The sequence below is a fragment of the Paraburkholderia terricola genome, assembly GCF_900142195.1.
Classification (GTDB): Bacteria; Pseudomonadota; Gammaproteobacteria; order Burkholderiales; family Burkholderiaceae; genus Paraburkholderia; species Paraburkholderia terricola.
This window is the reverse complement of record NZ_FRAB01000015.1, coordinates 1-115343: the sequence shown is the minus strand read 5'-3', so window position 1 is coordinate 115343 and position 115343 is coordinate 1. Positions and strand designations below refer to the sequence as shown.

Sequence of the window (115343 nt, the reverse complement as noted above, 5' to 3'; positions counted from 1 at the left end):
GCGGCGCCCTTCGAGATCGGCGTGCGCACGGCCGACGTCCGTCAGCGCGTAACGCTGATTGATGCTCGTCTTGACCTTGCCCGACACCAGCACGTCGAACAGCTCGGCTGACATCGCCTCGTAATCGCTGCGCTTCGCGATATAGGAAAAGAGCGTCGGGCGCGTGAAGAACAGCGAGCCGCGTCCGGCGAATTCCGATGAATCGATCGGCGGCAACGGTCCCGAGGCATTGCCGAAGCTCACGAACATGCCGAGCGGCGCGAGGCAGTCGAGCGAAGCCGTAAACGTATCCTTGCCGATGGAGTCGTACACCACCGGCACGCCCGCGCCGTTGGTGATCTCGCGCACCCGCTTCGTGAAGTTCTCGCGCGTGTAGACGATCGCGTGATCGCAGCCGTGCGCCTTCGCGATCTCGGCTTTTTCGTCGGAGCCGACCGTGCCGATCACCGTCGCGCCGAGCGCCTTCGCCCACTGGCAAACCAGCAGGCCGACGCCGCCCGCCGCGGCCTGGATCAGGATCGTGTCGCCGGCTTTCACCGGATAGGTCCGGCGCAGCAGATATTGTGCGGTCAAGCCTTGCAGCATCACCGAGGCCGCCTGCTCGTCGCTCAATGCGTCGGGCAGCTTGATCACCTGCGCCGCCGACAGCACGCGCTCCTGCGCGTAGGCGCCGGGCGGCCGCGCGACATAGGCGACGCGATCGCCCGCTTTCAGACCGCTCACGCCCGAGCCGACCGCGGTCACTTCACCGGCCGCCTCCATGCCGAGACCGCCGGGCAGCGGCAACGGATACAGACCCGTGCGGAAATACACGTCGATGTAGTTCAGCCCGACCGCCGTCTGCCTGATGCGGATCTCGCCCGCGCCCGGCTCGCCTACTTCCACGTCGACCCATTTCATCACCTCGGGGCCGCCGGTTTTATCGAATCGGATTGCTTTGCTCATCATGTCTCCTGGATGTCTGGTCTGGTTCGGCCTGGATCGGGATTGCGCAAGCGCGCGTTCTCATACCTGCTGCGTCAGGCGCAAGGTCAGCACGTCGAGAATCATGCGCGCGGTCGAAATATTGGTCGCGCAGGGAATGTTGTGCACGTCGCACGCGCGCACCAGCGCGTTGATGTCGGGCTCGTGCGGTTGCGGCGTCATCGGATCGCGCAGAAAGATCACCATGTTCACGCGCCCTTCCGCGAGTTGCGCGCCGATCTGCAGATCGCCGCCATGCGGGCCCGACAACATGCGCTCGACCGTCAGGCCGTGCGCCTCGGCGATGCGCGAGCCGGTCGTGCCGGTCGCGATGATGTCGCAGCGCCCGAGCGTATCGACGTATTCGCCGGCCAGCTTGACGATGTCGTCCTTCTTGTGATCGTGCGCGATCAGCGCAATGCGGGTGGTCATGACGTAAGACTCCTGAAACCGTGGTGGTTGTCGTTGTTGTAGTGAGCGTGAGGGTGAGGGTGAGGGTGAGCGTAAGGCCGCCGCCGCGGAACGTGCCGGTTAGAACGTGCCCGGATACGCGCCGCCGTCGATCAGCCAGTTTTGCCCGGTGATGTAGCCGGCATGCACGCTGCACAGGAACGCGCAGGCGCGGCCGAATTCATCGCGATTGCCGAAACGGCCGGCGGGGATCGTTTTCATGCGCTGCCGGCGCGCTTCCTCGACGGAGATGTTTTGCGCTCTGGCTTGCGCATCGAACGTGACGGCGATGCGGTCGGTGTCGAACAGACCGGGCAGCAGGTTGTTGATCGTGACGCCGGTGGGCGCCACCTTGCGCGCGAGTCCGGCGACGAAGCCGGTCAGCCCCGAACGCGCGCCGTTCGACAAACCCAGCACGTCGATCGGCGCCTTCACCGCCGAACTCGTGATGTTGACGATGCGCCCATAACCGCGCGCGCTCATCGAGTCGATGGTCGCGCGGATCAGTTCGATCGGCGTGAGCATGTTGCTCTCCAGCGCGCGGATCCAGTCCTCGTGCGAGAAGTCGCGGAAGTCGCCCGGCGGCGGCCCGCCCGCATTATTGACGAGGATGTCCGGTTGCGGACAGGCGGCGAGCGCCGCGGCGCGGCCTTCGGGCGTGGTGATGTCGCACGCCACCGTGTGCACTTCCACGCCGCTTTGCCGGCGAATCTCGGCGGCGGTCGCCTCCAGCGTCTCGGCGGTGCGCGCGACGATCGTCAGGTTGACGCCTTCGGCGGCGAGCGCTTCCGCGCAGCCGCGCCCGAGTCCCTTGCTGGCCGCGCAAACCAGCGCGGTGCGTCCTGCGATTCCCATGTCCATGTGTGTTTCCTTGTGGCGAAGTTCTGGCGCGACGGCGGGGCTGCGCGAGCCTGGCGCGGCGAAGTCTCCCCCGATTCTAGAAGAATCGGTGCCCGATTGCGCCGGGCCGCTGCAATCTCCGGTATCTTCGGGCGGCACTCTTTCGGTAAACTTGCGCCGTGGCGCGCGCATCTCGCCGGTTTCCGGCCGTGCTGACGCGCCGAACCGATCCCTCTAGCCGCCGCTCGCGCCCCCGCCATGACTCAGGACAGCCGTTTCCCCAATCTTTTCATCCTCGATCACCCGCTGATCCAGCACAAGCTGTCACACATGCGCGACCGGGACACCTCCACCCGCACGTTCCGCGAACTGCTGCGCGAGATCACGCTGTTGATGGGCTACGAGATCACCCGCAACCTGCCGATGACCACGCGGCGCCTGACCACGCCGCTCGTCGAGATCGACGCCCCGGTGATCGCCGGCAAGAAACTGGCGATCGTGCCGGTGCTGCGGGCCGGCATCGGCATGTCGGACGGCTTGCTGGAACTGGTGCCGTCGGCGCGCGTGGGGCACATCGGCGTATATCGCGCCGCGGATCACCGGCCGGTCGAATATCTGGTGCGCCTGCCGGATCTCGAAGACCGCGTGTTCATTCTGTGCGATCCGATGGTCGCGACCGGCTACTCGGCCGTGCACGCGGTGGACGTGCTCAAGCGCCGCAACGTGGCCGGCGAGAACATTCTGTTCCTCGCGCTGGTAGCCGCGCCCGAAGGCGTGCAGGTGTTCCAGAACGCGCACCCGGACGTCAAGCTGTATGTGGCTTCGCTCGATTCGCATCTGAACGAGCACGCGTATATCGTGCCGGGTCTCGGCGATGCGGGGGACCGGCTGTTCGGGACGAAGAACTGAAGGCGGGTTGAAAGAAGGGGCGGCGGCGGGCGGCAATCGCCGTTGCCGCCGGGCATGTGCGTGTCAGGCCGGAACGATCGACAACTCGAGTCGCTTTCCCAGTGCGGCGAGCGCCGCCGCGATCGTGTCGATCTTGGTCGCGTGACCGAGGTCGATCACACGCTGGATGTCCTGCGAACGCGTGTGAAGGCGCCTGGCGAGTTCGGCAGGCGACACTTTTTGCGCCAGCATCTCGTTGAGCAGCAGCACCTTTGCGGCCAGGCTGGCAGGCAATTCGATCAGCGTTTCGCCGCGCCGCGCCTTTGACGGCAACGGCACCGGGCGTTTGTCTTCGAAGTAGAAATCCATCGCGGTCGCCAGCGCGTCGGCCGCCATTTCACGCGCTTCCTCAAGTGTGCCGCCGCTGGTCAGCGCCTCGGGAATGTCACGAAAAGACACGGTAAAACCGCCTTCATCCGGTTCGATGCGTGCGGGATAGCGAAACATAGGTCAATCTCCGGTGGTGCGTAAGGGAAAGGCTCGGGTGGTGACGAAGCCCCTCGCGGGGCTTGCCTCTATTTGCATTTCAGTTGTTTGAGAATTGCTTGACGAAGCGGCTCCGATATCTCATGAGCGGGATGCCTCGGCAGCGTGGTCTGCCGACCGTTCAGATACACCTTCAAATGCTTGCTGCCTTGCTGGAAAGTCGCTCCCTGGTCAGCGAGCCAACGTCTGAACTCGCTTTGCTTCACCGGCCCTCCTGTGTCCGTGAACACAGCGCCAATTACAAGCATAAATGTTTATAAACGAAGCGCCTGCGGCCGCCTGAAAAACCCGCTTGGCCAGGTCCATGTGCGCCGACGAGCCGCTGCCGCCTGCTTTCCGCGCACTTTCCCGCCACGCGCCCCTCTGCCACGCCCCATCGGCGTGATAAAATTCGAATCCGCTCAAGGAGCGGCTCAACTTGCACCGCCCGCTTGCACCATTGGCACCCGCGCCTCGCGCGTCGCGCCTTTACGCGGAGCCTGTGGTAACCGGCGCGGTTGGAGCGGCACTCAGCCGTGCGCTGGCCGCACGCCTCGTCCCAACCCCAACCGCGCTGCCGACTTTCTGTCCCGTGAGCCGGGGCCGGCCGGGCGTGATCAAGCTGACAGGTCTAAAACCAGACTGACATCGGGCAGCCAGGCGGTCCGGCATGGGGCGGGTCCGACCTCGAGGCGCAAGACCGCGATTCGCACGCGCAAGCGGCCGGCATCGCAACGACAATTGCACAATGCGTGCGCCCCGCTGGCGCGCGCGACGGAGAAAGGTATGGCGGGTCATTCGAAGTGGGCCAACATCAAGCATAAAAAAGCAGCGGCCGATGCCAAGCGCGGCAAGGTCTGGACGCGGCTCATCAAGGAAATTCAGGTCGCGGCGCGCATGGGCGGCGGCGACATCGACTCGAACCCGCGTCTGCGGCTCGCCGTCGAAAAGGCGTACGACGCCAACATGCCCAAAGACAACGTCAACCGCGCGATCCAGCGCGGCGTGGGCGGCGTGGACGGCGCAAGCTACGAGGAAATCCGCTACGAAGGCTACGGCATCGGCGGCGCGGCGGTCATCGTCGATACGATGACCGATAACCGCACGCGCACGGTGGCCGAAGTGCGTCACGCGTTCTCGAAGAACGGCGGCAACATGGGCACGGACGGCTCGGTGTCGTTCATGTTCGATCACGTCGGCCAGTTCCTGTTCGCGCCCGGCACGGCTGAAGACAAGCTGATGGAAGCCGCGCTCGAAGCCGGCGCCGACGACGTCGTCACGAACGACGACGGCAGTATCGAAGTGCTGTGCCCGCCGAACGATTTCCCGAAGGTGAAGACCGCGCTCGAAGCCGCGGGCTTCAAGGCCGAGCTGGCCGAGGTCACGATGAAACCTCAAACGGAAGTCGAATTCACCGGCGACGACGCAGTGAAAATGCAGAAGCTGCTCGACGCGCTGGAGAATCTGGACGACGTGCAGGAAGTCTATACAAACGCCGCCATCGCCGACGAATGAGCGCGCCCCCGCGGCGCGCGGCGGGAGTTCGCACCGAACACCGCGCCACGCCGCCGGCCGGCCCTCGCGTCGTCGCTGAACGGGCGTTGGCGGACGCTAGCGGGCCTTCGCGCCCGCTGCCCGCCACGGCCACTCCGGTTCGCTTATGTGCCCTGCGCCACTTCCCGGCTGCGAGCGCTGTGCGAATCTTGCTGATATCCACGGCTGAGCGCGCGCTGCGTCGGCCGTTCATGGTTTTTAAGTCTCGGGGATTCTCATGAAGTTACTCGTCGTCGGTTCCGGCGGTCGCGAACATGCGCTCGCATGGAAGCTCGCGCAATCGCCGCGGGTCCAGCTCGTCTACGTGGCGCCAGGCAACGGCGGCACCGCCCAGGACGAGCGTCTGCGCAACATCGACATGAGCGAGCCCGCCGCGCTCGCCGATTTCGCCGAGAAAGAGCAGATCGCCTTCACGCTGGTCGGGCCGGAAGCGCCGCTCGCCGCCGGCATCGTGAATCTGTTCCGCTCGCGCGGTCTGAAGATTTTCGGGCCGACCAAGGAGGCCGCTCAACTCGAAAGCTCGAAGGATTTCGCCAAGGCGTTCATGAAGCGTCACGCGATCCCGACCGCAGAATACGAAACCTTCGCCGACGTCGCCGCCGCGCACGCGTATCTGGACGCCAGGGGCGCGCCGATCGTCATCAAGGCCGACGGCCTCGCCGCCGGCAAGGGCGTGGTGGTCGCGCAAACGCTGGAAGAAGCGCACGCGGCGGTCGACATGATGCTGTCGGACAACAAGCTCGGCGACGCCGGCGCGCGTGTCGTGATCGAGGAATTCCTCACGGGCGAGGAAGCGAGCTTCATCGTGATGGTGGACGGCAAACACGTGCTGCCGCTCGCGTCGAGCCAGGACCACAAGCGCCTGCTCGACGGCGACCAGGGCCCGAACACCGGCGGCATGGGCGCGTATTCGCCCGCGCCGATCGTCACGCCGCAACTGCATGCGCGCGTGATGCGCGAAATCATTCTGCCGACCGTGCGCGGCATGGAGAGGGAAGGCATCCGCTATACGGGCTTCCTGTACGCCGGTTTGATGATCGACGCGCAAGGCAATCCGAAGACGCTCGAATTCAACTGCCGCATGGGCGACCCCGAAACGCAGCCGATCATGGCGCGTCTGAAGGGCGACTATTCGAAGGTGGTCGAGCAGGCAATCGCCGGCACGCTCGATACGGTCGAACTGGAATGGGACCGCCGTACCGCGCTGGGCGTCGTGCTCGCCGCGTACAACTATCCTGACACGCCGCGCAAGGGCGACCGTATCAGCGACATTCCCGCTGAAACCTCGGATTCGGTCACGTTCCACGCCGGCACCACGCTCGCGGACGGCAAGCTCACCACCTCGGGCGGCCGCGTGCTGTGCGTGGTGGGCCTGGCGGACTCGGTGCGCAGCGCCCAGTCGGTCGCGTATGAAACGATCAACCAGATTTCGTTCGACGGCATGCAGTATCGGCGCGACATCGGCTACCGGGCGCTGAACCGCAAGCACGACGCCAGGACCGAAGGCAAGCAGTAGGCCATGCCCCACTCGCCCGCGTGCGGCGCCAACGGCGCTACACTGCGGGTTTTCGCGACCGGTTTCGCGGCCGTTTCCGTGCTCATTGCATCAGGCGATGCCGATATCGGCTCATGCGGGCCAATAGCCCGACTGCCCGGCGCGAATCACCGTACCGCCGCGCCTTCGCAGGTTCATCCTGCCGATGGCCCGGCCGTCGCCCTTCACGTAGAACCCGCGGCACGACGAGCGTGCCGCCCTCAGCACCTGCATTCATGAACGATTCGAGCTTCGACGCACAGGCCGTGCGCAGCTGGCTGCAAGGCCTGCAAACGCAGATCGCGGACACGCTGGGCGCGTTCGACGGCACGCCGTTCGCAACCGACGCATGGCAGCGCGCCCCCGGCGAGAAGCTGCGCGGCGGCGGCTGCACGCGGATCCTGGAAGGCGGCAACTTCTTCGAGCGCGCCGGCATCGGCTTCTCCGACGTCGCGGGCGACGCGTTGCCCGGTTCGGCGAGCGCGGCGCGCCCGCAGTTGGCCGGGCGCGGCTTCGAGGCGATGGGCGTGTCGCTCGTGCTGCATCCGCACAATCCGCATTGCCCGACCGTGCATATGAACGTGCGCTTGCTGGTCGCCACCAAGGCCGGCGAGGAGCCGGTGTTCTGGTTCGGCGGCGGCATGGATCTCACGCCCTACTATGGCTACGAGGAAGACGCACGGCATTTTCACCGCGTCTGCCGCGACGCGCTGCAGCCTTATGGCGCGGAGCTTTACCCGAGTTTCAAGCGCTGGTGCGACGAGTATTTCTTCCTCAAGCACCGCAACGAACCGCGCGGCATCGGCGGGATTTTCTTCGACGATTTCTCCGCGCCGGGCTTCGCTCAATCGTTCGCGATGGTGAAGAGCGTCGGCGAGGGATTCCTCGAGGCGTATCTGCCGATCATCGAAAAGCGCCGCAACATTCCATATGGCCAGGCCGAGCGCGATTTCCAGGCTTACCGGCGCGGGCGCTACGTCGAGTTCAATCTGGTGTTCGACCGTGGCACACTGTTTGGGCTGCAAAGCGGCGGACGCACCGAATCGATTCTGATGTCGATGCCGCCTGTGGTGAACTGGCGCTACAACTGGCAGCCCGAGCCGGGCACGCCGGAAGCGCGCCTTTACAGCGATTTTCTCGTGCCGCGCGAATGGGTGTGAGGCCGGGCCGGCCCGCACGCCCCTTCACGTGGACACGACAAAGGATCCTCACCTGAAGCCGAACGCTCATCCTGTCGCCCTGCCTCGCCGGATCGGACTGCTCGGCGGCACGTTCGATCCGATTCACGACGGCCACCTCGCGCTCGCGCGGCGTTTCGCCGAGGTCCTGCGCCTGACCGAACTGGTGCTGCTGCCGGCCGGTCAGCCGTGGCAGAAGTCGGACGTGTCGCCGGCCGTGCATCGACTCGCGATGACACGCGCCGCGGCAAGCGAACTGGTGCTGCCCGGCGTGGCCGTGCGGGTCGCGACCGACGAAATCGAACACGACGGCCCCACCTATACGGTCGACACGCTGCAACGCTGGCGCGAACGCGAAGGCGGGCAAGCGTCGATCGCGCTGCTGATCGGCGCGGATCAACTCGTGCACCTCGACACATGGCGCGACTGGCGGCGCCTGTTCGACTACGCGCACATTTGCGCGGCCACGCGGCCGGGCTTCGACCTCGCGTCGATTCCAGCGGCGCTGGCGCGGGAAATCGACGCGCGCCGCGCCCGCGCCGAGGTGCTGCAAGCCACGCCCAGCGGCCACTTGCTGATCGATACGACGCTGGCGTTCAACGTCTCGGCCACCGACATTCGCGCGCATCTGCGCGAACAGGTGAGCCGGCGGCTCGCCCAGCACGCGAGCGGCGAACCGCAAGACCAGAAACAGCGCGAGCGCGCGCAAGCAAGCCAGGACCAGGCCAAGGCCGTGAGCCATGTCCCCACCGCGGTGTGGGACTATATTCTTCAACATCATCTGTACCACCGGTAATCTCATGGATATTCGCAAACTGCAACGCGTGATCGTCGACGCTCTCGAAGACGTCAAGGCGCAAGACATCAAGGTGTTCAACACCAGCCACCTGACCGCGCTGTTCGATCGCGTGATCGTCGCGAGCGGCACCTCCAACCGACAGACCAAGGCGCTCGCTTCGAGCGTGCGGGAAGGCGTGAAGGAAGCCGGCGGCGACATCATCAGCACCGAGGGCGAGGACATCGGCGAATGGGTGCTGGTCGATTGCGGCGACGCGGTCGTGCACATCCTGCAACCGGCGCTGCGCCAGTACTACAACCTCGAGGAAATCTGGGGCGACAAGCCGGTGCGCATCAAGCTGTCGACGCCCGATCCGTTCGGCGGCGCGCGCTCGAGCGAGCCCGACGACGAGGACGAGGAAGACGAAGCGCCCGCCGCGAAGCCCGCGCGCAAGGCGACGGCGCGCCGCAAGTAAGCGCGCGTTGCCGGCCCGCCGCGTCGTCCGCAAGACAAGTTCGCGACCGCATTCGTGATGAAACTGCATATCCTCGCCGTCGGCCACAAGATGCCGGACTGGATCGCCACCGGCTTCGACGAATACGCGAAGCGCATGCCGCCCGAGCTGCGCATCGAGCTGCGCGAGATCAAGCCCGAGCAGCGTTCGTCGGGACGGCCGGCGGAAAGCGTGATGGCCGCCGAGCGGCAGAAGATCGAAGCCGCGTTGCCGAAGAACGCGCGCATCGTCGCGCTCGACGAACGCGGCAAGGACTGGACCACCATGCAGCTTGCGGGCGCCCTGCCCGGCTGGCAGCAGGACGGCCGCGACGTGGCGTTTCTGATCGGCGGCGCCGACGGGCTCGATCCCGATCTGAAGGCGCGCGCCGATATGCTGCTGCGCGTGTCGAGCCTCACCTTGCCGCACGCGATGGTCCGCGTGCTGCTCGCCGAGCAGCTTTACCGTGCGTGGACCATCACGCAAAATCACCCCTATCATCGCGCGTGAGCGAAACGGCTGGCGCCGCGCGGCAGGGCGATCGGCTCGTTGCCTCGTTGCCTCGTTGCCTCGTTGCCTCGTTGCCTCGTTGCCTCGTTGCCTCGTTGCCTCGTTGCCTCGTTGACTTGCGTTGCCGCGCATCTGTGCAAATGCTTATCCCTGCATCAAGCCGTGCGATTACGCACGCGGGTAAGCAGGCAAGCGCGCACGCCTCGCTGAGCGCGCATGCGCCCGCGCGTCGGACTGCGAGCAAGGCTCGCGCGACGCCGCGAGCAACGCGCTCACTCGCAGCTTGACGCCATCCGTTTCATCGAGACCTGTTCATGCCCATGCCCGCCGACTCGCTGCATCCGTTCGTTTATCTCGCCTCCCAAAGTCCGCGCCGCCAGGAGTTGCTGCAACAACTCGGCGTGCGCTTCGAACTGCTGCTGCCGCGTCCCGATGAAGATGCCGAGGCGCTTGAAGTGGAACTGCCCGGCGAGCACGCGCGCGACTACGTGCAGCGCGTGTGCGTCGCCAAGGCGCACGCGGCCCGGGCGCGCCTCGTAGCGGGAGGACATGCCGCACGGCCGATCCTGGTTGCGGATACAACCGTCACGATCGACGACGCGATTCTCGGCAAGCCGGTCGACGCGGACGACGCCGTCACGATGCTCGCGCGCCTCGCCGGACGCGCTCACGAAGTGCTGACGGCCGTTGCCGTGGTGGACGCGCAAGGCGCGCTGCTGCCCGCCGCGCTATCGGTGTCGAAGGTGCGTTTTGCTGCAATGCACGCAGACGCGATCCGTCGCTATGCGGCGAGCGGCGAGCCGCTCGGCAAGGCGGGCGCCTACGGCGTGCAGGGACGCGCCGCCGAGTTCATCGAGCATATCGACGGGTCCTATTCAGGTATCATGGGTTTGCCGCTTTTTGAAACCGCTGCGCTCCTGCGCGCAGCGCGCATCGACTTCTAAAACAACACCATGAATGAAGAAATCCTGATCAATGTCACGCCGCAGGAAACGCGCGTCGCGCTCGTTCAGCAAGGCGCCGTCCAGGAACTTCACGTCGAGCGAACGCTGTCGCGCGGGCGCGTCGGCAACGTCTATCTGGGCAAGGTCGTGCGCGTGTTGCCGGGCATGCAATCGGCTTTCATCGACATCGGTCTCGAACGCGCCGCGTTTTTGCACGTAGCCGATATCTGGCATCCGCGCATTGCCGGCGAACCGCAGCATCAGGCGCCGCATCAGCCGATCGAGAAGATCGTGTTCGAAGGGCAAACGCTGATGGTGCAGGTCGTCAAGGACCCGATCGGCACCAAGGGTGCGCGGCTCTCCACGCAAGTGAGCATTGCCGGGCGCACGCTGGTGTATCTGCCGCAGGAACCGCACATCGGCATCTCGCAGAAGATCGAAAGCGAGGCCGAACGCGAAGCGGTGCGCGCGCGCTTGACCGCAGTGCTGCCCGCCGATGAAAAAGGCGGCTACATCGTACGCACGATCGCCGAAGATGCAAGCAGCGAGGAACTCGCCGGCGACGTCGCGTATCTGCGCAAGACGTGGGCGACGATCATTTCGCAAGGCCAGCGCATGCCGCCCACCAGCCTGCTGTATCAGGATCTGAATCTCGCGCAACGCGTGCTGCGCGATTTCGTCAACGACGAAACGTCGCGCATTCAGGTCGACTCGCGCGAGACGTATCAAATGCTCGCCGACTTCGCCGCGGAATTCACGCCGGCGGTGTCGTCGAAGCTGCATCACTACACCGGCGAGCGGCCGCTCTTCGATCTGTACAACATCGAGGCGGAAATTCAGCGCGCGCTGTCGCGCCGGGTGGAGCTGAAGTCGGGCGGCTATCTCGTGATCGACCAGACCGAAGCGATGACCACCATCGACGTGAACACCGGCGGCTACGTCGGCGCGCGCAACTTCGACGACACGATCTTCAAGACCAATCTCGAAGCCGCGCACACCATCGCTCGGCAATTGCGGCTGCGTAACCTCGGCGGCGTGATCATCATCGACTTCATCGATATGGAAAACGTCGAGCATCGCGACCAGGTGCTGGGCGAATTGAAGAAGGCGTTGTCGCGCGATCGCACGCGCGTGACCGTGAATGGTTTTTCGCAGCTCGGGCTGGTGGAGATGACGCGCAAGCGAACGCGCGAATCGCTCGCGCATGTGCTGTGCGAGCCTTGCCCCGTGTGCCAGGGCAAGGGGCAAGTCAAGACGCCGCGCACCGTGTGCTATGACGTGCTGCGCGAGATCCTGCGCGAATCGCGGCAGTTCAATCCGCGCGAGTTTCGCGTGGTGGCGTCGCAGCAGGTGATCGATCTGTTTCTCGAGGAAGAGTCGCAGCATCTGGCGATGCTGATGGATTTCATCGGCAAGACGGTGTCGTTGCAGGTGGAGTCGAATTTGAGCCAGGAGCAGTACGACATCGTGTTGATGTGAACCGCCATGCATGATCGACCGGCCTGGAATGCGCCAAGGGTGGCCACCGGATTCTCGATCGGCGATGTAATTGCCGCAGTCCTTTTATTCCGTTCGAAAGCGCATGCAATTGGCATTCGGGTCGCCCTGGCGATTGACAACAGGGCGCAACAAACGCCTAACAATTTGGCATAAAAGGTCGCGGCCAACCGTCCGCGCGCCGCTTTTTAAGCCCCGCTCAGCGGGGCTTAATTGTTCTGCGAACCGGATCAGTGTCGATGTTTCATCAAATCACGAAGATGATGCTCCCTGAACCACTGGCTTAGCCGCTCCTCATTGCTGGATGCGGCCCAAATCGCAGCGCCACATGCAACGACGACAATCCCCAACAAAATCGCCAACATTGAATCCGACATGGCGGCCTCCTTATCAGGTTGCGACCATGCTTACATTTTAGGCGATGATCAATCGGCAATTTGACGTTGGCAGTTCGCGGAAAATTAACCTAGTCTATTCGTTAGACGCAAATAAATAGAGCCTTCGGCCGAACACGAGGAATGACACGGGAGATATATGAATATCCTTATCGACCAGGATATTGCGCATATCAGTCGCGTGATGCGGCTGTCGTCGTATGGTGAGTTGGGTGATCCTCATCTCTCAACCCATTACTGGCGACAGCGGCTCAACGCGCTCCTCGATTACGACCACCTCACGCAAGCTCAGCTTCGCGCAGTGGATGGCCTGCTATTGGAACTCGACGAACTCACCGACGACAGTCCGTATTAGATCGGTTCGCTCAAACCGATTGCCAGGCAACGACGAGGAGGGATGTGCCATGCACGCCGATCAAGTTCAATACAAGACGTCGACCATCATGCCGCTGGCGCCCATTTCGATACCGGGCTATGCGGCGATGGCCGTGGTGACGCATCGAAACGGCAAGCGGGAGACGTTCGGCATTCTGGGGTACTTTGCGTCCGAGAAGGCGGCCTGTCAGTTCGCTATCGAGTACGCGAAAGCCCGTATCGATGGACGTCGTCGGCCCGTGCCGGGACGCGAAGGCCAACAAGCCGCTACCCCCGCGGCAACGCCGCCTCGATAAACACCGCGCACAACGCTTCCATCCCCTTCGCGTCTTCTTCGTCGAAACGCGCGACGACCGGACTATCCACATCCCATACGCCGATCAGCGTGCCGTCGGGCGCGACGAGCGGCACGACGATTTCCGACTGCGATGCCGAATCGCACGCAATGTGCCCCGGAAACGCGTGCACGTCGCGCACCACTTGCGTCTGCCGGGTTTGCGCGGCCGTGCCGCAGACGCCCTTGCCGAGCGCGATGCGCACGCAGGCCGGCTTGCCCTGGAACGGGCCGACCACCAGTTCCCGGCCGTCGTGAAAGTAGAAGCCGGCCCAGTTCAGATCGCTCAGCGAATGGAACACGAACGCGGAAAAATTCGCGGCGTTGGCGATCCAGTCGGTTTCGCCGGCGAGCAGTGCACGCGCCTGCCCGACCAGTTCTTCGTATTGCGCGGCCTTGGGCAGATGCGTGGTGGAGGAGACTTCGAACATGGCGACGTCCGTGATGAAAGCGAAAAGAGGAACAGCAAGGCCGTGCAGTTTAAATCAAGCGGCCATTTCGTTCAGCACGGGTGCCGATCCTCATTCGACACCGAGAATCACGCTCGATGCCTTGAAAATCGCCGTTGCCGACTGGCCGCTCGCGAGACCCAGGCGTTCCACGCTTTCGTTGGTAATGATCGCCGCGATGCTTGCGCCGCTCGTCCCGCCCGCGCTGATCGTCACTTCGGAATTCACCGCGCCCTTCGTCACCGCGGACACCGTGCCGGCGATGCAATTGCGCGCCGACACCTGGCGCTTCTCCACGTCGACCATCACGATCACCGACGATGCCTTGACCAGCGCGAACGCCTTCTTTCCTGGCGCAAGTCCGAGCGACGTGGCGCTACCGTGTGTGACGATCGAGACGATCTCGAGACCGTCGTCGGTGCGCAGCGTGACTTCGTCGTTCACCGCGCCGCGTTTGACTGCGGTCACTTCGCCGGCGAATTGATTGCGGGCGCTGGTTTGCATGCCGTTCTCCTGGTTTCGTGGTTACCTGGTTGAAGCAGCCTCGCAAAACGCGTTTCGAGGCAAGGGGTCGAACAAGCAAGGCGAGTGTAGCGGACCACTCGCCGCGCGTGGCGGGATCGTGCGAGGCGCGCTATCGCCTCAGTCAACGCCAGTCAGCAGTCAGCCCCGGCCCGTTTCGATCCGCATCGACCACCCCGCCGCGCCGCGCGACACCGTATCATCGTGCCCTGGACCTTCCACGCCGAACCCTATGCCTGTCGCCGTTTTTTCCCGCCTTGCCGCCGCGTTGCCGAGCGCCTGCCGCGCCGCCGCGCTGTGCACCGCCTTCACCGCTCTGGCGACGATCGCCGCCTGCAGCAACCCCTCGTCGCCACGCGACGCGCATGCGCCGCTCGACACCGTCGCGCTCTACCCGATCGCCAATTACGACCAGAACGTCGACCACTGGCTGGAGCCGGATAGCCCGAGCTACGACCGGCCGTTCCTGAGCCCCGCCGAACAGCGGGCGCACTTCAAGGCGCTCCACGCGCGCTACTTCGGCACCGGCACGAGCTCGCCCTCGCCGTGGAATTCCGCTTACGTGACGATGCGCGTGTACCGCCAGCAAGGGGCGGACATCGCCGCGTTGCAAGAGCGCCGCATCGCCAAGTTCGACAACTCCGGCAAGCGCGGCGCGGCCGTCGGCTACGGCGAAAATTTCCGGCCGCACGACAAGGCGTGGATCGACGCCATCGCGCAAAACATGGACGTCGGGCAGTTCACGCAGGAACCCGTCTACCAGCCGGAGCGCCGCGCGATCGCCACGAACAACCTGATGGTGCGCGAGCTGCCGACGACGGACCCGTCGTTCTACGACCACCGTCTGGCCGGCGAAGGCTATCCGTTCGACAATCTGCAAATCTCGGCCGTGCGGCCGGGCACGCCGCTGTACGTATTGGGCGGCAGCGCCGACGGCGCATGGCGCTACGTGCAAACGCCCGACGTGCAAGGCTGGGTGCGCAGCGACGGGCTCGGCATGGCCGACGAGCGCTTCGTCGACAGCTGGCGCGCCGCCGCGGCAAAGTCGCTGGGCGCGGTGACGGTGGCGTCGGCGCCGGTGCGTGACAGCCGCGGCGTATTCCGCTTCGATGCGCCGGCGGGCACGCTGCTGCCGCTCGCACCAATCGCGATCGCCGATTCCCGAGCGGGCAAGGCACCCAGCCCCGACGCCCCCATCGCCCGCAAAGTCCTCGTGCCTGCCCGCGATGCGGACGGCCACGCGCTCATTCGCAGCGCCGAACTCAGCGACGCGCAAATCGCTCCGATGCCGCTCGCCGCCACCCCGCGTCATCTGGCGACGCTGCTCAAAGCGCTGATCGGCCGGCCTTACGGCTGGGGCAACAGCGGGCTCTACAACGACTGCTCGTCGGAATTGCAAAGCATCTTCGCGGCCTTCGGCGTATGGCTGCCGCGCCATTCGTCGACGCAGATGAGCGCCGGGCGCATGACCGATCTATCGGCGTCCACGCCCGCGCAGCGGCTCGATTATCTGGCCGGGCACGGCGAACCGATGCGCACGCTGATCTACATCGGCGGCCACGTGATGCTTTATCTCGGCAACACGACCCGCAACGGCGTCGCGGTGCCGGTGGTCTATCAGGACGTGTGGGGGCTGCGGCCCGCCGACAACAGCCGGCGCGCGGTGATCGGCGGCTCGGTGATCCTGCCGCTGCTGGAACACATCCCCGAGGACGCCGCGCTGCAATCGCTCGCGGCGACGCCGATTTTCCAGATCAGCATCCTCGGTGCGCCGGACGGCGGCGCGGCAACGCCGCCTGACGACGACAATCCGGCCGGCTGAACGCCTCGCCGGTCCTGGACCATGCATGCGGCCAGCCAGGCGCTGCGTCCGCGGCAGGCGGAGACACACGGAACCGCACACCCGTACTCAAAAATATTTTTCCCGGAGTGTCGATTCCACGGCGCGGTGCTCGTCGTAACGTTGAAGACCCGGCTCGCGCAGCCGGTCTTTCACCTCACGAACCTGTTACTTCAAGGAGTCGCCGTCATGTCCAGCCCCGCTGTCAAACCGATCCCCGAAGGCATGCATTCGCTCACGCCCTATCTGGTCTGCGCGAATGCCGCGAACGCCATCGCGTTCTACGTGAAAGCCTTCAATGCCGTCGAACAGTTCCGCCTGCCCGCGCCGGACGGCCGGGTCATGCACGCGTGCCTGAAGATCGGCGACTCCATGCTGATGCTGACCGACGAATGGCCGGAGCATCAAACGTTCGGTCCGAATTCACTGAAAGGCACGCCGGTCACGATTCATCACTATGTGCAGGATGTCGACGCCAGTTTCAGGCAGGCGGTCGAAGCGGGCGCCACGGTGACCCTGCCCGTGACCGACATGTTCTGGGGCGACCGCTACGGTCAGGTGAAAGACCCGTTCGGCCATAGCTGGTCGCTGGCCACGCACAAGCGCGATCTGAGCATGGAAGAGATTCAGGCCGGCATGCGCGACATGCAGTGCGGTCAGCCGTGAACCGCACGCGCCATCCATAAACAGGAGACTCGTCATGCAAAAGATTGCGCCGTGCCTGTGGTGCGACGGCAATGCGGAAGAAGTCGCGCGCTTCTATACGTCGGTGTTTTCCAATTCCCGCATCGCCACCACCCTGCACTACACGGAAGCCGGCCCCGGCCCGGAGGGCGGCGTGCTGGCCGTGACGTTCGAGATCGACGGCCAGGAGTTCATGGCGATGAACGGCGGCCCGGATTACCCGTTCACGCCGGCCATTTCGCTGTTCGTGCACTGCGGCTCGCAACAGGAGGTCGACCACTACTGGGCGAAACTCGGCGAGGGCGGCGCGCCCTGGCAATGCGGCTGGCTTCGGGACAAGTTCGGCGTCTCGTGGCAGATCGCGCCTGACGCCCTCCTCCGCATGCTGCAAGATCCGGACAGGGCGAAAGCGAATCGCGTGATGCAGGCCATGATGACAATGATCAAGCTGGACATCGCGACGCTCGAAGAGGCTTATCGCGGAGGCTGATGCGCCGTTGCGAAACGGCCGTGAAGGCCGGACCGTCATGAAGCGCCATCAGGGCGGCCGGCCACGAGACCGCGATGTTTGATACGATCGGTCTCGACCCATGAACGGCGGGATATGAACGGTGCGCGTCAACCATCAGGCTTTCTTCTACTCGCTGTTCGTCGCGCGCCTCGCCGATCAGATCCTGCTGTTTCTCGTGCCGCTCGTCGTATTTCAAACGACGCACCAGGTCTCGTGGTCGGGCCTCGCGTTCTTTATCGAAACGCTGCCGCGCTACCTGGTGTTTCCCTTCTTCGGCGCTTTATGCGACCGCATTTCGCCGCTCAGGCTGATGCGGGTCAGTCAGACCATACGGGCGCTGGTGTGTTTCGGCGGCGTGCTGGCCTATGCGCTGTTTGGCGGCATCGGCTGGCTGATCGCGCTATCGGCTTTATGCGGCGTGTTGACGAGCCAGGGCCTCGTCGCGCGCGAAGTGATGTTGCCGCGGATCTTCAGCACGCAGCAGTTTCAGCGCGTGCTCGCCTACTCGCAGTTGGCCGATCAATTGGGTTTCGTGCTCGGCCCGATGCTGGCCGCGCTGCTGCTCGGCCTGTGGCGCTGGGAATGGGTGGTCGCCGCAACGGGCGTGCTGTTCCTGCTCGCCGACGGCGCGCTGCTACTGTGGCAACACATGAGCGGCTTTCGCGCCGACGCCCCGCCTTCCGCCGCACCGGGCCACTGGACGTTGCCGTTACGCATCGCGCTGCGCCACGTGCTGGTCCTGCCCGGCCTGAAAAAAATCGTGCTGCTCGCCGCCGCCGAAAATCTGGTGATCGGCGTCACGCTCGCCACCTCGGCGGCGATGGTCACCGGCTTTCACGCGCAATCGGACCGCTACTATGCCGGGCTGCAAACGGCCGGCGCCGTCGCCACTGTGGTGATTCTCCTGGCGATCGCGCGCAACGCGTGGCGGGCCGCGATGTTGGGCCGGGTCGCGTTCGTCTCGATCTGCGCGGGCGGCGTGATCGCCGGCGCGAGCGCGGCGCCGTGGGGCTATGCGCTCGGCTTCTTGCTGATCGTCGGCTTCGACAAGATGTTCAACGTCTACATTCGCAGCGCGCGGCAGAAAATCATTCCGCCGCAGGACTACGGCAAGACCACCGGCGTGATCATCCTGCTGAACAACATGACGCAGCCGCTTGCCGGTCTGCTGGTGGGTGTGTTCTCGGCGCGCACGCAAACCGGTCCGCTGATCGTGGCGCTCACGGTGGCGATGGGCGGCATCGGCGCGGCGGTCTCGGTCGGCTCGGCGTTGCTTCGGCGCAAACGCGCGTTGGTGCTCGGCGAATAGCGCGCATCCGGTTTATTCGAAAGCCGGGCGCTTCACTTCCCTACTCGCTCGCAACGCAGCTAGATCGCCTCGCAGACGACGGCAAACTTCACCAGTTGCGTCGGCCCGAACGCATTGCTAATGGCGACGTCGGCGGCGTCGCGCCCGCGCGCCATCAAGACCCGCCCCGTGCGTGGTGCGTTGTTGCGCGGGTCGAACGTCTGCCAGCATCCGCCGATATACGCCTCGAACCACGCGGCGAAATCCATCGGCGCATAAGGCGGCGGCAGGTTGACATCGCTGATATAGCCGGTGCAATACCGCGCCGGTATGTTCATCGCCCGACATAGCGTGACCGCCAGATGCGCGAAGTCGCGACACACGCCCTTTCTTTCCTGCCAGGCCTGCCATGCTGTCTTGGTGGGCCGCGCGAAGTCGTAGCCGAACACGATATGGTTGTGCGTGTAATCGCAGATCGCATCCACGCGCTCACGGCCGAGCGGCAACTTGCCGAACGTCTGCCATGCGAATTCGGACAACAGGTCGGTCTCGCAGTAGCGGCTGCCCAGCAGAAACACCAGCGTATCGTCAGGGAGTGCTTCGACCGGATGCTGATGCGTAAATGGCGGCCGCGTCTCGGGCACCGACGAGACTTCGAGCACCGCGCTCGTGGAGAGCGCTATCGTGCCCGGCGGCGCCACCAGCCGGCTGCATAGATTGCCGAAGCCGTCCCGATACTGCGTGATCGGCACCGGAGGATGGACCGTCAGCACGTCCGGGCTCAGCACCTCGTGCGCATGCGAGTAGTGCGTGTTCAACATCAACATCATCGGCGTGGGTTGCTCGCAACCATAGACCAGCTCGTAGCCAACGTGCAATTTCATTGCGGCGTCCTCTTCCAGTTGAAACGTGCTCTCAACGAGAGGCTTCCGCTTTCAGCATACACCCGCCATATTGGCTCAGATCATTCATTTGGCGGTGACGTCGCGCGTGTGGAAGTTATCAACAGAAACTGGGAACAAATCTGTGCATAACTGTCCGACAAAATCCGCAACCTGTTGATGCGATTGCCGTTTTTACAGTGACGCCGAAGTTGGGCACGTCACGCGTGCTGCCACGAACGCCGGAAGGCGCCAGCGTGCGTCATTCGCGCAGCGCGCCTGCCGCGGCATCGTCCGCGCCTTGCTGGCCCGCCTGTGCATGGCGGGCTTCCTCGCGCCATTGCTGGCGCGAGCGAACCATTCTGCGCACCGCGAGGCGCGCCATTCTGGTCCAGCCCGATGGCCGCGGGTCCGCGAGCATGCTGAGCGCGCGGGCGTAATCGAGCGTGAGGCCGGGCGTCCACGCCATCGTCGCGGCGCGTTTGCGCAGTTGCGCGGCCACCCACAATTCCGGCGTCGTGACCACGCGCAAAAACGGCCGCCAGCCGCCGAGGCCACCCCACACGCGCGCCGACGCGCCCTCGATCGCCGCCTCGAGCGCACGCGACACGCTGCTCGAACAATTGCGATACGTGAGGTTGTAGGTCGTGTCCTGCCGATAGCTGTCCCAGAAGCGGCGCAGGCGCGCGGGATCGTAATTGCGGATGCGCACCTGAACCGTCGACGGACACCACGCCTTCGCTTCCGTGCGGTAATCGGGCTGGAATACGCCGGGCACGTCGTTCTCGCGCGTGGCGCGCAACAGCCGCGCGAAGTCGTCGGGCGAACGATCGATTTCGACGCCCGGATACAGGCTGATATAGATGCCCTCGGGCGATTCGAGCGCCGCGTGTCCGGTCGAAATCACGCCGTTGCGATCCACGGCCGCGATATAGCGATCGACGATCGGCTGCCGCCGCGCCTCGCCTTTCGCCGAACCCACCGGCGTCCATACGTGCACGGTCAGCGCGGCTTCGTCGGGGGCGGGCGGACCGTCCCATTCGACTGCGGCCAGCCGGCCGGGAGCCGCCGCGCCTGCCGCGGAACTCGCGACATCGGCTTCGGCATCACCGGACGCCACCGCCGGATTCGACGCGAGACGCCGCACGCGCGTGCTCAGCAAGAGCAGATTCCAGCCGCCGAACATCAGGCCGAGCCCGAGGCAGTAGGGCACGGTGCCGACATAGTGAGTCGGATACGGCTGATAGAAGAAAATCGCCAGCGCGATTTCGACGACGCCGCCGATCACCGCGAGCTTCCACGTGCGGTAACGCACCACTCTGGCGGAGACGATTTGCAGCAGTCCGTCGGCGAGAAACAGCGTGCCGAAGATCATCGACAGAATGAAGTGGCCGTGATGATGGCCGGCGAGTATCAGCGCCGCCGCGAAGCAGAACGCGAGTCCCTTCACGTAGCGCAGCGTGCGTTGCCCGCCCATGCCCGTCCAGGCGACCGCCAGCGTGGCGAGCCCTTCGAGCAGCAGTAAAAATGCAAACGGCATGATGGGGAAATAGAGCGCGCCGTCGAGCGCGTCGATGAACACCACCATGCCGAGCAGCAGGCTCACGCAGCCGATGCGCTGCAACGAGCGCCAGCGCGTGCGCAGATAATCGACGCCGAGCAGAATCATGACCAGACGAACCATCGCAAAGCCTCCTCGGGCAACGCGTTGTCCCGACCGCAATCTTCACACATTCACGATAACGTCGCTCAACGCACCGGCGCGTCGAGGACAGTCGCGGCTCAGGCCGCCGCGGCTTGCGGCATCGCCTCGCCCTGTTCGCCGCCCAACGCGTCGAGCAGATCACCGAGCATGCGGTCGAGTTCGGCGGTCATCAGCGTGAGGTCGGAATCGAAGCGCTCGTCGTCGTTCTGCGCGGTGGAGTCGCCCGCTTCCTTCAACACGTCGAGCGGCGCGATGCGCTTGATCGTGAGCGACGGCGTCAGCACGAACGACACGCGGTCGTTCCACGTCATCGCGAGCCGCATGCATTGCTTGCCGGCTTCGATATGACGGCGCATATCCTCGGCGTCGAGAGCGTGTCCCACGTAACGCACGGTCGCGTTGCCCTCGGCGGGCGAACGCAACTCGGTGTCCTGGTCGAGCGTGAAGCCCGCGGGACCTTCGCCGGCGACGAGCCACCCGGTCATCGCCGCGACCGGCGATTGCGTGACGCGCACCGTGCCGAGCGGCAACTGATCGATCGATTTGACGAGCAGGCCGCGCACTTCGTCGGCGACGGCTTGCGAGGCCGCGTCGATCACGAGCCAGCCGCTTTTCGTGTCGATCCACACGCGCGTGTCGCGGCGAATGCTGAAGGCGCGCGGCAGCAGTTCGTCCGTGACCTGCTCCTTGAGTTCGCGCATCTGCTTGCGGCCGGGTTTGAAGCCTTGCTGCTCTTCGAGATCGGCGGCGCGCGCCTTGGTCACCTGCGTGACGACCGAGGCAGGCAGCAGTTTCTTTTCGGTGCGAAACGTCAGCAGCATCTGGCCATTGAGCGAGTACACCAGCGATTCGTTATCGCGCGGCGAGGCCCAGCCGTGGCTTTGCATTTCGACGCTGTTGCCGGGTGCGAACGCGTGCGGCGCGAGCCATTTCTCCATTTGTGCGGGGGTGACGGACCACGGAGCGGGAAGACGGTGCAACTGAAGGTTTTTGAACCACATGGCGGGGTTGTTTATGGGCAAGGCGGGCCATTTTATATGACGGCGGGCGGGGCGGCGTCGATGGGGTGTGGTGGGCGACGAGTCCCGCGTTGGCATCGCCGTTAGCCCCCCTCTCGCCGGCATCCGCGCGCTCGGCCGTCGACGGTTCGTCGGCCCTGAATCCCGTGCGGTTGAGCAGCATCAGCGTGGCCACCAGCGAAACGGCCGCATACAGCGCGGACGACACGGCCACGCCGACGATGCTGCCGGTCGTGTTCAGCAACCATTGCGCGCACGGCGGCGTTGCGCCGCCGACGAGCAGCGAACACATCTGATAAGCGAGCGACAGCCCGGTATAGCGCACGTTGGCGGGAAACGCGCGCGAGGATGCCGGCGATCGCGCCGTAGAACATCGCGTGCGGGATCGTGGCGAGGCACATGCCGAGCAACGCGAGCCATTTTCAAACCAAACCCGAAAATCCTTCAAACACCAGCCCGATTATCAAACCTTGCCGTTCACCAGAGAATGCGCGTCGTCCCAACCCACTTCTCTGGAACACGTCATGCCCCCTCTCCTCTCCACCCGGTTGGCCCATCTCGCGCTGATCGCTGCAAGCCTCGCTGGCGCGATGAACGCCCACGCCGCGAGCGACGACGCACTGCCCGCGCCACGCCATCTCGCCATGCATGCCGCTTCGGAAAAGAGCGCCGCGGTCGCACTGGCCGCGCGCCGCTACGCCGCGTTCTGGAACACCGGCGACGAGGCCTATGCGAAGCTCGCGCTGTCGCCCGCGTTCATCGACCGCACCTTGCCTGACGGACGGCCGCAAGGTCCCGAGGGTCCGTTGCAGGCGTCGAAGGGATTTCGCGCGGCCGTGCCCGACCTGCGCGCCGACATCGACGACCTCGTGGTGGCAGGCGACCGCGCGTCGGTTCATCTGCATTTTCGCGGACACTTCACCGGCCGGTTCCAGAACCTCGAAGGCCACGGCGAAACCATCGACTTCCAGGCTTTCGACCTCTATCGCGTGAAAGACGGCCGCATCGTCGAGAACTGGCACCTCGAGGACAACCTGACGCTGCTAAAGCAACTGGGCGCGATCAAGCCATAGTGGTTTCGCCGCATCGGACCTGGGGCGCGCTTCGCGCTGAAATCGCCTAGACTTTTTGACAGGCGTGCCGCGGAAATCGATCGCCAGCACCGTGACGGACCGACGATGATGTCCATCGGCCACGCGCTAGCAGCGCACACGTCATCCGCACGGCTCGCACGGAGATAAGCCATGTCCGATAACCCAGCCACCTGGCAGATGGTCGAGTACGAAGGATTCGAAATCCACGTATCGCCCCGGCCGAAGCAACCCGATGACGGCCGCTTCACCTACATCGGCTATGTGTGCCACCCCGGCGCGGACCCGGCGATTCCGGGTCACGCGGTGCCGTTTCATGCCGACGGCGAAGAGTCGTTCGCCAGCATCGAGGACGCGTGCTACGAAGCCGTGCATGCGGGGCGCAGCATCGTCGACGGCACGCACCCGGACCTGTCGGTGCTCTCGCTGGTGACCGGCGGCGTGTAGCGGGCGAACGCGCCGCCCGTCGCGGAACCGGAAGGCGTTCAGTCGGCGGCAGCCGGCACGGGTGGCCGGCCGCGAGGGGAAATCCGCCGCGCCAGCGTCAGCATGCGCTGGTTCGCGCTCTCGGGCGCGAAGGTCGCCACTTTCCTGTGTGCACGACGCACCAGCGTTTGACGCAATTCGGTATCCGTTTGCAGGCGCTCGATCGCGCGAGCCAGTGCGTCCACGTCGCCCGGCGGCACCAGCAAGCCGGCCTTGCCCCCTTCGAGCAGGTCGCGCGGACCGGTCGGGCAATCGGTCGAAATCACCGGCGTGCCGAGCGCCATCGCCTCGCCCAGCACCATGCCGAAGCCCTCGTAGCGGCTGCTCAGGATCAGCATTTCCGCCGCGCGGATATAGGGAAACGGATTCGCGCGGAAACCCAGAAAGTGCACCGACTCGCGTATGCCGAGTTCTCGCGCGAGTTCCTCCAGCGCGGCGCGGTCGCGGCCCTCGCCGATCAGCACGAGGTCGACCGGACGCAGCCGCTTGGCGCGATGCTGCGCGAACGCGCGCAGCAGGGTCTTGTGGTCTTTTTGCCCTTCGTCGAGCCGGGCCACCGAGACGATGAACGACTCCGCCGGCCGCTCGATCGACGGACGCGCCTTCAGCCGCAGCGATTCCACGTCGATCACATTGGGGAGTTCCGCCACATGCGAACGCTGGCCGGCGAACAGGTCGCGCGCCTCGCGCAACATGTCGGGCGTGAGAACCGCAATCGCGTCGTAGCGCGCATAGTGTCTGACACGGCGAGCGACATAGCGCCTGCTCTTGCCGCCAAGGCGCGTGGCAAGACTGAAGTGACTGACGCCGAACCACGGCACGCCGTACTTGCCCGCAAGATGCCGCAACGAAAAGTCGAAGTCGCAGACCATCTCATGGCCGCCCGCCAGGCGGCGAAAGCGGTTCGCGGCGAGCGGCCGGATCAGACAGTAGGTCAGCGCCTTGTGCAACAGCTTGAGCGGCACACTCAGTTTCCGTTGGCGCTGGGCGCCGTGCAACGCGTACATCCACCGCGACGACGCCAGCACGTGAACAGGCACGTCGTCGGGAATGCCCTGCGCGCGCCAGAACGCCAGTTCCTCGGTCGGATAAGTGACCGAAAGGCTCGGCGCAAAGAGCCGCCGGTCGAGCACCTTGAGCCAGGCGAGCAAGGATGTCTCCGTGCCGCCCTTGCCGAAGTCGTTGATGTGAAACAGGATGCGGCGCGGCGGATCGATCTGATCCGGGCCATCGTCTTCACTCTCGTATTTCATGCTGTGCCCCGCATCCTGACCGGATGAATTCAACGGTGATGAACCGGGTCGCGCGCCCGGCCGCTATCGGGACGCCCCGCGAAATACGTCGCGCGACGCGGGCCCCGCCGCGGTGCCCTGGCCGCCGCGCCGCTGCGCGCTGCCCAGCAACAGACCGGCGAACGACCAGAACGCCAGCATGGTGGTTTGCCACATGAAGTCGTCGGTCGTGTTCTTGGCGATCATGCCGGCCACCAGCGCGATGCCGGCCGCGCACAACCAGGGGTCGCCGCCTCGCGTGCGCCAGAACGCGCCCACGAGCCACAGCAGCAACACCGTCTCGAGGACGACGCCCACCACGCCCGTCTGCAGCCAGGTGTTCATGAACAGGTTATGGGCATGCGTGAGGGCCTGCGGTTCGATCGCCAGCAGGTTCTGCGGCATCTCGTTGCGGTACACCATGCCCGGCAACGGTTTGCCGAAGCCGACGCCGATCCACTTGTGACGCTTCGCTTCCGAGGTGTAGAACGCCCACAGCTTCGGGCGCGTATCGGCAGACACCGTGTCGCCGATACTCGAAAACGCCTGGGGAAGCGGAACCTGATGGCCCTCGATGGCGATATCGCGTGTGGCCGCCGCGCCCTGCGCGTCGCTCAAACGCAGCCGCGCGCTGTACTCGAGCGTGCCGACGGTCGCCACCCCGACCACCACGAACGCAAGCAGCGCAAGCACGATATGCCGCCGATACAGCGGAAACAGCGCCACCAGCAGCGTGGCCGCCGCGGCCGGCCAGAAGAAGCGATTGAGCGTGGCGAGTCCGATGAACAGGCAAAACACGAGACCGGCCACGCCCACGGGCCACCACCGCGGACGCAACAGGACACCGCAGAACAAGGCGATCGCGAACACCGCGAGCGTGCTGGTGTGACCGACGCGATTATAAAAATGCAGCGGAAACGTACTCGGCGTGGGCGGCTGCAAATGCCCCCAGTAGACCGCGCTGATCCCGACGAGCAGCACGCATGCGATCCAGTTGATCATGACGAAGCGGTTGACGTGCGGGGTCTTCGTGCCGAGTAGCCAGAAACCCCAGAACGACACCAGCGGATAGAGCACTTCATCGCACCATGCGTGGATGCTGACCGCCGGATAAGCGGACCACGCGACGGACGCAAGTCCCCATGAGGCCCAGCCGGCGATCGGCAGGAACAGCGGCCAACGCCACATGGGCGGACGCTCGGACGAGCACGCCGCCGCGAGCGTACCGAGCGCCAGCAGGGCGAGTGCGTTGAACACGATAGCCGTCATATGGCCGAACATCACCGCGAACAGGATGACCGGACACGCAATCCACAAAACGCGCTCGACGCGCGCGAACGTGTTAGTCATTAAGCTCCCATCAAAACATTGTGTAATGCGCGGTACACCGATTCCACCGAAATGCGGCCCATGCAGTCCGCGTGGTCGCCGTTCCATGCGACGCAGGTGGTCGAATCGCGGTCGCACCGCCGAACCCATGCAATCTCGCGCCGAAAGATAAACGGCTGATCGCGGCATGGCATCTCCGCAATCGTAACCGGCTGGAACGGCACTTCGCTCCAGTAATCGCCCGCGCCGTGAATCCGTGCGTTGCCGGGACCGAACAGCGCAACCGTCGGCACGCCGACGAGGCGGCCTAGATGCGCGACGCCGGTGTCGGGACACACGACCGCTTTCGCCCCGGCGAACAGATGCCAGAGTTCGCCGAGGCCGAGCCGTCCCGCGAGATTGGGATGACCGGGATCGGGGTCGATGTCGCGGATCAATTCGGCCTCCCCGGGACCGCCGCTCCAGACCGGCATGCAGCCGAGCGCCGCGATGCGCTCAGCAAGCTCGCGCCAGCGCGCGTCGGGCCAGCGCTTCACCGCGGTGCTCGCGCCCGGATGCAGGACGACGTAAGGCCGCGTAAGCAGATCGGCATCGGGCAATGCCGCGTGCCGGGGCGCGGGCCAATCGGACGGCCGATAACGCGCCGGCGGCGGCCCGTCCACCAGTTCGGCCGCAAGATCGGCCCACGCGGCCGGCGTTGCCGGATACGCGACCGGCTCATCGACCGGCCAGTTTTTCCACGCGGGCGCGTCGCCGGCGTGAGCGACGATCCAGCGGCAACCGGCGCCCATGGCAAGCCAGCTGTGCCGATTGTCCCCCAGCACGAAGCCGAGGTCGTACGGTCCTGAATCGAGCATCCCCTTGACCGTCGCGACGTCGCGCGGGTCGAACGGCAAAGCGATCACACCGAAAGGGCGCCCCGCATAAAGCGGCACGATCGCCTTCGGACAGGCGAGCACGAGTTCGGCATTCGGATAGCGGACGCGCAGCTTGGCAAGCAGCGGTGTTAGCAGCAACGTATCGCCGAGCAGGAGATGGTGCGCAACGAGAATACGCTGCACGGAAGCCGGCTTGCGACGCCACGGTTTCAGCGCGAAGCGCGGAAGCGCACGCCCGAAGATGCGAATACGCCCGGATAGTCGGCTCATCGCGTGACCGGCGCGTTTATTCCGTTTATTCCGTTTGTTCCGACCGCAAACGGGCTATGCGCCGGCCGACTCGAGGTCGTGTTCCCCATGAAGAATCTCCAACGGTATTCTTGTCGTTGACTTCCGCTCCCATGCCTTCGAACCGCACACGGCACCACCGGAGCAGTCAGACGCTGCGCGCCTTGCGGCACCCGCCGAATCACCCCGACATTGGAAGCGCAGTGAAGACAATTGAGTAGTCGGTCAGGGCTGAGACCCATGCTTTTATAACCCGAAACTATATCATGCACGATGGCTGGAACGTAGAACCGGCGCGGCTTGGCGCGACCATGACGGGTGCGCGCCAAGCCCCCGCCGCCGCGCGCATGCGCTGTCAATTTGCGCCGCGGATATACGTTGCCAGCGCAAGTAAGGCGTCGGCGTGGCCGGCGACGCTCGTGTCGTAAAGCACGGCGTCGCGAGCCAGTTCCGACTGCCATCGCGGTTGGGATTGCTGAATCGTGAGCCGCCCTCGCACCGCGCGCTCGAGCGTCGCGCGCAAGTCGGCGACATCGCCCGCAGCGAACACGAACTTGGCGTGCGGCGCGATCGCATCGCAGCACCCGACGCTCGCCGGCAGAATCACCGGCGTCCCGCACATGGCCGACTCCACACCGACCAGCCCGAACGGCTCGTATTTCGACGCGAGAATCGTGAAATCGGCGGCGCGGTAGCCGTCCTCGATATCTTTCACGTAGCCGATGTAGCGCACCCGCGCGGAGGTGTGCTCGGGCGGCCGTCCCGCGACCGCGAGCACCACCGGCAAGGCGGTGTCGCGCAAGGCGGCTTCGATCAGCGGCAAGCCCTTGCGCTCATGACTGCTGGACGGAAAGAGCAGCACGATCTCATGGTCGGCGAATCCGAACCTGCGGCGCAGCGCCATGCGTTGGGCCGCGTCGATCGGGGCGAAGCGCGCGCCGTCGACCGGCGGGTACAGCACGCGGATTTTCTGCTCATCCACGCCATACAGTTCGCGCAACTCATCGTGCATCAACTGGGAGTGCGCGACGATCACGCTCGCCCGTTCGTACTGGCGCCGCTCCAGCGCGATCTGCCAGCGGTCCGAACGCTTTGGCGCACGTCCGGTGGCGCGCAGAAAGCCGAGGTGCGTGCCGCCGCAAATCGCAATCTCGGACGAGTCGACGCGGTTGCAGCCGATCAGCACGTCGACGCCGGCCGCGCGGCGCGCCCGGCGCAGCCGCCACGAAAACCAGCGCTCGCGCAGCTTGCCCGGCAGAAACGACACGCGGATACGATGCGGCTCGACCATGCGCGCCTCCGGCAACGACATGTCGAAGCGGCGCGCAAAGAACGCCAGTTCGATGCCGGCAGCGGCAAAGCCCCGCACCAGGTCCATTGCATACCGCTCGAGGCCGCCGCTGTGTTTCAGCGCATTACTGGACACTCCGATTTTCATCATGCAAAGAAACGCGCGAGGGGCGCCGGGGAAATGTGGATTGAATGCCGCGAGCCCGAAGCGAGGCTGGCTTTATCCCGCGACACGCCGCATGTCGGCCGCGCGGGTCGATAGTGGCCCGACACGCTCACGCCGCGTTCTGCTGGAACTGGATGCGGTGCAGATGCGCATAGAGCCCGTCTTTTGCCAGCAGTTCACGATGACTGCCGCTCTCGACGATGCGCCCCGCCTCCATCACCAGAATGCGGTTGGCGCGCTCGATGGTCGACAAGCGGTGCGCGATGACGAGCGTCGTGCGCCCTTTCATCAGCGTTTCCAGCGCCGCCTGCACGTGGCGTTCGGACTCGGAATCCAGCGCCGAGGTGGCTTCGTCGAGGATCAGGATCGGCGCGTCCTTGTAGATCGCGCGCGCGATCGCCAGGCGCTGCCGCTGACCGCCCGAGAGCATCATGCCGTTGTCGCCGACCAGCGTCTCGATACCGCTGGGCATCGCCTCGACGGTGTCCCACAGGTTGGCCGCGCGCAACGCCGCCTCGACCTTTGCCGGATCGGCTGTCTGGCCATACGCGACGTTGTTGGCGACGGTGTCGTTGAACAGCACGACGTCCTGGCTCACCATCGCGATCTGGCTGCGCAGCGCGTGCAGGCCGTATTCCGGCAGCGCCACGCCGTCGACCAGAATCTCGCCGCCGGTCGGATCGAAAAAGCGCGGCAGCAGATTGACCAGCGTGGTCTTGCCGCTGCCGGACGGGCCCGCGAGCGCCACCATCTCGCCCGGCGCGACCTTGAACGACACCTTGTCGAGCGTGTGGCGCTTGTGCGTGGCATTGCTGCCGTAGCTGAACGACACCTCGCGGAATTCGACCTCGCCGCGCGCGCGTTCGAGCGTCTTGCCGCCGCCGGCCGGTTCCGAGGGTTCGTCGATCAGGCCGAAGATCAGCTCGCACGCCGTCATGCCGCGTTGCAGCGGCTGGTTCACGTCCATCAGATGCTTCAGCGGCGAGATGATCAGCAGCATCGACGTGACGAACGCGACAAAGCCGCCGACCGTGGTCTGGTCCGACGACGACTGCACCACCGCGATCGTGATCACGACGGCAAGCGCGATCGACGCGAGGAACTGCGTCAACGGTTGCGCGAGGCCGCCCGAGACCGTCATGCGCATCGCGTAGCCGCGCAGGCGCTTGCTCATCGACGTGAAGCGGTCGATCTCGTACTGCTCGCCGTTGTGCACCTTGACGACCTTGTAGCCGCCCACCGTCTCCTCGACGATGTACGACAGCTCGTTGGTGAGCATTTGATGCTCGCGGTTCAGGCGCCGCAAGCGGCGGTTGATCTTGCTCACCAGCCAGCCGATGCCCGGCAGCAGCACCGCGACGATCAGCGTCAGACGCCAGTTCAGATAGAACAGATAGCCGAGCAGGAACAGCACCGTCAGCGAATCGCGCACCAGCGTGACGAGCACGCTCAGCAGCACGTTGAGGATCTGATTGACCTCGAAGACGATCGCATTGATGACCGTGCTCGCGGTTTCGCGCTGGAAGAACGAGACGCCGGTGTGAATCATCCGGTCGAACATCTTCAGGCGCAGTTCGAGCAGGATCTTGTTCGACACGTAGGCGAGCAGATAGCCGGATGCGTATTGGGACAGGCCGCGTATCAGCGCGAGGCCGACCACCGCGATCGGCACGAGCCACTTGGCGTTGTCGTTGGCGTGCGCGCCGAAACCCTTGTCCAGCAGCGGCTTGAGGAGCGCGGGAATCGCGGCGTCGGTGCCTGCGCTGACGGCCATTGCGACCACCGCGCCGGTCAGCACCCAGATGAGCGGCTTGATATACGGCCACAAACGCCGCAAGACGACGGCAGGCGACGATGCCTCACCTGAACCGATGGGTTTGCTCAACGTAGGCTTCGCGCTCAAGGAATCCTCTGGGAATGCGGAACGGCAACCGCGCGCTGGGCCGAACGCCTGCCGCGCGGAATATCAAAAAAGAAGCATTGTAAACGCTTGAGGATGACGGCCGCCGATAGGGATCGGCCCGATTGCGCGGATCGGGGGGTGAGGCTTGGCTTCAGTGGCGAGGCTTCGCGCCGGGTGAGCTTTGGCCCTGATGGGGGCTGGCGTGAAGCGTGACGTGGTGTCGGGCCGCGAGCACCAAGGCCCGTGCCCGCGGGCGCCGCGCTGCGTATCGTGCTGTGTCGCGCTGTGTATACTTGCGCCACGCTTGCTCGACTCGCTCCAACGTTCGCCCCTCTCCACGCATTCCAGGTATGCAAGAAACCACCCTCGGCGTCGCCATCATCACCAAAAACGCGGCGGCGCGGCTGGCCGAATGCCTGCAAGCCGTGGCCTTCGCCGATCAGATCGTCGTGATCGACGGCGGCAGCACCGACGGCACCGCCGACATCGCCCGCGCGCACGGCGCCCGCGTGCTCCAACAAACCGACTGGCCGGGCTTCGGCCCGCAAAAGAACCGCGCCGTGGACGCGCTCACCACCCGTTGGATTCTCTCGATCGACGCCGACGAAATCGTCTCGGTGGAACTGGCCTCGGCAATTCGCGCGGCGCTCGCCGCGCCCACCGCCGACGTCTATGCGGTTGATCGCCTGTCGAGCTTTTGCGGTCATTGGATTCATCACAGCGGCTGGTATCCCGACTGGATTCCGCGTCTGTTCAAACGGGGCGCCGCGCGTTTCTCCGACGACCTCGTGCATGAGCGCCTCGTATTCGACACGCCGGCGCAGCGCCTCACCGGCAAGCTGATGCACTACTCCTACGAGGACTTCGAAGGCGTGCTGCGCAAACTCGACGCCTATTCGACAGCCGGCGCGCAACAACGCCATGCGGCGGGCAAGCGCGGCAGTTTCGGCAAGGCGCTCGGGCGCGGCGCCTGGGCGTTCGTGCGGACCTATGTGCTACGGCGCGGGTTTCTGGACGGCCGCGCCGGCTTCATGATCGCGGTGTTCAATGCGGAAACGGTGTACTACCGGTTTTTGAAGCTGGCGCGCCTGGGAAACGACAAGCCCTTGTGAAAGACCGGCTTGGCCCGCTAAGCCGCGCGGGCAAGCCACGTCAATAAACGATCTCGATCGAGCTTCCCGCGAACTCGCCGCGCAAGGCAGCGAGCAATTCGTCGGTCGGCTTCACGCGCCAGGCGTCGCCCAACCGCATGGCGCCTTCAGCGTTCTGGCTGCGATACACCACCTGCACGGCAAGCCCGTTCGGAATCTGCACCGCCTGCCGCTGACGGCCATTGTCACCGCCGCCATATCCGCCACCGTTACGGCCGCCGCCGTTGCCATTGCCGCCGCCGCTTCGCGATGAAGCCGCCGGGGCCGCGGCCGCTTGCGGCTCGTCCTTGTCCGCGCTATGCGCTTCGAGCACGCGCCGCAGCGCCAGCGCGTCCGCGTTGCCGTTCATCTGCACCTTGACGGCCTCGGCGTAACGGCAGCGCGCGCGGCCGAGATCCATCACCGTATCGACGGTGAAGCGGATGCCGCCGGTGAATGCGTCGTTGCGCGCCTGGCCTTGCACGACCAGCAGTTCGTCTTCCCTGAACAACTGCTTGTGCGCTTCGAAGATCTCGTTGAATACCGTCACTTCGCATTGGCCGGTGCCGTCGTCGAGCACGGCGATCAGCATCTTGCCGCGCTGGGTCATCTGCGTGCGCAGCGACGCGATCACACCCGCGACCAGCTTGTCCCGCCCTTCTTTCAATTCGCCGATCTTCTGGCGCACGAAGCGGCGCACCTCGTTCTTGTACGCGTCGAACAGATGGCCCGACAGGTAGAAGCCGAGCGCGGCCTTCTCTTCCTGCAGCTTCTTCTTTTCCGGCCATTCCGGTTCGTCGACCAGTTCGTGACCTTGCGACGGCGCGTCGCCCATGTCGAACAGACCCGCCTGCATGGCGTTAGCGCTCGCCTGCTCGGCCGCTTCCATCGCGAGCGAAACGGATGCGATCAGTTGCGCGCGATTCGCATGCAAGGTGTCGAACGCGCCGGCGCGAATCAATGCTTCCACCGTGCGGCGATTGACGACGCGGCGGTCGACACGGTTGCAGAAATCGAAGATGTCGATGAACGGACCATCTTCGCGCGCACGCAGGATTTCCTCGATCGCATTCTGGCCGCTGCCCTTGATCGCGCCCAGACCGTAGCGGATGGTTTTCGAGCGTTTGCCGTCCGGTTCCGCGACCGGCTCGAAGCGGTACGCCGACAGATTCACGTCCGGCGGCAGCACCGCCATCTTGTTCGCGAGACAGTCCTCGAACAGGATCTTGACCTTCTCCGTGTCGTCCATGGCGAGCGACATATTGGCCGCCATGAATTCCGCCGGATGATGCGCCTTGAGCCAAGCGGTGTAGTACGCCAGCAGCGCATACGCGGCCGCGTGCGACTTATTGAAGCCGTAACCCGCGAACTTCTCCATCAAGTCGAAGATTTCGTCGGCTTTCTCGCCGGTCAGGCCGTTCTTCGCCGCGCCTTCGCGAAACAGCGCGCGGTGCTCGGCCATTTCCTCGGCCTTCTTCTTGCCCATCGCGCGACGCAGCAGGTCGGCGCCGCCCAGCGAGTAGCCGCCGATGATCTGCGCCATCTGCATCACCTGCTCCTGGTAGACCATGATGCCGTAGGTCTCTTTCAGAACAGGTTCCACGCGCGGATCGGGATACTCCACCACTTCGCGGCCGTGCTTGCGGGCGCAGAAGCTCGGGATCAGGTCCATCGGGCCCGGACGGTACAACGCGACGAGCGCGATGATGTCCTCGAAGCGGTCGGGCTGCGCGTCTTTCAGCATGCCTTGCATGCCGCGGCTTTCCAACTGGAACACGGCGACCGTATTCGCTTTCTTCAGGATCGAGAACGACGCGGGATCGTCGAGCGGCACCTGCGCGAGCGACCAGTCTTTCTTCGACGGATCGAGACGGCGGATATAGCGCTCGGCCCAGTCGAGAATGGTCAGCGTGGTGAGACCCAAAAAGTCGAACTTCACGAGGCCGACCGCTTCGACGTCGTCCTTGTCGTACTGGCTGACCACGCCGCTTTCGTCGCCCTGCGTATAGAGCGGGCAGAAATCGGTGAGCTTGCCGGGCGCGATCAGCACGCCGCCCGCGTGCATGCCGACGTTACGCGTCAAGCCTTCCACGCGCTGCGCGAGTTCGAGTAGCTGATGCACTTCGTCTTCGTTGTCGAAGCGCTCCTGCAACAGCGGCTCTTCCTTCATCGCGTCGGCGATGGTGACGTGCTTGCCCGGCTTGAACGGGATCAGCTTGGCGATGCCGTCGGTGAACATGTAGCCCAGATCGAGCACCCGGCCGATGTCGCGCACCGCCGCCTTCGCCGCCATCGTGCCGAAGGTGGCGATCTGCGACACCGCGTCCGCGCCGTACTTTTCCTTCACGTACTGGATCACGCGGTCGCGGCCGTGCTGGCAGAAGTCGATGTCGAAGTCGGGCATCGACACCCGTTCAGGATTCAGGAAACGTTCGAACAGCAGGTTGTAGCGCAGCGGATCGAGGTCGGTCACGCCGAGCGCGTAGGCGACCAGCGAGCCCGCGCCCGAGCCCCGGCCCGGCCCGACCGGCACGCCGTTGTTCTTCGCCCAGTTGATGAAGTCCGCGACGATCAGGAAGTAGCCCGGAAAGCCCATCTTGATGATCGTGCCGCACTCGAATTCGAGGCGCTGGTAATACGTTTCGCGCTGCGCTTCGCGCTCGGCGGGGTCCGGGTACAACTGCTCGAGGCGCTTTTCAAGGCCCTCTTTCGACAGATGCACGAGGTAGTCGTCGAGCGACATGCCGTCGGGCGTGGGAAACAGTGGCAGTTTGGGCTTGCCGAGTTCCAGCGTGAGGTTGCAGCGCTTGGCGATTTCAACGGTATTGGCGAGCGCCGACGGAATGTCCGCGAACAGCGCGGCCATTTCTTGCTGGGTGCGGAAATACTGTTCCGGCGTGAAGCGCTTCTGGCGGCGCGGATTCGCGAGGATGTCGCCTTCGGAAATACACACGCGCGCTTCGTGCGCGGTGAAGTCGTCCGGCGTCATGAACTGCATGGGATGCGTGGCGACCACCGGCAACTTCAGCGCCGCGGCGAGCGTGACGGCCTGCCGCACATACTGCTCGCCGCCCGGCTGGGCGCAACGCTGCAACTCGATATAGAAGCCGCCCGGAAACACCTTCGCCCAATGCAACGCGTTGCGCTTCGCCGCTTCCTCGTTACCCGCGGCGAGCGCGAGACCGATATCGCCCTGCTGGGCGCCCGACAAGGCGAGCAAGCCTTCGCCCAGGCCGGATTCGAGCCAGCCGGCCTCGATTTCGGCGCGGCCGCGATACTGATTCGTGAGCGACGCCTTGCTGAGCAGCTCACACAGATTCAGGTAGCCGCGCCGGTCTTTCACCAGCAGCAGCAAACGGGAAGGCTTGTCGCGGTCGTCGGGATTGGTGATCCAGACGTCGCAGCCGGCAATGGGTTTGACCCCTTTGCCGCGGGCTTCCTTATAGAAACGGACGAGGCCGAACGCGTTGCCGAGATCGGTGAGAGCGAGCGCACCCTGACCGTCTTTGGCAGCCGCCTTGACGATGTCGTCAAGACGCACGATGCCATCGGCAATCGAGAATTCGGAGTGGACGCGGAGATGAACGAAGCGGGGATCTGACATGGGCGACATTGTAACTCCACCATTCCGGAGTTTTCAGGCCAAAAGCGCGCGTTAGCCGTTCGGCTTAGGGCGCGAATTCGGGAACGGCTTGCGCGGGTGTTCTGCGGGCCGCTGACCGGTTTCGCCGCCGACACGGAAGCGGCGCGGCCCGCCCGCTCGTCACGGACAAGCCGCGGCAAAACCGCAATGCGTCCCCCAGCGGAGCGGGCAAACCGCTGCAAGTTCGCGCGCGCCTTGCGCTATCGCAACCGCCTGGCCATTCGGCAGAGTCGAGCCCAGCCCCGGCTTGAGGGATAATACGAGTTTCCCCATTCGACATGGCCGCGCCGCATGGCATTCAGATGCGGGCGCCTTCATGCGCCCCGTTTTCCACGGCGCTGGCCACTGATTACCGCTGGACATACATGAGCATCGTCAATCTCGCCGCGTATCACTTCGCGACCATCGAAGACACCGCCGCATGGCGCCCGTTCGTCACCGAGCGCTGCGACGCGCTTGGCCTGCGCGGCACGATTCTGCTGGCGCCGGAAGGCATCAACCTGTTCGTCGCCGGCAGCCGCGAAGCCGCGGACGCGTTCATCGACTACATCCGTCACGACGCGCTGTTCGAAGGCAAGTTCGCGAATCTGCAATTCAAGGAAAGCCTCTCGGAGAAGCAGCCGTTTCGCCGCATGCTGGTCAAGCTCAAGCGCGAGATCATCACGATGAAAAAGCCGGCGATCCGTCCGGAGCTCGGCCGCGCGCCGTTCGTCGACGCGCCCACGCTGAAAAGCTGGCTGGATCGCGGCCACGACGATCAGGGCCGTCCGGTCGTGATGCTCGACACGCGCAACGCGTTCGAAGTCGACGTCGGCACGTTCGAGAACGCGCTCGACTACCGCATCACGAAATTCAGCGAGTTTCCTGAAGTGATCGAGCAGAACCGCGCCGATCTCGAGGGCAAGACGGTCGTGTCGTTCTGCACCGGCGGGATTCGCTGCGAGAAGGCGGCGATCCACATGAAGGAAGTCGGCATCGAGAACGTGTATCAGCTGGAAGGCGGCATCCTGAAGTATTTCGAGGAAGTGGGCGGCGCTCACTATCACGGCGACTGCTTCGTGTTCGATTACCGCACCGCGCTCAACCCGCAACTCGAACCCACCGCCACCGTGCAATGCTTCGGCTGCCGCGCCGTGGTGCCGCCCGAGGCGCAGGCGTCGCCAATGTACGTCGCGGGCAAGACGTGCCCGGCGTGTCATCCTGACAGCAAGGCGGCGCGCGCCGCATGACGGCTGCGTCGCGGGGCGCGACGAATGCCGGCCTTGGACAGCACGTCACGCGGCGGCTCCAACCCTACCATCGTGGAAAGCGCGGCTAATTGTGCTCAGGCTGCGGCGGCGCTTTCAGCGAGCCCATTGCTCTCAAACCCGGCCGCGGGCTGGTTCATGGCGGACCATGCGAACTTGCCGCCATTTCCGGCGCACACTGGCAACGCAATACGTCGTTCCGCGCTTTCACCGTAACCATCGATCCGAGCCATGACCTATCGCGGACGCTTCGCACCGTCGCCCACCGGGCCGCTGCATTTCGGCTCGCTGGTCAGCGCGCTCGCGAGTTGGCTGGACGCGCGCGCGCATGGCGGCGCATGGCTCGTTCGCGTCGAGGACATCGATCGCCCGCGCACGGTCTCAGGCGCCGCCAGGGACATCCTCGCGACCCTCGAACGCTTCGGCATGCACGCCGACGAGCCGCCGATCTGGCAAAGCACACGCATCGCGCGCTACGAGCAGGCGCTGGAGCAACTCAAAGCCCGCGGCCTGGTTTATCCCTGCGGCTGCACGCGCAAGGAAATCGCCGACTCGCTGTTGCACGCGCACGCGCGCAACACGACGCTCGCCTACCCCGGCACCTGCCGCGACGGTCTGCATGGCAAACCGGCGCGCGCGTGGCGCCTGCGCGTGCCCGACGGCGAGGCCGCCGTGATCACGTTCGAAGACCGCTGGCAGGGCACGCAGACGCAGAACCTCGCTACCGAGGTCGGCGATTTCGTCCTGAAACGCGCGGACGACCAATGGGCCTATCAACTGGCGGTGGTAGTCGATGACGCTGACGCGGGCATCACCCACATCGTGCGAGGCGCGGACCTGATGGATTCAACCGCGCGGCAGATTTATTTGCAGCGCTGTCTTGGCGCGCCGACGCCCGAGTATCTGCACGTGCCGGTCGTGACGAACGACCAGGGCGAAAAACTCAGCAAGCAAAACGGGGCGCAGGCGTTGGATGCCGGCAAACCGCTCGAAGCGCTGATCGCGGCGGCTCGCCATCTGGGACTCGACCTGAGCGGCCAGGCCCTTGGGACACTGGAGGGGTTTTATACCGCGGCAACGGCGGCATGGGCAGCACGCATGCGCGTGCGAATGAGCGTAAGCAAGTAAACGCGATGCGGGTTTCGAAGCCGCAGCCGCTCAGGAAGACGACTTCCTGGGCATGCCGAAGCCGCCCAGCAACGCAGCCAGCGGCTGCTTCGCAGACGTCTTCTGCGGAGCGGCGGAAGCCGCATCGGCCTCCTCGATCTTGCGAACCGAAGCAGGCGATGGCTCATACGGCTTGAGGAAGAAATCGTCCACAGGCTGCGCGCGATGGTGATGCGGCCGATCGAACGAGCCCGACGGAGCGCCCGAACGCCGGCGGCCGCCGCGCTCGTCACGAACCTCGCTGCGCTCACGGCGCGGCGCGCGCTCTTCGTGGTGATGCCGCACCGGCGTATCCACGGTCAGGCGTTGCACTTCCAGCGGCCGCTTGATGAGCTTCTCGATATCGGCAAGCTGCTTGCGCTCGTTCGGGCTGCACAGCGACAACGCGTCGCCGGAAGCGCCGGCCCGGCCGGTACGGCCGATCCGATGCACATAATCTTCCGCATTGAACGGCAAATCGAAATTGATCACCGCAGGCAGTTCCGCGATGTCGAGACCGCGCGCCGCCACGTCGGTGGCGACCAACGCTTCGATTTCGCCGCGCTTGAACGCGTCCAGCGCCTGCATGCGCTCGTTTTGCGAGCGGTCGCCGTGAATCGCGGTCGCGATCACGCCGTCGCGTTCGAGGCTGCGCGCGAGACGGCTCGCGCCGATCTTGCTGTTGCAGAACACGATCACCTGCTTCAGGCTGCGCTCGCGAATCAATTGAACGACCGCGCCGGTCTTGTCGCCCTCGGGAACCTCGAACACGATTTGCGTGACGTTGGTCGCGGTCGAATTGCTGCGCGCGACTTCGATCGTCTGCGGATCGCGCAGATAGGTTGCCGCGAGCTTCTTGATCTCGCCCGAGAACGTGGCCGAAAACAGCAGCGTTTGACGTTCTTTCGGCAGCAGGTTCAGGATGCGCTGCAAATCCGGCAGGAAGCCCATGTCGAGCATGCGGTCGGCTTCGTCGAGCACGAGGATCTGCACCTGGCCCAGGTTGGCGGTTTTCTGCTGCACGTGATCGAGCAGACGGCCCGGCGTGGCGATCAGAATTTCGACGCCGCGGCGCAGTTGCTCCGACTGGGGATTCATATCGACGCCGCCGAACACCACGGCGCTGCGCAGCGCGGTGTGCTTCGCGTAGGACTGCACGTTCGCGGCGACCTGGTCGGCCAGTTCGCGGGTCGGCGTGAGGATCAGCGCGCGCACCGGATGGCGGGCGGGCGATGCGCTCGTGCTGGCCTGCGGCAACAGACGCTGGATGATCGGCAGCGAGAAGCTCGCGGTCTTGCCGGTGCCGGTCTGCGCGGCGCCCATCACGTCTCGGCCGGCCAGCACGACGGGAATCGCCTGCGCCTGAATCGGCGTGGGAATGGTGTAGCCCGATTCCTTGACGGCTTTCAGGATGTCGGGCGCGAGGCCGAATTGATCAAAAGTCGCAGTGCTGGGCGTGACGGCTGTGTCGGACATGGTGGCTTTCGCTAAAAATGCGCTTGGCGCGTGCGCGCGGCAGCGGTCGGAACCGCAGAGGGCATCAGGATGAAGGCGGAGCCACGGCGTTCCGCACGGGACCCGTCGATATTGCGGGAAAAGAGCGGCCGGCTCCGGCCGGCGGAAACACCCGCCGGAAAGGCCGGTATTGTAGCACTCCAGCAAAAACACTCATGGCGCATGGGGCGGCTTTCTGCTTACGGGGCAAAAGCCGGCGGACGGCCCAGCCGCCGGTCTGCTCGTACGCGCCTGGCGCCGCGCCCTGCCGGATGGCGGCATCCCTCGCTGGCGAGCGTAGTTCGCGCAGGCGACAGTGGCGTGACAGCCGATTTCGCCGTGCGTGCCGGCATCGCGGTTCACCACGTTTCACGCATCACCATCAGGCGCAGCTCGGTCATATCCTCGATCGCGTAACGCACGCCTTCACGGCCGAGCCCCGAATCCTTCACGCCGCCATAGGGCATGTTGTCGACGCGGAACGACGGCACGTCGTTGATCACCACGCCGCCCACTTCGAGCAGGTCCCACGCGCGATGCGCGTGCGCGAGCGAATCGGTGAACACGCCGGCTTGCAGGCCGAAGTCGCTGTCGTTGACGGTGGCGAGCGCCGAGTCGAAATCGTCGAACCGCTCCAGGATCGCCACCGGCCCGAAAGCTTCCTTGCGATACAGATCGGTGTCGCGCCCGACGCCCTCAAGCAGCGTGGCCTCGAACATCGCACCCTCCACCTTGCCGCCCGCGACGATTGTCGCGCCCGCCAGCACCGCGCTCTCCATCCAGCCGGCGAGGCGTTTGGACTCCGATTCCGAGATCATCGGCCCGACGAAGGTCTTTTCGTCCTTCGGATCACCCATTACCAGCGATTTCGTCTTGGCGATCAGCTTCTCGCGCAGCGCCTCATAAACTGTCGCGTGCACCAGAATCCGCTGCACGCCGATGCAGCTCTGCCCCGACTGATAGAACGCGCCGAACGCGAGCCGCTCGACCACGTAGTCGAGTTTCTCGCCCTGATCGCCGTCGACGATCGCGGCGGCGTTGCCGCCGAGTTCCAGAATCACCTTCTTCTTGCCGGCCTTTTTCTTCAGTTCCCAACCCACCGCCGGCGAGCCGGTGAACGACAGCAGCTTGAAACGTTCGTCCGTGGTGAACAGATCGGCGCCGTCGCGATGCGCGGGCAAAATCGAGAACGCGCCTTTCGGCAAGTCGGTTTCCGCCAGAATCTCGCCCATGATCAGCGCGCCGACCGGCGTGCGGCTCGCCGGCTTCAGCACGAACGGCACGCCCGCGGCGATCGCCGGCGCGACCTTGTGCGCGGTCAGATTCAACGGAAAATTGAACGGCGAAATGAACGAGCACGGACCGATCGGCACACGCTTGACGTAGCCGTGATAGCCCTTTGCGCGCGGCGAAATCTGCAGATTGACGATTTCCCCATCGATGCGCACCGCCTCCTCGGCGGCCACCTTGAAGGTGTCGATCAGGCGCGTGACTTCGCCCTTGGAGTCGTTGATCGGCTTGCCGGCTTCGATGCATAGCGCGAGCGCCAGTTCGTCGTAGCGCTCGCGAAACCGCTTCACGCAATGTTCGAGCACCGCCTGGCGCTTGAACGGCGCAAAGGCGCGCAGCGCGGGCATGGCGTCGACGGCGTGGCCGATCGCCTTGTCGATCGCGGCGGCGTCGGCCATCGCCACGCGGGTCGCCACTTCGTCGCTGAATTTATCGGTGACTTCGAGATCGGTGTTCGCGGCCACCGCTTCGTTGGCGAGGTAGTAGGGATAAGTCTTCTGCAACATGACGCGTTCTCCTTTGCGGCATCCGGCTAACAGGAGCAACGAAGCCAAACGTTCATGCCCTGCCGCCATTCAGCCGCGCTCAATTCACGCTCGTTTCACACCCAATGCGAAGCCGGCCAGCGGTTCACCGAACCGCTCACAGTTGCGCGGAGAGCCGCTTGATCTCGCGATTCAACACGCGCTCGTTGTCGGAATAGTCGATCGGCAGATCGATCACATGCACGCCGGGCGTCGCGAAACATTCGCGCAGCAGGAGCGCGAACTCCGCCGCCGATTCGATCCGATGCCCCTGCGCGCCATAGCTCTGGGCATACGCGACGAAATCCGGGTTGCGCAGCGTCATGCCGTAGTCGGGGAAATTCATGTTCTCCTGCTTCCAGCGGATCATGCCGAACGCGTCGTCGCGCAAGATCAGGATCACCAGATCGAGCTTCAGACGCACCGCCGTTTCCAGTTCCTGCGAGTTCATCATGAAGCCGCCGTCGCCGCACACGGCCATGACCTTGCGGTCGGGATGCACGATCTTGGTCGCTATCGCGGAAGGCAAGCCCGCGCCCATCGAAGCCAGCGCGTTGTCGAGCAGCAGCGAATTCGGTTCGTGCGCGCGGTAGTAGCGCGCGAACCAGATTTTGTACATGCCGTTGTCCAGACACACGATGCCGTCCACGGGCGTGGTCTCGTAGACGTCGTTGACGATCCGCACCGGGTACATCGGGAAGCGGTCGTCGTGCTGGCCTTTCACGAGATGCTCCTCGAAGTGCTGCTTGATCTCCTTGAAGCGCGTGAAGTCCCAATGCTCCTTGCGCGCCTTGAGGCTTTCCTTCAACTGCCACACCGCGTTGGCGATGTCGCCGACCACCTCGATCTGCGGGAAGTACACGGTATCGACCTCCGCGCCGAGGAAGTTCACGTGAATCACCGTCTTCTCGCCCGCCTCGCCGCTGCGCATGAAGAACGGCGGCTTCTCGATCACGTCGTGGCCGACGTTGATGATGCAGTCCGCGTGCTCGATGGCGCGGTGCACGAAGTCGCCGTCCGACAGCGTGGCGTTGCCGAGCCACATCGGGTGCGATTCGTCGATCACGCCCTTGCCCATCTGCGTCGTGAAAAACGGAATGCCGATCTGGTCGACGAATTCGCGCAGCATCCTGGTCGTGGTCTTGCGGTTGCCGCCCGCGCCGATCATCAGCAACGGATGCTTCGCGTTCGTGATCGCCTCGACCGCGTGCGCCACCGCCTTTTCCTCGGCCACCGGACGGCGGCTGTAGCTCTTCGGGATCGGCTTGCCGTCGCCCTCTTCGTGCGCGACGTCCTCGGGCAATTCGAGGTGCGTGGCGCCGGGCCGTTCTTCTTCCGCCTGACGAACCGCTTCGCGCACCGCCGCCGGAATATTGCCGATCGACACGATCTGCCGCGTGTACTTGGTGAGCGGCTCCATCATCCGCACCACGTCGACGATCTGGAAATGCCCCTGCTTGCTCGATTTGATCGGCTTTTGCCCGGTGACCATCAGCATCGGCATGCCGCCCAGTTGCGCGTAGGCGGCGGCGGTCACGAAGTTGGTCGCGCCGGGGCCGAGCGTGGCGAGACACACGCCGGTGCGGCCGGTGAGACGCCCGTAAGTGGCGGCCATGAAGCCGGCCGCCTGCTCGTGGCGCGTGAGGATCAGACGGATTTTCGAGCGGCGCAGCGATTCGAGCAGATCGAGATTTTCCTCGCCGGGAATGCCGAACACATACTCGACGCCTTCAGCTTCCAGCGATTTGACGAACAGGTCGGATGCTTTCATGGAGGGTCTCGTTTGATGAAACGGAGGCGGGCCGTCAGCCCGGCCGCCAAGGGACATGAAGCAGAGGCGCAGGGAGCGCGCGGGAACACGACGACGCTCGCGCGGGCGGCGCGCGGCATGGCACGACGCAACGGCTAACGCCATGCCGGACAGCTTACTACTCGATGGGAAATGATGTGCGCCGACTGGCAGCGCCACAAGACAGGGGCAGGCAAGGCAGGCGGCGGTGCGGTTCGAGCGCGGCCGCCGCATCGGGTCAGCGATTGATGGTGATGCAGTCGGAGATCATGGGCGGCGCGTTCTCGCCGTCCATCGCGTCGTACAGGTCCGCGCGCGGACCCTTGGTCCACCAGGTGTAGCTGCCGGCCTGATACTTCGCGCCGGAAGCCGATAACGTGTTGACGAAAAGCAGTTGCTGGCCCTTCACGGGGACCAGCGCGAAACTCTGGCCGTTCGCCGTGTTCCAGTACGTGACTTGCAGAATCTTGCCGGTGGCGCAGGTGTATTTATGCGTCTGTCGGTTCTTGGTCCGAGTCTCGGCGAGAGGCAACGGCGCCGCCCATGCATTGCCGCACAGCGCCGCGAGAACCGCTGCCGTGCTTACCGCAACCAGCCATTTCTTCATTGGGTACCTCGATTGGTTTTTTGCTTATCGTGCCAGGCGGCACGCCGTCTGTCGCGGCGCGAGGCGCGGGCCTGACGATTGCCAATGAACCGCTTATGGATCGATCACCTCGGCGCACGCGTCGGTCGGCACCGCGGCGACATGCCCGACGAGCGGCACGATCTTCAAGCCGGCCGATGCCACGCGGCACGGCGCAGCCGCGAGACCGCACCCCGTCATGCCGAAGGACAACGCGAGCAGCACGCCGAATGCGCCGACCCGGCCGACGATGCCGCGTCGTGCGTCGTTACCCGGAATGCGGGGAATGCGGGGAATGCGGGATTCCGGGGTCATACTTGCCTCTGCTCCATGAACTGCGCTGGGCTGCAATGATTCAGGTTGCGCGGCGAGCCGGCCATGACGGCATGCACGCCGCGGCCTACTTCGCCGACACCGGCCGCACCGCCGCCGCGGCCTGCTTCGCGCGCGAGCGCGCTTCGTCCGTGTTCTCGCCGGTGGCGAGCGCCACGCCCATGCGGCGCTTGACGAAGCTCTCCGGCTTGCCGAAGAGCCGCAGATCGGCATTCGGCACGGCCAACGCCGCGGCGACGCCTTCGAAGGCGACGCCCGCTTCGTCGAGACCGCCGTAAATCACCGCCGACGCACCCGGCGCCCGCAGCGACGTATCCACCGGCAAACCGAGGATCGCACGCGCGTGCAGCTCGAACTCCGAGAAGCGCTGCGAGCACAGCGTGACGAGCCCCGTGTCGTGCGGACGCGGGCTCACTTCCGAGAACCATACGTCGTCGCCGCGCACGAAAAGTTCCACGCCGAACAGGCCCCGCCCGCCCAACGCGGCCGTCACCTTGTGCGCCACTTCGCGCGAACGTTCGAGCGCGAGCGCGCTCATCGGCTGCGGCTGCCACGATTCGACGTAATCGCCCGCGACCTGCACGTGGCCGATCGGGTCGCAGAAATACGTGCTGACTTCGCCGCTCGCCGGATCGATCGCGCGCACAGTGAGTTGCGTGATTTCATAGTCGAAGTCGATGAAGCCCTCGACGATCACGCGGCCATGATTCACGCGGCCGCCCGCCAGCGCGTATTGCCATGCGGGTTCGACGTCGGCGTCGCTTCTCAGCACCGACTGCCCCTTGCCCGACGACGACATCACCGGCTTTACCACGCACGGATAGCCGACCTTGGCGATGCCCGCGCGCAGTTCGTCGAGCGAATCGGCGAATGCGTAGGGCGAGGTCGGCAGGCCGAGTTCCTCGGCGGCGAGACGGCGGATGCCTTCGCGGTTCATCGTGAGCTGCGTGGCGCGCGCGGTCGGGATCACTTCGGCGAGACCGTCGGCTTCGATCGCGGCGAGCGCGTCGGTGGCGATCGCCTCGATCTCGGGGACGATCAGGTGCGGGCGCTCCTGCTCGACCAGCGCGCGCAGCGCGGCGCGATCGGTCATGTCGATCACGTGCGAGCGGTGCGCGACCTGGTGACCCGGCGCATTCGGATAACGGTCGACGGCGATCACCTCGACGCCCAGCCGTTGCAGCGCGATGATCACTTCCTTGCCGAGCTCGCCGGCGCCGAGCAGCATCACGCGCGTGGCGGAACCAGAAAGGGGCGTGCCGATCCGTTGGCCGATCTGCATGGGGTCTCCAGATAAAAGTCGGATGAGGGTGGGAATGGGGAGAACACGATGTTAACATGCGCACCCCGATGCACACCCCCATGCGCGACCCCGCCCCGAACGCCCGAACACACGCGGCTCGCCCGCGCGTTCGTTCGCGCAGGGGTCGAGCAAACGCATCGGATGCGCTCGATCAGCATTGCGCACGCCGGCGCGCTCGCGCGCGGCGAGCCGAGTGCGTTACCCTTACGCCTTCGCCAGTTTGAAGAGGAACGACGCCATGCTCCAAAGCTCCTCCGCGCGACGTGCCGCGCGCTTCGCGCCGTATGCGCGCACCGCCATCGCCGCGTTGAGCGTCGCCGCGCTATTGAGCGCCTGTGCGATCCCGAAACACCCCGACTCGGAAGCGCCGGCGCCCGATCCGTTCAACCCCGCCGCCACGCAGCTACTCGACGACACGAGCTGGGTGCTAGCCGGCTGGAAACAGGCCGACGGCACGGCGCGCGCGGTGCCGTCCGCGGATCGGGGCGGGCCGATCACGCTCGCGCTCTCGACCGCCACCGGTCAGCGCCACGTCAGCGGCTTTTCCGGCTGCAACCGCTACATGGGCTCGTATGCGCTGAAGGATGGCAAGCTGAGCTTCGGCACGCTGGGCGGCACGCGCATGGCATGCGCGACGCCGGGCGGCCAGATCGAAAGCGCGTATCTGAACGCGCTCACGCACATCGAGCGCACTGGCGTTCAAATGCGCGCGCCGCAGCAGATGCAACTCGTGCTCGACAACGGCGACACGCTGACGTTCGAGCGCGCAGCCAAATGACCGGCCGCGCGCGAAGCGCGGTGGTCCGGCAGATGGCTGCCAGGGTGGCTCGATGGTCAAACTGTTAAGCGCATGGGACCGCGCCGGCAAGGCTGTAATCGGAGCGGTCCGCCAAAGTCGCGCGGGCTGCCGCGGCAGCCGTTATTTTTCACCGACGGCGGGCCGCTCGGCGGCCCGCTTTCCCACTGGACGCAAACATAGTTGCGTCTGCCTTCGAAGCATCGTGCTTCGCCGGTTTAAACTCGACGGATTGCGTTTTCGCGCGTCCGTCATTCGTTGATGTCTAGCATGCACACGGTAGTTTTCGGCTGGTTCGGCGGGTCGGCCGTCTGGTTCATTCCTCTTTTGTGGCGGCTCGTGAAGTCGATGCTGCCGGGCGGCGCGGGTTTGCGCGGCCCCGGCACGATCCGCCTGTGGCTCGGCTTCGTCTGCGTGATCGTGGCGAGCTGCACGCTGGAGGCCTCGCTGATCGCCGCGACCGGCATGAATGGCTTCGGCCATGCGCTGGCGGCGGGCATCGGCCGTCTGCTCGGGCAGATCGGCACGCCGCTCGCGGCGCTTGCGCTGCTCGCGATCAGCCTGCCCTGGCTGATCGATTTCCGCTGGCGCGACGTGGCGGTGTGGGCCGACGGCGCATTCGGCCTCGGCCTGTCGCGCGGCCTCGCCAAACGCGACGAGGAGGCGCGCCGGCATCGCAGCGTCGTCGACGATGGTTTGACGTCGCATGTCTCGCCGGCCACCAATACGATGGCGCCCAAAAGCAATGGACGTTATGCGCGCCCGACGGTGTGGCGGCCGCCGGCGAGCGGACGCGGCGCGGGGCCTGGCTCGGCTGGCGCGATCGCATCGCCCGGCTCGGCGGCGGGCAAGGATGCGGCGACGCGTGGCGCCGGTGCGAATTGGCGCGCGGGTGCGAGCACGAGCACGCGCGCAGGTAGGCAAGCCGAGCCGGTCTTGCGCACGGGCACCGCCACGCCGCCGCGGCATGTGCAGACGCAGACGCAACCGCTAAACGCGGACAAGGCTGCATGGATGCCGACGGAACCTGTCGCGCCGGCTGGATGGTTGCGCGAGCAGACGTCGCGCGCGGTCGGGGCTGCGGCGGGGGGAGTTGGGTCGGTTGGCCAAAGTAGCTCACTTGGCGTCAATGGGTCGGCTGGCTCGCTTAGCTCGGCTAACTCGACTGGCTCGGCTGGCTCGGCTGGCTCGGCTGGCTCGACTAACTCGGCTGGCTCGGCTGGCTCGGCGGCTCGCGACAGCGCATCACAGCCTGGCCGCCGCCTGGCCGACGAGCAACGGCCAGCGGGATCGCCGGGTGCGGGCACGGGACTAGCCGGTGTGGCAGCGGGCTTGGCGGGTTCATCAGTCGCTGCCGCCGCGCTAGCTAAGACGGCGCAGGCGGCAACGGGCACGGCTGCGAACCTGGCTGGGAATTCGATCGCCCATTCCGCCACCCGCGTTGGCCATCAGTCGGCGACGCAGGGCGCCACAAGCGCCGACGCTCCAACAAACCGCTCGACTATCTCCAGGCAACCGTTCCCGCCTGGCGAGCGCGCAAACGACAGCGCGTCGACGCCGGCCACGCATCGCTCGGCCTCGACGGCGCCCAGCTACACGCGGCCGATGCCGACAGCGCAGAAGGTCACGCCGCCCGCCAGCGTCCAGGAAACGCTGCGCAGCATCGCGGAAAACGCCGCGCGCTGGACGGACATCGCCGGCGTGAGCCTCGCGCGCAACAGCGGTGCCGACAGCGCGAAAACTGCGACGGCTTCGGCGAACGCCGTGCCGTCTATTGAAGAAGCCGGGCAATCGAGCGTGGGCTCGCCGCTTGACGGTGAGGTCGCCACAAGTCCGGCATCGGCGCCCCGCGCGCACGCAACTTCGCTGAACCTGGCCGACGACGCCGCCCCGGACTATCCGTCGATGCCAGAGCCGGCCGCCACGCCGCGAGCCGAAGCCGGGGCCGAGGCGTCGTCCGCGACGAGCCACGAGCCGGTCGTGCAATGGCCGATCGAAGCGCCGGCGATTCGGCCGCCGCTGTCGAGCGAACCCATCGCCGCGCACGCATCGGTGCAAACATCGCAGCAAGCGGCGCGGACCATCACGCCTACGCCGTTCCAGGTCTTCGCAGCGCAGTCGCACGCGAGCGGCGCGTCAACCGACGCGGCAACGTTCGAGAACGACTCGACGCCAATTGCCGCTACCGCCGGCAGCCATTCGAATCCGCACGCCGAACCGGCGCAGCCCGTCGACCAACCGGCAAACCCTTCGCAAGTCACAGCGCCGAAGCTTGCTGCCGCCGCCACGGCGACGGCGGATGAAGAGAACCTCAGCGAATTGCATCGGGAAGGCGCGCGGCAATTCGCTGCGCCGGCTGTGCCTTTGGACGCCCCAACACCGCAAGTCGCAGTCGACGCGACACGGCCGTTCGGTCCATCCTCAGCCCTTTCGCAGACTTCGACGCCAGATGCTCTCGCCGTCGGCGATTCGGCAGGAACCGCCACGGCCGGGACGCAACCAGCCGACTCTCCTGCCCTCCCCGATGGAGCAGCCCGCAACGGAGCGATTCTTGCCGCCGCGCGCCAGCCGGAGAGCGTCGCGTCGCAGCCGTCAAACGTGGTTCGCTTCCCCGGCTTCGCTGTTCGGGCGGAGCCGTCGGCGTCCGCGACAATGGAAGACGAACCCGCCGTTGAGCCGGTTGACGCGCTGGCCGCTTCGGCAACTCCGGCTGTCACGGCAGCGCCGGCAGCATTGGCCGCTTCGAGTGCATTTAGCGTGCGTGAGACGCCTGCCCAGCATGAAGCACCAGAAACCCCGACCCTGCCATCACGAGCCCACCTCGCAGCCGAGCCATCCACGGAAACGGCCGAACCCGCGGAACCCGCCGAGGTCACCATCCCGCGCGTTCCGCTGCGCGGCCACGTCCCGGCCAACGGCTTCGAATTCCGCGCGCCCGCGGCGTCGATGGTCGAGTTGCCGACGCTCGATCTGCTCGCGCGCGCGGATACCGACGTCGAACCCGTCTCCGAGGAAAAGCTCATCGAAACCGGCCTGCTGATCGAGCAGCGGCTACAGGAATTCAAGGTGCCGGTCACCGTGGTCGGCCATTCGGCCGGTCCGGTCATCACGCGCTTCGAGGTCGAACCGGCGCTCGGCGTGCGCGGCAGCCAGATCGTCGGGCTCATGAAGGACCTGTCGCGCGGCCTCGGCCTCACCTCGATCCGCGTGGTCGAGACGATTCCCGGCAAGACCTGCATGGGCCTCGAACTGCCGAACGCCAAGCGTCAAACGATCCGCCTGTCGGAAATTCTCGAAGCCAGCGTCTATCAGAACTCGCATTCGCAGTTGACGCTGGCGATGGGCAAGGACATCACCGGCCATCCGGTGGTCGCCGATCTGGCGAAGGCGCCGCACATGCTCGTCGCGGGCACCACGGGTTCGGGCAAGTCGGTGGCGATCAACGCGATGATCTGCTCGCTGCTCTACAAGGCGACGCCCGAGGAAGTGCGCCTCATCATGATCGATCCGAAGATGCTCGAACTCTCGGTGTATGAAGGCATTCCGCATCTGCTCGCGCCGGTCGTCACCGATATGAAGCTCGCGGCCAACGCGCTGAACTGGTGTGTGGGCGAAATGGAAAAGCGCTACCGGTTGATGTCGGCGGTCGGCGTGCGCAATCTGCCCGGTTTCAATCAGAAAATCCGCGATACGGAAGCGAAAGGCAAGAAGCTCGGCAACCCGTTCTCGCTGACGCCGGAAGCGCCCGAGCCGCTCGCGCCGCTGCCGCTGATCGTGGTGGTGATCGACGAACTGGCCGACCTGATGATGGTCGCCGGCAAGAAGATCGAAGAGCTGATCGCGCGGCTCGCGCAGAAGGCGCGCGCCGCCGGCATCCACCTGATTCTGGCGACGCAGCGGCCCTCGGTGGATGTGATCACCGGGCTCATCAAGGCGAACATTCCGACGCGCGTGGCGTTCCAGGTGTCGTCGAAGATCGACTCGCGCACGATTCTCGATCAGATGGGCGCGGAATCGCTGCTCGGCCAGGGCGACATGCTGTTCCTGCCGCCGGGCACCGGCTACCCGCAGCGCGTGCATGGCGCGTTCGTCGCCGACGAGGAAGTGCATCGGATCGTCGAGTATCTGAAGCAGTTCGGCGAGCCGCAATACGAGGAAGGCATTCTCGACGGCCCGGCCACCGAAGGCGGCGCGGCGCAGGACCTGTTCGGCGATTCGCCGGATGCGGAAGCCGATCCGCTCTACGACGAAGCCGTCGCTTTCGTGGTGCGCACGCGGCGCGCGTCGATCTCGTCGGTGCAGCGGCAGTTGCGCATCGGCTATAACCGAGCGGCGCGTCTCGTCGAGCAGATGGAAACCGCGGGGCTGGTGTCGGCGATGGGCATCAACGGCAGCCGCGAGGTGCTCGCGCCGGGGCCGGCGGAATGATCCCGCGAGGCGGGCGATCGTGACCGGCGACGGTTAGCCGTCACCTTCGCCGCTAGAACAACGGGCCGCTTGCAAAGCGGCCCGTTGTTCATTCGACGCGTGTTCCAGACACACGCGTCATCAACACTCACGACGGCGAAACCAGCTTGAAGTCCACCGGCGAGCCGACGTCGAAGCGCTTCGGATTCGCTTCGAGCAAACCGCTCTGCTGATTGCGCCTGAACACGTACACGGTGTCGCTGTTCTGATTGCCGACGATCAGCCACTTGCCGGTCGGGTCGATCGCGAACTCGCGCGGCGACTTGCCGAGACTCGATTGATGTCCGACCTTCTTCAGATGACCGTTGGCGGGATCGACCGAGAAGATCACGATCTCGTTCGCGTCGCCGCGATTCGTGGCGTACAGAAAGCGCCCGTCCGGCGAGAGGTGGATCGCCGCGGCGCCCACCGCGCCCTTGAAGCCCGGCTCGGTCAGCGAAAGCGTCTGCACTTGCGTGAGCTTGCCGTCGTCATGATTGAAGACGCTGACCGTGGCGTTCAGTTCGCTCGTCAGATACGCTTGCTTGCCGTCCGCGCCGAACACTAGATGACGCGGACCCGTGCCCGCCTTCGCCTGGGTGTAGCGCCAGTCGGTCGGGCCGAGCAGGCCGCGGCTGCCGTCGGGCGTGTAGCGGTACGAGTAGAGCTTGTCCGCGCCCAGGTCCTGAGCGAGCAGATAGCGGCCGTCCGGCGAGAACACGGTGGAGTGCACATGCGAGTTGTCCTGGCGTCCCTTCACCGGACCGCTGCCCTCGTGGTGCACCGTGAGCACCGACGCGCCGACCTGGCCGTCGGCCTGTACAGGGAACACCGCGAAACTGCCGCCGGGGTCGGCCGCTACCGAGTAGTTCGCGCTCAGCAAGTACTTGCCGTCCGGCGACAGGCTCAGATAACACGGGTCGTTGCCGTCCGCCGAGACCTTGTTGAGGAACGTGAGCTGACCGCTCGCGGCGTCGAAGCGAAACGCGCTGATGCCGCCGCGCTGCGTGGCGGGGCCGTTGTCGCCAGGCAATTCGTTGACCGCGTAGACGAAGCGGCGATCGCGGCTCACCACCAGGTAAGAGGGGTTGACCGTCTGCGCGACCGACACGCGGGTCGCCTCGCCCGTCTTCGTGTCGAAGCGGTAGACGTACAAGCCCTCGCTCTTGCCGCCGGTATAGGTGCCGATCAGCATGTTGTAGACGCCGTCCGCGGGAGCCGCGCCGGACTCTTGTGCAAACGCATGCGAAGCGGCGATCGAGACCATGAGCACGAAACCTTTTATGATCGAGCGGGCGGACAGGCGAGACGCGGATTCAGCAGCACGAGGCGGGCGGGGACCGGCGACGGCGGGCGCCGCGGCCCGGTGACGACGAAGCATATGAGACCTCCTCAACATGGGTTATTCGGTTGTAATGGTGTCCATGGTCTGCCGCGCGTACAGTCGAGCGTTGTTTTTATCGAGGCAAGTATAAAAGCGTTGCGCCGGATCATGCAGCGAATCCGGCTATCGCTAAGCGGCTGCACGGTACTTGGTTGCATGTGCAGCAATTGTCCCGCCTCGCGGGGTGTTTTTTCCAATCGCCTTTCACGCGTTCACACCATCACGCGTTCACACCAGGGAGTCTTCATGAACGTCACACTCAGCCTCGGCCCGCTCGTTTCGCTGATCGCCGGTATTTTGATTCTCGTCATGCCGCGGCTCTTGAACTACATCGTCGCGCTTTATCTGATCATCATCGGGATCATTGGAATCTTCGGCGTGGGGGCGTCGCACTTCTGAGCGGCGGCGGACGGTCACCGCGTTCAGTTGTTCAAGGCAACGCGGCAAGAGGCGCTAAACCGGGCGGCGGCGCCGGCCGGTTTAGCGTCCGAGTGGCATGGCTGACGCGCGCAAGCGCACGCGCGGCGGCGAGGCTTGGCGCGAGTTGGTGAAAGCGGACGAGAACGGCAAAACTGAAGAGGAAACCAGGCAACAAGGCGAGGCGGCGTGGCGGCGGGTGCGGCCGGACCGGCGCGTCTCGCCCGCGCGAGCGTGCGCTGAGCGCCGCCCGCTCATCGGGTGAGCCAGCACGGGTTCAGCCCGATCTCAACCGATACTTAGCCGTTGCACAGTTGTTCGAGCCGCAAGCGACCCTGCAACGACAGCGCGCCGACGGCATAATGACCGTCACCTTCCTGATAGCGCCGGAAGCAGGCCCGCTCGGTCAGAAAGGCGGCGGCGGTCAGCATGCCGTTGCGGCTCAAACCGAGACGGCTGGGATCGAGCGGCAACATGGAATCGTCGGCAAGTTCGCTGGCGGCCGAGAGAATTGTGATGCAATCGGATTTCGACGGATTCAGCATAGCTTTGGTCCCCGGAAACAGTGTTGCACGCTCCATGAGCCAGGACGACGAGCGCTTTGACAAGCCCCCGCGCACCGGTTTGAAATCAGATTGTAGGCAGGGATTTGACAGTTTACCAAGCCGCGTTTTGCCGCATTGCGTGCTGAACCCAACGCGCATGACTCGGGTCCCACACCACAATGACTGACAACGAACCCAAGCGACGCGCCCGTCGCGCGCGCATTACGGACACGCCCTCCATGCCCGCACCCATCGAAGACTATGCGCTCATCGGCGACGGCCATACCGCCGCGCTCGTCTCCCGCGAAGGTTCCGTCGACTGGCTCTGCTGGCCGCGCTTCGATTCGGGCGCCTGCTTCGCCGCCTTGCTCGGCACGCCCGACAACGGCCGCTGGCAGATCTGCCCCGCTTCCGACACGCCGTTCACGGTCACGCGCCGCTATCGCGGCGAGACCCTGGTCCTCGAGACGGATTTCGAAACGCCCGAGGGCGCGGTCACGCTGATCGACTTCATGCCGCCCGGCAACGGCTGGTCGGAAATGGTGCGCATCGTGGTCGGCAAACGCGGCACGGTCCGTATGAAGATGGAACTGGTGCTGCGCTTCGACTACGGCTTTTCGATTCCATGGGTCGACCGCCTGAAATGCGACAACGGCATCAAGGCGATCGTCGGTCCCGATACCGCCGTGCTGCGCACGTCGGCGGACCTGCGCGGCGAGAACATGAAAACGCTCGCCGAATTCACGGTGAGCGAAGGCGAGCGCGTGCCGTTTTCGCTCGCGTATGCGGCGTCGCATCTGCGGATTCCGCCGGCCCGCGATCCGCATTCGTCGCTCGCGCGCACCGAGAATCACTGGCTCGAATGGTCGGCGCGCTGCACCATCGAAGGTCGATGGGCCGAGCCGATCCGCCGTTCGCTGATCACGCTGAAAGCGTTGGCATACGAACCGACCGGCGGCATCGTCGCGGCACCCACGACCTCGCTGCCGGAACAGCTCGGCGGCACGCGCAACTGGGACTACCGCTATTGCTGGCTGCGCGACGCGACCATCACGCTGCTCGCCATGATGCGCGGCGGCTATTACGACGAAGCACGCGCGTGGCGCAGCTGGCTCGGCCGCGTGATGGCGGGCGCGCCGGACCAGTTGCAGATCATGTACGGGCTCGCCGGCGAACGGCGCCTGCCCGAGTTCGAGATCGACTGGCTCCCCGGCTATCAGGGTGCGAAGCCGGTGCGGATCGGCAACAACGCGGTCGGCCAGCGCCAGCTCGACGTCTACGGCGAAGTGATGAACGCGCTGCATCTGGCGCGCGTTGGCGGCCTGCAGGCGGACGACACCGCGTGGAACGTGCAGCGCGCGTTGCTGCGCCACCTGGAGACCATCTGGGAAGAGCCGGACGAGGGTATCTGGGAAACGCGCGGCGGCCGTCAGCATTTCACTTTCTCGAAGGTGATGGCGTGGGTCGCTTTCGACCGCGCGATCCAGTCGGCTGAAATGTTCAAGCTCGACGGCCCGCTCGACGAATGGCGCGCCACCCGCGCCAAAATCCACGCGCAAGTTTGCGAAAAGGCGTGGAATCCCGCGCTCAACGCGTTTTCCCAGTACTACGGCAGCGATCAGCTCGATGCGAGCGTGCTGCTGCTGCCGCTGCTCGGCTTCCTGCCGCCGCACGACCCGCGCGTCAAGGGCACGGTGGCGGCGATCGAGCGGGACCTGATGCGCGACGGCTTCGTGATGCGCTACCGCACCACCGAATACGACGACGGCCTGCCGCCCGGCGAAGGCACGTTTCTCGCTTGCTCGTTCTGGATGGTGGACAATCTCGCGTTGCAAGGCCGCATGACTGAAGCGGTCGCGATGTACGAAAGACTGCTCGGGCTGTGCAACGACGTCGGCTTGCTGGCGGAAGAGTATGATCCGATCGCTGGGCGGCTGGTGGGCAACTTCCCGCAGGCGTTTTCCCACGTGGCGCTGGTGCATACCGGCCTGAACCTGACGAAGCACGAACAGGAGATGGCGCGGGCCACCGGGCAACCGTCCCATAACGGCACAGGTGGGGAGGAACTTAAGTCTGCGGCAAGCCCCGATAGCGGCGCGGCAACATCGCCAGTAGCATGATTTAATGGCAATTTGCGGGTCGCCGCACGTAAATTGCTGCTTTGCACAAGCACGCTTTGTTCGATATGATCAAACAGACTGTCGGCCAAAAAACAAAGTGCCTTCAACCTAATGGCCCGCTGCAACGCCACACGCGTGTTTGCGAAGCCCCCATGCGAACCGCTTAGAAACCGGAGCACCCATGCTCTACCAATTTCACGAATTCCAGCGGGCGATGTTGAGCCCCCTTACCGCCTGGGCTCAGGCTGCGTCGAAATCGTTCGCGAATCCGGCCAGTCCATTGGCCTATGTGCCTGGCGCCACGCGCCTCTCGGCCGGTTACGAACTGCTCTACCGGCTCGGCAAGGACTACGAGAAGCCCGAGTTCAACCTCCATCAGATCGTCAAGGACGGGCATAACATCCCGATCATCGAACAGACGATCATCGAGAAGCCGTTTTGCCGGCTGATGCGCTTCAAGCGTTTCGCGGACGACAGCGACGCCGTCACCCAACTAAAGGACGAGCCGGTCGTGCTGGTCTGCGCGCCACTGTCGGGGCACCACGCCACGTTGCTGCGCGACACCGTGCGCACGTTGCTGCAAGACCACAAGGTCTACCTGACCGACTGGATCGACGCCCGCATGGTGCCGCTCGAAGCCGGCGAGTTTCATCTGGACGACTACGTCGCCTATATTCAGGAGTTCATCCGCCACATCGGCGCGAAGAACCTGCACGTCATCTCGGTGTGTCAGCCTACCGTGCCGGTGCTCGCCGCCATTTCGCTGCTCGCGAGCCGCGGTGAGGACACGCCGCGCACCATGACGATGATGGGCGGCCCGATCGACGCGCGCAAGAGTCCGACCTCGGTCAACTCGCTCGCCACCCAGCACTCGTATGAATGGTTCGAGAACAACGTGATCTTCACCGTGCCGCCGAACTATCCGGGCGTGGGGCGCAAGGTCTACCCAGGCTTCCTGCAGCACACCGGCTTCGTCGCGATGAATCCGGAACGTCACGCGGCCTCGCATTGGGACTTCTATCAGAGCCTCTTGCGCGGTGACGAGGACGACGCGGAAGCGCATCGCCGCTTCTACGACGAATACAACGCCGTGCTCGACATGGACGCGAACTATTACCTCGACACGATCCGCGTGGTGTTCCAGGAGTTCCGTCTTGCCGAGGGCACGTGGGACGTGGCCGGGCAACGGGTGCGTCCGCAAGACATCACCAGGACCGCGCTCTTCACGATCGAGGGCGAGCTGGACGACATTTCCGGCGACGGTCAAACCTATGCCGCGCACCATCTGTGCACCGGCATTCCGGAGAAGAACAAGCAGCACTTCACCGCGGAAAAGTGCGGACACTACGGCATTTTCTCGGGCCGCCGCTGGCGCACCATCATCTATCCGCAGTTGCGCGACTTCATTCTCGAGCACAACAAGGCGCCGAACGTAGCGAAGGAAAAAGTCGAAGCCTGAGCACCGCAGGCATGATGCAGAACAACGGCCCCTCTCACGGGGCCGTTGTCGTTTCTGACGCTGGGGCTGGGCTCGACAGCTTGGTCCCTGACGTTCTTACGCGGTCCGCGGGTAACCGGCGGCCTATTTCCGCAACAGATACGCGAGCAGCAACTCGGTGTTCATCTGCACGACTTCGCTGCGTTCGCTCGCGCTGCTGAAATCGCGGCCGAGCGTTGCCTCGAGCGTGAAGCGGTTCGACACGATGTAGTAGCCCATGCCCGAGAGCGTCACGTAAAAGCGCAGCGGGTCGACGTTGCTGCGAAACAGCCCCGCGCGCTGGCCCCGTTCCAGAATGGCGCCGAGCGTGGCGACGATCGGCGAGATCATTTCGCGGATGCGCGTGGACTTCTGCATATACCGCGCCTCATGCAAATTCTCGTTGTTCACGAGACGCAGCAACTCGGGATGGTCACGGTAGTAATCCCAAACGAAATGCGCGAGACGCGTGATGGCCTCGACCGGCGCCACGCCGTTCAGTTCGAGCGTTCGTTCGGCTTCATTGAGCGCGCTGAACGCGTGCTCCAGTACCGCGGTGAATAGCTGCTCCTTGCTACCGAAGTAGTAGTACAGCATGCGTTCATTCGTTTCCGCCCGGCGGGCGATCTGATCGACGCGTGCGCCGAACAACCCACCATTTGCAAACTCTTCGGCCGCCGCAAGCAGAATGCGGCGCCGCGTGCCTTCAGGATCTCTTTTGATTTTCGGCTGATTCATGGTGGCATCGTCTTCGTGAGCCGCGTTATCCGGATCGCGCCGCCGGCCTCTCTCGGGCCTTGCACCGACAGCGTTGAACGGGCGCGCCATGGTTGGGGGTCACCCTCGTGCGGTCTTTCGAAAAAGCGCTTCGATTATGGCACATCGATTGCGGATGGCAATTGGGGAAATCGGCGATAATGTGCTATTTAGTTCAAGCTGTGCGGCCGCAAGGCAAGCCCCAACGTCGTGACCGTGACAGAGATCAAAACACTCGCAGATCGCATCGAAGATCTGCTGCCCCAAACGCAATGCACGAAGTGCGGCTACCCCGCGTGCCGTCCTTATGCCGAAGCCGTTGCGAGCGGCGAGGCCAATTACAACCAGTGTCCTCCCGGCGGCGCCGAGGGCGTCGCGCGCCTCGCCGCACTGCTCGGCAAACCGGTGATCCCGCTCAATTCCGCCAATGGCGTCGAACGGCCGCGTCCGCTGGCGGTTATCGACGAACAGGTTTGCATCGGCTGCACGCTGTGCATGCAGGCCTGTCCGGTGGACGCGATAGTTGGCGCACCGAAGCAGATGCATACGGTGATCGCGGAACTCTGCACCGGTTGCGACCTGTGTGTGCCGCCCTGTCCGGTCGATTGCATTTCGATGCTGCCGGTCACCGCTGAGGCAACCGGCTGGAACGCATGGAGCCAGGCTCAGGCCGACGCCGCGCGCGAGCGCCACACCCGGCGCGAAGCCCGCCTTGCGCACGAACGCGAAGCGGCCGAAGCACGTGCGGCGGCGCGGCGCGCCGGCAGCGGCGCCAGCGCCCAAGCGCCGCAAGCCGGCGCCGAACAAGCATCCACCGCGCCCGCCACACCCGCCGCGGACGACGCCGAAGCGAAAAAACGCGCGATCATCCAGGCCGCGCTCGAACGCGCGCGCAAGAAGAAGGAAGAACTGGCCGCCAAAGGCCAGGGCCCGCAGAACACCGAACGCGTCAGCGCCGACGTGCAGGCGCAGATCGACGCCGCCGAAGCACGCCGCCGCCGTCTAGGACTCGCCGCGGGCGACAGCGACACGCCGTCCACGAAGCGCTAACCTCACCTCCACGCACCTGCCCGCTCCGCATGAACGCGAACAAACGCCGCGCCATCTACGAGACGTTTCAGAGTCTCAATCCGCATCCCACGACCGAACTCGAGTACACCACGCCGTTCGAATTGCTGATTGCGGTGCTGCTGTCGGCGCAGGCCACCGATGTCTCGGTCAACAAGGCAATGCGCAAGATGTTCCCGGTCGCGAATACGCCGCAAAAGATTCTCGATCTCGGCGAGGAAGGCGTGGCCGACTACATCAAGACCATCGGTCTTTATCGGACCAAGGCCAAGAACGTCATTGCGACCTGCCGCATTCTGCTCGACCGGTATGGCGGCGAGGTGCCGGAGAATCGCGAAGCGCTCGAAAGCCTGCCGGGGGTTGGCCGGAAGACGGCCAACGTGATCCTGAACACGGCGTTCGGCCATCCGACCATGGCGGTCGACACGCACATCTTTCGGGTTGCCAATCGAACCGGGCTCGCGCCCGGCAAGGACGTGCGCGCGGTGGAAACGGCGCTGGAGAAATTCACGCCCGCGGAATTCAAGCAGGATGCGCACCACTGGTTGATCCTGCATGGCCGCTACGTCTGCAAGGCGCGCCGGCCCGAGTGCTGGCATTGCGTGATCGAGCCGCTGTGCGAATTCCGGCCGAAGACGCCGCCGCCGGATCTCTGAGGGCGGGAATGCCACGGCGCCAGGCATCGCCAGCAGGCCGCCTGGCCCCGGCGTAAAATGGCGCCCTGCACTCGCGCTTCATGCACGTCGCAAGCTTCACGCGCCGTGCACGCGTCAAACCAACCGCACCGGTCCCACGATGTTCAATCCCAGCCGTGACGAAGTCCGCCTCTTTTTCACCGACACCTGGCGCAAACAGCGTCAAGGCGAGATCCTGACGCCGCTCGAAGCGATCGCCGCCGACTGGATCGTCGAACATCCCGAATACCACGCCGATCTGACCGACGGCGAAGCCGCACAGGCCCAGGACTACTCGCCCGAACGCGGCCAGACCAATCCGTTCCTGCATCTGTCGATGCACCTGGCGATTACGGAGCAGTTGTCGATCGACCAGCCGCCCGGCATCCGCGCGGCGCACGAGCGGCTCGCCGCACGCCTCGGTTCGACGCACGAGGCGCAGCACGCGATCATGGATTGCCTCGGCGAAACCATCTGGGAAGCGCAGCGCACCGGCACGCCGCCGGACACCGACGCGTATTTGCAGCGCATCGAGCAGCGCGCCACGCGCGACTGAGGCCGGCGCGCGAATCACGAGCCCCAAAGCACGACACCCCGCAAAAGCGGGGTGTCGTTCAATCTGGAACCAGCGCGCGAGCAGCGCGCACGCCGTTACTTCTTCTGCACCAGATCGCCGTCCAGCGATTCGACATACGCGGCGATGTCCTTCATGTCGCTCAACGAGAGACTTTGCACCTGGGCCTGCATGATCGCGTTATTGCGGCCGAGATGCGGGTTGCCGTTGCCCATCTGGTATTGACGCAGCGCCCAGTAGACGTAGTCGGCGTGCTGACCGGCGAGCTTCGGATACTCCGGGCTCACCGGCTTGTTCAGGTTGACGCCGTGGCAAGCCGCGCAGTTGTGGCTGTCGGACAGCACCTTGCCGTTGCCTGCGTCAGCGGCATGGGCGACGTTCGCTGCAATCAGACCGATCACTGCCGCCGACGCGCATGCAGCCTTGAACACCGTGTGGAGTGCCTGTTGGGGCTTATTCATGAATTCTCCTATCCCGCGAATATAAATAACCGAGTGACTGGACGGATGACCGACGCCGATCACTTGTCGGGATTGTTCTTCGAAGAGGAATTTTGCGCCGCGTAGTAGGCGGCGATGTCGGCGATGTCCTGATCCGATAGCGACGCGGTGATCGCGCGCATCGTTTCGAAATGGCGATCGCCCTTCTTGTAGCCGTGCAGCGCGTTCGCGAGGTACGCCTGATTCTGGCCGCCGAGCATGGGCACGCGGTAGACCTCAGGGTAAGCCGTGCGGTATTCAGGGATGCCGTGGCAGCCAATACACATCGCGACCTTGCCTTGGCCCGCCTTCGCGTTGCCGACGACATCCGCTGCCTGCGCACTGGCCGCATAGCCCGCGAGCACCGACAGCGCTGCGATCACGACGTGTTTGCCGACGAATTTATTCATAGCATGTAACCTGGCTTGAGGGGAAACGGGCGCCCAAAAAGGCAACGGCCCGCGCCGTTCTTCTTGTAGGGTAGCCACGCAGGCCAAAAAAATCGGGCTAATTGTACCGCGACGCCGCGCCGAACGTCCACCGCGCGGGGCCGCGGCGGGTCCGGCTGCCGCAAAGCCACGGCTAGCGCCATTTTGCCGCGCCGCGCCGGGCTTGCACCGGGCTCGCGCGCGGCGCCCGTCGGCATCGTATTGGCGTTGCATCGGCCTTGCATGACTTCGCGCCCGCCATCGAATGCCGCCGCTCTTGCTCGCGAGCCCGGAACACCCGCCCATCGGCGCCACGGACACGCCTCCGGTCCGTTCGGCAACGCCGCCCGGACGCCCGCATCGCGTACAACAACGCGTACGACATCGCGGCTGCCACCCTACGCGAGCCGCTTCCAAGCCAACAGGCCTTCTGACTTATACTGGGTTTTTTCACCGAAAAGAGCATCTCGCCATGCGTTTCGAAGGCTCATCGCAGTACGTCGCCACCGACGATCTCAAGCTCGCGGTCAACGCCGCGATGACGCTCAAGCGTCCGTTGCTGATCAAGGGCGAACCCGGCACCGGCAAAACCATGCTCGCCGAGGAGGTCGCCGCCGCGCTCGGCATGCCGCTCCTGCAATGGCACATCAAGTCCACCACCAAGGCCCAGCAAGGTCTGTACGAATACGATGCGGTGTCGCGCCTGCGTGATTCGCAACTGGGCGACGAGCGCGTCAAGGACATCGCCAACTACATCGTCAAGGGCGTGCTGTGGCAGGCGTTCGAGTCGGAGCAGCAAACCGTGTTGCTGATCGACGAAGTCGACAAGGCCGACATCGAATTCCCGAACGATCTGCTGCGCGAGCTCGACCGCATGGAGTTCTACGTGTACGAGACGCGTGAGCTGATCCGCGCGAAGCAGCGCCCGCTCGTGATCATCACGTCCAACAACGAGAAAGAGCTGCCCGACGCGTTTTTGCGCCGCTGCTTTTTCCACTACATCAAGTTCCCCGATCCGGCCACGATGCAGCAGATCGTCGAGGTGCATTACCCCGGCATCAAGCAGGAACTGCTTGCCGCCGCGATGCAGAGCTTCTTCGAGTTGCGCAACGTCTCGGGGCTGAAGAAAAAGCCGTCCACGTCGGAACTGCTCGACTGGCTGAAGCTGCTGCTCGCGGAAGACATTCCGCCCGAAGCGCTGCGCTCGTCCGACCAGAAGCAGATCATCCCGCCGCTGCACGGCGCGCTGCTGAAGAACGAGCAGGACGTGAGCCTGTTCGAGCGGCTGATTTTCATGAACCGCAACAATCGTTGAACCACCGTTGAACCGTTGATCGGGCGCCAGCGCCGCGTCGAAGAGCGCATCGCGCCATACACACGCAGCAACCGCCGCCGCACAGGACCCAGCATGCTGATCGACTTTTTCTACTCGCTGCGCGCCGCCAAACTGCCGGTGTCGGTGAAGGAATATCTGACGCTGCTCGAGGCGCTCAAAGCCAACGTGATCGCGGCGTCGATCGACGAGTTCTACTATCTCGCGCGCATCACGCTGGTCAAGGACGAACAGTATTTCGACAAGTTCGACCAGGCGTTCGGCGCGTATTTCAACGGCGTCGCGCTGCCCTCCGAACTCGCCTTCGACATTCCGCTCGACTGGCTGAAGAAGAAGCTGCAACGCGATCTGTCGCCGGAGGAAAAGGCGCAGATCGAGGCAATGGGCGGCCTCGACAAGCTGATGGAGCGTCTCAAGCAACTGTTCGACGAACAGAAAGAGCGTCATGAAGGCGGCAGCAAATGGATCGGCACCGGCGGCACGTCGCCGTTCGGCAATGGCGGCTACAACCCCGAAGGCGTGCGCATCGGCGGCGACGCGGCGGGCAACCGCACGGCCGTCAAGGTGTGGGAAGCGCGCGCCTATCGCGATTACGACGACCAGGTCGAAATCGGCACGCGCAACATCAAGATCGCGCTGCGCCGCTTGCGCCGGTTCGCCCGCGAAGGCGCCGCCGACGAGCTCGATCTGCCCGACACGATCCGCAGCACGGCCGCGAACGCCGGCTGGCTCGACCTGAAGATGGTGCCCGAGCGGCACAACAAGGTGAAGGTGCTGATGCTGCTCGACGTGGGCGGCTCGATGGACGATCACATCAAGCGCACGGAAGAGCTTTTCTCCGCCGCCAAGGCCGAGTTCAAGCACCTCGAGTTCTATTACTTCCACAACTGCGTGTACGACTTCCTGTGGAAGAACAACCGCCGCCGCCACGCCGAGCGCATGCCGACGTGGGACGTGCTGCACAAGTTCACGCCCGACTACAAGCTGATCTTCGTCGGCGACGCGACCATGAGCCCGTACGAAGTGCTGCAACCGGGCGGCTCGGTGGAGTACAACAACGCCGAAGCCGGCGCGGTGTGGCTGCGCCGCCTCGCGGACCATTTCCCGCAGCACGCGTGGCTCAATCCCGAGCCGGAAGGCTTGTGGGCGTACCGGCAGTCCGTCGGCGCGATTCGCGAGGTGCTCGGTCACCGCATGTATCCGCTCACGCTCGCCGGCCTCGAAACCGCGATGCGGATGTTGAGCAAATAGCAGACGCTGAACGGATCGTCCGTGGCAAGTGTCAACACTGCATCAGCCGATCCGCCATAAAATAGAAGCATCCGGCGGCGTTTCCCGGCAACATGGGGCGAACGCCGCAGCGTGACTCGCGGCCACCGGAACCCGTTCGTTTTGATCCGGTGGCGACCTCATTTCTCCTGAACCACGGCGCGCCTGCGCCCTGAAGGCCCGAACATGACAACCGCACTCGACCAACTCAAGCAATACACCACCGTCGTCGCCGATACGGGCGACTTCCAGCAGCTTGCCCAGTACAAGCCGCAAGACGCGACCACCAATCCGTCGCTGATTCTGAAGGCGGTGCAGAAAGACGACTACCGGCCGCTGCTCGAAAAGACCGTGAAAGATCACGCGTCGAAGCCGGTCGGCGCGATCATCGACCAGTTGCTGATCGCGTTCGGCACCGAAATCCTCAAGATCATTCCGGGCCGCGTCTCGACCGAAGTGGACGCGCGCCTGTCGTTCGACGTCGAAGGCTCGATCGCCAAGGGCCGTGAACTCATCGCGCTGTACAAGGACCACGGCATCGAACGCGAACGCGTGCTGATCAAACTGGCTTCCACGTGGGAAGGCATCCGCGCGGCCGAAGTGCTGCAGAAGGAAGGCATCCGCTGCAACATGACGCTGCTGTTCTCGCTCGCGCAGGCCGCGGCCTGTGCCGAAGCCGGCGCGCAACTGATCTCGCCGTTCGTCGGCCGCATTTACGACTGGTACAAGAAGAACGCCGGCAGCGCGTGGGACGAAGCGAAAGACGGCGGCGCGAACGATCCGGGCGTGAAGTCGGTGCAGCGCATCTACGCGTACTACAAGAAGTTCGGCTACAAGACCGAGGTGATGGGCGCGAGCTTCCGCACCACCAGCCAGATTCTGGAACTGGCCGGCTGCGATCTGCTGACCATCAGCCCGGACCTGCTGCAAAAGTTGCACGAGAGCACCGACAAGGTGGAGCGCAAGCTGTCGGCGGACATCGCCAGGGACACGGACATCGAACGCGTGCCGGTCGACGAATCGTCGTTCCGTTTCCTCGTCAACGACGAAGCGATGGCGACCGAAAAGCTCGCCGAAGGCATCCGCGCGTTCGCGGCGGACGCCGTGAAACTGGAAAAGCTGATCGAAGCGCTGCGTTAAAAATCACTGCGTTAAGGTCGTCCGAAGCATGCGGCCCTGAGCCTTGCGGTTCAGGGCCGCATGCCGTTTACGAACGACTTTTCGCACGCGCCGGGGAACCCCGCTTCCTACGACTTAAAGTCACAACTGCCCCCGCAACGGGCGACTACAATCGTCTGCACGCCCGCTCGCTCGCCGCTCGTGGGCGGGGAACGCGGCGCCGCTCATTTCACGTTCACGGAGACGATCATGCAAGTTCAACCCTATGTGTTTTTCAACGGCCGCTGCGAGGAAGCGCTCACCTATTACGGCAAGCATCTCGGCGCGGAAGTGACGTTCATGATGCGCTTCAAGGACGCGCCGCCCGACCCGCAGAATCCGCCGCGCGCTGGTCTCGAAGACAAGATCATGCACGCCAACGTCAAGCTCGGCGCGAGCCAGTGGATGGCGTCGGACGGTCATTGCGATCCCGATGCGCCCCCCATGAGCGGCTTCAGCCTGTCGCTGACCGTCGAGGATCCCGCATCCGCCCAGCAATATTTCAATGCGCTCGCCGACGGCGGCCAGGTGCTGATGCCCTGGGGCGCGACGTTCTGGAGCAAGGGCTTCGGGATGACGGTGGACCGCTTCGGTTTGACGTGGATGGTGACGCTGCCGCCGCAGGTTTGAGCGCCGTGCCGGTTACCCCGGCAAGTCAAGCGTTCAGCAACGCCCGCGGTTGCCGCTCGATATTCCAGTTCGGCTCGGTTTCCAGCAATAGCGCGCGCAACCGGTCCACCTGCTCGGCGAGCCGCTGCCCGAGCCAGTAGGGCCCCTGCAAATCGGGCGGCAACCCGAGCGCCGCGCCGCCGTGCGTCTGCGCGAGCGGCGACGCGGCCGGAATGCCGGGGCGCGTCGCGCGGCCAAAGCGCAAGCCGCGCGCCGTTGCCAGCAGAATCGTCCGCACGGCGCGCACCTCCGCGCCGGATTGCCCGGCATACGCGGCACGCGCCACCGCATCGGCGTGCATCAGCGGACCGGTCGCGAGCAACTCCAGCGAACTGAGCACCGAGCGGTGCAGCCGCTGAATCTCCTCGAGCCGCGCCTGCGGCACGTCGACCTCCTTCGCCACCGAAGGCATCAACGAGCGCAACTGCACGAGCCGCCGATTGATTTGCAGAAAGCGCTTGACCTGCTCCTCCTCGCCGATCGGCGCGCCCTCAAGCAAACGCGTGTAGATGCGCGCGCATTCGCGCAGATTGGTGGCGATCCCGTAACGCCACGAATACGTCGCATACAGCGGCAGCGCGAACGAAAACGCCAATGCGATCACGATGCCGATCAGCACGTTCAGCGTGCGCCACAGCCCGACGTCGATCTGGTTGTCGCCGTGGCCCGCGACGATGCACATCGTGATCGCCGTCAATAGCCCGATATAGCCGGACGAACCGACCGCGAACCACGCGCAGATCGCCGCGAAGACCGACATCAACAGGTACGTGAGCGGCAGCGAGCCGAGCAGATTCTGCTGCACGATCAGCAGGAGCCCGATCGACGCTCCGAGCAACGTCCCCGCGGCCCGCTCGGCCGCCTTCTTGCGGATGTTGCCGTGATGCTGCAAGCCGCCGATCACCACCAGCAGCGTCACCGACGCCCAGACGCCGTGCGGGATATCGATCCCCGTGGTGGCGAGAATCGACACGATCATCGCGAGGCCGACGCGCAGACTGTGCAGCACCTTGGCATGGCGATAGCGGTAGTACGGGGACGTGATCGCGCGCAGCGCGCGGCTGATAGCCGAGCGGCGTCGAATCGCGGTAGGGGAATCGGCAGAAGCCATGAGCCCGGCGGAGTGTGTTGAAGGACGGTCCCGCTATCGTGCCCTGGAGTGCGCCCAGAAGACAAACGCCCGCAAACTTTCGTCCGCGGGCGTTGCGCCTTCCACTTGCCGGACAGGCGCGCGGCTTAGTTTTCCACCACGTCCAGATAATCCTCGGGACGCGTGCGATCTTCGGCGCGCTGCATGCCCAATGCGCGCACCAGCAGGCTCACCAGCACCGACACCACCAGATTCACGACCAGCGACCACACCGCCGCATAGCCCGGAATCGCCATGCCGAACAGGTGGATCGTGAAGATCGAACTCGCCAGCTTCAGCGAAATCGCCATCCACGTACCGGTTGCGATGCCGGCCGCCCAACCGGCCAGCAGGCCGCGATAGTCGAGCACGCGCGTGTACAGACCCAGCACGATCGCCGGCAGCGTCTGGATGATCCAGATGCCGCCCAGCAGTTGCAACTGGATCGCGTAGGTGAGCGGCAGGCCGAGAATGAACGCCACCGCGCCGACCTTGACGATCAGCGAGACCAGCTTCGCGACATTGGTCTCCTGGTCGTGCGTCATGTTGCGGTTGACGAACTCCTTATGGATGTTGCGCGTGTACAGGTTGGCTGCCGCGATCGACATGATCGCCGCCGGCACCAGCGCGCCGATGCCGATCGCCGCGAACGCCACGCCGACGAACCACGACGGGAAGAAGTGCAGGAACAACGCCGGCACCGCGAAGTTCGGGCCGAACGCCTTGAAGTACGGCGCGAATTCCGGCATGTCCTTCACGCCCGAGGCGAGCGCCATGAAGCCGAGCAGCGCGAGCAGGCCGAGCACCAGCGAGTAGGCCGGCAGCATCGCCATGTTGCGGCGGATCGTGTTGCCCGAATTCGACGACAGCACCGCGGTGATCGAGTGCGGGTACAGGAACAGCGCGAGCGCCGAGCCCACCGCGAGCGTCGCGTAGGCGCTGTAGCCGTTCAGGCTCGATACGTCCGGCGCCTTCAGCAGCAGCTTGGCCGGCGGCACCGTGCTGAAGATATGGCCGAAGCCGCCCAGTTGCGGCGGAATCACGATGACCGCGGCAAAGATCGTGACGTAGATCAGGATGTCCTTGACCACCGCGATCATGGCGGGCGCGCGCAAGCCCGAGGTGTACGTGTACGCCGCGAGGATCGCGAATGCGATGATGAGCGGCAGATCGCCGACGAAGCCCTGCGTGTCGAAGCCGAGCGCGCCGATCACCACTTCGATACCGACCAGTTGCAGCGCGATGTACGGCATGGTCGCGAGAATGCCCGTGACCGCGACCGCCAGCGCGAGCATGCGGCTGCCGTAGCGCGCCGAGACGAAGTCCGCCGATGTCACATAGCCCTGGCGCTTGGCGATGCTCCACAGTTTCGGGAACACGACGAACGCGAACGGATAGATCAGGATCGTGTAGGGCAGCGCGAAGAAGCCGGTCGCGCCCGCGCCGAACACCAGTGCCGGCACCGCGATGAAGGTGTAGGCCGTGTACAGGTCGCCACCCAGCAGAAACCACGTGACGATGGTGCCGAAGCGCCGCCCGCCGAGGCCCCACTCTTCCAGATGGGCGAGATCGCCGCGCCGCCAGTGAGCCGCGACAAAACCGAGGATCGTGACGCCGATGAAAAACAGCACGAAGACGAAAGTTGCAATCGCGTTCATTAGCGTGCGCCTCCTTGCGAGCCGCCCGTCGAACGGGTCTTGGTCTTGAAGTACACGAGCGCCGTGATGACCGCGCTGATCAGCACCCACAGGAGCTGATACCAGTAGAAGAACGGAAACTCGAACAGTTGCGGTTCGACCTTGTTGTATGACGGCACCCAGATCATCGCGATCCAGGGCAACAGCAGCAACCAGAGCCAGTGCTTGCTGGCCTTGTTCGCGTCGGCGTCGTGAGCCATGACGTCTCCTCTTCCCTATTATTGAAATGTTGGTCCGTGTTTGACGGGTGGCGGTTCTCCCGCGGAGGGTCGCCCCGCGGATGGCCACGGGCACCCCGAAAGCCTCGAAAGAGTATAGGAGCCGCAAAGGTGTGGTCAAGCAGGGGCGACCCGAGGCGGGATCGGGGTTTCGGCGAGGGTGAAAAGCGTTGATGCGCCGAGGGCGCAGACGGTTGATGCGTGCAGGGCGGCCGTCTCAGGCGACCGCCGTAACGAGGACCGCGGGTGCAGCGAGGGCCGCGATGGCCCCGATAGGCCCGACAGCGAGCGCCGCCGACGACCCGCCGTGCGGCACGCCGGTTGCTCGATGCGCGCCACCGGATGGCGGCGACCGTCGCGCGGGCGCAACGGGCGGATTGCGATTCGCCGCTGCCGCTGCGCCTGCCGATCAGATCGAGAACGAGGCGCCTGTCTGCCCGGACGATTCCTGTAGACCCTTGATCCACTTGCGCGCCGGCAAACCGAGTTCCGCTTCGATCAGTCTCGCGCGCGCCTGCAGCGCCGCGAACGGCACCTCCAGCGCCGGGCCCGAAAACGCGATCGCGATGCGATTGCCGTCATGCACTTCCGGCAGCGCGACCACGCGGCCGTCGAAGGCTTCGTTCAGGCGCTTCATGTTGCGCACGAAGCTCGGGTGGTCGCCGAACAGGTTCACCGTCACCACGCCGGCCTCGGTCAGACACGCGCGCACCGCACGATAGAAGCCGACGCTATCCAGCACCGGACCCCGCGCGGTCGCATCGTAGACGTCGATTTGCAACGCGCCGATCGTGCCGTGATTGGCGCCGTCGTTGACGAAGTCCCACGCGTCCGCTTCGTGCACGGTGAGGCGCGCATCGTCGTGCGGCAACTCGAACATCGTGCGCGCGGCCACCACCACAGCGGGGTTCAATTCGACTGCCTCGACCTTCGCGCGCTTCAGAAAGCGGTACGCGAACTTGGTCAGCGCCGCGGCGCCGAGCCCGAGCTGGACGATGCGCTTCGGCGTTTCGATGAACAGCAGCCAGGCCATCATCTGCTGCGCGTATTCGAGTTCGATGTGATCCGGCTTGCGCAGACGCATCGCGCCTTGCACCCATTCCGTGCCGAAATGCAGGAAGCGCACGCCGCCTTCTTCCGAGAACGTGACCGGCGCGAAACGCGGCTTGCGCGGCGCTTCGATTTGCGGCGCGTCGCGTAGGTCGTCGTCGCGTGACGCGCGTTTTCTGTTGTTGCGCACTGCGTGGTGTTGATGGTGTTTATCGCCGGCGGCGTCCGCGTCCCGATTGCGGAAGGCACGCGCTTCAGCGGAAGCGCGCTTGATCAATTTCGTCATGTAAGGATGTCGCGCCAAAGACGCAATTTTTGGTCGAACGAGAGCATAGCATTCGCCGGACTCGACGAAGGCAACATCACAGTGGCATAGCCCGCCGCGCCGATCACCGGCGCAAAGCGGCCCGCCGTCTTGCCGTTGAAGCACACCTTCTTCAACAGCGGCGCGTGCTCGCGCAGCGAAGCGAAGTCGTTCGGTAGCGCGTTGCGAATCGCCGCATCCAGACTGCCCTCGCGATGGCACGCGGCCAGCACGTCCCACACGCCGATGCCGTGGGCGAGCACGCGTCGCAGCCGCTCTTCGTAGGCGAGTTCGGCGAGCGGTTCCTCGAGTACGGTGCCAAGGAGCCGCCAGAACTGATTGCGCGGATGCGCGTAATACTGCGTCGCCGCGAGCGACGCTTCACCGGGAAAGCTGCCGAGAATCAGCGTATGCGTGTCCGCCGCGACGACGGGAGGAAAGCCTTGCAGCATCAGCGGCTCCGTTCGTCGGACGCGCGCGCCGCCGGATGCGCGAGCGAAGCGGTGTGTTCGAGCGAACGGCCATGTTCGCGCACGCGCGGATGCGCCGCGCGCGGAACGGCTGCGGACCGCTCGCCCACCTCGGCAGAATCGGACAACGCAGACGACGCGGCCAACGCGGCCAGATGCGCCCACAGCGCGGGCAACATGCATTCGGTCACCATCAGCGGCGCGCCCTGACGCTCGAACACCGAGCGGCGCGCGACCAGCGCATGCGGCGGGCGGCCTGCAACTTCACGCACCGCCAACCGGTACAACGGATGACGCGCGGTCAATCTGCGGCTCACCAGCGACGAACGCGCGACGCTGCTATCGCTATAGAGCAACTCCGCGAGCGGCCGCGTGCGCAAGCGCCGCGTCGCCTGCCACACGCCGACGCTCGCGGCGAGCGGCGCGACGCTATGCGCCGCGACGAACGGCACGCCGTCGACCGACAGCGCCACTTCCCGCACCCACACCGGCGCACGCGGCGCGAGACCGAGCGCGGCATGCTCGTCGGCCCACGGCAAGGCGACGCCTTCGCGCGTGACGCGCACCGCGACCGCGCCGAGCGCGCGCAGATGCGCGGTCAGTGAACCGCCACGGGTCAGCCAGTCTTTCTGATCGGCACTCAGGCCGGCTAAGGGAGCGACGCGCCAGTGGGCGTCGGCGGCATCGAAACGGATGGACATGGTGTCGGATTATAGCGGCGCGACTGTACGGGGATTGCTTGGCCTCGCCGATCTTCCTGCAGCAAGTTTCATCGACGACTACGCGTGCGGTGACGCGCCTCGACGAGATCGCCGGTTTCGGACAGTTCCGATTCTCGGTCAGCAACGACGCGCGATAAAACCGTCGTGCTTGACAAGCTCGGCGGTTCGCCCGAGATCGAAGGGCACGCCATGTGACCGGATCATGAAGAGGAGATGAGATGAAAAAGATGAAACCATTCCTGAGCGCAACGGCTTGCGCGATGTCGGTTCTGCTCGTAACGGGTTGCGCATCCCGGTTGGACCGCGATCACGAAACCTCGCTGAACAAGGCGGTCGGCATCGAGGTGGCGCCGGTCGCGAGCGGCGTCGCGGTCAAGCTGCCCGAAACCGCGCTGTTCGAGTTCGGCAAGTCGGAAGTGCGCGGCGATGCCCAGGCGGTCGTCGATCGCTCGGCTGTTCTGCTCAAGCGCAGCAAGAAGCCGATCATCGTCGAGGGATACACCGATAACGTCGGCACCCTCGAATACAACCAGCGGCTTTCCGAAGCGCGGGCGACCGCCGTGGGTCATGAACTGGTGGAGCGCGGCGTGCCGATCGACCGCATCCGTACCAAGGGCAACGCCTACAACGATCCGGTGGCGAGCAACGATACGGTCGAAGGACGCGCGCTGAACCGTCGCACCGAGATCATCGTGCGGGGCGAGACGATGGATACGTTGATGGGCAAGAAGTAAATCGCGGCCGCGGTCGCGGCCAAAAATCGCGGCCAAAAAAAATGCGCTGCCGCGGCAGCGCATTTCTTCAACCCATTTTCAACCACGAAGCGTCAAATACGACGCCCCCGGCGCACCCTCAACTCGCGCGCGCCAGCAACAACGCATTGGTGCGCTTCACGAAGCTCGCCGGATCTTCCAGCGCACCGCCTTCGGCCAGCAAGGCCTGGTCGAACAGCAGATGACACCAGTCGTCGAAATTCGCGCCGTCCGCCTGCAAGCCCTTCACCAGCGCATGCTCCGGATTCACTTCGAGAATCGGATGGAACGACGGCGCTTGCTGCCCCGCGGCCTTCAGCATGCGTTGCAGGTAACCGCTCATTTCGCCGTCGTCGGCGACGAGGCATGAGGGCGAATCGGTCAGGCGGAACGTCAGGCGCACGTCCTTGGCCTTGTCCTTGAGCGCTTCCTTCATCTTCTCGACGAGCGGCTTGAACTCCTCGCCGACTTTCTCCTGCGCCTGCTTTTCCTCGTCGTTCAACGCGCCCAGATCGAGATCGCCGCGCGCGACGCTTTGCAGCGGCTTGCCGTCGAATTCGTTGAGGAACGACAGCATCCACTCGTCCACGCGATCGGTCAGCAGCAAGACTTCCACGCCCTTCTTGCGGAACACTTCGAGATGCGGGCTATGGGTCGCGGCCTGCCAGGTGTCGGCGGTCACGTAGTAGATCTTCGTTTGCTCGGGCTTCATGCGCGCGACGTAATCGGCGAGCGACACGGTCTGCTCCGGCGATTCGGTATGCGTCGACGCGAAGCGCAGGAGCTTCGCAACGCGCTCGCGGTTGGCGAAGTCCTCGCCGACGCCTTCCTTCAGCACCTGGCCGAATTCCTTCCAGAAGCCGGCGTATTTTTCCTTATCGGCGTCGTTATCCGAATGGGCCAGATCCTCGAGCATCGACAGCGCGCGCTTGGTCACGCCCTCGCGGATCGCCTTCACGTCACGGCTTTCCTGCAGGATTTCGCGCGACACGTTGAGCGGCAGATCGCTCGAATCGACCACGCCCTTCACGAACCGCAGATAGGCGGGCAGCAGTTGCTCCGCGTCGTCCATGATGAACACGCGCTTCACGTACAGCTTCAGACCGCCGCGATGATCGCGGTTCCACATGTCGAACGGCGCGTGGCTCGGCACGTACAGCAATTGCGTGTACTCGCTGCGGCCCTCGACGCGGTTATGCGTCCACGTGAGCGGGTCCTGATGATCGTGCGAGAGGTGCTGATAGAACAGCTTGTACTGCTCGTCGGTGATGTCGTTCTTCGAACGGGTCCAGAGCGCGCTCGCCTGATTGACGGTCTCGTCCTCGTCCTTCGTGACCATCTCGCTCTTTTCCGCGTCCCATTCTTCCTTCTTCATCAGGATCGGCAGCGCGACGTGGTCCGAATACCGCTGAATGATCGACTTCAGACGATGCGACGACAGCAGTTCATCTTCATCGGCACGCAGATGCAGCGTGATGGTCGTGCCGCGCGCCGCCCGTTCGATCTGCTCGACGGCGAAATCGCCCTCGCCCGCGCTTTGCCAGCGCACGCCCTCGGCGGCCGGCAAACCGGCGCGGCGCGTTTCCACCGTGATCTTGTCCGCGACGATGAAGCCCGAATAGAAGCCCACGCCGAACTGGCCGATCAGCGCCGCGTCTTTCTGCTGGTCGCCGGAGAGCTTGCCGAAGAATTCCTTGGTGCCCGAGCGCGCGATCGTGCCGAGGTGCGCGATCGCTTCATCGCGGCTCATGCCGATGCCGTTGTCGTCGATCGTGACGGTGCGCGCGGCCTTGTCGTACGAGACGCGAATGCGCAGATTCGGATCGTTCTCGTACAGCGCGTTGTTTTCGATCGCTTCGAAGCGCAGCTTGTCGGCCGCGTCGGACGCGTTCGAAATCAGCTCGCGCAGAAAGATCTCCTTGTTGCTGTACAGCGAATGGATCATCAGGTGCAGAAGCTGTTTCACTTCTGCCTGAAAGCTCATGGTTTCTTGTGCCATGGTCGGACTTCCTCTCTGTTGCGAATGGGGTTCGGGTCGGGCGTGGCGCGAAACCAGGGACGCCTGGGGGCGCCGGCCGCCGGATCGTCCGTCTAGCTGGGGGCGCCCCGGCGCGGTTTCAAGAGGCGCGGCGCGCGACGCCGTCGAGATAGCGGCACAGGAAGGTCGCCAGTTCGGGATCGCCGCAGTTGGCGATATTGAAGCGCATCCAAGTGGTGGGCGACTGCTGCGGCGAAAAAAGGCTCCCCGGCGTCAGCAGAAAGCCGGCTTCGTGGCCGGCGGCGGCCAGCGCGCCGGCGTCCACGCCGGTGTCGGCCCACAAAAACATGCCCGCGGTGGGCGTGAGGAATAGCTTCAGGCCGGTCTTCTCCAGCATCCGCACCGACTTTTCGCGCACCCCGTCGAGCCGCGCGCGCAAGCGCTCCACATGCCGGCGGTAATGGCCTTCGGTGAGGATCTTGTAGAGCACACGCTCGTTCAGCTCGGGGCTCGTCATGCCGACCAGCATCTTCTGATCGCTGACCGCCCGCGCCACCTCCGGCGCGCACGCGATGAAACCGACGCGCAGATTCGGCGCGAGCGTCTTCGAAAAGCTGCCGAGATAGATCACGCGCTTGAGCTGATCGAGGCTCGCGAGGCGCGTGCCCGGATAGCTCGGCGGGCAGAGATCGCCGTAAATATCGTCCTCGACGACGATGAAGTCATAGGCTTCGGCGAGGCGCAGGATGCGAAACGCCTGCGCCGCCGTGAGCGACGTGCCGGTCGGGTTCTGCAGCACCGAATTGATCACCAGCATCTTCGGCCGCCAGGTTTGCACCAGCGATTCGAGCGCGTCGAGGTCGGGGCCGTCCGGCGTATACGGCATGCCGACGAGCCGCGCGCCCTGCGACGCGAAGCGCCCGAACATCTGGAACCAGGCCGGATCGCCGACGATCACCGCATCGCCCGCCTTCACGTAGATGCGCGAAATCAGGTCGATCGCCTGCGTGATGCCGGACACCATCACGATCTGGTCGGGCGACGCGCCGATCTCCAGCTCCTCCAGCCGCGTCTGCAACTGCTGGCGCAACGGCAAAAACCCCTGCGGCGTGCCGATGCCGAGCATCTGCGCGCCGCTCTGCCGGCCCAGCGTGCGCAGCGCGTTGGTGATCAGGTCGCCGTCGAGCCAGCGTGCCGGCAGATAGCCCAGCCCCGGACTGCGCTCGGGGCGCGCGCCGGTATGCAGCATATTGCGCAGCAGCCACACGACGTCGATCGTGGCCGGCGCGGGCGCGGCTTCGGCGATCCGGTGAATCTCGGCGGATGCCGCGCCGGCGAGCCGCTCGCGCACGTAGAAGCCCGAACCGCGCCGCGACTCCAGAAACCCTTGCGCCACCAGCCGCTCGTAGGCCTCCACCACGGTGAAGCGCGACACGCCTTTGTCGAGCGCGAGCTTGCGGATCGACGGCATGCGCATGCCGGGGCGGAACACGCGCTCCTCGATGCGGCGGCGGGCCCACTGCACGAGCTGCTCGACCAGCGTCAGCGAGGCGGTGTCGTGCGGGGCGGGAATCTGGGCAAGCGGGACGGACATGACGAGCTCCAACTGTACCGAATAGTATCGAAGCGATTGTACCGTTACTGTGCAGGTCAGCGCCGCTACATTCGAGATGAAAGAAGGATGACCGGAGCGGCTGCAACGACACTTCGCGGCACACCACCGCTCGCGGGCCGATCAGGTCCGGGCGGCTCCGAACCCCATCCGCATGGCCCGCCGATCCGGCAAACGGTTATGCTTACGACCCCGGCAGCGCCACCGCCACACCCGGCCCGCTCCGGCTCACCGCAGAAAACCGTTGCTCGATCCGTCATGACTGCTCATCCGCTCCAGCTCGACCATCTCGTGATTTCCGCCCGTACCCTCGACGAGGGCACGCAGTACGTCGCCGACACGCTCGGCATCGCACCGTCCGGCGGCGGCGCGCATCCGCTGATGCGCACGCACAACCGCCTGTTGAACCTGTGGGGCGGCGTGTACCTGGAGGTGATCGCAGCCGATCCGCAGGCCGCCGAACCCGCCGACGGCGCCGCGCCGCGCGCCCGTCTGTTCGCCCTCGACGACCCGGCGACGCACGCGCGGCTCGAAAAAGGGCCGTACCTGTCGCACTGGGTCGCTCGGGTCGATCGGCCGAAACGCCTTTCGACGTGGCAAGCGCAGTATCCGCAGCGCATTCCGCCGATCGTGCCGATGACGCGCGGCGATTTCACATGGGGCCTGTCCGTGCCCGACGACGGTGCGTTTCCCGGCTGGCAAGGCGCGGGCGACGGCGTGCTGCCCTCGCTGATCCAATGGGATACGCCGCGGCATCCGTCGGCGGTCTTGCCGGAAACCGGCATTGCGTTGAAGGCCCTGAAAGCCGCGCATCCCCAGGCCGACACGGTGGCGGCGCAGTTGCGTTGGCTGGGCGCGGCGCATCTGATCGAACTGCGGCCGACCGACGGCGCGCCCGCGTTGAGCGCGGAATTCGAAACGCCCGACGGTCCGCGGACCCTTGCATAAGCAGCGCGCGCGGGTCGTCGACTCGCGCGATAATCGAAGTTTTTGAACGGTTCCAGAGACACCAGCAGAGGAAACCATGGACCAAAGCGACTTGAAAGCCCCCACGTGGCAACTGTCCGAGCGCGCACGCAAGCTCACGAGCTCGGCGATCCGCGAGATCCTGAAGGTCACGGAACGGCCCGAAGTCATTTCGTTCGCGGGCGGCCTGCCCTCGCCAGCCACCTTCCCGGCCGAACGCATGCGCGAAGCGTCCGACCGCATTCTGCGCGACGCGCCCGCCGCGGCGCTGCAATACAGCGCGACGGAGGGCTATCTGCCGTTGCGTGAATGGGTCGCGCGGCGCTATTCGGTGAACGGCGCGCAGATTCGTCCCACGCAGGTGCTGATCACGACCGGCTCGCAGCAAGCGCTCGATCTGCTCGGCAAAGTGCTGGTGTGCCCGGACAGCCCGGTGCTGGTCGAAACGCCGACCTACCTCGGCGCGCTGCAATCGTTCTCGATGTACGAGCCGCGCTACGTGCAGGTGCCGACGGACGAACAAGGCCTGATCCCCGAAACGCTCACGCCCGAACTGACCGCCGGAGCGCGCCTGTTGTACGCGCAGCCGAACTTCCAGAATCCGACGGGCCGCCGCCTGCCGGTGGAACGCCGCCGCGCGCTCGCCGAGTTCGCGAAGACCGCGCCGTTCCCGGTGATCGAAGACGATCCCTACGGCGCGCTCGACTACGCGGGCGAGCCGCTGCCCACCATGCTGTCGATGGCGCCCGACCATATCGTCCACCTCGGTTCGTTCTCGAAGGTGCTGGCGCCGGGTCTGCGGGTCGGCTACATCATCGCGCCCGAAGAGTTGATCTTCAAACTCGTGCAGGCCAAGCAGGCCACCGATCTTCACACGCCGAGCTTCACGCAGCGCATCGTGTACGAAGTGATCAAGGACGGCTTCCTCGACACGCATGTGCCCACCATTCGCGAGCTGTATCGCGCTCAATGCGCGGCCATGCTCGCGTCGCTCGAACGCTATATGCCCGAGGGCGTGAGCTGGAACCGTCCGGAAGGCGGCATGTTCATCTGGGTGAATCTGCCCGCGCAAATCGACAGCATGAAGCTGCTGGCGGAAGCCGTCGCGCAGAACGTCGCGTTCGTGCCGGGTGGTCCGTTCTTTGCAAACGAGGCGCAGCACAATACGCTACGTCTGTCCTTCGTCACGGTGCCGCCGGCACGAATCGACGAAGGCGTGTCGCGTCTCGCCGCGCTGATCCGCGCGAAGATCTAAGCAACCTAGGCGGCCTCGTCCGCCGGGTTACCCGATTCCACTACCGAACAAGGACACGACATGGCTCAAACGAATGTGTACGACAAGCTCAAGGAACTGGGCATTGAATTGCCGAGCGCGGGCGCGCCGGCAGCGGCCTATGTGATGAGCGCGCAAAGCGGCAACACGGTGTACCTGTCCGGGCACATCGCGAAGAAAGACGGCAAGGTATGGGCCGGCAAGCTCGGCGCCACGCTCACCACCGAGGAAGGCAAGGCCGCGGCACGCTCGATCGCCGTCGACCTGCTCGCCACCCTGCACGCGCACGTCGGCGATCTGAATCGCGTCACGTGCATCGTCAAGCTAATGAGCCTCGTCAACTCGACGCTGGAATTCACCGAGCAGCATCTCGTCACCAACGGCGCGTCCGAATTGATCGCCGACGTGTTCGGCGAGCGCGGCAAGCATGCGCGCTCGGCATTCGGCGTGGCGCAGATTCCGCTTGGCGCATGCGTCGAGATCGAGATGATCGCTGAAGTCGAATAAACGCTCGACCGGCCGGACGGCATAAGAAAACCGGCTCAGGCCGGTAGCCGGCCCATCAGGCAAGCTGTAAAAAACGCGTCGTGAGGTGGTGGCCACCCGCGGCGCGTTCCGCATTTGTGGCGAGGTGGATCGTTCCTTCATCAACGGATAGAATCCGCGAACCATAGCCATCTGCCGGCTTCGCCGGATCGCGCCCGATGCTCCTCAACACCGTTCGCTTCAAACAGGTCGACGTGTTCACGTCGGTGCCGTTCAAAGGCAATCCGCTCGCCGTCGTGTTCGATGCCGATGCGCTCGACGCGGACCAGATGCAAGCCATCGCGCACTGGACCAACCTCTCCGAAACGACGTTCCTGTTGAAACCGACAGACCCGGCCGCCGACTATCGCGTGCGGATCTTCACCACGCAGGGCGAACTGCCGTTCGCCGGCCATCCCACGCTCGGCACCGCGCATGCGCTGCTCGAAAGCGGCTATCAGCCGAAGCAGGCCGGCAAGCTGGTGCAGCAATGCGGCGTGGGGCTCGTCGAATTGAAGGCGCTAGCCGGATCGGGCGGCGAGGACAACAGCGCCTGGGCCTTCGCCGCGCCGCCCGCGCGCGTCACGCCGCTTGCCGAGGCGCGCTACGCCGCGTTGTCCGCGGCCTTGCGTAGCAATGCGATCGACTTCAGCGCACCGCCCTGCGCGGTCGACAATGGTGCGCCGTGGCTCGTGGTGCGCCTCAAATCGGCGCGCGATTGCCTCGCGCTCGAACCCGACGCCGCCGCGCTCGCCGAGATCGTGCATTCGGTCGATACCCACGGCGTCGCCGTCTACGGCCCGCACGAGGTAGGCGATCCGGCCACCTTCGAGGTGCGCTGCCTGATGGCAGGCGGCAGCTTCGGCGTCGGCGAGGATCCGGTGACAGGCAGCGCCAATGCCGCGCTCGCCGGCTTGCTGAGCGCCCAGCAGTTGCGCCCTGGCACGCGCTATACCGCTCGCCAGGGCACCGTGCTGGGCCGCGCGGGCAAGGTGTCGGTGCACTACGACGACGCAAACGGCAAGACATGGATCGGCGGCTCCTCCGCCACGATCGTCGATGGCACGTGCCGCCTGGGATGAACGGCGCGGGCCGCGACGCTCCTGGACTGCGCGCAAGGCGCGAGGCTTCCACCACCCAGGTTCGGCGCGCCGCCGCCGCGCCCTGACCACAAACGCCACATCGTTTGCACGACTAATGCGCTTCGCATCATGAAAGGCTTGCCAGATGCGTGCCAATACCCTGAATATCTGAAACGCCGGAACACCCGATCCGATGAAATGCTCGAACATGACCGCTGGGCGGCTGCCCTTGAGCCGAGCAAGCCGGCCAGGCGTCCAGCCGGGGAAAACGACCTGCCCGGCGCGCGTATACCCGATGCGAGGAAGCTTCCTTAATCCAGTGGCATTAAGTAATATCGAAACGTTCCCGACGACCTGCGGATGGTCCGGCACGACGCCACGCCCCTTCTTCCTGCGCAGCAGTCCCGGCGCCTTGGTGACCATGCAGCCAACCATGAAATCAGCGCAGTCGATGTCCGCGCGTTCGCAAACGGCCGGCAGCCTTGCACGGGCCGCGCAATGAGCAAATCCCGCTTCTCCGACCACACCGAAACCAAACCTCGGCGCGACCCCGCGGTGTCGCGCCGCCGCGCGCTGCTCGCCATTCCCGCGCTAGGCGTGCTGGTGCTGATTTTGCTGTGGACCGTGATCTTCGCGCGCCTGTCGGTCGAAAAAGAAGCCACGTATCGCGAGGCGATGGCCTCCGCCGCGATTCTCTCGGCGGCGCTCGAACAGCACACCGTGAAGGCGATTCACCAGGTCGATCAGATCACCCGCTTCGTCAAATACGAGTTCGAGAAAACCCCACATAGCTTCGATCTCGCGAGCACGGTCGAAAAAGGCGTGGTGCAAAGCGAGACCCTGGTGCAGGTGTCGCTGATCGATGAACACGGCACGTTGATTGCAAACACGGCCGAGCTCAACCCCAAGCGCATCGACCTGTCGGACCGCGAACACTTCAAGGTCCACGAACACGAAAACGACGACCAGTTGTTCATCAGCAAACCGGTGCTCGGCCGCGTGTCCGGCCATTGGACCTTGCAGATGACCCGGCGTCTGAATCACCCGGATGGCTCGTTCGCGGGCGTGGTGGTGGTGTCGGAGGACCCGAGCTATTTCACCAGCGACTTCTACAATAACGCGGCCATTGGGCGCGAAGGCGTGATCGCCGTGATCTCGGACAACGGCGCGGTGCTCGCGCGGCGCACCGGCAGCGTCGTCTCCGCCAACGGCGCGTTCTCGGCGAGCGGCTCGTATCCGACCTCGGAGCATGTGTCGGGCACCTACGTCGACTCGATCGACAACGTCACGCGCATCGTGTCGTACCGGCATATCGACGGCTATCCGCTCGGCGTGCTGGTCGGCCTTTCGCAAGCCGAGGAATTCGCCGACTACAACCACACGCGCAACGTCTATCTGTTGATGGCGGGCTTCATCTCGCTCGCTATGCTGAGCTTCTTCGCGGTGGCCACGGGTCTGATCGGCAAGCTGCTCGGCCGCGAGCGCGAGATGACGCATCTGGTCGAATACGATCTGCTGACCGGCTTGCGCAACCGCTATGCCACGCTGCAAACGCTGCGGCACGACGTGGCGCAGCCCGCCAATCTCGGCCGCCTCGCGATTCTCTTCATCGACCTCGACAACTTCAAGACCGTCAACGACACGCTCGGCCACAACGCCGGCGACATCGTGCTGCAAATGACAGCCTCGCGCCTCGCCACCGCGGTCGGCGACGGCGGCGCTTCGGGCGGCGCGTTGAGCCGCATCGGCGGCGACGAGTTCGTCGTCGTGATCAAGGGCGACGATGTCGAGAAGCGCGCGGTGGCGCTCGCCGAGGCCGCCGCCGAAGCGTTCGCCAAGCCGTTCGAGGTGCGCGGCAGTTCGTTCGTGCTGCATGCGAGCATCGGCATCGCGCTTTATTCGGTCGCCAATGAAAGCGAGATCGACCTGCTGAAAAAGGCCGACCTCGCGATGTACAGCGCGAAGGACGCAGGCAAGAACTGCTACCAGTTCTATTCGCCGCAACTGTCGCACCGCGCGGACCATCTGATGAAGTGGGAACAGCAACTGCGCGTCGCGCTCGCCGAAGGGCAACTGTTTCTCGCCTATCAGCCGAAGATCGATCTCACGCGCCGCTGTATCACGGGCTTCGAGGCGCTGGTGCGCTGGAATCATCCGCAGCATGGTTTGATTCCGGCCAACGAGTTCATTCCGGTTGCCGAATCGACCGGCCTGATCGTGCCGATCGGCGACTTCGTGATCGAGACCGCGTGCCGTCAACTCGCGCAGTGGCAGCAACAGGGCTACGACACGCTGTCGCTCGCGGTGAACATTTCGGCGGTGCAATTCTGGCGCGGCGATCTGTACGAGACCATCTCGCATGCCATCGAGGAAAGCGGCATCTCCGCGCGCCGCCTCGAACTCGAGATCACCGAAACGGCGATGATGGAATACCCCGAACTCGTCTCCGAGAAAATCTTCGCGTTGAAGCGCCTCGGCGTGCGAATCGCGCTCGACGATTTCGGCACCGGCTATTCGTCGCTCTCGTACCTGAACCGCTTCTCCGTGGACACGCTGAAAGTGGATCGCTCGTTTATCCAGGCCATTCCGGGCGACCGCAGCGTCTGCGTGATGGTGACCGCGATCGTCAATCTGGCGCGCTCGCTCGGGCTGACGGTGGTGGTCGAAGGCACGGAGACCGAAGAGCAGATTGCATGGCTCGCCGCGCTCGGCCATATCGAGGCGCAGGGCTTCCTGTTCTCGCGCCCGGTGCCGGTGGACGCCATTGCGGCGCTGCTCGAACGCTTCGGCGTATGCGGCCAGACGGTACGCCGCCCCGCGCATGCAACCGACAGCGCGAGCAGCGTGCCGAGCACCAGCAACTGAGCCGTAACGCAGTAGAACCGCTACATGCACGGCGTAGCGCGTCACCGCGCGTAGCCGGCCGCATCAATACAACAACGATTCAACAGGGCGGGGGTCCTTGACCAAGGCCCCCGCGGCACCATGCAGACGATAACGAGCCAAGATGCCGCGAGACGAGGAAACCGGGAACCGCTATGGACGCTATTTCGGGTCGTGTTCGGCCTGTCGGCGTTGTCATGGGGCGGACTCGCGCTCATGGCGCAACTCGAAAACCACTATGTCGAACGGGAAGGCAGGCTCTCGCGCGTCGCCTTCTCCGACCTGATCGCGCTCGCCTGGATGGTGCCGGGGCCGGTGGGCTGCAACGTCGCCGTGCAGCTAGGGCACGCGCTGCGCGGACGCGCCGGCGCGTGGGTGGCGGGCATCGCGAGCGTGCTGCCTTTTTTCACGCTGATGACGCTGTTCGCGATCTTCTATCGCACGCCGCTCGTGCGCGCCGCCTCGTCGCAAATCTTGCTGAATCACTTCAGCGTGGTGCTGGCCACGTTGATCGCGATCACCTGGTTCAAACAGATGCGCGCGCTGGTGCGCGGCAAGCTCGAATGGAGCGCGGCGGTGCTGGGTTGCATGGCGCTTTTCTATGCGCGCAGTCCCGCCGCTTACGTCTTGATGCTCGGCGCGGCGTTCGGTACGGGCTGGATCGCGAGCCCGGTTCGCGATAGCCACATTGTCGTGTCGCTCGCACGCGGCGACTGGCAAGTGCTGGCGTCGCTCTCCGTGTTCCTGGTGCTGTTCGCGCTGCCGCTGCCGCATCGCTATGAACTGGCGCTGCTGTGGCCGCGGCTGGCCGGCGCCGGCATGACCTTGTTCGGCGGCGGCTTTTCGGCGTTGCCCGTGCTCAAGACCTTGTTCGTCACGCCGGCGATCGGCATATCGGATAACGACTTCACCCTGGCGTTTTCGCTGTCGCCGCTTTCGCCTGGCCCGCTTCTGAACGTGGTGCCGTTCTTCGGCTATCTGGTGGACGGCTGGGCGGGCGCCCTGATTGCAACGCTGGCGCTATTCGTGCCGTCGGGATGCCTCGTGGTAGTGGCGCAACGGCATCTGCATCAGTTGAAGGCCAATCCGCGTTTCGAGCATGGCATGCGGATCTTGCGCGCGGTCACGACGGCGTTCCTCGCGGTGGCCGTGTTGCGCATCGCGGTACGTGTACCGCTCGAACCGGTTTATCTGCTGACCGCGCTCTTCTCCGGCATCTGCTTCGCGAAGCTCAAGCTGCCGGTGTACGCGGTGTACGGCACGGTGGCCGCGGCGTGCGGCTTGTGGCTTGCCCACGGCGCGCTGCACTGAGGCAAGCGGCGGCCGCGGCGGCCGCGCCGCTCAGAATCCGCGCGAGAGCACCGCGACGCCGATCGTCACCACGCCCAGCACGATATTGATCAGCACGAGGCGCCGGATCGTGCCGACCGCCTGCGCGCCGTCCGGCCATTTTTGCGCCTGCACCGCGCGACGAATGCGCGGGAACACAGCGAAGCGGATGTGGCCGAAGATCAGCATCATCACGATGCCGATGCCGGCCATTGCATGCAGCGGCCAGGTTGCGCGACCGCCGCCGAATTGCATCAGCAGGAAACCGCCCGTGAGGAGAATCACCAGCACCGACGCGGCGACCCAGTTGAAGAAGCGGCCGAACACCGATTCCCACAGAGGCAGGCGCAATTGCGGCGATAGATCGGCAATGGCCGGACGCAAACAGAAATGTGCGAACACCATTCCGCCGACCCACACTGCAACCGCGAGCAGATGCAGAAAGAGCGCGAGTTCGATAGCCTTGTTCATGTTGTTTTCCTCTGCCGACGACGCCATACCGCTGATGCCGAATGCTATTAGCAGCGGCTACTGAGCGCGTTCGACCGCACGCTATGTGTGCAGTTCCTGCGCCGATGGCGTTCTGACATTCTTTCTAGTTTTAATTGCAGCGCGCCGCGATACGGCGACGCGTTGCCCCCGAAATTCCACTGCGCACGGCGCGCGCTCGATGTGTCTGCGTTTTGCGCTGCGTTTTACGTTACGTCATGCGCTTATGTCACGCGGCCAGCACCGGACGCATTCCTTCGAGCTTCAGCTTGCTCTCGGGCGTGCGCCCCTTGCGCGCCCGCTTGCCGATATGCGGCGCGAGCGCCGCCCCGCTCAGCTTCTCTTCGTCGAGACGGCCGCCGCGGCGCGTACCAATCAGCATGACACCCGCATGGTTGATCGCCAGCGCCTGCGACAGCGTTTCGTTGTCGTCGAGCCCCATCAGCGTGACGCCGCGTCCGCCGCCCGAGAGCGTCTTCATTTCGTCGAGACCGAACACCAGCACACGCCCGCCCGACGATAGACACGCGACATGCGTGGCGTCCGGCAGCATCGGCATCGGTGCGAGCGGCGCGGCGCCGGCGTCGATCGTCATGAACGACTTGCCCGCCTTCACGCGGCTCACCATATCGCCGACCCTGGCGATAAAGCCAAAGCCATTGCTCGACGCGAGCAGCAGCGCCTGATCCGCGGCAGCCGCGTAGTAATGCATCAGATGGCTGCCGGACTCGAGTTCGATCAACGACGTGACCGGCACGCCGTCGCCCCGGCCGCCCGGCAGCAGCGCCACCGCCACCGAATAGACGCGGCCATTGCTGCCCCACGCGACCAGCGTATCCGGCGTGCGGCATTGGAACGCCGCATAAAGACCGTCGCCGGCCTTGAACGTGAAGCCGGCCGTGTCCAGGCCGTGGCCCTTCAGCGCGCGCACCCAACCCTTCTGCGACACCACCACGGTAACCGGTTCGTCGACCACGCGCGCTTCGAACGTCGCGCGCTTTTCCTGCTGGATCAGCGTGCGGCGCTCGTCGCCGTATTGCTTCGCGTCGGCTTCGATTTCCCTGATGAGCAGGCGCTTCATTGCCGATTCACTGCCGAGCAGTTCCTCGAGCCTGGCCTTCTCGTCGCGCAACTCGGACAGTTCCTTTTCGATCTTGATCTTCTCGAGCCGCGCCAATTGACGCAAGCGGATTTCGAGAATGTCCTCGGCCTGGCGATCGGACAAGCCGAACGCGGCCATCAACGCGACCTTCGGTTCGTCGGATTCACGAATGATGCGGATGACTTCGTCGATGTTCAAAAAGACGATCATCCGGCCTTCGAGGATGTGAATCCGGTCGTCGACCTTTTGCAAACGATGACGCGTGCGGCGCGTGACCGTCGCGAAGCGGAACGCGATCCACTCGTGCAGGACTTCGCTCAAGCCCTTCTGACGCGGCCGGCCGTCGCCGCCCACCATCACCATGTTGAGCGACGCATTCGATTCGAGGCTGGTATGCGCGAGCAGCGAATTGACGAACTCCGTCTGATCGATGCGGCTCGACTTCGGCTCGAAGACGAGGCGTACCGGCGCATCGCGGCCCGACTCGTCGCGCACCGCGTCGAGCAAGCCGAGCATGGTCTGCCTGGTCTGAAGTTGCTCGGGCGTGAGCGCCTTCTTGCCGAGCTTGATTTTCGGGTTGGTCTGTTCTTCGATTTCCTCGAGCACCTTCTGCGTGGCCGTATTCGGCGGCAGTTCGGTGATCACGAGTTGCCACTGCCCGCGCGCGAGTTCTTCGATCTTCCAGCGCGCGCGCACCTTCAGGCTGCCGCGGCCGGTTTCATAGGCGGCGGAAATTTCGGCTTCGCTCGAAATGATCTGGCCGCCGCCGGGGAAGTCGGGCCCGGCGATGTGCTGCATCAACTCGGCGTGCTGGATCTTCGGATTGCGGATCATCGCAACCGCCGCCGCCGCGACTTCGCGCAGATTGTGCGACGGGATTTCCGTCGCGAGTCCCACCGCAATGCCGGAGGCGCCGTTCAGCAACACGAACGGCAGGCGGCCGGGCAACAGCCTCGGTTCCTGCGACGAGCCGTCGTAGTTCGGCATGAAATCGACCGTGCCCTGGTCGATCTCGTCGAGCAGCAGTTTGGCGATCGGCGTGAGACGCGCCTCGGTGTAGCGCATCGCCGCCGCGCCGTCGCCGTCGCGCGAACCGAAGTTGCCCTGGCCGTCGATCAGCGGATAGCGCATCGAAAAGTCTTGCGCGAGACGCACCAGCGCGTCGTATGCCGACTGGTCGCCGTGCGGGTGATACTTGCCGAGCACGTCGCCGACCACGCGCGCCGACTTGACCGGCTTCGCGTTGTCGCCGAGGCCCATCTCGTTCATCGCGTACAGGATGCGGCGCTGCACCGGCTTCTGGCCGTCGCATACATCCGGCAGCGCGCGGCCCTTGACCACGCTCACCGCGTAGTCGAGGTACGCGCGTTCCGCGTAATTGCCGAGCGTCAGGAAGTCGCCTTCCGGAGGCGGCGGCTCGGTGAAAAGATCAAGCGTGTTGTCGTCGTCCATCTAGATTCCGTATCCGTGTTTGGCGTGAAGTTTTCGTGCGAAGGTGGAGCGCTGCGACAACGCTCAGATGTCCGCTTCCACTTCGTTGCCTTTTTCTTCCAGCCAACTGCGCCGCGACGACGCTTCGCCCTTGCCCATCAGCATGGTCATGCGCGCGACCGTGGCGTCGTAGTCGAGCTCGCCGAGCGCCACCGGCGTGAGGCGGCGCGTGTCGGGGTTCATCGTGGTGTCCCACAACTGTTCCGCGCTCATTTCGCCGAGGCCCTTGAAGCGGCTGATCGACCACTGCGTATCGCGCACGCCGTCCTTGCGCAGCTTGTCGAGGATTGCCTCGAGTTCGCCCTCGTCGAGCGCGTAGAGCTTCTGGGCCGGCTTCTTGCCGCGCGCCGGCGCGTCGACGCGAAACAGCGGTGGACGCGCGACACACACATGCCCGCGCTCGATCAACTGCGGGAAATGCTTGAAGAACAGCGTGAGCAGGAGCACCTGAATGTGCGAACCGTCGACGTCGGCGTCCGAGAGAATGCAGATCTTGCCGTAGCGCAGATTCGACAGATCGACCTTGTCGTCCGGGCTATGCGGATCGACGCCGATCGCCACCGAAATGTCGTGCACCTCGTTGTTCGCGAACAGCCGGTCGCGCTCGGTTTCCCATGTGTTCAGCACCTTGCCGCGCAGCGGCAGGATGGCCTGGTATTCCTTGTCGCGGCCCATCTTCGCGGAGCCGCCCGCCGAGTCGCCCTCGACCAGAAACAGTTCGTTGCGGCCGATTTCCGTCGACTCGCAATCGGTCAGCTTGCCCGGCAACACGGCGACGCCCGAACTCTTGCGCTTCTCGACTTTCTGCCCGGCGCGCGTGCGGGCTTGCGCCTGCTTGATGACGAGGTCCGCGAGTTTCTTGCCGTGCTCGACGTGCTGGTTCAACCACAGTTCGAGCGCCGGACGCGCAAACGACGACACGAGCTTCACCGCGTCGCGGCTATTCAGCCGCTCCTTGATCTGCCCTTGGAACTGCGGATCGAGCACCTTCGCGGACAGCACGAACGACACGCGCGCGAACACGTCTTCGGCAAGCAGCTTCACGCCCTTCGGCTGCAGGTTGTGCAACTCGACGAAGCTCTTCACCGCCTGGTAAAGACCGTCGCGCAAGCCCGCTTCGTGCGTGCCGCCCGCGGGCGTCGGAATCAGGTTGACGTAGGACTCGCGCATGAGCGTGCCTTCCTCGCTCCACGCAACGACCCAGGCGGCGCCCTCGCCTTCCGCGAACGTCTCTTCGTTCGCGCGCGAGTTTTCCGCGTAGCGTTCGCCCTGGAACAGCGGAATCAGCAGATCGCTGCCGTTCATGCCTTCGAGCAGATAGCCGCGCAGACCGTCTTCGTATTTCCACGTCTGCTGCTCGCCGGTTTTCTCGTTGATCAACGTGACTTCCACGCCCGGCAGCAGCACCGCTTTCGAGCGCAGCAGACGTTGCAATTCGCCGAGCGGCAGGTTCGGCGAATCGAAGTATTTCGGATTCGCCCACGCGGTGACGCGCGTGCCGGATTTCTTCTCGCCCTTCGCGACGGGCCGCACCGTGAGTTCCTTGGCGACGTCGCCATTGGCGAAACTCAGGTCGGCGACCTTGCCGTCGCGCCACACGGTGACGTCGAGGCGCGTGGACAGCGCGTTGGTGACCGACACGCCGACGCCGTGCAGGCCGCCCGAAAACGTGTACGCGCCGCCGGCGGCTTTATCGAACTTGCCGCCCGCGTGCAGGCGCGTGTAGACGATTTCGACGACCGGCACGCCTTCTTCGGGATGCAGGCCGAACGGAATGCCGCGGCCGTCGTCCTCGACCGAGACCGAATGGTCCGCGTGCAGCGTGACCGTGATTTGCCGGCCGTAGCCGCCCAGGGCTTCGTCCGACGCGTTGTCGATGACTTCCTGAATGATGTGCAGCGGATTTTCAGTGCGGGTGTACATGCCGGGCCGTTGCTTGACCGGCTCGAGACCCTTCAACACCTTGATCGACGCTTCGCTATATGCGGCGTTTGGCTTTTTCGTAGACATGATTGCTCGGGTGCGTCGGTTCATCGTTGTCCACAGCGCCTGTGGACAGGTCCGTGGACAATGCGTTGAGTTTTCTAAAAAAGCGAAACGAAACAACGGGGTTAGGTGGGGTGCCCGCGATGCGGGCAAGCTGTTTTGTCGCGTGGCTTCCGGCTGGCGCGCTCGACGGCGGCGCACAGCCGGCCTCACGGCCGGCCAACGTCAATGCCGGTGCGAACGCCGGGGGAAGCCTGTTCGCGGGGTATTTTACTGATTTCGAAACAGGCGGCAATTCGCTAGACGTGGGATTGGCCGTCTGGATAAGGGGCGGCGCGCCCCCCGCGCGTTACTTGCGCTTCTTTTCCAGCTCGTCCCAGCGTTCCAGCGCGATCAGCAGTTCCTCGTCGATCGCGGCATACCGTTCGGTCAGACGGGTGCCTTCCTGCGGGTCTTTCGCGAAGACCGAACCGTCTTCGAGCTGCGCGCCGATGGTTTTCTGCTCCGCTTCGAGCGCGGCGATTTTTTCCGGCAGCGCGTCGAGTTCGCGCTGATCCTTGAACGACAGCTTGGCGGCGCGCTGCGTATTGCGGCCCGCCGCGCTGTCTTTCGGCGCCGCCTTGACGGCTTCCTTCTGCGTGTCCTGCGCCGCCAGTTGCTGCGAGCGGTCGCGCTGAATCTGCCAATCCGTAAAGCCGCCGACATATTCGCGCCACTTGCCGCCGCCTTCGGACGCAATCACGGAGGTCGCGACGTTGTCGAGAAACGCGCGGTCGTGGCTGACCAGCAGCACCGTGCCGTCGTATTCGGTGAGCAGTTCCTCGAGCAGTTCGAGCGTGGGAATGTCGAGGTCGTTGGTCGGTTCGTCGAGCACCAGCACGTTGGCCGGCCGCGCGAACAGACGCGCGAGCAGCAGACGGTTGCGCTCGCCGCCCGACAGCGACTTGACCGGCGAACGCGCGCGCTCCGGCGCGAACAGGAAGTCGCCGAGATAGCTCATGACGTGCTTTTTCTGGCCGTTCACCTCGACCCATTCGCTGCCGGGGCTGATGGTGTCGGCGAGGCTTTTGTCCAGATCGAGTTGCGCGCGCATCTGGTCGAAATACGCGACCTGCAGATTGGTGCCGACGCGCACCGTGCCTTCGTCCGGCGGCAATTCGCCGAGGATCATCTTGAGCAGCGTGGTCTTGCCCGCGCCGTTCGGACCGACGAAGCCGATCTTGTCGCCGCGCATCACCGTGGCCGTGAAGGTGTCGACCACCGTGCGGGAACCATAGCGCTTGGTGACGTCCGTCAATTCGGCGACGATCTTGCCGGATTTCTCGCCCTGGCCCACGTCGAGCTTGACGTTGCCTTGCACGTTGCGGCGCTCGGCGCGTTCGTTGCGCATCTGCACGAGCCGCGCGATCCGGCCGACGCTGCGCGTGCGACGCGCCTCGACGCCCTTGCGAATCCACACTTCTTCCTGCGCGAGCAGCTTATCGGCCTTGTCGTTTTCGACGCGCTCGATTTCCAGTTGCTGCGCCTTGCGCGTCTGGTACGCCGAGAAATTGCCGGGATACGACAGTAGCCGCCCGCGGTCCAGTTCGACGATGCGCGTGGCGACGCGGTCGAGAAACGCGCGGTCGTGGGTGATGAAAAGCAGACCCGCGCGCTGCGAGACCAGCAGATCCTCGAGCCAGCGGATGCCGTCGAAGTCGAGGTGGTTGGTCGGCTCGTCGAGCAGCAGCACGTCCGGCTGCACCACCAGCGCACGCGCCAACGCGACGCGTTTTTGCATGCCGCCCGACAGCGCGCCCACCCGCGCCTCGCCGTTCAGACCGATCTGCTGCAGCGTGGTGGCCACGCGCGTGCTCCAGTTCCAGGCGTCCGCCGTATCCAGCGACGATTGCAGCGTGTTCATGCGCGCCATCAGCGCGTCGTGTTGCGGGCCTTCGGGCTCGTCGGCGAGCTGATTGGCGACCGCGTCGTATTCGTCGAGCAGCGCGCGGGCGTGGGTGAGACCGGCGGCGACCGCTTCGAACACCGTGTCGTCCGTATCGAACTCCGGCTCCTGCGGGACGTAGACCGTGGTCTGATTCTGCTGGCGCGTGACGAGGCCGTCATCGGGTTTCATCAGATCGGCGACGATTTTCAGCAGCGACGATTTGCCCGCGCCGTTGCGGCCGATCAAGCCGACGCGCTCGCCCGCTTCGAGAGAGAAATCCGCGTGATCGAGCAACGCGACGTGACCGAACGCCAGTTGGGCCCCGGTAATGGTGTAAAGCGACATGGAGAATTGGAGAAGACAGCGATGAGTCGGAACTGCTCATTGTACCGGGCGCACGCTCTGGTGCCTGTATGCCGGAAGAGATAGGCCGAACGGCCGGCTTGCGGGGCGGATGCGGACCGGTGCAACCGGACGCATGCCGATGACGCGGATGGGAGCGCGCGGCCGGACGGCGCTTGCTCGCGCGCCGGCCGCGTCCCGCGGCGGCTTACTTGACGTGCACCGTGATGGTCTTGCTCATGCCGGGGCCGTAAGAACGATGCGCGCCGTCGCCGAATTGCAGCGTCAGCGTGTGGTCGCCCGGCGGCAGCGTCACGTCGGTCTCGGTTTGGCCCTTGCCGAAGTGCAGCGATTTGTCGTTGGCGGGAATGACCTCGCCCTTGGGCAGCGCCTTGCCGTCGATCAGCAGATGATGATGGCCGGTGCCTTCCGTCATCGTGCCGGCCGGCGCGATCTTCATGCCGTCGACGCCGAACACCACGTGTACGGGATTCGTGACGCTCGCGCCGTCCGCCGGTTGGACGAAAGACACGCCCTCCGCCTGCGCCACGCCCGATACGGCAAGCAACCCGGCCAACGCGAAACCGGCCAACCATTTGTTCTTCAACATCGTTTTTCTCCTTTTTTGCCAAACGAAATCATGCGCGGGCCATGCCGGCGACGATTGCTGGACCGCTCGCCCGGAGGTCGATCGTCGCAGTGCAGGCTGGGCGCCCGGCGCGCGCCGGCCGAAAGCTCGGCTGCGAGTCAGAGCATACACGGTGTGTGTGACCAGGGCCTTTCAGCGGGCTTGGGCGCATTGCCGCAATGCCGCATGGGCAAACAACGGCCCGCTTGACGAATTCCGGTAATATTGCGGGTCGCCGCCATGCCCAAAAAAGGGGCAGACTTGGCGGATCATTGCATTGAACCAAAGAAGAGTGCGTCGTGAGCGAAGTAATAGAAGTGACTGAATACAAAAGCTGGGTCTGCCTGATTTGCGGCTGGATCTACAACGAGGAAGAGGGTCTGCCCGAAGAAGGCATCGCGCCGGGTACGCGCTTCGCCGCGATTCCCGAGGATTGGCGCTGCCCGCTGTGCGACGTCGGAAAAGCGGAGTTCGCGGTGGTGGAATTCTGAGCCGGCTTGATTGAGGCGGCCGGACGCTGTGTTGTGTAGGCGTCGGCGTGGTTTGCACGGCCCGGCGGGCGATGCCCGCTGGGCCGTTTGTTTTGCGGGGCTGGCGTTCTTCGCAGCCAGCCTCCTCGAATTTAGGTGCTTGACATAGTCTGCGCTCGCTGGCGACTTTGAGTCGCCGATCACTGCGGACCTTGTCCGACAACCGGATTGCGATGATTGTTTTGGTTTGGTCCTTCTCCCTGTAGTTCAGGGAGTGGAATGACAGGTGCGAAGCCCTGTCAGATAGAGATTGCTACCACTGCTGTGTAGCAAATCAAATCTGTAGCACGTAAAACTCCCTCCTTTCCGAGTGCCGGGGTCGACTATTCCGCGGTCATGGCTTTGGCGCTCGTCTGATGAGAATCGGCCAATTCTGGCCGCTCATCCATTCACTCTCGCAGAGGTTTGGACGTCGGCTTTGTCGCCGACGACTGCCGTTCGTTCAGCCATGATAATTCGGGATGCGTCGTCCTTGCGGCCCCTCGGTTTTCGGAATAGCCGTACGCCGGCGATCAGAGACTGCATCGTCCCCGCCTTGTGCGTTTGCGTCGCGTTTCTAGGTTGACGTCGCGTTATGGCTTTCTCCCAAATCCGCTCAAGTGATAACGTATCGGTTTTCTTAGAAATTACCGGGCTTGCCGGTTCTATGCGCAAATGAAAGTGTCGTCATATTCGGGGGATTTGCCTTTCGCATATAGGATGGCCAAGCACATTCCAAGGCAGAAAATTGGGATTGAGGAAGCCTATCGCTCCATTAGAAACCGATTACGCAAATACAGCGCGTCGTCAATTATCGATGCGGCGTTGCTCATCCTCTGGAACCCTCCGACAGATCGCCTCAAAGAGATAAGGAGTGCGCCCTGGCTGACGCTGCTTATCGTCAAGTGGGCGCTGCAGGATGGCCTCGTCAACTTGCGCCTCGGTCCGCCCATACCCATGGACGAGATGAACCGGATCAGGCAGGAACTGTGGGACATGCCGGAGACGGTGCGGGATGATACTGCGCCGAAGAACATCTTCTTGATGCTGCGCAAGCTGATGCACGCACAGGTCGAGTTTCAGCGTCCGGAAAGCCGTGGTTTCATGCGGTGGCCAGCGCTTTATGCGCGGATACCGGAGAACCGGAAGGAGCGCGGACAATTCCGAAACGCTTTCGGCATGGAACCAGACGTGTTTATGGTTCTCTCCTTCGCGCTTTACGCCGCTGTTCTTGACGGCAACCTGCCGTTGAGGCGCGACTGGATGCTGCCCTTGCGCGAGACGTATGGCGCATGTGTCGACGGGATCTACGAAATTTTTTCCCGTAACATCGCCAGTCTGCGCGACGAATTGCGGAAAGACGCGGCACAGAAGATCCATGGTATGGCAGAGCTTTACGAGTTGCCGTACGTGAAGAGGTTTCCGCTAGTACAACTGCGCGATGGGAGCGTGCACTGCTGGCACCGACTCGTTTTCGCCCGGGGTATCGAGGAGATCGTGCATCTTCGGCTTTCCGACCTGTACGGCGAGGAATACACGCGATCTTTCAGCCGAGTGTTTGAGGACTACGTTACCGAGCTAGCCATCGAGTCTGGCGTGTCTCTGATGACCGAGGCTGCCTACAAGGAAATTGCTGGTGGCCACGCACCAGCCGTCGAGGCCGTAATCGATGGCGACGGCGACTGCAATATCCTCGTCGAAGCCAAGATGAGTCTGTTCGCTGACGACGTGCTCTTGCAAGACAGCTCGATCGTCGCGCATCGGAAGACCAAGCGAGTGCGAGACGCGATCACGCAGGGGTGGAAGGTCGGTGGGCTCATCCGGGACAATCCGGTGTTCGGCGAGCGGTTTCAAAAGCAACAGGATTTCTTGCTGGTCGTGACCAGTCGTGAGTTATATGTTGGGGGTGGTGAAATGCTACAACGACTCTATCCAGCAGACGAGTTTGGCTACCCGGACCACGATGCAGCGCGCCGCTTGCCTTTGTCCAACGTGTTCGTAATGGGAATCGAGGAATTCGAGCGAGTGATGGGGTGCGTGCGGATAGGCGAAGTCAAACTGCCTGACCTGCTTCGTGAAGCTGCGCTGGCCAACCAGGACGGCCGCACATCCCGCATGTTCTTTAGCGACTTCCTGAAGGGATACGTGAAGGAGTGGACGCTTCCTTCCATACTGGAGAAGGCACAAGATCAGGTGCAAGAAAAAATCAGGGCGGCGTTGAGCGGGCGAGAGTAGGCGCGAACAGCAGCATTGAGTCTATGTAACGAAAGCGGAAGTCGCGGAACTGCATTCGGGCTGTCGTCAAGACGCCGCGGTCGTTAGCCAAGATGCTTTTTAACGGTAATGTCGCTGACCTTGCGATCATCTCCGTTGATCTAAGACCAAGGCGGCACTGAACGGACATCGCCCGTCGTCTTCTGCCATCGAGTCGTGAGCGGCAGAGCCGGACATATAAGACATGTAATGTCCCTTCCGTCCGATATCATGGCTGCCATGTGACTCATGTGCTTCCTTTGAATTTCGACGATGGAGAAGCAAAGCGTTTTATCGTCCGAGCAGCGATCGCTGTCGATGGGGCCACAAACAGAGCCATCCGTCGTATCGTCTTGGCGCATGGCGAGGGGAAATCTGTCCCGCCTACGATGAATCAGCTTTAACGCGCCATCGCGCTATAGCGCCTCAAAAAATATGATTTCGGTCAGACGGGAGACAGACGGTGAGGAGTGGCCAACCGCGCTCAGCAACGCCGGAGAGAGTCGCGGTCATCCGGCTCCCTTATCGAACTGTCGGTGCCCCGCTCTGCATCGCGCGCTCCCGTGTGATATTAGCTCTCTACAAGAATAGCTTTGTCAACCTTACCGGCTAATAAACTGGCCAATACCATATGCTCGGCCGCTTCTTTTTGCGTGAAGCCATTGATGGTGCTATGTGCTAAAGGATTGCGAACCCCAACATACGCGCCGGTGAATATGTTAATAAAACCCTTTTGTTCGCTTCTGCCGGACTCGGTATCAAGCGTGCTCAAAATGAGCTTCGCTCCTTCGAGCTTGAAAACTTCGGTCACAAGTGCCTGGCCGTCCAACTGGCTCTGTGTCCGCGCCCTAATGTAATCAAATACGGCCGTCACCGACGTTTCCACTGCCTGTCTGAAATGATTCGTTACATAGAAATCCCAAGCGCGGTTAGCGATGATCGGATGAAGAAGGTCGTAGAGCGCTATGTTTGGGTCGTGTTGCTCCACGCGCGCTGCGCTTAATTTTATTCGTGCTGCTTCGCGAAGCGGCATGAGGTCGATCGTTATAAAATCCAAGTAGTCACTTTGATCCGAAAAATCGATCCGCCGCATTGTTTCTCGTGACCATCTGTAGGGAGGCATCTGTTCGTGCCACACGTCCAAGAAGTCGTCAAACATCTTGCGTACGTCTGGATAAGCTTTCACGGCGCGAAGAAAGTGCCCGCGGCCGGGCTTGTCAAGTCCCGCTTCGCGGCCCCACACAAAGCACGCCCGCTCAATCGCATCGAGTTTGTCGGATGTTCTTGTGTACCAGTCGAGTGCTGCACTGTCCATTTGTAGAGTCGGCATTGGCAAAACGCTTAGTTTATCAATGACTCGACGCGTAAGGTTTCTGTGACACTACACCGAACTCGAACGGCCGGCCGCTCGTCTGCGGAACGGCGGTGCAATGGACATAGGCGGGTTCAGCGACGATGCGAACGGCAATCAAGTGTCAAAGTTACAGCCCGCGTGGACCAGAGCAGGTGCTTGTCTCCGGCGCGAGTTGGTCGTTCTGTCGGGTAGAGCAGGTTAACAGTGGCAACCCTCTCGGGGATAAGGTATCTGCGGGCGTCGCAAGAGTGATGGACTTCCGTCTGGTGCGCGGTGGGTTGACGCTTGAGTCTGTGCTTGTTGCCAGCGATCTTGAATGCGGATAAGCAACTATGTCCGCTACGAAGATTCGGATTCGTCGCGCGTGGCCGTCGGCTACGGTTGCCACATCGGACGTTCACTTTCGATGACAGCGTAGGTCCGCTTAGGGTCGAACCGAGCCGTTGAAAGTCACCTTGCCGGTTTTTCCCCGGCGGCGACAGTTCAATAGGGAGGAGTTGACGCACAAATTCATTAATTTGGTGTCGGTCCAGTGACGGAATAGGAGAGATGCCTACAGTCCGCATGCGCGCATATAAATTTTCACGCATTTAATCTTCATGTCAGCCCTCCTCTTTGTCATTGAACTTACCCTGCCGAAATCGCCGCGTCGCCAGATCCAGACCTGGCGCGGCTATCGCAGGATGGAGTTCGCACCACTGACATCGAGGCTGAACCTGTGCGTGTTATTACGAAAGAACTAACAGTTCCAGCGCAGCCGGGGTATTCGCGAGAGTCCCCGTCCACGAGAATTGCGTGCTGTTCCCTGAGCAATGGTATATCACCGTCGAATCCGCACCCTGTTGAGATGTCCGCAACACAAATCCTTGCTTTTCCGTCAGAGACTCCTGCACGTGGTCCGATATTAGTTTAATAACCAATGAGAATTCGCTTTTATCCTTAATTTGCGTAAACTCGTTGCAAATTTGATTGAATTTTGTTTGGTCCATTTCGTCCAATCCAAGAAATTTAGTTTGATCGCCAGCTTAAATCCGAAGAAGGCTCTTTTAAAATAATCCGGCTGATTTTCTGAATTTAAAAGGGTCCGCCGTGCAACTTCTGTGGCGCCAGGAATGAACCCCTTCGATTGCAGAGACTAGCGTATTCGCACAACAATATGAGCCTATTCGAGTTGATAACTTGCAAGTTGATGACAAGAGGTCTAGGAACTTTTGGCAAGGATTCCCGCGCGGTTCACACCGTCGTCGAGCCTGATTTGTCTGGCCGCCAGCAGGAAGTCGAGACGAATCACCGCGAAGCGCGCGACCGTGTAGATATAGGCCAGGTTGCACGCCGTATGGTCGCGCTCCGGCGCCGCGAAGTTGCGTGCGCTCGCACGATCATCGGCCGCGACCCTGTCGGTCTGCACCTGAATGGCCGGATGTCGGCTCGCCAGAAAGCAGTCTAGCGGTGCTACAGGGACCGCGATCGAGCCTGCGCCGCTCGATCGCCTGCGGCCGCGCAGCAATGGAAATGATTGCTCTATTGAAGGTCGCGGGTGTCGTCGACCTTTGTGATTTTCCAGGCATCCCCCTGTTTGCGGAGAAACACCAACACACTGACCTTGTCCGTCGATCCAAAGGTAACGGGCACGACCGCAACATCGTCGAGCATCACAGCGGGGCGCGTTGCGATATTGGCAGCCCAATCGTGCTCGTCGTAGTCCTGCACCTTGGTGAAATAGTCGCTATCGCCCGGCAGCCGATTATGGTGATAGGCGTTGCGCAGCTTGTCGGCCGTCGCTTTGGCTACGTACGTATAAATCCCTTTGTCCATCAACGGATAGACATCATTCGATTGCCGCTTGATGTACCAGGCGTAGAACGCTTTCGTGCTTGCATCAGGCGTGACGCTATCCGCGAGCGCGGCCTGCTGCAAAAACATTCCGCACACGAGCAGCCATACCGACACAGAGAATGTGAATATCTTCTTCATGGTGGGCCCTAGTTGTACCGGTAGGTCTTGTGTGAGGGCTGTGCCTGTCGATAGGCAGGCCCCGGATAGAAGCCTTGCGCGCCGGAATGCGTTTGTTTGAAATCAGATACCCAGATCGAGCCGTCAAAAATCGCCATGTGCCCGGCGGGGTGTCCGGGCGCCGGTTGTATCACGACCACGTCGCCTTTCTGCGGCGATCCGGTTGTTTCCCGAAAGCCAACCGCTTGCAAAAGCGGGCCGTAGTCCTTGGCGAAGTGCGCGTGGTGCAGCGAGAGGCCGCCGGCTTCTATCGCCTTGCGCACGTACCTTGCACAGTTGCCGGTGCTGTGGGATTGCGCGTGATCGTCTGCGTAGCTAGCGGCGACGGATTTATCGAATGGCATTCTGTCTCCTGTGAGGAAAGGAAGCGCGGTGGAACGCTACCACACGAGAGGCGCTGAAATCGTCAGAAATGATTCGAAATCGGTCCGCGCCCGCGAAGTTATGCGGGCTGGATTACAGCAACGACAGCCGCCGCTTCGACCTTGATAATCAGGCCGCTTTCACTAGCTTCAACCGTCCTTTCTTCGCGACCTGAGCCGGGTCGAGATTGGTGTATCGCTTCAGATTGCGCCAGCCCTTGTGCGCGGTCACGGCGGCCACTTCTGGTCGATGCCGCTGCAGTATGTAGTGCTCGTTCGATTTCGGCACCACTGCGCGCTTTGAATCGGCGCGCGCCTGTCGGTATTTTCCTGACGAGCTCCCCCACGGTCACGGTGGCCGCGTCGACCGCGTTGTGCCCCTTGTCGATCTCGGCTTCCCTCTCCCGCGCCCAAGCCTCCGCAGCGGATTCAGTTTTGAACGTTTTTGCTATACTCTGCCCTCGCTTGCGTACCTGGGCACGCCAGCGACTGCCCACCGGCAGGATCGAAGCCATGTGCTTAACCCGTCTGGAAACTGACGCAGTGCCAGATCATTTGCTACAGGATCGACCTGTAGCAAAAAGTGCAGCGAAGACTGCTATACACTGGGTTCACAGGCTGTCACGGCGCTTCATTTAGGAAGAAGCAGAAAAGCCGGAAAGCCTACGGGATAAGGCCGAAGCCAATAGCAGCAAGGCTACGGTTTTCGCATCGCCAATATCCATCTCCCTGTAGTTCAATGGATAGAACAAGTGCCTCCTAAGCGCTAGATACAGGTTCGATTCCTGTCAGGGGGACCAATAAAAGGCTTAGAAGCCTTTATTTGAAAGGGCTCGCAGCGATTTTGGCGTGAATTTGGCGTAATCGCGCCGCAACTCTCGACGCCGGCCGACTGCAGATAGCAGTCGAAGTCGCCCGGGTCTAGGAGTCCGGCTGAAGCCCCAAACTCGACCGGCATCGGCATCGGCCGAACTCAGTGTATCGCGGCCCCAAGCCTGCAACGTTGTGTTCGGGTATAATGGCGCGTTGTAGTAGTTTTGACGACACTCTGCTTAACTTGAGCATTTCGGAGCAGACGAGACGGCGTTAGATTCGTTACGGCGATTATGATGTTCGGAAAGTATTACTCCTGCGAACTTCTTCGCCCTGCCGTTCGTTAAAGCAAGCGATATAATCTTTACCATCCGACGGGGATGTCACTTGATTGTGACACTTCGGGGCACTCAACGCATGACGGTGGCATCTGCCAATGTTGTGTTCGGATAGCTAGGCGACGTTTGGTGTGGCCCGCCTTTGCTTTGGGAGCGTTCTCCGCCCAAAGTGGATGATCAGGAGATAGCTCTACCGCCTGACGAGCGCTGGCACGCATGGCCAATCGGTCAATTTGCCGGGAGCGATTTGGAGTCAGTCACCTCCGCTGCGATGAACCTCGGAGCTTCGCGGCTGCTGGTATTCCGAACCGACACAGATCACCTCATGCAGTACTGCATGAGGTGTTCGCACTTCTGGGCGAAGCAAATGTCATCCCAAAGCCTCAGTGATGCCGAGATTCAAGCTGTCAAGCAAGCCTTGATCACACGTCGTTCCGAAAAGGGCGACCTGCTGCTCGGTGCTCAACTTGGACAACTAATCGCCAAAACGATTGCTCCGCGCCTGCTCCGTGATCTCCCGATACTGCGAGATTTGGCTGAAGATGAATTCAGGGAACTCGTCGAACTCGTCCCTGACGCCTTATCTACTGCAGACGTCCAGTACCGCATCATTGCAGACCAAACGCCTGTATCGCTTACCCATCAAGATTTGAAGTCCGTTTCAGGCCCCGAGCTCTGGAAGTTCTTCTCCAACCCGAATCAATCGTGCTCATTGGCCATCGAGCCAGCAGCCGGCATCATCTATGTTGCACCTCTAAGGGCGATTTTCCCGGTGGGTCTACAAAAGTTTGAACGGATGGATAGCGAGGACTATCGCGTCCTGGCCGGTCAGTTTGCCGCGCAGCAGGACTCTCCGCTTCGAGAAAAACTCGAAAAGTGCTTGGTTGAACCCCATTACTATGATCTTTGGATCGCTGCGTTGCGGGCTGCTAGTTCGCCGGAACGCAAGCTCCTTAAAATATGGGAGATCCTGCGGACCGAACACATTGCTAAGCGCCTTGGCGAGCGCCTGACCATCGCAGGGGTTTCTGTAGCTTTGCAAGCCGAAATCATTTCCGCAGCTCGCGCTCGGAAGAAGCCGGCTACGCAACAAGTTATCGCGCAAGAAACTGCGCCTGCATCAATTGTTCACCCGTGGTCCGCTCCTCACACTGCCGATGCTGTAACCGATAATGAGGCGCTAGAGCGGCTCCGTGAGATCGTTCACGCCTCGGTGGACCGCATGAGCATCACCGAACTTCGAGAAGTGCGCATTCCCGCGGGCATCCTCCTCGACGTCGCTCAGCAAAAGCGCAGCTAAGAGCGATTCTGAATGCGCCGCTTGGTGATAGTCTGCCGCCCGCAGGATTCCGCAGACATTCGTGCGCGGGTCCGAGAGTACGCTCATCCTGGCGTCGTGGACGCATTCGTCGCGATCAAGGAGGTCGACGTAGATGTCGCCGATTCGCGCGACACCGCACTGGAAATTATGAACGAGGGGCATTCGACTCGAGTTCCATCGGGAGCGACAAATCCCCAACCGTTCGTAGCTGCCACGAAAGAGATCGGCAATTTCCTGAAAATGGGGAAGTCCGCGTACGGAATCCATTACGAGGAGCACGCGGCTACCAAGCTTCGCAAGCTCGCGGGTAATAGGAAGGAGTGCCTCGTATGGGATCTTCTGCAAACCTGCGGACTCACCGTCGTTCCCGCCGCCGCCTACATGCTGCGGACGTATGCGCATACCAGTCACGTCATTGATGCATCTGCCATCAACAGTTGGATCGGACAGTTTCGCAAGCTCAAGGTCGAAAAATACGGCTTGGCGATCCTCAGGCAGATTCGACTTATGGAGCAGTCGGTCTTGGGCACTCTTCTTGCTGACGCGCAAATCCCGGACGGGGCGGCGATCTGTGTCAACCGAGACGCGACGACTAGCGGCAAGAGTGAAGCGGTCGTGTCTAATCTTGTGCTCAAGCGTGCGGCTGGAGGCAAGGTGTTCGACTCGCCGAAGGACGCGGTGGACGCAGGCCATACAAAAATTGCAATTTTTGAGGATGGCCTCTGGACCGCAACCGAGCTGATCGGTGTTTTGCAAAGCATGCTTGGAATGCGCACCGCACGCGAGAAAACACCCGCCCTTACCGACTTGAGTCGGATCGGTGAGCTGGACTTCACGCTGGTCTTTGGCGTCGCTACCGACTACGGGCTCGCGTGTCTCGACCTATTTCTCCGCGAGAACAACCTCTCGAACATCAGGGTAATCGCCGGCCAAAAGGTATCGGTTACTGGAGAGGTGGATGTGCTGGCAGCATTCTCCTCCACTGGGGCGACAACGGCTGAGTTGCGCCGTCTGGGCCCACCCGCAGAAATTATCCGACCTGCTGTCTTTTCTGCAACCGCGCTGACGAGCCCCCAGGAGGCTGACATGAAGGCTTTCTGCGAAGATGTCGGGCGACAGCTCTTCGTTAACTACATCCAGATCATGAAAGAACGTCGGCCCGACTACAAGGACTGGCCAGCTGAGAAACTGGATCGATGCAGTCTCGGGATGTGGGGTTTCGGAATGACATTCGCTTTCGCTCACTCGGTCCCGAAAGCTTCGTTACCGCTGCTGTGGTCCGAAGGTGAGGTAACTTGGCGCGGCGCAACGGTTTCAAAGTGGACGCCACTGTTCCCGAATGTGATCTGAAGTACGGCACCAAAGCAAATTCACCTCGTTTGAGCTGATATGGCTGCCACTTATGAGCAGCGAGCGACACGGTTCTACTTATCTGGTGGTCCTAATTTTCAACCCTAGACTGGAGCCGCGCAGAAAGTTGGAATGCACTACGGGTAGGAGCGGTGTAGCCCCCTAACTTTGGATCACCGCTCGGTGCTTAGTTGCGGCATACCAGCCATCTTTAACCTGCGGCTGTCGCCCTGAAATGGTCATTCACGGAAAAGTGTCGATTGGCTGCTCTTGGCCGAGAGCACGTCTCGAAAATTTTCCCGGGCGCCCCCGTCGAATGCCACGGGCGGCCGGCCGTTACTCCGGCTGCTGTGTCCGCGCCACTGTGTCGGGCGATTTTTCCGACCATACGCTGGCGAGTGATGCGCACCTTCACACCTGCGGTGCAGGCACCCGTGGGTTTGATCATTGTGCCCCTATTCGCGCCAGCATGGCATGGAGGGGCTCATCGCCGTTGACGCAAATTGAAAATCATCGAGCGGACCTCCTGCCGCCGCCTGATGCTCCGCTGCTACGGCACAGCTTCTGGTGGGTTTCCGCAAGCTCAGTGACACCGGGCATTCAAACGACGATCGCCCCGTAGTTGATGCCGACATAACAACGCATCGCGGCTTGCAACTCTGAGTCGCCCAGCCAGTACCGGCCGTCCTCGGACCTTACCCCGCCCGGCGTTATTGACCCAACACACGCCACCGCCTGAACTCCCAACTCGGCGTCGTGGATCATCCCGACGACGATGCGCTCACGCTCGATAATCGGCTGCGCCAACGCGGGATCCATTGAAAACCGAGGCACACGTTGCGCCGAACCCTGCATGGCGATATCGGTGTTACGCTGCTCGACCTGGGCTACCCAGTAGTCGAGGTGCGATCCGGACAGTTCGTCGACGAGCATCGTTTCATCTCCTTCGGCCATTTTTTTGCCACTCTTCAATCATGCGCTTTCGCTGCGCGGTGAATTCCTGCTGGCGTGGCGTAGGCGGATCGGTCAGGCACGGCTCCGCATCCAGCTCCCGTTCGAAGCACTCCCATACCGAGCCCGCCAGATGTGGACGGCCGTTGTCGGCGATCATCTTCCGAACCTGATCGGCGCGCATGATCATCGCGCGCAGCCTGTGTATCTCCCTGAGCAGCGTCAACACCGCGGGCGTCGGATCCCGGTCGTAAATCTCGGCCAGTTCTGCGGCAGTGAGGGGGCGACGGGGACGCATGGTCGTTGGTTTCGACACCTGTATGGATGTACAGTATATCGGGGATTCTGCCGGTTGCATCTGGCACTATCATTGGAAAGTCCACTGGAGGTATTCCATGTGCTATTCGGCCCAGATTGAGGCGGACTACCGGAAGTACGTCAGGATGTTCGGCGCTGCGATGAGCCTGCGCGCGTTCGTGGATCTGTACTGGAGACGCAATGGCAGCAACCTTAAAACGCCGATGGCAATGGACGCGGCGTTTTCCGATGCCGGGACCGAAGAAGAGCGGCGCATCCGGGCGCTGATTGCCGAATATAACGCGTGGTCGAAAACGGCACTCGAGGAGGAACTGCTCCGGCAGCGAGCCAGGCTCGCCGACGCCGAACGTGCGCTTGAAAAGAAGCCGACCAGGGCGGCCACCGAAAGCAGGCGGATCGCGACCGGCAGGATCGACGCTGCAGTGCGCCGTCTGGCTGACCTCGCGCGCACCGTCCCGGTAGAGGCAGATTCACGGATCTATCCCGGCTGGTACGCGCCGGTCCTGATCGTTCAGGACGGTCAGCGCGTTGTGGTGCCGATGCGTTACCGCTGCCGGCTACCTGGCTGGACCGAGCAGATGGAGAAGGACAAGCCGGGCACGTACAACGCCCGGCTGGACAGCCTGAAACACGTATGGGCGAAGCTGTTTGGCCACAACCACGGCATCCTGCTCGCCAACCGGTTCTACGAGAACGTCAGGCGCGACGGGAAGAATGTTGTCATTCAGTTCGACCCGTCACCGCCACAACCGCTGCTCCTCGCCTGCCTGTGGGCGCGCACGGCGATACCGGGCGAACCCGATCTGTGGTCGTTTGCCGCGATCACCGATGACCCGCCGCCGGAAGTCGCCGCAGCCGGTCACGACCGCTGCATCATTCCAATCAGGCCGGCCAACCTCGACGCGTGGCTCAGTCCTGATCCGTCCAACCTCGCGGAGCAATACGCCATTCTTGACGACCGGGAACGGCCCTATTACGGGCATCGCGCGACGGCATGAACCGCCGCCGGCTTGTCGTCACGGATCGCATGTAAGACGGGACTTTGAACGGCTCAGTACGACCCGGAGCGGTCCTTTGATCGCAGCAGGCGACCGACCGGCTTACACCTGAGAGCAGCCGTTGGATAGCAGGAAAGCGAGTCGCAGTATTACTTTAGGGCTCGTGCTTACGCGTACTTCGCACGCAGACAGACAGTTCCGGCACAATTTGGTCGACCGCGCTCGTACTTGCGAACCCTGCGCAATCGCGCAGATAAGACGCAGCACGCCATCGCATCCCGCAAGAACAACGATGGACGGAGCGTCGTAGCTGTTCGAGCTCAATCATTGATCCACCGAACATCAGTCGCCTAATGCAGACTCGCTGAATTCTTTGAAACGAGCAACAAAGCGTCCCAAGGATGAGCGGAGTAAGAAGTCAAGTCCAAAAGCTTTCTCGACTTCCTGTCAGTTCAGTGTGCGTGCGTCCCGGGACTTAGGCGTCAAATTCTACTTGTACCACTCGGCCTTGATGGACGCGAAATCCACGTCCTTCCATTCCTGCTTCCAGAGCTGCCAATACGGAATGTCGTTAGAGGATGGTGCGTCGGCGCAAGGGTCAATTTGGACGATTGACGGAAGAATAATGGATTCACCTACCAGTAGTGCCTCACCTTGGCGGAAAGACGTCATCTTATCAATCAGCGAACCGAGTGAGTCCGGAAGCAGTTTCTTCACATACCCTTGATCCGTTGGATTTGTAAGGCGCATAGCAATGAAGTTGCTACATTGAGAGAAGATCGTTTCCGATATCTCGGATGGTCGTTGGCTGGCGAGCAACAAGGTGACGCCGTACTTCCGTCCTTCCTTTGCGATCCGCTCTATGGAGACTTTGGACGAACGGTACTTTGATAGGTCGCTGTTTGGCACGTACTTGTGAGCCTCCTCGTACACCAACAGGATAGGAACATCGTTGTTAATCTTCTCACTGGGGTTGTTGGCGTAACGCAGACGTTTGTAGATGTACCCATACTCGAATACGAGGCGTGATATGAGCGAGACCGTGATGCTTAGCACCTCGAATGGAACCCCGCTGAGATCAAGGACGGTTACGTTCGATTTATTTGTCGACGGGTAACCGAGAAGCGTTTGGAGCGTTTCCTCGAACGTAATACTTTGCGACTTCTCGCCCAAGAAAAAGTCGAGCCTGCTGTCATTGACCTTGTTCTCAAGCCGGTTCACGAAGTTGGTCAGCTTTCCGTATAGACTGCCTTGCGTATACTTTGGCTGCCCGGCCTTTTCCTTATTGCTGGACGCGTAAACTTCCCCTGAATCGATCATCTCTTCGTTCTTCATGATCGCGTACGCAAGCACCTCTTTGATATCGAACTGGATAGGCGTGTCCAAGTGAATCTTTTGTTTTTCGGTTTCTGAGCCGGGGAACTTCGCGCGGCGGTCACGGATAATCGCTTCCTTGAAGATATTCCTCTGGTTGTGGTCGTTGGCTTCGGTGTCGAGGAAAAACTCCTCCAACTCTTCGCTGTTCAGCATCCAGTACGGCAAGACAAGATTCGAGATGTCGATGTGGTTTGCGGAAGGGAACGCTGACTTGTACTCCGAGTGAATGTCGAAAACGATGACGTGTGAGTTGTTGAGTGAGAAATTGCCGTCCTTTCCTGCTACTGCTTTTTGGATGATGGTAGCTAGAGTATGCGACTTGCCCGAGCCGGTAGAGCCGACCACAGCGATGTGTTTGTTGAAGAATTTGTTTCCGTTGACAGGAACGGGGATGTTAGTGTTCGACGCCAAGGTCGCAAAGCGAAACCTTTCGCTTTCGGAAACTGAGTCTTCGTAAATCTTTTTGATATCGGCGATGGTCGCGGGTTGGACTTCCTTCGGCGGGATCGCGAGCGAATCGCCGCCACGTTCAAATTTTCCGTCCCTCATGATGCCAAGCGGAAAGGCTTCGATGATGTGATCGCGCTTCCCGTCCGCGCTAACAGCGATCTGGAAGTTTTCGATAATGGCTATGAGGACCGCATTCTCATTGTCTGCAATCTTTACGTAGGAGCCGACCTTCAGCGACTCTTCCGCCAGCTTGAAATCTTCGAGATCGTCCACGACGATGCGTACCTTGTCGGGGAAAACGGCGATCACTTGGGCGTTGATTTGCTCTTCCTGTGCGTTTGTCATGCTCATGCGCCTGGGGGTTAGATGATGGATTTGATGTCCGACAGTTGCTCTACTTGAATCTTGACATGCCGGACCGCAGACTTGTCGTAGTGGAAGTAACTGCTGCCGAGGTGAAACTGGTAGATGCGTCGGGTCTTGGTGATTGCGTCCACGGTTTGTTCGACGTCGGCCAAGGTGTTCAGGACCTTGATCTTTATCCCGTTGCCATGCGTCGCTTTCTGCGTGATTGAGTGATAGTCGAAATCCGCTCCTTGAAAGTCGTGACCATCAATGAGCTTGAATCCTTCCGTGCTGAGCTCTCTCTTCAGCGCAAGCAACTCGCCGTCTGGTAGGCCCTGAACATGAACGTACGGGCAAAAGGGGGACGGCTCCCTTTTAGACAGCTTGGCCCACTTTCTGGAAAGCTCAAAAAGGAGGTCCTTGAGGTCCCTCCGGACATACGAGTTGGCGTCTGCCTCGATCAGGAAGAAACGCTCATACGGCGACACGTTCAGCTCCGTAAAGTATTCTCTGCGGAGCGCGGCAAGATGTGTCTTCTTGCCCTTCTTGTCGACGAACCACTCGTTAAACAAAATCGTGGAGGTGTCGACTCTTGCCAAGAACTCCTTCTTTGTGATTGTCCGGTCGGCCGGTACTGCCTGAATCGCGAGCTCGCGGATAACAGCCAGCGCGTTGTTGTAGTAGAAATATTCGGCCGAGAACGGCGTCGCTCCGAAGATCACTCGGACGGCGTCGAGCACTTCGCGATATTGTTCGTCAAACTCCTTCGCCCTAACGTCGATGGTAATGCGTTTCAGGAATTCTTTAAGGTCGGCATCGGAAAGGCCAAGTTCAGAATGGTGGTAGCGGGTAACCTTGCTAGCGCCCTTTCCCTCCGAGTAGGTGAGAAAATGTTTTTTCAGAAAATCGACATCGATGCCATCATCTAGCTTATCCTGACCTGCGGCGTAGTGACCCCTAATGGAGTAACAAATCTTTGGTTTCGTTCCGACCAAACTTTCCTTGAAGTGGGACACCATGTGCTTTACTGCATCTTTGATTGCAGAGTGGTTGTATTCCGTCTTCGCGTAATACTTGCATTGGGTAGCCGTCACCTCAGTTGCGGTTCGAATGTCGATGTCTTCGACACATTCGATCTCGATCGAATCCTCCGGTGAGGTTAGTCGCAAGACGCTGAGGATCGTCAGATCGAACTGGTAAAAATACCCCCTAATGGTGTCGACGGCGCTTCTGTCAGTCATGGCAGATTCAATCAATAATCGTTACGTTCAAAATGAGCGCCAATTGACATTCGCCACCGCAAACTCGCATGACGCATTTTTGACAATCGACGTAAGCTCGGGGTGGCCGGCCAGCGCCCAATCGATATCGTGAGATTATATTGTTTAACCATTATTTGATAGGATTTCGTCGCTATTTATTTAATGCTCGCGAACGCACTTTTTCCACGTCGCTTGTCACACGCGACGGCAGGCCCCGTGTCTTCTTTCCCTTTCTCAGCGTCATGCGTGGCTAAAGGGTCGACCGTTTGCTGGCGACGTTATAGCAGACATCACTTGGATCGAATGACCGAAACGCGTCGGGATCCCGTCAAACGTCTCCGCCGAACGAGCGTCGCTTCAGGGCCGGAAGCTGAAGATCGGGCCGACTAATGAAGCACCGCATCACCCATATTGATCACGCTCCCCGGACTCCGAGCAAACTCAGAATAACCAGAAATATCCCAAACCGGACGGAGCGATTCAGGCTGTTATTCGACTCATGCTACATTCATCAGCCAAAACTTCGAGAGGTTATGCGGTATGGGTTTTGCAATCATACGGGAAGGCGACTCTACCTCGCACGGGGGACGCGTGCTCGCGTGTACCGCGACGAACTTGGTGGACGGTCGCCCTCTTGCTCTTCTGGGTGACATGGTCTCGTGCCCCAAGTGTGGTGGCGTCTACCCGATCGTTGATGTCAAACGCATGGGAATGACGTTCGACGGGCGCCCGGTCGCGTTCGAGGGCGACAAAACCGCATGCGGTGCCTCGCTTATTGCCACGCAATCGACGGCCACGGCATCCCCCACGAGCGGCCCCGGTGGGTCTGCCGGCGGCGTCAAGAGCGAGGCGTACCAACCGAACGATGCCACGTCGAAAGCCTCTTACCGTGGACGCTTTCAGGTACTGGACGACAACACTCGTCAACCGGTGAGCGGACATCCATACACTATGACCGCAGCGGATGGCCGGACGGTGCAGGGCACGACCGATAGCAATGGTTTCACCGACTGGCTCGACGGCCACGAGGCATCGTCGCTCACGTTCAGCCATCCCGGGAGCGAGGGCGAGGCATGAGCGGCTACACGCCCAGCTCCGCAAACGGCGGGATGGCTGCAGGCGACGGGCAAACCACCCAGGTGGGATTGAACGGACGTCTGTCGCCCAAAGACAAGAAAGTCTTGTGCGACGCGATGTGCAAGTGCAACCGCATCGGGGTTGCCACCGCCGATGGCAAAATACGCAAGCAATCTTGCGTCGCGCAGCGGCTGAACGCGGCCAACGCCGTGTCCACTGCCATGACCGGTACCCCTACGGAATACCGGCCGGAGGTCTCTTACGATATGCGCCCCGTGCCGCCGTCACCACCGATACCGATCATGAGTTCGACGAGCCCCCTCGAGTCGCACTCGTTCATTCCGGCATGGATCGGAAAATACTGGCCGGGTGGAAACGACGCCTATCAGGAGGTGAAAGGGCAAGGCAATATTCGACGTCCCGATGTAGTGATCGTCAACGACCCATCGCTACCTCCCGAGCAATCCAACATTCGGACCGTTGTAGAAATGAAGTTCCCGCCCGACGACATGAACAGAGGACAGCGGACCGATTACATTCGGATCGCTGGCAGCTCGAAGAAGTTTGTGACAATGACTCCGGCAGATTGCGAGTGCGGCGACGATGAGTCGGACGAGCAGCCCGCGCAGTCAACACAGTCACAGTCAGCAAAGGACATTTTTGGATTGGACCTGCCCGGTGGATCGGGTAGCTCGCTACCCCCTGCCCTGCCACCGTTGCCGCCCATCCCAGCATTCCCCTGATCAACACGATGACAAACGAAGAACTTGCAGCCTGGGCCAACGATCCACGACGATCAGACACCCTGCCCTTTGGACTTCTTGAACCGCGTTACCAGAAAGGCATTGTAGGCGCAGCCCTGGTCGTGCGGGGCGTACTGTATTTTCGCGACGGCCATACATCGGCGGTACGCCAGGCGCTAGCCGGCTGTTTCGGGCAGTACCAGACCGAGATCGAGACATATCAACGCCTGGTTGACGAGGCCGCCGGTCATGCGCCATCAAGGACTGTGCCGCTGCACTGGTTCTATCAGGATGGCAAGCAACCCGTCGCGTTCGAGAAAGCGCCCGGTTTCGATCGAGTGGTCCAAACCGTCTCTGCCGACGAGGTGTTTTCAGTGACGATCACCAGCGCCGATCACAAACTTGCAACGGGCTTCTTTGAATTCTCTGTCTTTTGCATCGACACGTGGCAATCAAAGGTTGGTGGCGGCGGCCTGGACGCCCTCGTTTTCACGGTACCGAGACGCTTCCTGGAGTTGCGCCCTGGCACATTTCAGACGCTGTTTTCGGATTTTTCCAACGCTGTGCCGACCGTGCATGGGCACGCCGGGTATGCCGTCAACGTTCCCCCCATGGGTCGCGAACCGAACGAGGCGAGCGAATATTTCCTGGCACAGCGGTATGGGCCTGGTCTGGACGTCGGTGATCCGATGCGGACGGACGTGCGCGATATGACCGATCGCATCAAAACAGTGGATTGGCTCACCGCGCTTGATGCAGAACTGCTGCAAAAAGTTGGCGGCCCCCAAAAGCTGCCGCTCCCGCCTGACTGGTTCGGGCGTCGTTCGTTTGGAGACGGCGGTCTGATCATTCAAGCCGGTGCCGCGCCTCAAACCGGCGTATCAGCAGGCCCAGGCAAGCCCCCGGCACCGCCGCCCGCTTACGTCCTACTCAATGAAGCGCTGCGCCCCATCGTCGCCACGACGGCCGACGCCCTGCAGGACGGAACGTTGAGCAGCACTGAGCCGTTGCTCAGTACGACCCTCGCCAGCGAATCCTGGCTGCGCCGCCTCGACATACCGCCAGAGCAGATCCCCGCGCAGTGGGTCGAGCTCCATAAGACGCCGAAGCTGGCCAGTTCGGACTGACTTGACACGCTGAAGGGCTAACGACGTTGGAACCGCAGTCGGGGTATGCGCCATTGCCCGAATCCGCGCAAAAGTACTGACGGGGAACTCGCTTACGCACGGTCGCCCGTCACTGAAGCCGGCGGTCGTTCGGCAAATCAGAAAAGCCCTGCCGGTTGTGCCGCATCATCCCAGCTGAAAATAATCACCTCCTTCCGCGCGGCCTCGCGCCCTCCACCGCCCACGGTGTACCTGATGTCCACCGTCTCAATGTGAAATCCGTCGAACGCCCGACGGATGTCCGGATGATCATTGAGGCTCACGATCGCCCTGCCCTTCAGCGATCGCAGGCGGGTAGCCATCTCGACGTATTCGGAAAACGGAAACGGCACGCCGTAGCCTTCCGTCTCCCAGTAGGGCGGATCCAGATAGAACAGCGTGTGCGGCCGGTCGTACTTGTCGATGCACGCCTTCCAGTCGAGCCGTTCGACGAACGTGTTGGACAGGCGCAGGTGTGCGGCCGACAGCGTCTCCTCGAGCCGCAGCAGGTTCAGCCCCGGTGGTGTGGTCGTCGCCGTGCCGAACGACTGCCCTTCGATCTTGCCGCCGAAGCAGTTCTGCTGCAGGTAGTAGAAGCGGGCTGCCCGCTGGATATCGGTGAGCGTTTCCGGGATCGTGTCCTGCAGCCATCTGAACACCTGCCGGCTGGTGAGTGCCCACTTGAACTGGCGCACGAACTCCTCAAGGTGATGCTGCACGACACGATACAGGTTCACCAGCTCGCCGTTGATGTCATTGATTACCTCGACCTTCGCTGGCGGTCGCATGAAGTACAGCGCGGCCCCACCCGCGAAGACCTCGACGTAACAGTCATGTTCGGGAAACCGCGGAATCAGGTGGTCCGCGAGGCGGCGCTTGCCGCCGATCCATGGAACGATAGGATTTGCCATATCTGGAATTGCCTTTTCTTTTTTAAGTTAGAATTCGGCCCGCCTACCGGTAGGTGTCAGGGCCCTGGCTAATTCACTGGCTACTTCAGTGGAAAGGTGGCGTCGGGAATGCGCGAACATGCCTGACGTCGCCCTGTCTTCTCCCGCGCGGTGATGCGCGGTCAAAGTGACTTTGGCCGCCCACGATGGACGGCTACATGAGTGGTGTGCTGTGGAGAAGGCGACCTATCGTCCTTCGTCCTCGCCGGGCAGTTGCGCCCGCGAGACCACCGTATCCGGCGACACCGCGAACTGCGTAATCGCCGCAGCCTGCCTGTCCGCACGCGACGACGACCCGAAGAAATACTCCTTCGAGCCGAGCACCATCGCGATCAGAATCCCGAACAGCGTATCGAGCGCGCGCATCACGCCGTCATCGAGCCGGATCTGTCTGGCCGCCAGCAGGAACTCGAGGCCAATCACCGCAAAGAGCGCGACCGTATACATATAGGCCAGATTGCGCGCCGTATGGTCATGCTCCGCCGCCGCAAAGTTGCGTGCGCTCGCGCGATCGTCGGCCGCCACCCGGTCGGCCTGCACCAGGATGCCGGCCATGTTCTCCGCGTGCGTGAAGCCGGCCTGCCGCATCTTCAGCGCGAAGTCGTCGTCGGCCTGTTTCAGCGCCAGTAACTGCTCGGGCGTGATCTGCTGACCGGTCAGCGCGGCCTTGACAGCGTCCACTGAGCCATCGGCCAGACCGAGCTTGCCGGCGATCGCCGACGCAGCCATTGCCGCAATACCGGGTACGCCGCCCGTCAAGGCCGTGACGAGCCACGGCGCAACCGTTTTCAGGACATCCATCATGCGCTCACCCCCAATGCCCGGTTGAGCTGCCAGCCGTATTCGAACGTCTCGTTCTCGACACGCTTTTCGGCACACTCGATGTAATAGACCGACTGCTGCGCGGTCACCATGCCAAGCAGCACCCGATGCCCGTCCGCACCGCGCACGGCCAGAAACGCCTTGAGCGCCGCGATCGTCATGGCGCCGATGCCACCGTCGGTGGCGATATCGGCAAAGGCACGCTGGTTCTGATTCAGCACATTCAGCGCGCGCTGCAGGAAGCGCACGCCGGTCGCCGGCCCGGCGTTCACGCCGATGTCGAACAGCTTCTCCGCGAGCGCCGGCGAGACCGCGTCGACCAGATCGAACTTCGGCTGCTGCCAGTAGCGGCTGCGATAGATCTGCGCGGCGGTCGCGCGCGGCATGTCGCGCATCGCGCCGGCATAGCCGAACGCGCGGGCGACCGCAGCCGTCACGCCCCACATCGTCTCGCCGCCGGCATCAAGCGCATTGTTCGAGTAGCCGCCCTCGCGGCCGATCAGCGCATCGATTTTTTCGTCAAGTGTCATTGTTTGGTTCCCTGTCTGGTTTCTCTTGTCATGGTCTGTTCCAGCACCTCGAGGCGCTGCTGCTGCAACCGGTTGAGGATGTCGCCTTCGTTGATGTGGGTGAACACCCACACGATCGAGCCGACGAGGAAGGTCTGGACGATGCCGAGCACAATCCCGAGCACCCACATCGCGCCCCTCGCCGTGTTCTTCATCGCCGCGACCCGGTCGTCGACGCCGCCGATCTGCGCTTCGAGCGCATCGCGTTCCTTCTTTCCCTCGTCGACACGCGCCCACAGCAGCTCGATGTCCTTGCGCGCGTTCTGGTTGTGGATCGACATCTGCGCGAGCGCCCGGTCGAGCGCGGCGACCGGCTGCACCGATGTCTTGATGTCCTCGAGGCTTGCCGCGACGCTGCGCAGCTGCTCGCCGAAACGCGCGATCTGCACCGCCAGATCGTTGTTGTGCTGTTCACCCATCGGGCCGTCCGTTAATAAAAAAAAACGCCTCGCGTCCCCTATGCGGGCGCGGGCGGTCTGTGGTGATGCTGGTGGTGATCTTCTGTCGGTCAGTGCGGCGGCGCCGGCACCACGAGACTGATCTTCCTGCCCTTCTTCTTCCCGTGCCCGACCTTCGCCTTGCCCCGGTTGCCGGCGTTCAGCTCGACCTGTGTTTCCCAGCTTCGCCCCGCATACGTGTTCGTTACCGACTCGATCAGGAAATCGCCGTCCGCCTCCTTCTTGAAGCCCCTGAGCGTCACCGTCTTCTCGGCCGCGAAGTCCGCCCGGCCGGTCATCGTCATCGTGCTTTTCGCGGTATGGTGATTCAGCTTTTGGAGGCGGGCGTTCGCGGCGGCTTTCGCGGCCTCGGCGCTTGCGAATGCATGCCGCTCGGTGTGCACTGCGGAGGCGCCGGGCGGCGCATCCGGGTTCGGGATCGTCAGATCGATCTTCCTGCCGGACTTCGCGTCATGCACCTTCGTGCGCACCGCGACGAAACTCGCGCGGTCGGGAAACGTGATCTCGTAGTCGAGCAGCATGTCGGGCGTGAGCGTGATCGCGGGCAGCGGCTTGCCGCTCACGCTCCGGCCGGCGCCGCGACCCGCGACGATCAGCCTGCCCGCCTTCACGGTCGCCGTGGCGCCATGCTGCCGCGCGAGCCGCGTGATGAAGTGCAGATCGCTCTCGCCGAACTGGTCGGCACGCGGCACCGGCGCGTCGACGCTGCATGCAGCCGTCCACCGGTTGCGGCGGGCGACGTCACCGACAATGTCCGCGAGCTTCACGTTCTCCCAGCTGCCGTACCGGTGCGTCTTCACGGTCGCGCGCATGTTCGCGGGCTTGCCACGGATCACCACCGATGCGGGTGGCCCCTTGAGCGCGATTTCGTCGACCGCGTACTCACCGAGGAACGACAGGCCCCTGCCGCTCCAGCCGAGCGAGATTTTGAGCGTCGCACCTTTGGGCGGAAACTGGATCCTGCCGTCGCGATCGTCGAGCTCGATCTCGCACTCGTCCGACTCGAGCCCCGGCCTGTCCACCGTCCGGATGCGCAGCACGCGATCCTGGATCACGCGCGTGATGTCGTCGCCGTTCGCGACGATCTGGAAAATGGCCTGCATGAGTCTTCCCTATGTCCAGAGCTGGACCGGTTCATCGCGCTGCACGTCGCGATCGGGCAGCGTGATGAGGATTCCCGCGGCAAACGGCTGCGTGCGGGCCGCGAGCCCCGGATTCGCCTCGTACACCGCCTCGACCACACCCGCGAGCGCTCCATAGAACGCGTAGCAGAGCTCGTCGAGCACGTCGCCGTCAGAGGTTCTTATAGTCTTCGCCATAGCGGCCGAACTCCAGGCTGAAGGTCTGTTTGCGCGGAGCGCCGTCCGACATCAGCGCCTCCTGCTCCTCGTCGACGCCCTGCAGATACCAGCGGCCGAGCACCTCGCCGTAGCCGGTCGTGAGCTGCACGGGCACCATGCGGTCGCCGATCGCCCTTAGCGCATCGATCTGCCTGGCTCCCGGTCCGGAGGCGGCGAACACCACGCCGGAGAGCGTGATGGTCTCGCCGCCCTGGCTGACCGCCTGCAGCGCCTCCTGCCGGTTCAGGCGCTCCTGCGACGCGACCCTGTACTTCGTGGTGCGCCGCAGCTTGTCGAACGCCGCGGTCGACAGGTTGAAGTGGAACGTGTCGCCGGCATCGGACGTCAGCGTCATCAGGTGGGGCGTCGCGCCCGACGCACCGCCGAGCAGACCCGACAGCAGCGCCCCGGCGCCGGTCGAGGTGGCAAGCGAGGCGGGCGATGGAGCTTCCCTGATGCCCGCCCACGCGTTGAACTTCGTGCGCACGTCACCGAGCGCCGTGTTCACCGAGTCGGCCGCCGACTTCACCAGCGGATGATTCGATGCGGTGGCGATCCTGAGCACGCTGTTAACCGACGACTGCACGGCACTGAAGCTGCGCATCACCGTGCCGACCTTCGGATCGAGATCGCCGGCCACCGACAACGCACTGCCCGCGCCCGAGAGCAGTTCGGCCGCGCTCGTCAGGTTGCCGGTGGCGAGCTTCTGCAGCACCGCCACCGTGTTCGCGCTCGCTGCGCGGTTGCGTTCATACACGCGGCTCATGCTGCGCACGCGTTCGGTCGCGATGCTCGCCTGTGTCGCCGCCTGCGTGATCTGTCGTGTGAAATCCATCCTGCCTCCTACAGATATCTACAGATGGGGGCTGTCGAACATCGCCGAGCGGTTGTTCTTCGCCAGTTCGTCTTTCATCAGGCGCTGCAGCTGCGGCGACACCTTCGTGAGGAAGCGGTCCGCTGCGTCGCTGCCCGGCTCGCCCTGGAACGTGACGTGAAAGACCGGCGCAAAGGTGTTCTGCTGGTCGATCTTCGCCACAGGTTTGTCGGAACCCGGTGCACGCTCGAGCGCCTTCGCTTTCGCGAGCGCTTCGGCCACCGCAGGCGGCTGACCGTCGTTGCGCGAAGCGTTATACGAAAGCGCGAGTTTCGCGATCGCGCCAAGCGCCTTCTCACCCGCGAACGTCCCCAGCGCCCCGCCGGCGAGACCGCCGACCGCCGCACCGACCGGCCCGCCGAACGCGCCGATCATCGCGCCGACCTTCGCACCCAGCACGCCCCCGGCGAGACTGCCGGC

103 protein-coding genes, 1 tRNA gene and 3 pseudogenes (1 of these 107 running past the window's edge) are annotated in these 115343 nt (G+C 63.5%); 49 read left to right on the top strand and 58 right to left on the bottom strand.

Going from position 1 to position 115343, the window contains the following annotated elements; all coding sequences use genetic code 11:
- The 3 genes from BUE39_RS15495 to BUE39_RS15485 all read right to left on the bottom strand — a co-directional run.
- On the bottom strand, window positions 1–945 hold the 5' portion of the coding sequence (locus BUE39_RS15495; protein WP_073429592.1) for a quinone oxidoreductase family protein. The gene continues 30 nt to the left of window position 1, outside the view; 945 of the gene's 975 nt are visible here — the first part of the coding sequence; it begins with the start codon at window positions 943–945; the stop codon falls past the left edge of the window.
- A gap of 60 nt (window positions 946–1005) precedes the next feature.
- The gene (locus tag BUE39_RS15490) at window positions 1006–1395 is read right to left on the bottom strand and encodes a methylglyoxal synthase (RefSeq protein WP_073429540.1); all 390 of its coding nucleotides are present in this window, start codon (window positions 1393–1395) and stop codon (window positions 1006–1008) included.
- A gap of 99 nt (window positions 1396–1494) precedes the next feature.
- The gene (locus BUE39_RS15485; RefSeq protein WP_073429539.1) at window positions 1495–2274 is read right to left on the bottom strand and encodes an SDR family oxidoreductase; all 780 of its coding nucleotides are present in this window, start codon (window positions 2272–2274) and stop codon (window positions 1495–1497) included.
- A gap of 237 nt (window positions 2275–2511) precedes the next feature.
- On the opposite strand from BUE39_RS15485, the gene upp reads away from it, so the two are divergent.
- The gene (upp, locus tag BUE39_RS15480) at window positions 2512–3162 is read left to right on the top strand and encodes a uracil phosphoribosyltransferase (protein WP_073429538.1); all 651 of its coding nucleotides are present in this window, start codon (window positions 2512–2514) and stop codon (window positions 3160–3162) included.
- Between the two features lie 63 nt (window positions 3163–3225).
- On the opposite strand, the gene BUE39_RS15475 is transcribed toward upp, so the two are convergent.
- Both BUE39_RS15475 and BUE39_RS15470 read right to left on the bottom strand, forming a co-directional pair.
- On the bottom strand, window positions 3226–3648 hold the full coding sequence (locus BUE39_RS15475; protein WP_073429537.1) for a type II toxin-antitoxin system HicB family antitoxin: 423 nt from the start codon (window positions 3646–3648) through the stop codon (window positions 3226–3228).
- Between the two features lie 68 nt (window positions 3649–3716).
- Window positions 3717–3935 carry a type II toxin-antitoxin system HicA family toxin gene (locus BUE39_RS15470; RefSeq protein ID WP_327083066.1) on the bottom strand — a complete coding sequence of 73 codons (219 nt, stop codon included), beginning with the start codon at window positions 3933–3935 and terminating at the stop codon, window positions 3717–3719.
- Between the two features lie 517 nt (window positions 3936–4452).
- On the opposite strand from BUE39_RS15470, the gene BUE39_RS15465 reads away from it, so the two are divergent.
- The 10 genes from BUE39_RS15465 (at window position 4453) to BUE39_RS15420 (ending at window position 13220) form a co-directional block, all read left to right on the top strand.
- Window positions 4453–5181 carry a YebC/PmpR family DNA-binding transcriptional regulator gene (locus tag BUE39_RS15465; RefSeq protein WP_073429535.1) on the top strand — a complete coding sequence of 243 codons (729 nt, stop codon included), beginning with the start codon at window positions 4453–4455 and terminating at the stop codon, window positions 5179–5181.
- A 256-nt stretch (window positions 5182–5437) separates the two neighbouring features.
- Window positions 5438–6736, top strand: coding sequence for a phosphoribosylamine--glycine ligase (gene purD, locus BUE39_RS15460; protein ID WP_073429534.1), 1299 nt, complete (start codon window positions 5438–5440; stop codon window positions 6734–6736).
- Window positions 6737–6990: 254 nt separating this feature from the next.
- Entirely contained in the window at window positions 6991–7914 is a 924-nt protein-coding gene (gene hemF / locus BUE39_RS15455) for an oxygen-dependent coproporphyrinogen oxidase (RefSeq protein ID WP_073429533.1), read from the top strand.
- 28 nt (window positions 7915–7942) lie between these two features.
- Entirely contained in the window at window positions 7943–8728 is a 786-nt protein-coding gene (locus BUE39_RS15450) for a nicotinate-nucleotide adenylyltransferase (RefSeq protein WP_235004882.1), read from the top strand.
- A 4-nt stretch (window positions 8729–8732) separates the two neighbouring features.
- A complete protein-coding gene (rsfS, locus tag BUE39_RS15445; protein WP_073429532.1) occupies window positions 8733–9185 on the top strand; it encodes a ribosome silencing factor in 453 nt (150 codons plus the stop codon).
- A gap of 57 nt (window positions 9186–9242) precedes the next feature.
- On the top strand, window positions 9243–9713 hold the full coding sequence (rlmH, locus tag BUE39_RS15440) for a 23S rRNA (pseudouridine(1915)-N(3))-methyltransferase RlmH (RefSeq protein ID WP_063495252.1): 471 nt from the start codon (window positions 9243–9245) through the stop codon (window positions 9711–9713).
- Window positions 9714–10027: 314 nt separating this feature from the next.
- Window positions 10028–10657 carry a Maf family protein gene (locus BUE39_RS15435; RefSeq protein ID WP_073429531.1) on the top strand — a complete coding sequence of 210 codons (630 nt, stop codon included), beginning with the start codon at window positions 10028–10030 and terminating at the stop codon, window positions 10655–10657.
- A gap of 9 nt (window positions 10658–10666) precedes the next feature.
- Window positions 10667–12136: a ribonuclease G gene (gene rng, locus BUE39_RS15430; protein WP_073429530.1), complete on the top strand. Its 1470-nt coding sequence runs from the start codon at window positions 10667–10669 to the stop codon at window positions 12134–12136.
- A 552-nt stretch (window positions 12137–12688) separates the two neighbouring features.
- Window positions 12689–12904: a hypothetical protein gene (locus BUE39_RS15425; protein ID WP_073429529.1), complete on the top strand. Its 216-nt coding sequence runs from the start codon at window positions 12689–12691 to the stop codon at window positions 12902–12904.
- A 49-nt stretch (window positions 12905–12953) separates the two neighbouring features.
- Entirely contained in the window at window positions 12954–13220 is a 267-nt protein-coding gene (locus BUE39_RS15420) for a hypothetical protein (RefSeq protein ID WP_073429528.1), read from the top strand.
- Here the strand turns inward: BUE39_RS15420 and BUE39_RS15415 are convergent.
- Window positions 13192–13689, bottom strand: coding sequence for a GAF domain-containing protein (locus BUE39_RS15415; RefSeq protein WP_073429527.1), 498 nt, complete (start codon window positions 13687–13689; stop codon window positions 13192–13194). The two genes, BUE39_RS15420 and BUE39_RS15415, sit on opposite strands and share 29 nt — an antisense overlap.
- 90 nt (window positions 13690–13779) lie before the next feature.
- The gene (locus BUE39_RS15410) at window positions 13780–14211 is read right to left on the bottom strand and encodes a TOBE domain-containing protein (protein WP_073429526.1); all 432 of its coding nucleotides are present in this window, start codon (window positions 14209–14211) and stop codon (window positions 13780–13782) included.
- Window positions 14212–14461: 250 nt separating this feature from the next.
- Between BUE39_RS15410 and BUE39_RS15405 the strand changes: the two genes are divergently transcribed.
- From BUE39_RS15405 to BUE39_RS15390, 4 genes are all read left to right on the top strand, one after another.
- A complete protein-coding gene (locus tag BUE39_RS15405; protein ID WP_073429525.1) occupies window positions 14462–16051 on the top strand; it encodes an SH3 domain-containing C40 family peptidase in 1590 nt (529 codons plus the stop codon).
- Between the two features lie 207 nt (window positions 16052–16258).
- Window positions 16259–16735: a VOC family protein gene (locus BUE39_RS15400; protein ID WP_073429524.1), complete on the top strand. Its 477-nt coding sequence runs from the start codon at window positions 16259–16261 to the stop codon at window positions 16733–16735.
- 34 nt (window positions 16736–16769) lie between these two features.
- On the top strand, window positions 16770–17243 hold the full coding sequence (locus BUE39_RS15395; protein ID WP_073429523.1) for a VOC family protein: 474 nt from the start codon (window positions 16770–16772) through the stop codon (window positions 17241–17243).
- A 121-nt stretch (window positions 17244–17364) separates the two neighbouring features.
- Window positions 17365–18573: an MFS transporter gene (locus tag BUE39_RS15390; RefSeq protein WP_073429522.1), complete on the top strand. Its 1209-nt coding sequence runs from the start codon at window positions 17365–17367 to the stop codon at window positions 18571–18573.
- 59 nt (window positions 18574–18632) lie between these two features.
- On the opposite strand, the gene BUE39_RS15385 is transcribed toward BUE39_RS15390, so the two are convergent.
- The 4 genes and pseudogenes from BUE39_RS15385 to BUE39_RS35475 all read right to left on the bottom strand — a co-directional run.
- Window positions 18633–19436 (bottom strand): transglutaminase-like domain-containing protein, encoded by an 804-nt coding sequence (locus BUE39_RS15385; protein WP_073429521.1) that lies wholly within the window; start codon window positions 19434–19436, stop codon window positions 18633–18635.
- Between the two features lie 259 nt (window positions 19437–19695).
- Window positions 19696–21117: an HdeD family acid-resistance protein gene (locus BUE39_RS15380; protein WP_073429520.1), complete on the bottom strand. Its 1422-nt coding sequence runs from the start codon at window positions 21115–21117 to the stop codon at window positions 19696–19698.
- Between the two features lie 98 nt (window positions 21118–21215).
- Window positions 21216–22139, bottom strand: a complete 924-nt coding sequence (locus BUE39_RS15375) for a recombination-associated protein RdgC (protein WP_073429519.1) — start codon at window positions 22137–22139, stop codon at window positions 21216–21218.
- An 88-nt stretch (window positions 22140–22227) separates the two neighbouring features.
- Window positions 22228–22576, bottom strand: a pseudogene (locus BUE39_RS35475) (MFS transporter); the annotation flags it as partial.
- 105 nt (window positions 22577–22681) lie between these two features.
- Between BUE39_RS35475 and BUE39_RS15365 the strand changes: the two are divergent.
- Both BUE39_RS15365 and BUE39_RS15360 read left to right on the top strand, forming a co-directional pair.
- On the top strand, window positions 22682–23230 hold the full coding sequence (locus tag BUE39_RS15365; RefSeq protein WP_073429518.1) for an ester cyclase: 549 nt from the start codon (window positions 22682–22684) through the stop codon (window positions 23228–23230).
- Between the two features lie 171 nt (window positions 23231–23401).
- Complete coding sequence (locus tag BUE39_RS15360) at window positions 23402–23695, top strand: hypothetical protein (protein WP_073429517.1); 294 nt, start codon at window positions 23402–23404, stop codon at window positions 23693–23695.
- 38 nt (window positions 23696–23733) lie between these two features.
- Here the strand turns inward: BUE39_RS15360 and BUE39_RS15355 are convergent, their stop codons facing one another.
- The 5 genes from BUE39_RS15355 to msbA all read right to left on the bottom strand — a co-directional run bounded on the left by BUE39_RS15355 (window position 23734) and on the right by msbA (window position 30859).
- Complete coding sequence (locus tag BUE39_RS15355; RefSeq protein ID WP_073429516.1) at window positions 23734–24987, bottom strand: glycosyltransferase; 1254 nt, start codon at window positions 24985–24987, stop codon at window positions 23734–23736.
- A 63-nt stretch (window positions 24988–25050) separates the two neighbouring features.
- Window positions 25051–26355, bottom strand: a complete 1305-nt coding sequence (locus BUE39_RS15350) for an O-antigen ligase family protein (RefSeq protein ID WP_073429515.1) — start codon at window positions 26353–26355, stop codon at window positions 25051–25053.
- Window positions 26355–27482 carry a glycosyltransferase family 9 protein gene (locus BUE39_RS15345; protein ID WP_073429514.1) on the bottom strand — a complete coding sequence of 376 codons (1128 nt, stop codon included), beginning with the start codon at window positions 27480–27482 and terminating at the stop codon, window positions 26355–26357. Before BUE39_RS15345 ends, BUE39_RS15350 begins: the two co-directional genes overlap by 1 nt.
- 373 nt (window positions 27483–27855) lie before the next feature.
- Window positions 27856–28938, bottom strand: coding sequence for a glycosyltransferase family 4 protein (locus BUE39_RS15340; RefSeq protein WP_073429590.1), 1083 nt, complete (start codon window positions 28936–28938; stop codon window positions 27856–27858).
- Between the two features lie 127 nt (window positions 28939–29065).
- A complete protein-coding gene (gene msbA / locus BUE39_RS15335) occupies window positions 29066–30859 on the bottom strand; it encodes a lipid A export permease/ATP-binding protein MsbA (RefSeq protein WP_073429513.1) in 1794 nt (597 codons plus the stop codon).
- 350 nt (window positions 30860–31209) lie between these two features.
- Here msbA and BUE39_RS15330 point away from each other — a divergent pair, with 350 nt between their 5' ends.
- Window positions 31210–31971: a glycosyltransferase family 2 protein gene (locus BUE39_RS15330; RefSeq protein ID WP_073429512.1), complete on the top strand. Its 762-nt coding sequence runs from the start codon at window positions 31210–31212 to the stop codon at window positions 31969–31971.
- Between the two features lie 40 nt (window positions 31972–32011).
- Here BUE39_RS15330 and dnaE read toward each other — a convergent pair whose 3' ends face one another.
- Window positions 32012–35602, bottom strand: a complete 3591-nt coding sequence (dnaE, locus tag BUE39_RS15325) for a DNA polymerase III subunit alpha (protein ID WP_073429511.1) — start codon at window positions 35600–35602, stop codon at window positions 32012–32014.
- Window positions 35603–35997: 395 nt separating this feature from the next.
- Between dnaE and BUE39_RS15320 the strand changes: the two genes are divergently transcribed.
- The gene (locus tag BUE39_RS15320; protein ID WP_073429589.1) at window positions 35998–36861 is read left to right on the top strand and encodes a sulfurtransferase; all 864 of its coding nucleotides are present in this window, start codon (window positions 35998–36000) and stop codon (window positions 36859–36861) included.
- Window positions 36862–37110: 249 nt separating this feature from the next.
- Window positions 37111–38007, top strand: coding sequence for a tRNA glutamyl-Q(34) synthetase GluQRS (gene gluQRS / locus BUE39_RS15315; protein ID WP_073429510.1), 897 nt, complete (start codon window positions 37111–37113; stop codon window positions 38005–38007).
- Window positions 38008–38037: 30 nt separating this feature from the next.
- On the opposite strand, the gene BUE39_RS15310 is transcribed toward gluQRS, so the two are convergent.
- The 6 genes from BUE39_RS15310 to purT all read right to left on the bottom strand — a co-directional run bounded on the left by BUE39_RS15310 (window position 38038) and on the right by purT (window position 45362).
- Window positions 38038–39501, bottom strand: a complete 1464-nt coding sequence (locus tag BUE39_RS15310) for a DEAD/DEAH box helicase (RefSeq protein WP_073429509.1) — start codon at window positions 39499–39501, stop codon at window positions 38038–38040.
- A 377-nt stretch (window positions 39502–39878) separates the two neighbouring features.
- The gene (locus BUE39_RS15305; protein WP_073429508.1) at window positions 39879–41315 is read right to left on the bottom strand and encodes an aldehyde dehydrogenase family protein; all 1437 of its coding nucleotides are present in this window, start codon (window positions 41313–41315) and stop codon (window positions 39879–39881) included.
- Window positions 41316–41451: 136 nt separating this feature from the next.
- Window positions 41452–43104: an acetolactate synthase large subunit gene (locus BUE39_RS15300; RefSeq protein WP_073429507.1), complete on the bottom strand. Its 1653-nt coding sequence runs from the start codon at window positions 43102–43104 to the stop codon at window positions 41452–41454.
- A 256-nt stretch (window positions 43105–43360) separates the two neighbouring features.
- Window positions 43361–43729, bottom strand: a complete 369-nt coding sequence (locus BUE39_RS15295; RefSeq protein ID WP_073429506.1) for an MliC family protein — start codon at window positions 43727–43729, stop codon at window positions 43361–43363.
- 93 nt (window positions 43730–43822) lie between these two features.
- The gene (locus tag BUE39_RS15290) at window positions 43823–44062 is read right to left on the bottom strand and encodes a DUF6726 family protein (RefSeq protein WP_235004881.1); all 240 of its coding nucleotides are present in this window, start codon (window positions 44060–44062) and stop codon (window positions 43823–43825) included.
- Between the two features lie 85 nt (window positions 44063–44147).
- Window positions 44148–45362, bottom strand: a complete 1215-nt coding sequence (purT, locus tag BUE39_RS15285; protein ID WP_073429505.1) for a formate-dependent phosphoribosylglycinamide formyltransferase — start codon at window positions 45360–45362, stop codon at window positions 44148–44150.
- 259 nt (window positions 45363–45621) lie between these two features.
- On the opposite strand from purT, the gene BUE39_RS15280 reads away from it, so the two are divergent.
- Both BUE39_RS15280 and BUE39_RS36065 read left to right on the top strand, forming a co-directional pair.
- A complete protein-coding gene (locus BUE39_RS15280) occupies window positions 45622–46161 on the top strand; it encodes an META domain-containing protein (protein WP_073429587.1) in 540 nt (179 codons plus the stop codon).
- Window positions 46162–48768: 2607 nt separating this feature from the next.
- A pseudogene (locus BUE39_RS36065) lies at window positions 48769–50607 on the top strand (DNA translocase FtsK); the annotation flags it as partial.
- 127 nt (window positions 50608–50734) lie between these two features.
- Here BUE39_RS36065 and BUE39_RS15270 read toward each other — a convergent pair.
- Window positions 50735–52006: a lactonase family protein gene (locus BUE39_RS15270; RefSeq protein WP_073429503.1), complete on the bottom strand. Its 1272-nt coding sequence runs from the start codon at window positions 52004–52006 to the stop codon at window positions 50735–50737.
- A 249-nt stretch (window positions 52007–52255) separates the two neighbouring features.
- On the opposite strand from BUE39_RS15270, the gene BUE39_RS15265 reads away from it, so the two are divergent.
- On the top strand, window positions 52256–52408 hold the full coding sequence (locus BUE39_RS15265) for a DUF3096 domain-containing protein (protein WP_073429502.1): 153 nt from the start codon (window positions 52256–52258) through the stop codon (window positions 52406–52408).
- A gap of 97 nt (window positions 52409–52505) precedes the next feature.
- Entirely contained in the window at window positions 52506–52691 is a 186-nt protein-coding gene (locus BUE39_RS15260; protein WP_073429501.1) for a hypothetical protein, read from the top strand.
- Window positions 52692–52725: 34 nt separating this feature from the next.
- On the opposite strand, the gene BUE39_RS15255 is transcribed toward BUE39_RS15260, so the two are convergent.
- A complete protein-coding gene (locus BUE39_RS15255) occupies window positions 52726–52971 on the bottom strand; it encodes a hypothetical protein (protein ID WP_073429500.1) in 246 nt (81 codons plus the stop codon).
- A 239-nt stretch (window positions 52972–53210) separates the two neighbouring features.
- On the opposite strand from BUE39_RS15255, the gene BUE39_RS15250 reads away from it, so the two are divergent.
- Complete coding sequence (locus tag BUE39_RS15250) at window positions 53211–55091, top strand: glycoside hydrolase family 15 protein (RefSeq protein ID WP_073429586.1); 1881 nt, start codon at window positions 53211–53213, stop codon at window positions 55089–55091.
- Between the two features lie 181 nt (window positions 55092–55272).
- Window positions 55273–56550, top strand: coding sequence for a polyhydroxyalkanoate depolymerase (locus BUE39_RS15245; RefSeq protein ID WP_073429499.1), 1278 nt, complete (start codon window positions 55273–55275; stop codon window positions 56548–56550).
- A 123-nt stretch (window positions 56551–56673) separates the two neighbouring features.
- Here BUE39_RS15245 and BUE39_RS15240 read toward each other — a convergent pair whose 3' ends face one another.
- Window positions 56674–57306: a TetR/AcrR family transcriptional regulator gene (locus BUE39_RS15240; protein WP_073429585.1), complete on the bottom strand. Its 633-nt coding sequence runs from the start codon at window positions 57304–57306 to the stop codon at window positions 56674–56676.
- A 234-nt stretch (window positions 57307–57540) separates the two neighbouring features.
- On the opposite strand from BUE39_RS15240, the gene rsxB reads away from it, so the two are divergent.
- From rsxB to BUE39_RS15225, 3 genes are all read left to right on the top strand, one after another.
- Window positions 57541–58374 carry an electron transport complex subunit RsxB gene (rsxB, locus tag BUE39_RS15235; protein ID WP_073429584.1) on the top strand — a complete coding sequence of 278 codons (834 nt, stop codon included), beginning with the start codon at window positions 57541–57543 and terminating at the stop codon, window positions 58372–58374.
- A gap of 29 nt (window positions 58375–58403) precedes the next feature.
- On the top strand, window positions 58404–59048 hold the full coding sequence (gene nth / locus BUE39_RS15230; protein ID WP_073429498.1) for an endonuclease III: 645 nt from the start codon (window positions 58404–58406) through the stop codon (window positions 59046–59048).
- Window positions 59049–59187: 139 nt separating this feature from the next.
- Window positions 59188–59622 carry a DUF1841 family protein gene (locus BUE39_RS15225; RefSeq protein ID WP_073429497.1) on the top strand — a complete coding sequence of 145 codons (435 nt, stop codon included), beginning with the start codon at window positions 59188–59190 and terminating at the stop codon, window positions 59620–59622.
- A 95-nt stretch (window positions 59623–59717) separates the two neighbouring features.
- Here the strand turns inward: BUE39_RS15225 and BUE39_RS15220 are convergent, their stop codons facing one another.
- Complete coding sequence (locus BUE39_RS15220) at window positions 59718–60101, bottom strand: c-type cytochrome (protein ID WP_073429496.1); 384 nt, start codon at window positions 60099–60101, stop codon at window positions 59718–59720.
- A 59-nt stretch (window positions 60102–60160) separates the two neighbouring features.
- Entirely contained in the window at window positions 60161–60529 is a 369-nt protein-coding gene (locus BUE39_RS15215) for a c-type cytochrome (RefSeq protein WP_073429495.1), read from the bottom strand.
- A gap of 490 nt (window positions 60530–61019) precedes the next feature.
- Between BUE39_RS15215 and BUE39_RS15210 the strand changes: the two genes are divergently transcribed.
- The 4 genes from BUE39_RS15210 to BUE39_RS15195 all read left to right on the top strand — a co-directional run bounded on the left by BUE39_RS15210 (window position 61020) and on the right by BUE39_RS15195 (window position 64937).
- Window positions 61020–61862 (top strand): AAA family ATPase, encoded by an 843-nt coding sequence (locus tag BUE39_RS15210; RefSeq protein ID WP_073429494.1) that lies wholly within the window; start codon window positions 61020–61022, stop codon window positions 61860–61862.
- Between the two features lie 93 nt (window positions 61863–61955).
- Entirely contained in the window at window positions 61956–63131 is a 1176-nt protein-coding gene (locus BUE39_RS15205; protein WP_073429583.1) for a vWA domain-containing protein, read from the top strand.
- Window positions 63132–63335: 204 nt separating this feature from the next.
- The gene (gene tal, locus BUE39_RS15200; protein ID WP_073429493.1) at window positions 63336–64289 is read left to right on the top strand and encodes a transaldolase; all 954 of its coding nucleotides are present in this window, start codon (window positions 63336–63338) and stop codon (window positions 64287–64289) included.
- 228 nt (window positions 64290–64517) lie between these two features.
- The gene (locus BUE39_RS15195; RefSeq protein ID WP_073429582.1) at window positions 64518–64937 is read left to right on the top strand and encodes a VOC family protein; all 420 of its coding nucleotides are present in this window, start codon (window positions 64518–64520) and stop codon (window positions 64935–64937) included.
- Between the two features lie 25 nt (window positions 64938–64962).
- Here BUE39_RS15195 and BUE39_RS15190 read toward each other — a convergent pair whose 3' ends face one another.
- The 6 genes from BUE39_RS15190 to BUE39_RS15165 all read right to left on the bottom strand — a co-directional run bounded on the left by BUE39_RS15190 (window position 64963) and on the right by BUE39_RS15165 (window position 70545).
- The gene (locus tag BUE39_RS15190) at window positions 64963–66087 is read right to left on the bottom strand and encodes an FUSC family protein (RefSeq protein ID WP_073429492.1); all 1125 of its coding nucleotides are present in this window, start codon (window positions 66085–66087) and stop codon (window positions 64963–64965) included.
- Between the two features lie 125 nt (window positions 66088–66212).
- Window positions 66213–67763 (bottom strand): monocarboxylate uptake permease MctP, encoded by a 1551-nt coding sequence (mctP, locus tag BUE39_RS15185; RefSeq protein WP_073429491.1) that lies wholly within the window; start codon window positions 67761–67763, stop codon window positions 66213–66215.
- A complete protein-coding gene (locus tag BUE39_RS15180) occupies window positions 67763–68002 on the bottom strand; it encodes a DUF3311 domain-containing protein (RefSeq protein ID WP_073429490.1) in 240 nt (79 codons plus the stop codon). The genes mctP and BUE39_RS15180 overlap by 1 nt, the downstream gene beginning before the upstream one ends.
- A 427-nt stretch (window positions 68003–68429) precedes the next feature.
- Window positions 68430–69356, bottom strand: a complete 927-nt coding sequence (locus BUE39_RS15175; RefSeq protein ID WP_073429489.1) for a class I SAM-dependent methyltransferase — start codon at window positions 69354–69356, stop codon at window positions 68430–68432.
- Complete coding sequence (locus BUE39_RS34210; RefSeq protein WP_073429488.1) at window positions 69353–69826, bottom strand: DNA-deoxyinosine glycosylase; 474 nt, start codon at window positions 69824–69826, stop codon at window positions 69353–69355. Before BUE39_RS34210 ends, BUE39_RS15175 begins: the two co-directional genes overlap by 4 nt.
- A complete protein-coding gene (locus BUE39_RS15165; protein WP_073429487.1) occupies window positions 69826–70545 on the bottom strand; it encodes a chorismate--pyruvate lyase family protein in 720 nt (239 codons plus the stop codon). Before BUE39_RS15165 ends, BUE39_RS34210 begins: the two co-directional genes overlap by 1 nt.
- 248 nt (window positions 70546–70793) lie before the next feature.
- Here BUE39_RS15165 and BUE39_RS15160 point away from each other — a divergent pair, with 248 nt between their 5' ends.
- On the top strand, window positions 70794–71300 hold the full coding sequence (locus BUE39_RS15160; protein WP_073429581.1) for an OmpA family protein: 507 nt from the start codon (window positions 70794–70796) through the stop codon (window positions 71298–71300).
- A gap of 118 nt (window positions 71301–71418) precedes the next feature.
- Here BUE39_RS15160 and htpG read toward each other — a convergent pair whose 3' ends face one another.
- Complete coding sequence (gene htpG / locus BUE39_RS15155) at window positions 71419–73317, bottom strand: molecular chaperone HtpG (RefSeq protein WP_073429486.1); 1899 nt, start codon at window positions 73315–73317, stop codon at window positions 71419–71421.
- A 118-nt stretch (window positions 73318–73435) separates the two neighbouring features.
- On the bottom strand, window positions 73436–74890 hold the full coding sequence (locus BUE39_RS15150) for an aminotransferase-like domain-containing protein (RefSeq protein WP_073429485.1): 1455 nt from the start codon (window positions 74888–74890) through the stop codon (window positions 73436–73438).
- A 276-nt stretch (window positions 74891–75166) separates the two neighbouring features.
- Between BUE39_RS15150 and BUE39_RS15145 the strand changes: the two genes are divergently transcribed.
- The 6 genes from BUE39_RS15145 (at window position 75167) to BUE39_RS15120 (ending at window position 82948) form a co-directional block, all read left to right on the top strand.
- Entirely contained in the window at window positions 75167–75856 is a 690-nt protein-coding gene (locus BUE39_RS15145; RefSeq protein ID WP_073429484.1) for a VOC family protein, read from the top strand.
- Between the two features lie 76 nt (window positions 75857–75932).
- Window positions 75933–77129 (top strand): aminotransferase-like domain-containing protein, encoded by a 1197-nt coding sequence (locus tag BUE39_RS15140; RefSeq protein WP_073429483.1) that lies wholly within the window; start codon window positions 75933–75935, stop codon window positions 77127–77129.
- Window positions 77130–77189: 60 nt separating this feature from the next.
- Window positions 77190–77654, top strand: a complete 465-nt coding sequence (locus BUE39_RS15135) for a RidA family protein (protein ID WP_073429482.1) — start codon at window positions 77190–77192, stop codon at window positions 77652–77654.
- A gap of 197 nt (window positions 77655–77851) precedes the next feature.
- A complete protein-coding gene (locus BUE39_RS15130; RefSeq protein WP_073429481.1) occupies window positions 77852–78754 on the top strand; it encodes a PhzF family phenazine biosynthesis protein in 903 nt (300 codons plus the stop codon).
- A 498-nt stretch (window positions 78755–79252) separates the two neighbouring features.
- A complete protein-coding gene (locus tag BUE39_RS15125; RefSeq protein WP_073429480.1) occupies window positions 79253–81619 on the top strand; it encodes a bifunctional diguanylate cyclase/phosphodiesterase in 2367 nt (788 codons plus the stop codon).
- Window positions 81620–81739: 120 nt separating this feature from the next.
- The gene (locus BUE39_RS15120) at window positions 81740–82948 is read left to right on the top strand and encodes a chromate transporter (protein WP_073429479.1); all 1209 of its coding nucleotides are present in this window, start codon (window positions 81740–81742) and stop codon (window positions 82946–82948) included.
- Between the two features lie 30 nt (window positions 82949–82978).
- Here BUE39_RS15120 and BUE39_RS15115 read toward each other — a convergent pair whose 3' ends face one another.
- From BUE39_RS15115 to BUE39_RS15095, 5 genes are all read right to left on the bottom strand, one after another.
- Window positions 82979–83437 (bottom strand): CopD family protein, encoded by a 459-nt coding sequence (locus tag BUE39_RS15115; RefSeq protein WP_073429580.1) that lies wholly within the window; start codon window positions 83435–83437, stop codon window positions 82979–82981.
- 247 nt (window positions 83438–83684) lie between these two features.
- Entirely contained in the window at window positions 83685–86009 is a 2325-nt protein-coding gene (gene parC / locus BUE39_RS15110; RefSeq protein WP_073429478.1) for a DNA topoisomerase IV subunit A, read from the bottom strand.
- 63 nt (window positions 86010–86072) lie between these two features.
- Complete coding sequence (locus BUE39_RS15105; protein WP_073429477.1) at window positions 86073–88058, bottom strand: DNA topoisomerase IV subunit B; 1986 nt, start codon at window positions 88056–88058, stop codon at window positions 86073–86075.
- 325 nt (window positions 88059–88383) lie between these two features.
- Entirely contained in the window at window positions 88384–90306 is a 1923-nt protein-coding gene (locus BUE39_RS15100; protein WP_073429476.1) for an ATP-binding cassette domain-containing protein, read from the bottom strand.
- A 205-nt stretch (window positions 90307–90511) separates the two neighbouring features.
- The gene (locus BUE39_RS15095; RefSeq protein WP_073429475.1) at window positions 90512–90913 is read right to left on the bottom strand and encodes a DUF4399 domain-containing protein; all 402 of its coding nucleotides are present in this window, start codon (window positions 90911–90913) and stop codon (window positions 90512–90514) included.
- Window positions 90914–91230: 317 nt separating this feature from the next.
- On the opposite strand from BUE39_RS15095, the gene BUE39_RS15090 reads away from it, so the two are divergent.
- Window positions 91231–91422 carry a rubredoxin gene (locus BUE39_RS15090; protein ID WP_007175738.1) on the top strand — a complete coding sequence of 64 codons (192 nt, stop codon included), beginning with the start codon at window positions 91231–91233 and terminating at the stop codon, window positions 91420–91422.
- 738 nt (window positions 91423–92160) lie between these two features.
- Window positions 92161–93675, top strand: a complete 1515-nt coding sequence (gapS1, locus tag BUE39_RS15085) for a GapS1 family protein (RefSeq protein ID WP_073429474.1) — start codon at window positions 92161–92163, stop codon at window positions 93673–93675.
- A 589-nt stretch (window positions 93676–94264) separates the two neighbouring features.
- Here gapS1 and BUE39_RS15080 read toward each other — a convergent pair.
- From BUE39_RS15080 to BUE39_RS35470, 5 genes are all read right to left on the bottom strand, one after another.
- Complete coding sequence (locus tag BUE39_RS15080) at window positions 94265–95008, bottom strand: TIGR02391 family protein (protein WP_073429473.1); 744 nt, start codon at window positions 95006–95008, stop codon at window positions 94265–94267.
- A 1240-nt stretch (window positions 95009–96248) separates the two neighbouring features.
- Window positions 96249–96455: a hypothetical protein gene (locus tag BUE39_RS15070; protein ID WP_073429471.1), complete on the bottom strand. Its 207-nt coding sequence runs from the start codon at window positions 96453–96455 to the stop codon at window positions 96249–96251.
- Window positions 96456–96568: 113 nt separating this feature from the next.
- A complete protein-coding gene (locus tag BUE39_RS15065) occupies window positions 96569–97021 on the bottom strand; it encodes a DUF3828 domain-containing protein (protein WP_073429470.1) in 453 nt (150 codons plus the stop codon).
- 8 nt (window positions 97022–97029) lie between these two features.
- Window positions 97030–97404 (bottom strand): CHAP domain-containing protein, encoded by a 375-nt coding sequence (locus BUE39_RS15060; protein ID WP_073429469.1) that lies wholly within the window; start codon window positions 97402–97404, stop codon window positions 97030–97032.
- Window positions 97405–97502: 98 nt separating this feature from the next.
- The gene (locus BUE39_RS35470) at window positions 97503–97937 is read right to left on the bottom strand and encodes a hypothetical protein (RefSeq protein ID WP_235004880.1); all 435 of its coding nucleotides are present in this window, start codon (window positions 97935–97937) and stop codon (window positions 97503–97505) included.
- A 210-nt stretch (window positions 97938–98147) separates the two neighbouring features.
- Here BUE39_RS35470 and BUE39_RS15055 point away from each other — a divergent pair.
- From BUE39_RS15055 to BUE39_RS15045, 3 genes are all read left to right on the top strand, one after another.
- Window positions 98148–98222: transfer RNA gene (locus BUE39_RS15055), tRNA-Arg, on the top strand.
- 718 nt (window positions 98223–98940) lie between these two features.
- A complete protein-coding gene (locus BUE39_RS15050; RefSeq protein WP_143031923.1) occupies window positions 98941–99873 on the top strand; it encodes a hypothetical protein in 933 nt (310 codons plus the stop codon).
- Window positions 99874–99969: 96 nt separating this feature from the next.
- Window positions 99970–101244: a phosphoribosyltransferase-like protein gene (locus tag BUE39_RS15045; protein WP_090518738.1), complete on the top strand. Its 1275-nt coding sequence runs from the start codon at window positions 99970–99972 to the stop codon at window positions 101242–101244.
- Window positions 101245–101844: 600 nt separating this feature from the next.
- On the opposite strand, the gene BUE39_RS15040 is transcribed toward BUE39_RS15045, so the two are convergent.
- Together BUE39_RS15040 and BUE39_RS15035 are read right to left on the bottom strand one after the other, a co-directional pair.
- Window positions 101845–102177, bottom strand: coding sequence for a phage protein NinX family protein (locus BUE39_RS15040; RefSeq protein WP_073429466.1), 333 nt, complete (start codon window positions 102175–102177; stop codon window positions 101845–101847).
- 4 nt (window positions 102178–102181) lie between these two features.
- Entirely contained in the window at window positions 102182–102493 is a 312-nt protein-coding gene (locus tag BUE39_RS15035) for a hypothetical protein (RefSeq protein ID WP_073429465.1), read from the bottom strand.
- A gap of 97 nt (window positions 102494–102590) precedes the next feature.
- Between BUE39_RS15035 and BUE39_RS15030 the strand changes: the two genes are divergently transcribed.
- The gene (locus BUE39_RS15030; protein ID WP_073429464.1) at window positions 102591–103511 is read left to right on the top strand and encodes an SOS response-associated peptidase family protein; all 921 of its coding nucleotides are present in this window, start codon (window positions 102591–102593) and stop codon (window positions 103509–103511) included.
- A 489-nt stretch (window positions 103512–104000) separates the two neighbouring features.
- Here the strand turns inward: BUE39_RS15030 and BUE39_RS15025 are convergent, their stop codons facing one another.
- Window positions 104001–105683 (bottom strand): ATP-binding protein, encoded by a 1683-nt coding sequence (locus tag BUE39_RS15025; protein WP_073429579.1) that lies wholly within the window; start codon window positions 105681–105683, stop codon window positions 104001–104003.
- A 17-nt stretch (window positions 105684–105700) separates the two neighbouring features.
- A complete protein-coding gene (locus tag BUE39_RS15020) occupies window positions 105701–106924 on the bottom strand; it encodes a DUF4297 family anti-phage-associated protein (protein ID WP_073429463.1) in 1224 nt (407 codons plus the stop codon).
- 561 nt (window positions 106925–107485) lie between these two features.
- Between BUE39_RS15020 and BUE39_RS15015 the strand changes: the two genes are divergently transcribed.
- From BUE39_RS15015 to BUE39_RS15005, 3 genes are read left to right on the top strand one after another with little or no spacing between them, the layout of a single operon-like run.
- Window positions 107486–108022, top strand: a complete 537-nt coding sequence (locus tag BUE39_RS15015; protein WP_073429462.1) for a PAAR domain-containing protein — start codon at window positions 107486–107488, stop codon at window positions 108020–108022.
- Window positions 108019–108765, top strand: coding sequence for a VRR-NUC domain-containing protein (locus tag BUE39_RS15010; protein ID WP_073429461.1), 747 nt, complete (start codon window positions 108019–108021; stop codon window positions 108763–108765). Before BUE39_RS15015 ends, BUE39_RS15010 begins: the two co-directional genes overlap by 4 nt.
- An 8-nt stretch (window positions 108766–108773) precedes the next feature.
- Window positions 108774–109892, top strand: a complete 1119-nt coding sequence (locus tag BUE39_RS15005) for a type VI immunity family protein (RefSeq protein ID WP_073429460.1) — start codon at window positions 108774–108776, stop codon at window positions 109890–109892.
- Window positions 109893–110029: 137 nt separating this feature from the next.
- Here the strand turns inward: BUE39_RS15005 and BUE39_RS15000 are convergent, their stop codons facing one another.
- From BUE39_RS15000 to BUE39_RS14965, 8 genes and pseudogenes are all read right to left on the bottom strand, one after another.
- Window positions 110030–110821, bottom strand: a complete 792-nt coding sequence (locus BUE39_RS15000) for a DNA adenine methylase (RefSeq protein ID WP_073429459.1) — start codon at window positions 110819–110821, stop codon at window positions 110030–110032.
- A gap of 225 nt (window positions 110822–111046) precedes the next feature.
- Window positions 111047–111664, bottom strand: coding sequence for a hypothetical protein (locus BUE39_RS14995; protein ID WP_073429458.1), 618 nt, complete (start codon window positions 111662–111664; stop codon window positions 111047–111049).
- Window positions 111661–112212 (bottom strand): glycoside hydrolase family 108 protein, encoded by a 552-nt coding sequence (locus BUE39_RS14990; RefSeq protein ID WP_073429457.1) that lies wholly within the window; start codon window positions 112210–112212, stop codon window positions 111661–111663. Before BUE39_RS14990 ends, BUE39_RS14995 begins: the two co-directional genes overlap by 4 nt.
- The gene (locus BUE39_RS14985; RefSeq protein WP_073429456.1) at window positions 112209–112670 is read right to left on the bottom strand and encodes a hypothetical protein; all 462 of its coding nucleotides are present in this window, start codon (window positions 112668–112670) and stop codon (window positions 112209–112211) included. Before BUE39_RS14985 ends, BUE39_RS14990 begins: the two co-directional genes overlap by 4 nt.
- A gap of 89 nt (window positions 112671–112759) precedes the next feature.
- Complete coding sequence (locus tag BUE39_RS14980; RefSeq protein ID WP_073429455.1) at window positions 112760–113812, bottom strand: phage late control D family protein; 1053 nt, start codon at window positions 113810–113812, stop codon at window positions 112760–112762.
- A gap of 9 nt (window positions 113813–113821) precedes the next feature.
- Complete coding sequence (locus tag BUE39_RS14975) at window positions 113822–114028, bottom strand: tail protein X (protein WP_073429578.1); 207 nt, start codon at window positions 114026–114028, stop codon at window positions 113822–113824.
- Window positions 114003–114884, bottom strand: a complete 882-nt coding sequence (locus BUE39_RS14970; RefSeq protein WP_073429454.1) for a phage tail protein — start codon at window positions 114882–114884, stop codon at window positions 114003–114005. Before BUE39_RS14970 ends, BUE39_RS14975 begins: the two co-directional genes overlap by 26 nt.
- A gap of 18 nt (window positions 114885–114902) precedes the next feature.
- Window positions 114903–115343 (bottom strand): annotated as a pseudogene (locus BUE39_RS14965) (phage tail tape measure protein); the annotation flags it as partial.

Bases quoted from the DNA above. Each gene is read 5' to 3' on its own strand.
- BUE39_RS15490 (WP_073429540.1), bottom strand. From the start codon at position 1,395: ATGACCACCCGCATTGCGCTGATCGCGCACGATCACAAGAAGGACGAC.
- BUE39_RS15485 (WP_073429539.1), bottom strand. From the start codon at position 2,274: ATGGACATGGGAATCGCAGGACGCACCGCGCTGGTTTGCGCGGCCAGC.
- upp (WP_073429538.1), top strand. From the start codon at position 2,512: ATGACTCAGGACAGCCGTTTCCCCAATCTTTTCATCCTCGATCACCCG.
- BUE39_RS15475 (WP_073429537.1), bottom strand. From the start codon at position 3,648: ATGTTTCGCTATCCCGCACGCATCGAACCGGATGAAGGCGGTTTTACC.
- BUE39_RS15470 (WP_327083066.1), bottom strand. From the start codon at position 3,935: ATGCTTGTAATTGGCGCTGTGTTCACGGACACAGGAGGGCCGGTGAAG.
- BUE39_RS15465 (WP_073429535.1), top strand. From the start codon at position 4,453: ATGGCGGGTCATTCGAAGTGGGCCAACATCAAGCATAAAAAAGCAGCG.
- purD (WP_073429534.1), top strand. From the start codon at position 5,438: ATGAAGTTACTCGTCGTCGGTTCCGGCGGTCGCGAACATGCGCTCGCA.
- hemF (WP_073429533.1), top strand. From the start codon at position 6,991: ATGAACGATTCGAGCTTCGACGCACAGGCCGTGCGCAGCTGGCTGCAA.
- rsfS (WP_073429532.1), top strand. From the start codon at position 8,733: ATGGATATTCGCAAACTGCAACGCGTGATCGTCGACGCTCTCGAAGAC.
- rlmH (WP_063495252.1), top strand. From the start codon at position 9,243: ATGAAACTGCATATCCTCGCCGTCGGCCACAAGATGCCGGACTGGATC.
- BUE39_RS15435 (WP_073429531.1), top strand. From the start codon at position 10,028: ATGCCCATGCCCGCCGACTCGCTGCATCCGTTCGTTTATCTCGCCTCC.
- rng (WP_073429530.1), top strand. From the start codon at position 10,667: ATGAATGAAGAAATCCTGATCAATGTCACGCCGCAGGAAACGCGCGTC.
- BUE39_RS15425 (WP_073429529.1), top strand. From the start codon at position 12,689: ATGAATATCCTTATCGACCAGGATATTGCGCATATCAGTCGCGTGATG.
- BUE39_RS15420 (WP_073429528.1), top strand. From the start codon at position 12,954: ATGCACGCCGATCAAGTTCAATACAAGACGTCGACCATCATGCCGCTG.
- BUE39_RS15415 (WP_073429527.1), bottom strand. From the start codon at position 13,689: ATGTTCGAAGTCTCCTCCACCACGCATCTGCCCAAGGCCGCGCAATAC.
- BUE39_RS15410 (WP_073429526.1), bottom strand. From the start codon at position 14,211: ATGCAAACCAGCGCCCGCAATCAATTCGCCGGCGAAGTGACCGCAGTC.
- BUE39_RS15405 (WP_073429525.1), top strand. From the start codon at position 14,462: ATGCCTGTCGCCGTTTTTTCCCGCCTTGCCGCCGCGTTGCCGAGCGCC.
- BUE39_RS15400 (WP_073429524.1), top strand. From the start codon at position 16,259: ATGTCCAGCCCCGCTGTCAAACCGATCCCCGAAGGCATGCATTCGCTC.
- BUE39_RS15395 (WP_073429523.1), top strand. From the start codon at position 16,770: ATGCAAAAGATTGCGCCGTGCCTGTGGTGCGACGGCAATGCGGAAGAA.
- BUE39_RS15385 (WP_073429521.1), bottom strand. From the start codon at position 19,436: ATGAAATTGCACGTTGGCTACGAGCTGGTCTATGGTTGCGAGCAACCC.
- BUE39_RS15380 (WP_073429520.1), bottom strand. From the start codon at position 21,117: ATGGTTCGTCTGGTCATGATTCTGCTCGGCGTCGATTATCTGCGCACG.
- BUE39_RS15375 (WP_073429519.1), bottom strand. From the start codon at position 22,139: ATGTGGTTCAAAAACCTTCAGTTGCACCGTCTTCCCGCTCCGTGGTCC.
- BUE39_RS15365 (WP_073429518.1), top strand. From the start codon at position 22,682: ATGCCCCCTCTCCTCTCCACCCGGTTGGCCCATCTCGCGCTGATCGCT.
- BUE39_RS15360 (WP_073429517.1), top strand. From the start codon at position 23,402: ATGTCCGATAACCCAGCCACCTGGCAGATGGTCGAGTACGAAGGATTC.
- BUE39_RS15355 (WP_073429516.1), bottom strand. From the start codon at position 24,987: ATGAAATACGAGAGTGAAGACGATGGCCCGGATCAGATCGATCCGCCG.
- BUE39_RS15350 (WP_073429515.1), bottom strand. From the start codon at position 26,355: ATGACTAACACGTTCGCGCGCGTCGAGCGCGTTTTGTGGATTGCGTGT.
- BUE39_RS15345 (WP_073429514.1), bottom strand. From the start codon at position 27,482: ATGAGCCGACTATCCGGGCGTATTCGCATCTTCGGGCGTGCGCTTCCG.
- BUE39_RS15340 (WP_073429590.1), bottom strand. From the start codon at position 28,938: ATGAAAATCGGAGTGTCCAGTAATGCGCTGAAACACAGCGGCGGCCTC.
- BUE39_RS15330 (WP_073429512.1), top strand. From the start codon at position 31,210: ATGCAAGAAACCACCCTCGGCGTCGCCATCATCACCAAAAACGCGGCG.
- dnaE (WP_073429511.1), bottom strand. From the start codon at position 35,602: ATGTCGCCCATGTCAGATCCCCGCTTCGTTCATCTCCGCGTCCACTCC.
- BUE39_RS15320 (WP_073429589.1), top strand. From the start codon at position 35,998: ATGAGCATCGTCAATCTCGCCGCGTATCACTTCGCGACCATCGAAGAC.
- gluQRS (WP_073429510.1), top strand. From the start codon at position 37,111: ATGACCTATCGCGGACGCTTCGCACCGTCGCCCACCGGGCCGCTGCAT.
- BUE39_RS15310 (WP_073429509.1), bottom strand. From the start codon at position 39,501: ATGTCCGACACAGCCGTCACGCCCAGCACTGCGACTTTTGATCAATTC.
- BUE39_RS15305 (WP_073429508.1), bottom strand. From the start codon at position 41,315: ATGTTGCAGAAGACTTATCCCTACTACCTCGCCAACGAAGCGGTGGCC.
- BUE39_RS15300 (WP_073429507.1), bottom strand. From the start codon at position 43,104: ATGAAAGCATCCGACCTGTTCGTCAAATCGCTGGAAGCTGAAGGCGTC.
- BUE39_RS15295 (WP_073429506.1), bottom strand. From the start codon at position 43,729: ATGAAGAAATGGCTGGTTGCGGTAAGCACGGCAGCGGTTCTCGCGGCG.
- BUE39_RS15290 (WP_235004881.1), bottom strand. From the start codon at position 44,062: ATGACCCCGGAATCCCGCATTCCCCGCATTCCCCGCATTCCGGGTAAC.
- purT (WP_073429505.1), bottom strand. From the start codon at position 45,362: ATGCAGATCGGCCAACGGATCGGCACGCCCCTTTCTGGTTCCGCCACG.
- BUE39_RS15280 (WP_073429587.1), top strand. From the start codon at position 45,622: ATGCTCCAAAGCTCCTCCGCGCGACGTGCCGCGCGCTTCGCGCCGTAT.
- BUE39_RS15270 (WP_073429503.1), bottom strand. From the start codon at position 52,006: ATGCTTCGTCGTCACCGGGCCGCGGCGCCCGCCGTCGCCGGTCCCCGC.
- BUE39_RS15265 (WP_073429502.1), top strand. From the start codon at position 52,256: ATGAACGTCACACTCAGCCTCGGCCCGCTCGTTTCGCTGATCGCCGGT.
- BUE39_RS15260 (WP_073429501.1), top strand. From the start codon at position 52,506: ATGGCTGACGCGCGCAAGCGCACGCGCGGCGGCGAGGCTTGGCGCGAG.
- BUE39_RS15255 (WP_073429500.1), bottom strand. From the start codon at position 52,971: ATGCTGAATCCGTCGAAATCCGATTGCATCACAATTCTCTCGGCCGCC.
- BUE39_RS15250 (WP_073429586.1), top strand. From the start codon at position 53,211: ATGCCCGCACCCATCGAAGACTATGCGCTCATCGGCGACGGCCATACC.
- BUE39_RS15245 (WP_073429499.1), top strand. From the start codon at position 55,273: ATGCTCTACCAATTTCACGAATTCCAGCGGGCGATGTTGAGCCCCCTT.
- BUE39_RS15240 (WP_073429585.1), bottom strand. From the start codon at position 57,306: ATGAATCAGCCGAAAATCAAAAGAGATCCTGAAGGCACGCGGCGCCGC.
- nth (WP_073429498.1), top strand. From the start codon at position 58,404: ATGAACGCGAACAAACGCCGCGCCATCTACGAGACGTTTCAGAGTCTC.
- BUE39_RS15225 (WP_073429497.1), top strand. From the start codon at position 59,188: ATGTTCAATCCCAGCCGTGACGAAGTCCGCCTCTTTTTCACCGACACC.
- BUE39_RS15220 (WP_073429496.1), bottom strand. From the start codon at position 60,101: ATGAATAAGCCCCAACAGGCACTCCACACGGTGTTCAAGGCTGCATGC.
- BUE39_RS15215 (WP_073429495.1), bottom strand. From the start codon at position 60,529: ATGAATAAATTCGTCGGCAAACACGTCGTGATCGCAGCGCTGTCGGTG.
- BUE39_RS15210 (WP_073429494.1), top strand. From the start codon at position 61,020: ATGCGTTTCGAAGGCTCATCGCAGTACGTCGCCACCGACGATCTCAAG.
- BUE39_RS15205 (WP_073429583.1), top strand. From the start codon at position 61,956: ATGCTGATCGACTTTTTCTACTCGCTGCGCGCCGCCAAACTGCCGGTG.
- tal (WP_073429493.1), top strand. From the start codon at position 63,336: ATGACAACCGCACTCGACCAACTCAAGCAATACACCACCGTCGTCGCC.
- BUE39_RS15195 (WP_073429582.1), top strand. From the start codon at position 64,518: ATGCAAGTTCAACCCTATGTGTTTTTCAACGGCCGCTGCGAGGAAGCG.
- BUE39_RS15190 (WP_073429492.1), bottom strand. From the start codon at position 66,087: ATGGCTTCTGCCGATTCCCCTACCGCGATTCGACGCCGCTCGGCTATC.
- mctP (WP_073429491.1), bottom strand. From the start codon at position 67,763: ATGAACGCGATTGCAACTTTCGTCTTCGTGCTGTTTTTCATCGGCGTC.
- BUE39_RS15180 (WP_073429490.1), bottom strand. From the start codon at position 68,002: ATGGCTCACGACGCCGACGCGAACAAGGCCAGCAAGCACTGGCTCTGG.
- BUE39_RS15175 (WP_073429489.1), bottom strand. From the start codon at position 69,356: ATGACGAAATTGATCAAGCGCGCTTCCGCTGAAGCGCGTGCCTTCCGC.
- BUE39_RS34210 (WP_073429488.1), bottom strand. From the start codon at position 69,826: ATGCTGCAAGGCTTTCCTCCCGTCGTCGCGGCGGACACGCATACGCTG.
- BUE39_RS15165 (WP_073429487.1), bottom strand. From the start codon at position 70,545: ATGTCCATCCGTTTCGATGCCGCCGACGCCCACTGGCGCGTCGCTCCC.
- BUE39_RS15160 (WP_073429581.1), top strand. From the start codon at position 70,794: ATGAAACCATTCCTGAGCGCAACGGCTTGCGCGATGTCGGTTCTGCTC.
- htpG (WP_073429486.1), bottom strand. From the start codon at position 73,317: ATGGCACAAGAAACCATGAGCTTTCAGGCAGAAGTGAAACAGCTTCTG.
- BUE39_RS15150 (WP_073429485.1), bottom strand. From the start codon at position 74,890: ATGTCCGTCCCGCTTGCCCAGATTCCCGCCCCGCACGACACCGCCTCG.
- BUE39_RS15145 (WP_073429484.1), top strand. From the start codon at position 75,167: ATGACTGCTCATCCGCTCCAGCTCGACCATCTCGTGATTTCCGCCCGT.
- BUE39_RS15140 (WP_073429483.1), top strand. From the start codon at position 75,933: ATGGACCAAAGCGACTTGAAAGCCCCCACGTGGCAACTGTCCGAGCGC.
- BUE39_RS15135 (WP_073429482.1), top strand. From the start codon at position 77,190: ATGGCTCAAACGAATGTGTACGACAAGCTCAAGGAACTGGGCATTGAA.
- BUE39_RS15130 (WP_073429481.1), top strand. From the start codon at position 77,852: ATGCTCCTCAACACCGTTCGCTTCAAACAGGTCGACGTGTTCACGTCG.
- BUE39_RS15125 (WP_073429480.1), top strand. From the start codon at position 79,253: ATGAGCAAATCCCGCTTCTCCGACCACACCGAAACCAAACCTCGGCGC.
- BUE39_RS15120 (WP_073429479.1), top strand. From the start codon at position 81,740: ATGCAGACGATAACGAGCCAAGATGCCGCGAGACGAGGAAACCGGGAA.
- BUE39_RS15115 (WP_073429580.1), bottom strand. From the start codon at position 83,437: ATGAACAAGGCTATCGAACTCGCGCTCTTTCTGCATCTGCTCGCGGTT.
- parC (WP_073429478.1), bottom strand. From the start codon at position 86,009: ATGGACGACGACAACACGCTTGATCTTTTCACCGAGCCGCCGCCTCCG.
- BUE39_RS15105 (WP_073429477.1), bottom strand. From the start codon at position 88,058: ATGTCTACGAAAAAGCCAAACGCCGCATATAGCGAAGCGTCGATCAAG.
- BUE39_RS15100 (WP_073429476.1), bottom strand. From the start codon at position 90,306: ATGTCGCTTTACACCATTACCGGGGCCCAACTGGCGTTCGGTCACGTC.
- BUE39_RS15095 (WP_073429475.1), bottom strand. From the start codon at position 90,913: ATGTTGAAGAACAAATGGTTGGCCGGTTTCGCGTTGGCCGGGTTGCTT.
- gapS1 (WP_073429474.1), top strand. From the start codon at position 92,161: ATGGCCAAGCACATTCCAAGGCAGAAAATTGGGATTGAGGAAGCCTAT.
- BUE39_RS15080 (WP_073429473.1), bottom strand. From the start codon at position 95,008: ATGGACAGTGCAGCACTCGACTGGTACACAAGAACATCCGACAAACTC.
- BUE39_RS15065 (WP_073429470.1), bottom strand. From the start codon at position 97,021: ATGAAGAAGATATTCACATTCTCTGTGTCGGTATGGCTGCTCGTGTGC.
- BUE39_RS15060 (WP_073429469.1), bottom strand. From the start codon at position 97,404: ATGCCATTCGATAAATCCGTCGCCGCTAGCTACGCAGACGATCACGCG.
- BUE39_RS35470 (WP_235004880.1), bottom strand. From the start codon at position 97,937: ATGGCTTCGATCCTGCCGGTGGGCAGTCGCTGGCGTGCCCAGGTACGC.
- BUE39_RS15050 (WP_143031923.1), top strand. From the start codon at position 98,941: ATGTCATCCCAAAGCCTCAGTGATGCCGAGATTCAAGCTGTCAAGCAA.
- BUE39_RS15040 (WP_073429466.1), bottom strand. From the start codon at position 102,177: ATGCTCGTCGACGAACTGTCCGGATCGCACCTCGACTACTGGGTAGCC.
- BUE39_RS15035 (WP_073429465.1), bottom strand. From the start codon at position 102,493: ATGCGTCCCCGTCGCCCCCTCACTGCCGCAGAACTGGCCGAGATTTAC.
- BUE39_RS15030 (WP_073429464.1), top strand. From the start codon at position 102,591: ATGTGCTATTCGGCCCAGATTGAGGCGGACTACCGGAAGTACGTCAGG.
- BUE39_RS15025 (WP_073429579.1), bottom strand. From the start codon at position 105,683: ATGACAAACGCACAGGAAGAGCAAATCAACGCCCAAGTGATCGCCGTT.
- BUE39_RS15020 (WP_073429463.1), bottom strand. From the start codon at position 106,924: ATGACTGACAGAAGCGCCGTCGACACCATTAGGGGGTATTTTTACCAG.
- BUE39_RS15015 (WP_073429462.1), top strand. From the start codon at position 107,486: ATGGGTTTTGCAATCATACGGGAAGGCGACTCTACCTCGCACGGGGGA.
- BUE39_RS15010 (WP_073429461.1), top strand. From the start codon at position 108,019: ATGAGCGGCTACACGCCCAGCTCCGCAAACGGCGGGATGGCTGCAGGC.
- BUE39_RS15005 (WP_073429460.1), top strand. From the start codon at position 108,774: ATGACAAACGAAGAACTTGCAGCCTGGGCCAACGATCCACGACGATCA.
- BUE39_RS15000 (WP_073429459.1), bottom strand. From the start codon at position 110,821: ATGGCAAATCCTATCGTTCCATGGATCGGCGGCAAGCGCCGCCTCGCG.
- BUE39_RS14995 (WP_073429458.1), bottom strand. From the start codon at position 111,664: ATGATGGATGTCCTGAAAACGGTTGCGCCGTGGCTCGTCACGGCCTTG.
- BUE39_RS14990 (WP_073429457.1), bottom strand. From the start codon at position 112,212: ATGACACTTGACGAAAAAATCGATGCGCTGATCGGCCGCGAGGGCGGC.
- BUE39_RS14985 (WP_073429456.1), bottom strand. From the start codon at position 112,670: ATGGGTGAACAGCACAACAACGATCTGGCGGTGCAGATCGCGCGTTTC.
- BUE39_RS14980 (WP_073429455.1), bottom strand. From the start codon at position 113,812: ATGCAGGCCATTTTCCAGATCGTCGCGAACGGCGACGACATCACGCGC.
- BUE39_RS14975 (WP_073429578.1), bottom strand. From the start codon at position 114,028: ATGGCGAAGACTATAAGAACCTCTGACGGCGACGTGCTCGACGAGCTC.
- BUE39_RS14970 (WP_073429454.1), bottom strand. From the start codon at position 114,884: ATGGATTTCACACGACAGATCACGCAGGCGGCGACACAGGCGAGCATC.